Annotated in this window: 115 protein-coding genes, 1 tRNA gene and 1 pseudogene (2 of these 117 running past the window's edge); 56 read left to right on the plus strand and 61 right to left on the minus strand. The window is 65.1% G+C overall.

The window, feature by feature from the left end; translation table 11 throughout:
• A protein-coding gene (locus tag GA645_RS24610; protein WP_152226321.1) for a xanthine dehydrogenase family protein molybdopterin-binding subunit crosses the window boundary here: on the minus strand, nt 1–80 show its beginning. 2,752 nt of this gene lie to the left of the window's left edge; the window shows 80 of its 2,832 coding nt (coding positions 1–80); its start codon is at nt 78–80; its stop codon lies off the left edge, out of view.
• 332 nt (nt 81–412) lie between these two features.
• Between GA645_RS24610 and GA645_RS24615 the strand changes: the two genes are divergently transcribed.
• A complete protein-coding gene (locus tag GA645_RS24615; protein WP_152226324.1) occupies nt 413–1,624 on the plus strand; it encodes an MFS transporter in 1,212 nt (403 codons plus the stop codon).
• 397 nt (nt 1,625–2,021) lie between these two features.
• On the opposite strand, the gene GA645_RS24620 is transcribed toward GA645_RS24615, so the two are convergent.
• The 3 genes from GA645_RS24620 to GA645_RS24630 are packed head-to-tail and all read right to left on the minus strand — an operon-like array spanning nt 2,022 to nt 4,632.
• On the minus strand, nt 2,022–2,171 hold the full coding sequence (locus tag GA645_RS24620; RefSeq protein WP_152228299.1) for a DUF2474 domain-containing protein: 150 nt from the start codon (nt 2,169–2,171) through the stop codon (nt 2,022–2,024).
• A 10-nt stretch (nt 2,172–2,181) separates the two neighbouring features.
• Nucleotides 2,182–3,189 (minus strand): cytochrome d ubiquinol oxidase subunit II, encoded by a 1,008-nt coding sequence (gene cydB / locus GA645_RS24625; RefSeq protein WP_152226325.1) that lies wholly within the window; start codon nt 3,187–3,189, stop codon nt 2,182–2,184.
• 3 nt (nt 3,190–3,192) lie between these two features.
• Nucleotides 3,193–4,632: a cytochrome ubiquinol oxidase subunit I gene (locus tag GA645_RS24630; protein WP_152226327.1), complete on the minus strand. Its 1,440-nt coding sequence runs from the start codon at nt 4,630–4,632 to the stop codon at nt 3,193–3,195.
• Nucleotides 4,633–5,112: 480 nt separating this feature from the next.
• Here GA645_RS24630 and GA645_RS24635 point away from each other — a divergent pair, with 480 nt between their 5' ends.
• The 4 genes from GA645_RS24635 to betT all read left to right on the plus strand — a co-directional run bounded on the left by GA645_RS24635 (nt 5,113) and on the right by betT (nt 10,637).
• Nucleotides 5,113–5,892: a MetQ/NlpA family ABC transporter substrate-binding protein gene (locus tag GA645_RS24635; RefSeq protein ID WP_152226330.1), complete on the plus strand. Its 780-nt coding sequence runs from the start codon at nt 5,113–5,115 to the stop codon at nt 5,890–5,892.
• A gap of 119 nt (nt 5,893–6,011) precedes the next feature.
• On the plus strand, nt 6,012–7,202 hold the full coding sequence (locus GA645_RS24640) for a PLP-dependent aspartate aminotransferase family protein (protein WP_152226332.1): 1,191 nt from the start codon (nt 6,012–6,014) through the stop codon (nt 7,200–7,202).
• Between the two features lie 19 nt (nt 7,203–7,221).
• The gene (locus GA645_RS24645; protein ID WP_152226334.1) at nt 7,222–8,118 is read left to right on the plus strand and encodes a sigma 54-interacting transcriptional regulator; all 897 of its coding nucleotides are present in this window, start codon (nt 7,222–7,224) and stop codon (nt 8,116–8,118) included.
• Nucleotides 8,119–8,678: 560 nt separating this feature from the next.
• Nucleotides 8,679–10,637, plus strand: a complete 1,959-nt coding sequence (betT, locus tag GA645_RS24650) for a choline BCCT transporter BetT (RefSeq protein ID WP_152228301.1) — start codon at nt 8,679–8,681, stop codon at nt 10,635–10,637.
• A 42-nt stretch (nt 10,638–10,679) separates the two neighbouring features.
• Here the strand turns inward: betT and GA645_RS24655 are convergent, their stop codons facing one another.
• The 10 genes from GA645_RS24655 to yedA form a co-directional block, all read right to left on the minus strand.
• Complete coding sequence (locus GA645_RS24655) at nt 10,680–11,156, minus strand: 2TM domain-containing protein (protein WP_152226336.1); 477 nt, start codon at nt 11,154–11,156, stop codon at nt 10,680–10,682.
• A 129-nt stretch (nt 11,157–11,285) separates the two neighbouring features.
• Nucleotides 11,286–11,651 carry a type II toxin-antitoxin system VapC family toxin gene (locus GA645_RS24660; RefSeq protein WP_152226338.1) on the minus strand — a complete coding sequence of 122 codons (366 nt, stop codon included), beginning with the start codon at nt 11,649–11,651 and terminating at the stop codon, nt 11,286–11,288.
• On the minus strand, nt 11,645–11,860 hold the full coding sequence (locus GA645_RS24665; RefSeq protein WP_152226340.1) for a ribbon-helix-helix protein, CopG family: 216 nt from the start codon (nt 11,858–11,860) through the stop codon (nt 11,645–11,647). Before GA645_RS24665 ends, GA645_RS24660 begins: the two co-directional genes overlap by 7 nt.
• A 106-nt stretch (nt 11,861–11,966) precedes the next feature.
• Nucleotides 11,967–14,006, minus strand: coding sequence for an OPT family oligopeptide transporter (locus GA645_RS24670; RefSeq protein ID WP_152226342.1), 2,040 nt, complete (start codon nt 14,004–14,006; stop codon nt 11,967–11,969).
• Between the two features lie 331 nt (nt 14,007–14,337).
• The gene (tauD, locus tag GA645_RS24675) at nt 14,338–15,174 is read right to left on the minus strand and encodes a taurine dioxygenase (protein ID WP_152226344.1); all 837 of its coding nucleotides are present in this window, start codon (nt 15,172–15,174) and stop codon (nt 14,338–14,340) included.
• An 85-nt stretch (nt 15,175–15,259) separates the two neighbouring features.
• Entirely contained in the window at nt 15,260–16,078 is an 819-nt protein-coding gene (locus GA645_RS24680) for an ABC transporter permease subunit (RefSeq protein WP_152226346.1), read from the minus strand.
• Complete coding sequence (locus GA645_RS24685; RefSeq protein WP_152226349.1) at nt 16,068–16,859, minus strand: taurine ABC transporter ATP-binding protein; 792 nt, start codon at nt 16,857–16,859, stop codon at nt 16,068–16,070. The genes GA645_RS24680 and GA645_RS24685 overlap by 11 nt, the downstream gene beginning before the upstream one ends.
• 193 nt (nt 16,860–17,052) lie before the next feature.
• The gene (tauA, locus tag GA645_RS24690; protein WP_152226351.1) at nt 17,053–18,072 is read right to left on the minus strand and encodes a taurine ABC transporter substrate-binding protein; all 1,020 of its coding nucleotides are present in this window, start codon (nt 18,070–18,072) and stop codon (nt 17,053–17,055) included.
• 177 nt (nt 18,073–18,249) lie between these two features.
• Nucleotides 18,250–19,146: an acyl-CoA dehydrogenase family protein gene (locus tag GA645_RS24695; RefSeq protein WP_152226352.1), complete on the minus strand. Its 897-nt coding sequence runs from the start codon at nt 19,144–19,146 to the stop codon at nt 18,250–18,252.
• A gap of 143 nt (nt 19,147–19,289) precedes the next feature.
• Nucleotides 19,290–20,177 carry a drug/metabolite exporter YedA gene (yedA, locus tag GA645_RS24700; protein ID WP_152228303.1) on the minus strand — a complete coding sequence of 296 codons (888 nt, stop codon included), beginning with the start codon at nt 20,175–20,177 and terminating at the stop codon, nt 19,290–19,292.
• Nucleotides 20,178–20,356: 179 nt separating this feature from the next.
• Here yedA and GA645_RS24705 point away from each other — a divergent pair, with 179 nt between their 5' ends.
• Nucleotides 20,357–20,803 (plus strand): Lrp/AsnC family transcriptional regulator, encoded by a 447-nt coding sequence (locus GA645_RS24705; RefSeq protein ID WP_152226355.1) that lies wholly within the window; start codon nt 20,357–20,359, stop codon nt 20,801–20,803.
• A 170-nt stretch (nt 20,804–20,973) separates the two neighbouring features.
• On the opposite strand, the gene GA645_RS24710 is transcribed toward GA645_RS24705, so the two are convergent.
• Entirely contained in the window at nt 20,974–22,251 is a 1,278-nt protein-coding gene (locus GA645_RS24710; RefSeq protein WP_152226357.1) for an acetyl-CoA C-acetyltransferase, read from the minus strand.
• Between the two features lie 167 nt (nt 22,252–22,418).
• On the opposite strand from GA645_RS24710, the gene GA645_RS24715 reads away from it, so the two are divergent.
• Nucleotides 22,419–23,774, plus strand: a complete 1,356-nt coding sequence (locus tag GA645_RS24715; RefSeq protein WP_152226359.1) for a 3-oxoacyl-ACP reductase — start codon at nt 22,419–22,421, stop codon at nt 23,772–23,774.
• A gap of 73 nt (nt 23,775–23,847) precedes the next feature.
• Here the strand turns inward: GA645_RS24715 and GA645_RS24720 are convergent, their stop codons facing one another.
• Both GA645_RS24720 and GA645_RS24725 read right to left on the minus strand, forming a co-directional pair.
• Complete coding sequence (locus tag GA645_RS24720; protein ID WP_152226361.1) at nt 23,848–24,252, minus strand: EF-hand domain-containing protein; 405 nt, start codon at nt 24,250–24,252, stop codon at nt 23,848–23,850.
• Nucleotides 24,253–24,315: 63 nt separating this feature from the next.
• Nucleotides 24,316–25,323, minus strand: coding sequence for an AraC family transcriptional regulator (locus GA645_RS24725; RefSeq protein ID WP_152226363.1), 1,008 nt, complete (start codon nt 25,321–25,323; stop codon nt 24,316–24,318).
• Between the two features lie 206 nt (nt 25,324–25,529).
• Between GA645_RS24725 and GA645_RS24730 the strand changes: the two genes are divergently transcribed.
• Genes GA645_RS24730 through GA645_RS24745 form a run of 4 tightly spaced genes read left to right on the plus strand, consistent with a single transcriptional unit; the run spans nt 25,530 to nt 28,161 of the window.
• Nucleotides 25,530–26,387, plus strand: a complete 858-nt coding sequence (locus GA645_RS24730) for a MaoC family dehydratase (protein WP_152226365.1) — start codon at nt 25,530–25,532, stop codon at nt 26,385–26,387.
• Nucleotides 26,388–26,440: 53 nt separating this feature from the next.
• Nucleotides 26,441–26,758, plus strand: coding sequence for a nucleotide pyrophosphohydrolase (locus GA645_RS24735; protein WP_152226367.1), 318 nt, complete (start codon nt 26,441–26,443; stop codon nt 26,756–26,758).
• Entirely contained in the window at nt 26,755–27,525 is a 771-nt protein-coding gene (locus tag GA645_RS24740; protein ID WP_152226368.1) for a methyltransferase, read from the plus strand. Before GA645_RS24735 ends, GA645_RS24740 begins: the two co-directional genes overlap by 4 nt.
• A gap of 54 nt (nt 27,526–27,579) precedes the next feature.
• Entirely contained in the window at nt 27,580–28,161 is a 582-nt protein-coding gene (locus GA645_RS24745) for a DUF4136 domain-containing protein (protein ID WP_152228305.1), read from the plus strand.
• Here the strand turns inward: GA645_RS24745 and GA645_RS24750 are convergent.
• Nucleotides 28,146–29,072, minus strand: a complete 927-nt coding sequence (locus GA645_RS24750; RefSeq protein WP_152226370.1) for a glycerophosphodiester phosphodiesterase family protein — start codon at nt 29,070–29,072, stop codon at nt 28,146–28,148. The genes GA645_RS24745 and GA645_RS24750 overlap by 16 nt on opposite strands.
• Before the next feature lie 132 nt (nt 29,073–29,204).
• Here GA645_RS24750 and GA645_RS24755 point away from each other — a divergent pair, with 132 nt between their 5' ends.
• The 5 genes from GA645_RS24755 to GA645_RS24775 are packed head-to-tail and all read left to right on the plus strand — an operon-like array spanning nt 29,205 to nt 31,784.
• The gene (locus tag GA645_RS24755; RefSeq protein WP_152226372.1) at nt 29,205–29,765 is read left to right on the plus strand and encodes a DUF4136 domain-containing protein; all 561 of its coding nucleotides are present in this window, start codon (nt 29,205–29,207) and stop codon (nt 29,763–29,765) included.
• Between the two features lie 13 nt (nt 29,766–29,778).
• Complete coding sequence (locus GA645_RS24760) at nt 29,779–30,273, plus strand: GNAT family N-acetyltransferase (protein WP_152226374.1); 495 nt, start codon at nt 29,779–29,781, stop codon at nt 30,271–30,273.
• On the plus strand, nt 30,260–30,634 hold the full coding sequence (locus GA645_RS24765; RefSeq protein ID WP_152226376.1) for a DsrE family protein: 375 nt from the start codon (nt 30,260–30,262) through the stop codon (nt 30,632–30,634). The genes GA645_RS24760 and GA645_RS24765 overlap by 14 nt, the downstream gene beginning before the upstream one ends.
• Nucleotides 30,631–31,092 (plus strand): glycine cleavage system protein H, encoded by a 462-nt coding sequence (locus GA645_RS24770; protein ID WP_152226378.1) that lies wholly within the window; start codon nt 30,631–30,633, stop codon nt 31,090–31,092. Before GA645_RS24765 ends, GA645_RS24770 begins: the two co-directional genes overlap by 4 nt.
• A complete protein-coding gene (locus GA645_RS24775) occupies nt 31,089–31,784 on the plus strand; it encodes a M15 family metallopeptidase (protein WP_152226380.1) in 696 nt (231 codons plus the stop codon). Before GA645_RS24770 ends, GA645_RS24775 begins: the two co-directional genes overlap by 4 nt.
• Before the next feature lie 36 nt (nt 31,785–31,820).
• On the opposite strand, the gene GA645_RS24780 is transcribed toward GA645_RS24775, so the two are convergent.
• Nucleotides 31,821–32,414, minus strand: a complete 594-nt coding sequence (locus GA645_RS24780) for a hypothetical protein (RefSeq protein WP_152226382.1) — start codon at nt 32,412–32,414, stop codon at nt 31,821–31,823.
• A gap of 273 nt (nt 32,415–32,687) precedes the next feature.
• Between GA645_RS24780 and GA645_RS24785 the strand changes: the two genes are divergently transcribed.
• The 4 genes from GA645_RS24785 (at nt 32,688) to GA645_RS24800 (ending at nt 33,963) form a co-directional block, all read left to right on the plus strand.
• Nucleotides 32,688–32,891 (plus strand): hypothetical protein, encoded by a 204-nt coding sequence (locus tag GA645_RS24785; RefSeq protein WP_152226384.1) that lies wholly within the window; start codon nt 32,688–32,690, stop codon nt 32,889–32,891.
• A gap of 22 nt (nt 32,892–32,913) precedes the next feature.
• Nucleotides 32,914–33,243: a hypothetical protein gene (locus GA645_RS29130; protein WP_256676015.1), complete on the plus strand. Its 330-nt coding sequence runs from the start codon at nt 32,914–32,916 to the stop codon at nt 33,241–33,243.
• 151 nt (nt 33,244–33,394) lie between these two features.
• A complete protein-coding gene (locus tag GA645_RS24795) occupies nt 33,395–33,631 on the plus strand; it encodes a type II toxin-antitoxin system ParD family antitoxin (protein WP_152226386.1) in 237 nt (78 codons plus the stop codon).
• Nucleotides 33,628–33,963: a type II toxin-antitoxin system RelE/ParE family toxin gene (locus tag GA645_RS24800; RefSeq protein ID WP_152226388.1), complete on the plus strand. Its 336-nt coding sequence runs from the start codon at nt 33,628–33,630 to the stop codon at nt 33,961–33,963. The genes GA645_RS24795 and GA645_RS24800 overlap by 4 nt, the downstream gene beginning before the upstream one ends.
• A 92-nt stretch (nt 33,964–34,055) precedes the next feature.
• On the opposite strand, the gene GA645_RS24805 is transcribed toward GA645_RS24800, so the two are convergent.
• From GA645_RS24805 to GA645_RS24865, 11 genes are all read right to left on the minus strand, one after another.
• A tRNA-Sec gene (locus tag GA645_RS24805) sits at nt 34,056–34,151 on the minus strand.
• 8 nt (nt 34,152–34,159) lie between these two features.
• Nucleotides 34,160–35,200: a tyrosine-type recombinase/integrase gene (locus GA645_RS24810; RefSeq protein WP_152226390.1), complete on the minus strand. Its 1,041-nt coding sequence runs from the start codon at nt 35,198–35,200 to the stop codon at nt 34,160–34,162.
• A complete protein-coding gene (locus tag GA645_RS24815) occupies nt 35,200–36,495 on the minus strand; it encodes a hypothetical protein (protein WP_152226392.1) in 1,296 nt (431 codons plus the stop codon). Before GA645_RS24815 ends, GA645_RS24810 begins: the two co-directional genes overlap by 1 nt.
• A 145-nt stretch (nt 36,496–36,640) precedes the next feature.
• Nucleotides 36,641–37,855 carry a zonular occludens toxin domain-containing protein gene (locus GA645_RS24820; protein WP_152226394.1) on the minus strand — a complete coding sequence of 405 codons (1,215 nt, stop codon included), beginning with the start codon at nt 37,853–37,855 and terminating at the stop codon, nt 36,641–36,643.
• Between the two features lie 12 nt (nt 37,856–37,867).
• Nucleotides 37,868–38,194: a DUF2523 domain-containing protein gene (locus GA645_RS24825; protein ID WP_152226396.1), complete on the minus strand. Its 327-nt coding sequence runs from the start codon at nt 38,192–38,194 to the stop codon at nt 37,868–37,870.
• Nucleotides 38,194–39,663, minus strand: coding sequence for a virulence factor TspB C-terminal domain-related protein (locus GA645_RS29135; RefSeq protein ID WP_256676016.1), 1,470 nt, complete (start codon nt 39,661–39,663; stop codon nt 38,194–38,196). Before GA645_RS29135 ends, GA645_RS24825 begins: the two co-directional genes overlap by 1 nt.
• A 143-nt stretch (nt 39,664–39,806) precedes the next feature.
• The gene (locus GA645_RS24835; protein WP_152226398.1) at nt 39,807–40,049 is read right to left on the minus strand and encodes a major capsid protein; all 243 of its coding nucleotides are present in this window, start codon (nt 40,047–40,049) and stop codon (nt 39,807–39,809) included.
• Nucleotides 40,050–40,062: 13 nt separating this feature from the next.
• On the minus strand, nt 40,063–40,275 hold the full coding sequence (locus tag GA645_RS24840) for a hypothetical protein (protein WP_152226400.1): 213 nt from the start codon (nt 40,273–40,275) through the stop codon (nt 40,063–40,065).
• A 98-nt stretch (nt 40,276–40,373) separates the two neighbouring features.
• The gene (locus GA645_RS24850; RefSeq protein ID WP_152226402.1) at nt 40,374–40,799 is read right to left on the minus strand and encodes a DNA-binding protein; all 426 of its coding nucleotides are present in this window, start codon (nt 40,797–40,799) and stop codon (nt 40,374–40,376) included.
• 441 nt (nt 40,800–41,240) lie between these two features.
• Nucleotides 41,241–41,576, minus strand: coding sequence for a DUF5447 family protein (locus tag GA645_RS24860; RefSeq protein ID WP_152226406.1), 336 nt, complete (start codon nt 41,574–41,576; stop codon nt 41,241–41,243).
• Nucleotides 41,577–41,579: 3 nt separating this feature from the next.
• Nucleotides 41,580–41,795 (minus strand): DNA-binding protein, encoded by a 216-nt coding sequence (locus GA645_RS24865; protein WP_152226408.1) that lies wholly within the window; start codon nt 41,793–41,795, stop codon nt 41,580–41,582.
• A gap of 137 nt (nt 41,796–41,932) precedes the next feature.
• Between GA645_RS24865 and GA645_RS24870 the strand changes: the two genes are divergently transcribed.
• Complete coding sequence (locus tag GA645_RS24870) at nt 41,933–42,199, plus strand: DNA-binding protein (RefSeq protein WP_152226410.1); 267 nt, start codon at nt 41,933–41,935, stop codon at nt 42,197–42,199.
• Nucleotides 42,200–43,042: 843 nt separating this feature from the next.
• Nucleotides 43,043–43,762, plus strand: coding sequence for a hypothetical protein (locus tag GA645_RS24875; protein ID WP_152226412.1), 720 nt, complete (start codon nt 43,043–43,045; stop codon nt 43,760–43,762).
• 28 nt (nt 43,763–43,790) lie between these two features.
• Here the strand turns inward: GA645_RS24875 and GA645_RS24880 are convergent, their stop codons facing one another.
• The 11 genes from GA645_RS24880 to fdnG all read right to left on the minus strand — a co-directional run bounded on the left by GA645_RS24880 (nt 43,791) and on the right by fdnG (nt 56,021).
• Complete coding sequence (locus GA645_RS24880; RefSeq protein WP_152226414.1) at nt 43,791–44,420, minus strand: PIN domain-containing protein; 630 nt, start codon at nt 44,418–44,420, stop codon at nt 43,791–43,793.
• Nucleotides 44,420–44,770 carry an STAS-like domain-containing protein gene (locus tag GA645_RS24885; RefSeq protein WP_152226416.1) on the minus strand — a complete coding sequence of 117 codons (351 nt, stop codon included), beginning with the start codon at nt 44,768–44,770 and terminating at the stop codon, nt 44,420–44,422. The genes GA645_RS24880 and GA645_RS24885 overlap by 1 nt, the downstream gene beginning before the upstream one ends.
• Before the next feature lie 11 nt (nt 44,771–44,781).
• Nucleotides 44,782–45,666 carry an ATP-binding protein gene (locus GA645_RS24890; protein WP_152226418.1) on the minus strand — a complete coding sequence of 295 codons (885 nt, stop codon included), beginning with the start codon at nt 45,664–45,666 and terminating at the stop codon, nt 44,782–44,784.
• A gap of 429 nt (nt 45,667–46,095) precedes the next feature.
• Nucleotides 46,096–46,383, minus strand: a complete 288-nt coding sequence (locus tag GA645_RS24895) for a type II toxin-antitoxin system RelE/ParE family toxin (RefSeq protein ID WP_152226420.1) — start codon at nt 46,381–46,383, stop codon at nt 46,096–46,098.
• The gene (locus tag GA645_RS24900; RefSeq protein WP_152226422.1) at nt 46,380–46,658 is read right to left on the minus strand and encodes an antitoxin of toxin-antitoxin stability system; all 279 of its coding nucleotides are present in this window, start codon (nt 46,656–46,658) and stop codon (nt 46,380–46,382) included. Before GA645_RS24900 ends, GA645_RS24895 begins: the two co-directional genes overlap by 4 nt.
• Nucleotides 46,659–46,756: 98 nt before the next feature.
• Nucleotides 46,757–48,679: a selenocysteine-specific translation elongation factor gene (gene selB, locus GA645_RS24905; RefSeq protein ID WP_152226424.1), complete on the minus strand. Its 1,923-nt coding sequence runs from the start codon at nt 48,677–48,679 to the stop codon at nt 46,757–46,759.
• Nucleotides 48,676–50,082, minus strand: a complete 1,407-nt coding sequence (selA, locus tag GA645_RS24910) for an L-seryl-tRNA(Sec) selenium transferase (protein WP_152226426.1) — start codon at nt 50,080–50,082, stop codon at nt 48,676–48,678. The genes selB and selA overlap by 4 nt, the downstream gene beginning before the upstream one ends.
• 154 nt (nt 50,083–50,236) lie before the next feature.
• The gene (gene fdhE / locus GA645_RS24915; protein ID WP_152226428.1) at nt 50,237–51,169 is read right to left on the minus strand and encodes a formate dehydrogenase accessory protein FdhE; all 933 of its coding nucleotides are present in this window, start codon (nt 51,167–51,169) and stop codon (nt 50,237–50,239) included.
• Nucleotides 51,170–51,303: 134 nt separating this feature from the next.
• Nucleotides 51,304–51,930, minus strand: a complete 627-nt coding sequence (locus tag GA645_RS24920; RefSeq protein ID WP_152226430.1) for a formate dehydrogenase subunit gamma — start codon at nt 51,928–51,930, stop codon at nt 51,304–51,306.
• A gap of 72 nt (nt 51,931–52,002) precedes the next feature.
• Nucleotides 52,003–52,935, minus strand: coding sequence for a formate dehydrogenase subunit beta (gene fdxH, locus GA645_RS24925; RefSeq protein WP_152226432.1), 933 nt, complete (start codon nt 52,933–52,935; stop codon nt 52,003–52,005).
• Between the two features lie 8 nt (nt 52,936–52,943).
• Entirely contained in the window at nt 52,944–56,021 is a 3,078-nt protein-coding gene (fdnG, locus tag GA645_RS24930) for a formate dehydrogenase-N subunit alpha (protein WP_152226434.1), read from the minus strand.
• Nucleotides 56,022–56,558: 537 nt separating this feature from the next.
• Here fdnG and GA645_RS24935 point away from each other — a divergent pair.
• Nucleotides 56,559–58,583, plus strand: a complete 2,025-nt coding sequence (locus GA645_RS24935) for an NADPH-dependent 2,4-dienoyl-CoA reductase (protein ID WP_152228309.1) — start codon at nt 56,559–56,561, stop codon at nt 58,581–58,583.
• Nucleotides 58,584–58,756: 173 nt separating this feature from the next.
• Here GA645_RS24935 and GA645_RS24940 read toward each other — a convergent pair whose 3' ends face one another.
• Nucleotides 58,757–59,161 carry an SRPBCC family protein gene (locus tag GA645_RS24940; protein WP_152226436.1) on the minus strand — a complete coding sequence of 135 codons (405 nt, stop codon included), beginning with the start codon at nt 59,159–59,161 and terminating at the stop codon, nt 58,757–58,759.
• Nucleotides 59,162–59,799: 638 nt separating this feature from the next.
• Here GA645_RS24940 and GA645_RS24945 point away from each other — a divergent pair.
• The 6 genes from GA645_RS24945 to GA645_RS24970 all read left to right on the plus strand — a co-directional run bounded on the left by GA645_RS24945 (nt 59,800) and on the right by GA645_RS24970 (nt 64,033).
• On the plus strand, nt 59,800–60,249 hold the full coding sequence (locus GA645_RS24945) for a DMT family transporter (protein WP_152226439.1): 450 nt from the start codon (nt 59,800–59,802) through the stop codon (nt 60,247–60,249).
• A gap of 42 nt (nt 60,250–60,291) precedes the next feature.
• Complete coding sequence (gene idi / locus GA645_RS24950) at nt 60,292–60,840, plus strand: isopentenyl-diphosphate Delta-isomerase (protein ID WP_152226441.1); 549 nt, start codon at nt 60,292–60,294, stop codon at nt 60,838–60,840.
• A gap of 99 nt (nt 60,841–60,939) precedes the next feature.
• Nucleotides 60,940–61,341, plus strand: a complete 402-nt coding sequence (locus tag GA645_RS24955) for a YkgJ family cysteine cluster protein (RefSeq protein WP_152226443.1) — start codon at nt 60,940–60,942, stop codon at nt 61,339–61,341.
• 66 nt (nt 61,342–61,407) lie between these two features.
• Entirely contained in the window at nt 61,408–62,757 is a 1,350-nt protein-coding gene (locus tag GA645_RS24960; RefSeq protein WP_152226445.1) for an MATE family efflux transporter, read from the plus strand.
• Between the two features lie 97 nt (nt 62,758–62,854).
• Nucleotides 62,855–63,310, plus strand: a complete 456-nt coding sequence (locus GA645_RS24965) for a DUF2214 family protein (protein ID WP_152226447.1) — start codon at nt 62,855–62,857, stop codon at nt 63,308–63,310.
• 105 nt (nt 63,311–63,415) lie between these two features.
• Nucleotides 63,416–64,033, plus strand: coding sequence for a hypothetical protein (locus GA645_RS24970; RefSeq protein WP_152226449.1), 618 nt, complete (start codon nt 63,416–63,418; stop codon nt 64,031–64,033).
• Here the strand turns inward: GA645_RS24970 and GA645_RS24975 are convergent.
• Genes GA645_RS24975 through GA645_RS24985 form a run of 4 tightly spaced genes read right to left on the minus strand, consistent with a single transcriptional unit; the run spans nt 64,024 to nt 66,112 of the window.
• The gene (locus GA645_RS24975) at nt 64,024–64,869 is read right to left on the minus strand and encodes an arylamine N-acetyltransferase (protein WP_152226450.1); all 846 of its coding nucleotides are present in this window, start codon (nt 64,867–64,869) and stop codon (nt 64,024–64,026) included. The genes GA645_RS24970 and GA645_RS24975 overlap by 10 nt on opposite strands.
• Nucleotides 64,870–64,892: 23 nt before the next feature.
• Complete coding sequence (locus tag GA645_RS29140) at nt 64,893–65,066, minus strand: hypothetical protein (RefSeq protein WP_256676017.1); 174 nt, start codon at nt 65,064–65,066, stop codon at nt 64,893–64,895.
• Nucleotides 65,067–65,117: 51 nt separating this feature from the next.
• The gene (locus GA645_RS29145) at nt 65,118–65,375 is read right to left on the minus strand and encodes a hypothetical protein (RefSeq protein WP_256676018.1); all 258 of its coding nucleotides are present in this window, start codon (nt 65,373–65,375) and stop codon (nt 65,118–65,120) included.
• 2 nt (nt 65,376–65,377) lie between these two features.
• Nucleotides 65,378–66,112 (minus strand): NAD(P)-dependent oxidoreductase, encoded by a 735-nt coding sequence (locus GA645_RS24985; protein WP_152226452.1) that lies wholly within the window; start codon nt 66,110–66,112, stop codon nt 65,378–65,380.
• Between the two features lie 181 nt (nt 66,113–66,293).
• Here GA645_RS24985 and GA645_RS24990 point away from each other — a divergent pair, with 181 nt between their 5' ends.
• Nucleotides 66,294–66,854, plus strand: coding sequence for an NADPH-dependent FMN reductase (locus GA645_RS24990; protein WP_152226454.1), 561 nt, complete (start codon nt 66,294–66,296; stop codon nt 66,852–66,854).
• Nucleotides 66,855–67,019: 165 nt separating this feature from the next.
• Nucleotides 67,020–67,778 (plus strand): hypothetical protein, encoded by a 759-nt coding sequence (locus GA645_RS24995; protein WP_152226456.1) that lies wholly within the window; start codon nt 67,020–67,022, stop codon nt 67,776–67,778.
• A gap of 10 nt (nt 67,779–67,788) precedes the next feature.
• Here GA645_RS24995 and GA645_RS25000 read toward each other — a convergent pair whose 3' ends face one another.
• Together GA645_RS25000 and cbpA are read right to left on the minus strand one after the other, a co-directional pair.
• A complete protein-coding gene (locus GA645_RS25000) occupies nt 67,789–68,091 on the minus strand; it encodes a chaperone modulator CbpM (protein ID WP_256676019.1) in 303 nt (100 codons plus the stop codon).
• Nucleotides 68,088–69,056, minus strand: coding sequence for a curved DNA-binding protein (cbpA, locus tag GA645_RS25005; RefSeq protein ID WP_152226458.1), 969 nt, complete (start codon nt 69,054–69,056; stop codon nt 68,088–68,090). Before cbpA ends, GA645_RS25000 begins: the two co-directional genes overlap by 4 nt.
• Nucleotides 69,057–69,317: 261 nt before the next feature.
• Between cbpA and GA645_RS25010 the strand changes: the two genes are divergently transcribed.
• A complete protein-coding gene (locus GA645_RS25010) occupies nt 69,318–70,748 on the plus strand; it encodes a PLP-dependent aminotransferase family protein (protein WP_152226460.1) in 1,431 nt (476 codons plus the stop codon).
• 131 nt (nt 70,749–70,879) lie between these two features.
• On the opposite strand, the gene speA is transcribed toward GA645_RS25010, so the two are convergent.
• The 4 genes from speA to GA645_RS25030 all read right to left on the minus strand — a co-directional run bounded on the left by speA (nt 70,880) and on the right by GA645_RS25030 (nt 75,600).
• Nucleotides 70,880–72,793: an arginine decarboxylase gene (gene speA, locus GA645_RS25015; RefSeq protein ID WP_152226462.1), complete on the minus strand. Its 1,914-nt coding sequence runs from the start codon at nt 72,791–72,793 to the stop codon at nt 70,880–70,882.
• 261 nt (nt 72,794–73,054) lie between these two features.
• A complete protein-coding gene (locus tag GA645_RS25020; RefSeq protein ID WP_152226463.1) occupies nt 73,055–73,426 on the minus strand; it encodes a translation initiation factor Sui1 in 372 nt (123 codons plus the stop codon).
• A 567-nt stretch (nt 73,427–73,993) separates the two neighbouring features.
• Nucleotides 73,994–74,536, minus strand: a complete 543-nt coding sequence (locus GA645_RS25025; protein ID WP_152226465.1) for an NUDIX hydrolase — start codon at nt 74,534–74,536, stop codon at nt 73,994–73,996.
• Nucleotides 74,536–75,600, minus strand: coding sequence for a DUF2333 family protein (locus GA645_RS25030; RefSeq protein ID WP_152226467.1), 1,065 nt, complete (start codon nt 75,598–75,600; stop codon nt 74,536–74,538). The genes GA645_RS25025 and GA645_RS25030 overlap by 1 nt, the downstream gene beginning before the upstream one ends.
• Nucleotides 75,601–75,894: 294 nt before the next feature.
• Here GA645_RS25030 and GA645_RS25035 point away from each other — a divergent pair, with 294 nt between their 5' ends.
• Together GA645_RS25035 and GA645_RS29345 are read left to right on the plus strand one after the other, a co-directional pair.
• Nucleotides 75,895–77,508, plus strand: coding sequence for a PleD family two-component system response regulator (locus GA645_RS25035; RefSeq protein WP_152226469.1), 1,614 nt, complete (start codon nt 75,895–75,897; stop codon nt 77,506–77,508).
• A gap of 1,573 nt (nt 77,509–79,081) precedes the next feature.
• Nucleotides 79,082–79,597: pseudogene (locus tag GA645_RS29345) on the plus strand (methyl-accepting chemotaxis protein); the annotation flags it as partial.
• Nucleotides 79,598–79,726: 129 nt separating this feature from the next.
• Here the strand turns inward: GA645_RS29345 and speB are convergent.
• Together speB and GA645_RS25050 are read right to left on the minus strand one after the other, a co-directional pair.
• Nucleotides 79,727–80,689 (minus strand): agmatinase, encoded by a 963-nt coding sequence (gene speB / locus GA645_RS25045; RefSeq protein ID WP_152226473.1) that lies wholly within the window; start codon nt 80,687–80,689, stop codon nt 79,727–79,729.
• A 99-nt stretch (nt 80,690–80,788) separates the two neighbouring features.
• Nucleotides 80,789–81,880, minus strand: coding sequence for a polyamine ABC transporter substrate-binding protein (locus GA645_RS25050; protein WP_372239772.1), 1,092 nt, complete (start codon nt 81,878–81,880; stop codon nt 80,789–80,791).
• A gap of 116 nt (nt 81,881–81,996) precedes the next feature.
• Here GA645_RS25050 and GA645_RS25055 point away from each other — a divergent pair, with 116 nt between their 5' ends.
• From GA645_RS25055 to GA645_RS25125, 15 genes are all read left to right on the plus strand, one after another.
• The gene (locus tag GA645_RS25055) at nt 81,997–82,905 is read left to right on the plus strand and encodes a LysR family transcriptional regulator (RefSeq protein ID WP_152226476.1); all 909 of its coding nucleotides are present in this window, start codon (nt 81,997–81,999) and stop codon (nt 82,903–82,905) included.
• Nucleotides 82,906–83,042: 137 nt separating this feature from the next.
• Entirely contained in the window at nt 83,043–84,896 is a 1,854-nt protein-coding gene (locus GA645_RS25060) for a protein-disulfide reductase DsbD (protein ID WP_152226478.1), read from the plus strand.
• Nucleotides 84,897–85,052: 156 nt separating this feature from the next.
• Nucleotides 85,053–85,496 carry a type II 3-dehydroquinate dehydratase gene (aroQ, locus tag GA645_RS25065; protein WP_152226480.1) on the plus strand — a complete coding sequence of 148 codons (444 nt, stop codon included), beginning with the start codon at nt 85,053–85,055 and terminating at the stop codon, nt 85,494–85,496.
• Nucleotides 85,497–85,520: 24 nt separating this feature from the next.
• Entirely contained in the window at nt 85,521–85,985 is a 465-nt protein-coding gene (accB, locus tag GA645_RS25070) for an acetyl-CoA carboxylase biotin carboxyl carrier protein (protein WP_152226482.1), read from the plus strand.
• A 17-nt stretch (nt 85,986–86,002) separates the two neighbouring features.
• On the plus strand, nt 86,003–87,352 hold the full coding sequence (accC, locus tag GA645_RS25075) for an acetyl-CoA carboxylase biotin carboxylase subunit (RefSeq protein ID WP_152226484.1): 1,350 nt from the start codon (nt 86,003–86,005) through the stop codon (nt 87,350–87,352).
• A gap of 171 nt (nt 87,353–87,523) precedes the next feature.
• Nucleotides 87,524–88,402 (plus strand): 50S ribosomal protein L11 methyltransferase, encoded by an 879-nt coding sequence (gene prmA, locus GA645_RS25080; RefSeq protein WP_152226486.1) that lies wholly within the window; start codon nt 87,524–87,526, stop codon nt 88,400–88,402.
• A 59-nt stretch (nt 88,403–88,461) separates the two neighbouring features.
• On the plus strand, nt 88,462–90,093 hold the full coding sequence (locus GA645_RS25085; RefSeq protein WP_152226488.1) for a DUF3426 domain-containing protein: 1,632 nt from the start codon (nt 88,462–88,464) through the stop codon (nt 90,091–90,093).
• A 221-nt stretch (nt 90,094–90,314) separates the two neighbouring features.
• Entirely contained in the window at nt 90,315–91,322 is a 1,008-nt protein-coding gene (gene dusB, locus GA645_RS25090) for a tRNA dihydrouridine synthase DusB (RefSeq protein WP_152226490.1), read from the plus strand.
• Nucleotides 91,319–91,639, plus strand: coding sequence for a DNA-binding transcriptional regulator Fis (fis, locus tag GA645_RS25095; RefSeq protein WP_026078947.1), 321 nt, complete (start codon nt 91,319–91,321; stop codon nt 91,637–91,639). Before dusB ends, fis begins: the two co-directional genes overlap by 4 nt.
• Nucleotides 91,640–91,727: 88 nt before the next feature.
• Nucleotides 91,728–93,329: a bifunctional phosphoribosylaminoimidazolecarboxamide formyltransferase/IMP cyclohydrolase gene (purH, locus tag GA645_RS25100; protein WP_152226492.1), complete on the plus strand. Its 1,602-nt coding sequence runs from the start codon at nt 91,728–91,730 to the stop codon at nt 93,327–93,329.
• Between the two features lie 250 nt (nt 93,330–93,579).
• Nucleotides 93,580–94,869 (plus strand): phosphoribosylamine--glycine ligase, encoded by a 1,290-nt coding sequence (gene purD / locus GA645_RS25105; protein WP_152226494.1) that lies wholly within the window; start codon nt 93,580–93,582, stop codon nt 94,867–94,869.
• A gap of 125 nt (nt 94,870–94,994) precedes the next feature.
• Nucleotides 94,995–97,802: a hybrid sensor histidine kinase/response regulator gene (locus tag GA645_RS25110; RefSeq protein ID WP_152226496.1), complete on the plus strand. Its 2,808-nt coding sequence runs from the start codon at nt 94,995–94,997 to the stop codon at nt 97,800–97,802.
• 208 nt (nt 97,803–98,010) lie between these two features.
• Nucleotides 98,011–98,604 (plus strand): MarC family protein, encoded by a 594-nt coding sequence (locus GA645_RS25115; RefSeq protein ID WP_152226498.1) that lies wholly within the window; start codon nt 98,011–98,013, stop codon nt 98,602–98,604.
• 90 nt (nt 98,605–98,694) lie between these two features.
• Complete coding sequence (locus tag GA645_RS25120; protein ID WP_152226500.1) at nt 98,695–99,147, plus strand: GNAT family N-acetyltransferase; 453 nt, start codon at nt 98,695–98,697, stop codon at nt 99,145–99,147.
• A gap of 187 nt (nt 99,148–99,334) precedes the next feature.
• On the plus strand, nt 99,335–99,841 hold the full coding sequence (locus GA645_RS25125) for a GNAT family N-acetyltransferase (protein ID WP_152226502.1): 507 nt from the start codon (nt 99,335–99,337) through the stop codon (nt 99,839–99,841).
• 56 nt (nt 99,842–99,897) lie between these two features.
• On the opposite strand, the gene GA645_RS25130 is transcribed toward GA645_RS25125, so the two are convergent.
• Nucleotides 99,898–100,164, minus strand: coding sequence for a DksA/TraR family C4-type zinc finger protein (locus GA645_RS25130; protein ID WP_152226504.1), 267 nt, complete (start codon nt 100,162–100,164; stop codon nt 99,898–99,900).
• Nucleotides 100,165–100,255: 91 nt separating this feature from the next.
• The gene (locus GA645_RS25135) at nt 100,256–101,119 is read right to left on the minus strand and encodes an oxaloacetate decarboxylase (protein WP_152226506.1); all 864 of its coding nucleotides are present in this window, start codon (nt 101,117–101,119) and stop codon (nt 100,256–100,258) included.
• 206 nt (nt 101,120–101,325) lie between these two features.
• Here GA645_RS25135 and GA645_RS25140 point away from each other — a divergent pair, with 206 nt between their 5' ends.
• The 3 genes from GA645_RS25140 to GA645_RS25150 all read left to right on the plus strand — a co-directional run bounded on the left by GA645_RS25140 (nt 101,326) and on the right by GA645_RS25150 (nt 103,627).
• Nucleotides 101,326–102,591: an Hsp70 family protein gene (locus tag GA645_RS25140; protein WP_152226508.1), complete on the plus strand. Its 1,266-nt coding sequence runs from the start codon at nt 101,326–101,328 to the stop codon at nt 102,589–102,591.
• A 130-nt stretch (nt 102,592–102,721) separates the two neighbouring features.
• Nucleotides 102,722–102,940 (plus strand): hypothetical protein, encoded by a 219-nt coding sequence (locus GA645_RS25145; RefSeq protein WP_152226510.1) that lies wholly within the window; start codon nt 102,722–102,724, stop codon nt 102,938–102,940.
• Between the two features lie 231 nt (nt 102,941–103,171).
• Nucleotides 103,172–103,627, plus strand: a complete 456-nt coding sequence (locus GA645_RS25150; RefSeq protein WP_152226512.1) for a GyrI-like domain-containing protein — start codon at nt 103,172–103,174, stop codon at nt 103,625–103,627.
• Here the strand turns inward: GA645_RS25150 and GA645_RS25155 are convergent.
• On the minus strand, nt 103,621–105,720 hold the full coding sequence (locus GA645_RS25155) for an AsmA family protein (protein ID WP_152226513.1): 2,100 nt from the start codon (nt 105,718–105,720) through the stop codon (nt 103,621–103,623). The genes GA645_RS25150 and GA645_RS25155 overlap by 7 nt on opposite strands.
• 520 nt (nt 105,721–106,240) lie before the next feature.
• Between GA645_RS25155 and GA645_RS25160 the strand changes: the two genes are divergently transcribed.
• Entirely contained in the window at nt 106,241–106,795 is a 555-nt protein-coding gene (locus tag GA645_RS25160; RefSeq protein ID WP_152226515.1) for a hypothetical protein, read from the plus strand.
• 330 nt (nt 106,796–107,125) lie between these two features.
• Nucleotides 107,126–107,572, plus strand: a complete 447-nt coding sequence (locus GA645_RS25165) for a phage infection protein (protein WP_152226517.1) — start codon at nt 107,126–107,128, stop codon at nt 107,570–107,572.
• 126 nt (nt 107,573–107,698) lie between these two features.
• Here the strand turns inward: GA645_RS25165 and GA645_RS25170 are convergent, their stop codons facing one another.
• Together GA645_RS25170 and GA645_RS29150 are read right to left on the minus strand one after the other, a co-directional pair.
• Nucleotides 107,699–109,009, minus strand: a complete 1,311-nt coding sequence (locus GA645_RS25170; protein ID WP_152226519.1) for an MFS transporter — start codon at nt 109,007–109,009, stop codon at nt 107,699–107,701.
• A gap of 19 nt (nt 109,010–109,028) precedes the next feature.
• Nucleotides 109,029–109,163, minus strand: coding sequence for a hypothetical protein (locus tag GA645_RS29150; RefSeq protein WP_256676021.1), 135 nt, complete (start codon nt 109,161–109,163; stop codon nt 109,029–109,031).
• Nucleotides 109,164–109,223: 60 nt separating this feature from the next.
• On the opposite strand from GA645_RS29150, the gene GA645_RS25175 reads away from it, so the two are divergent.
• On the plus strand, nt 109,224–109,466 hold the full coding sequence (locus tag GA645_RS25175) for a DUF6868 family protein (protein ID WP_152226521.1): 243 nt from the start codon (nt 109,224–109,226) through the stop codon (nt 109,464–109,466).
• Nucleotides 109,467–109,569: 103 nt separating this feature from the next.
• Nucleotides 109,570–109,785 carry a hypothetical protein gene (locus GA645_RS25180; RefSeq protein ID WP_152226523.1) on the plus strand — a complete coding sequence of 72 codons (216 nt, stop codon included), beginning with the start codon at nt 109,570–109,572 and terminating at the stop codon, nt 109,783–109,785.
• Between the two features lie 6 nt (nt 109,786–109,791).
• On the opposite strand, the gene GA645_RS25185 is transcribed toward GA645_RS25180, so the two are convergent.
• Entirely contained in the window at nt 109,792–110,868 is a 1,077-nt protein-coding gene (locus GA645_RS25185) for a fatty acid desaturase (protein ID WP_152226524.1), read from the minus strand.
• A gap of 14 nt (nt 110,869–110,882) precedes the next feature.
• Nucleotides 110,883–111,695, minus strand: partial view of a ferredoxin reductase gene (locus GA645_RS25190; RefSeq protein ID WP_152226527.1) — the 3' portion only. It continues 288 nt past the right edge of the window; only the last 813 of its 1,101 coding nucleotides appear in the window; its start codon lies beyond the right edge, outside the window; its stop codon occupies nt 110,883–110,885.

Consider the following 111,695-nt stretch of genomic DNA (forward strand, 5'->3'; position numbering starts at 1 on the left):
AGCGGCGCCATGGACACGCTGACACCGGCAATCAGCCCGCCTTGCAGGAAGGCGCGCCGGGAAATATCACGGTTGGACATGGTTCATCCTCTGGACGGAACAGGTCCGCCCATGTGGTTTTTTCTGTGCTGGAGAGAGTTTGGAGGCCGCGGAATCGCGGGCGTCTCGGGGATGGCGCCGGAGGAAGGATCCCGCAGGAAAACCTGACTCTTCTGTCAACTTTAACGCACCTGAAGGGGGCGAAGCAAAGTCAATTGGGCGGCTTGTCGCGCCGGTGAAAATATTAGTCGACAGGTCGAGACTATTCGCTAATTGCGGATTTCGCCGGCGACAAGCGGAGAAGTATTACGCCGTGCTACGCTTCGCAGCCCTTGCTTAGCCCCCTAACGTTTTTTCACTCAAAGCCGCCGCCATGCCCGCCGAAGCCACGTCCCTGCTGCGTCACCGCCCTTTCCTCGCCTTCTGGCTCGCCCGCGTCTGCACCGCCAGCGCCTTCCAGATGATCACCGTGGCCATCGGCTGGCACATCTACCAGCTGACCCACAACGTGCTCGACCTGGGCCTGGTGGGGCTGGTGGAATTCCTCCCGCGGGTGATCTTCATGCTGCACACCGGGCACGTCGCCGACCGTTACGACCGCCGACGCATCGCCTCGATCTGCCAGATCGGCCAGGGCCTGGTGGCCGTCGCGCTGGTGGTCGGCGCCAGCACCGACAGCGTGACCCGCGAGATGATCTTCGTGATGGCCTTCCTGCTCGGCACCGCGCGTGCCTTCGAGATGCCGACCACCCAGGCACTGCTGCCGAACATCGTGCCCAGTGCACTGTTCCCGCGCGCCGTGGCTGCCTCCGCCTCGGCCATGCAGGCGGCGACCATCGCCGCCCCGGCCCTTGGCGGTCTCCTCTATGCCTTTGGCGCGTTCTGGGTCTACACCCCGACGGCGGTGCTGTACTTCATCGCCTGCACCCTGGTCATGACCCTGCCCGCGCGCCAGGCGCCGGCCGCCCAGGGCAAGGCCACGCTGGAGTCGCTGCTGGCCGGCGTCCGCTTCATCCGCAGCCGTCCGGACATCTTCGGCGCCATCTCCCTGGACCTGTTCGCCGTGCTGCTGGGCGGCGCCACCGCACTGCTGCCGGTGTTCGCCAAGGACATCCTGCTCACCGGCCCCTGGGGCCTGGGCCTGCTGCGCTCGGCACCGGCGGTAGGCGCACTGTTGATGTCGTTCTGGCTGGCGCACTACCCCATCGAACGCAACGTCGGGCGGATCATGTTCCTCTCGGTGGGCATCTTCGGGGTCACCACGATCGCCTTCGGCCTGTCGACCTCGTTCTGGTTCTCCCTCGCGGTGCTGGTGGTGCTGGGTGCAGCGGACATGATCAGCATGGTGATCCGTGGCGCCTTCGTGCAGTTGGAAACCCCGGACGAGATGCGCGGCCGGGTCAGCGCGGTGAACGGCCTGTTCATCGGCGCCTCGAACCAGCTGGGCGAGTTCGAGTCTGGCGTCACCGCCCACTGGTTCGGCACCGTGCCGGCGGTGGTGTTGGGTGGGGTCGGTACGCTGGTCGTCACGGGTGCCTGGATGAAGCTGTTCCCGAGCCTGGCCAAGCGGGACAAGCTGCACTGATCACCACATCCCGCGAACTTGCTCTTGTAGGAGCGAGCTTGCTCGCGAACCGAGGCTGATCGCGGACGGCGTCCGCTCCTGCAACTGTTTTCTGGGTGATACCCCTTCCGGCCAGCGCAAGCGCTGTTCGCGATGGAGCCGCGTCCCGTGTTCGCGGGGATGACACGTACGAGGCACTACACGACAACGTCACTCCCGCGAACGCGGGAGCCCAAAAGGCAGTTATTCCTGCAAAGCCACATCCCCGTACGAGCGGAGTTCGAGCGCAATCCGGAGCCTGGGCAGAGTACGGCTCGCGAGCAAGCTCGCTCCTACGAAGAGCCAAAAAAATCCCCCGCACGAAACCGTGCGAGGGATATGGGAACGGGCGTCGGGGGAGACGCCCGGATGGGATCTGTCAGTGCGGCGTGCCCAGCCCCGCCGCGCTCATGAACAGGCGCATCAGCCAGGCCGCCACGCCTAGGCCGGCGACGCTCAGCGCCCAGATCAGCACCAGCCAGCCGAGCCGCTTGTGCAGCGGCGCCTTGCCTTGCTCGTCATGGGTCATCGCGCAGCCCTCAGTGGTAGCCATCGCCGTGCTTCACCTTGCCGCGGAACACGTAGTAGCTCCACGCGGTGTAGCCGAGGATGAAGGGGATGATGAACAACGCCCCCACCAGCATGAAGCCCTGGCTCTGCGGCGGCGCGGCCGCGTCCCAGATAGACAGCGACGGCGGCACAATGTTCGGCCACAGGCTGATACCCAGTCCGCTATAGCCCAGGAAGATCAGCACCAGGGTGAGCACGAAGGGCTTCACGTGGTCATTACTGGCCACCGAGCGCAACAGGCTGTAGAGGGTCAGCAGCACCAGCAGCGGTACTGGCAGGAACCAGAACAGGTTGGGCAGGCTGAACCAGCGCTGGGCGATGGCCTCGTGGGCCAGCGGGGTCCACAGGCTGACGATGCCGATCACCGCCAGCAGCATCAGCGCCAGCGGCCTGGCCAGGTCGTGCATGCGTTCCTGCAGGCGGCCTTCGGTCTTCATGATCAGCCAGGTGCAGCCCAGCAGGCTGTAGGCGACCACCAGGCCCAGGCCGCAGAACAGCGGGAACGGCGCCAGCCAGTCCAGTGAGCCGCCGGCGAACTGCCGGTTGGCCACCGGTATGCCTTCGATGAAGGCGCCCAGCGCCACGCCCTGGAAGAAGGTCGCCACCAGGGAGCCGACAATGAACGACTTGTCCCACAAGTGCCGCTTGGCCGGCTTGGCCTTGAAGCGGAACTCGAAGGCCACGCCACGGAAGATCAGCCCCACCAGCATCAGGATCAGCGGCAGGTAGAGCGCCGACAGCACGGCCGAGTAGGCCACCGGGAAGGCGCCGAACAGCGCCGCGCCGCCCAGCACCAGCCAGGTCTCGTTACCGTCCCAGACCGGCGCCACGGTGTTCATCATCACGTCCCGGTCGCCCTCGTCCTTGAAGAACGGATAGAGCATGCCTATCCCCAGGTCGAAGCCGTCCATCACCACGTACATCATCACGCCGAAGATGATGATGATTGCCCAGATCAGCGGAAGATCGATTCCCATGGCTCAGTTCCTCCCTGCCTGGCTGTCACTGTCATCATCGTCGAAGCCCTCTGCGGTGGCCGACAGCGGCCGCGACGCGGTACGCGGCTGACCGGGGCCGCCATGGCTCTCTTCACGGCCTTCGAAGGTGACCGGCCCTTTGCGCACCAGGCGCATCATGTAGCCGATACCCACGCCGAACAGCGAGAAGTACACCAGCACGAACATCACCAGGGTCAGGCTCATCTGCGCGACGCTGTGGTTGGATACCGCCTCGCTGGTGCGCATCACCCCGTAGACCACCCAGGGCTGGCGGCCGATCTCGGTGGTGAACCAGCCGGCGAGGATCGCGATCAGGCCCGACGGTCCCATCCACAGCACCAGGCGGAGGAACGCGCGGTTCCGGTAGAGCCCCTTGCGCAGGCGCAGCCAGACGCTCCACAGGCCGACCAGGATCATCAGCATGCCCAGCCCCGCCATGACGCGGAACGACCAGAAGATGATGGTGGAGTTGGGGCGGTCGGCTTTCGGGAAGTCCTTCAGCGCCGGGATCGGCTCGGTCAGGCTGTGATTGAGGATCAGGCTGCCGAGTACCGGGATTTCGATCTTGAAGCGGGTTTCCTCGCGCTCCATGTCCGGCCAGCCGACCAGCACCAGCGGGGTCGGCCCGCCTTCGCTGTTGTCCCAGTGGCCTTCGATGGCGGCGATCTTCGCCGGCTGGTGCTTGAGCGTATTGAGGCCGTGGGCGTCGCCGACCATGGCCTGGATCGGCGCGACGATCAGCGCCATCCACATGGCCATCGAGAGCATCTTGCGGATCGCCGGGTTGTCGCGGCCGCGCAGCAGGTGCCAGGCGGCCGAGGCGCCGACGAAGAAGGCGGTGGCGACGAACGAGGCGATCGCCATGTGCAGCAGGCGATAGGGGAAGGACGGGTTGAAGATGATTGCCAGCCAGTCCACCGGCACCACGATGCCGTTGACGATCTCGTGGCCCTGAGGAGTCTGCATCCAGCTGTTGGAGGCGAGAATCCAGAAGGTGGAGATCAGCGTGCCGATGGCCACCATCACCGTGGCGAAGAAGTGCAGGCCGGGGCCGACGCGGTGCCAGCCGAAGAGCATGACGCCGAGGAAACCGGCTTCGAGGAAGAAGGCGGTAAGCACCTCATAGGTCAGCAGCGGGCCGGTAACGCTCCCGGCGAAGGCCGAGAAGGCGCTCCAGTTGGTGCCGAACTGGTAGGCCATGACCAGGCCCGAGACCACGCCCATGCCGAAGTTGACGGCGAAGATCTTCGACCAGAAGTGATAGAGGTCGCGGTAGACCTCATCCGACGTCTTCAGCCACAAGCCTTCGAGCACCGCCAGGTAGCTGGCGAGACCGATGGTGATGGCGGGGAAGATGATATGGAAGGAGACGGTAAAGGCGAACTGGATCCGGGCCAGGTCGAGCGCCTCTAATCCGAACATGACGATTCCTCTTCAGGCTGACGCCCGCCACCCCAGTGACCGGGCACCGTGCCTTGCGCATGCGCATGCGCAGGGCGTTCTTGCGTGAGTCTGTCTTTTCTAATGACTCGGTTTCGAGCCACCGATCTTGCGTCGGTTCGGCTTCATTTGGCCGCTCATTCAGAATGGACCGTGATCTGCATTGATGCCGCTCAATGAAGCATCTCGATCTTACGCCGCCAGCCGGGACACACCGCCGTGGTGGGTTGCCGCGCGGCGGGGTGTCGCGCGACAGCTTGTCTCAGGCCGTCCCCAAGCGGCAAAGTGAACAAAATCGAATATCAAAATGAAAAATTAATATTTTATTGGAATAAAAAAGCCCGTTACCTTCTGCACCAACCGCGGCCAATCGAACTGCGGAAAAAGACTCCACCGCCCGTTCGAAGGCCCCTCATGGCCGGCCCGGATGCCAGCGGTCATCTGCCCTACAAGGACATCGCAATGAAAAAACTGCTGCTTCTGACCGCCCTCGCCGCTGCCTTCAGCACCCAGGCTTTCGCCAACGAAAAGCTGATCGTCGCCGCCACCCCGATCCCCCACGCAGAGATCCTCGAGCTGATCAAGCCGACCCTGGCCAAGGAAGGCGTGGACCTGGAGATCAAGGTCTTCACCGACTACGTGCAGCCCAATGTGCAGGTGGCCGAGAAGCGCCTGGACGCCAACTACTTCCAGACCAAGCCGTACCTGGACAACTTCAACAAGGGCAAGGGCACTGACCTCGTCACCGTGACCGGCGTGCACGTCGAACCCTTCGGCGGCTACTCGAAGAAGTACAAGTCCATCGACCAGCTGCCGGACGGCGCCACCGTCGCCATCCCCAACGAAGGCAGCAACAGCGGCCGCGCCCTGCTCCTGCTGCAGAAGGCCGGCGTGATCAAGCTCAAAGACCCGAGCAACGCCCTGGCCACCCCGAAAGACATCGCCGAGAACCCCAAGCACCTGAAGTTCAAGGAGCTGGAATCGGCCCTGCTGCCGCGCGTGCTGGACCAGGTCGACCTGGACCTGATCAACACCAACTACGCGCTGGAAGCCAAGCTCAATCCGGTGAAGGACGCGCTGATCCTGGAAGACCGCAACTCGCCCTACGTGAACTACCTGGTGGCGCGTCCGGACAACAAGGACAGCGATGCCCTGAAGAAACTCTCCGCCGCCCTGACCAGCCCGGAAGTCAAAGCCTTCATCGAGAAGAAGTACAACGGCGCCGTGGTGCCCGCCTTCTGATCCAGCCGCCCGGCTGCGCGCCGGGCGCAACGACTCCCACGCTGGGCGCGCTCTAAGCGCACCCGCTTCGACGCCGGTGGGCAGGTTCCACCGGCGTTTTTCTTTCCGAGGTACCCGCCATGAGCGACAACGCCAAAGGCCCTTCCACCCGCGCCGTACACGCCGGCCATGACATCGACCGGCGCATGGTCACCCGCGCCAAGAGCTTGCCGATCTACCAGAGCTCGGTGTTCGTCTACGACTCCCTGGAGCAGGTCGACGACTTCCTCGCCGGCAACCCCGACAACTACATGTACACGCGCATCGGCAACCCCAACCACACCGCTGTGGAGGAATTGCTGCGTGAGCTGGAAGGCGGCGAGGACGCGCTGTTCTCGGCTTCGGGCATGGCGGCGATTTCCGCAGCGCTGCTGGGCGTGCTGAACGCCGGCGACCACCTGATCGCCAGCCGCGAGCTGTACGGCACCACCCAGAGCCTGATCGACAGGGAACTGACGCGCTTCGGCATCATCTCCACCCTGCTTGACCTCAACGATCTGGCGGCGGTGGAGGCGGCGATCACCCCGACCACCAAGCTGATCTACACCGAGACCGCCTCCAACCCGCTGGTGCGCGTGAGCAACGTGCCCGCGCTGGCCGACCTCGCCCACCGCCACGGCCTCAAGCTGCTGGTGGACAACACCTTCCTCTCGCCGGTGCTCTACCAGCCGCTGCGCGATGGCGCGGACCTGGTGATCCACAGCACCACCAAGTACCTCAATGGCCACAGTGACGCCATGGGGGGTGCGCTAGTGGGCGATGCCAAGTGGATCGCGAGCGCCCGGCGTTTCCAGATCAACGCCGGCGGCAGCGCCAGCCCCTTCGAGAGTTGGCTGAACTTCCGTGGCGCCAAGACCCTGGCCCTGCGCATGAAAGCCCATTCGCAGAATGCCTTGGCATTGGCCGAAGCCCTCGAAGCGCACCCGCAGGTGGCCCGCGTGTATTACCCCGGCCTGCCCTCGCACCCGGACCACGCGTTGGCGCAGCGGCTGTTCCGCAAGGGCCACTCGGGCATGTTGAGCTTCACCCTGAAGGGCGGCCTGGAGCAGGTCGACACGCTGATCGGCGCGCTGCAGCTGGCCGCCTTTGCCCCGTCGCTGGCCGGTGTCGCCAGCAGCATCACTCACCCCGGCAAGACCTCGCACCGCGCGCTGTCCGCCGAGACCCTGACCGCGCTGGATATCCACGACGGCACCATCCGCGTGTCGGTGGGCATCGAGGACAGCGAAGACATCGTCCGTGATTTCCTGCAGGCGCTGGATGCGCTGTAAGAGCAGAAGGAGAAACCCCATGAACGCACCCCACGCGCCACTGCCGCTGCTGACCTTTCCCGACGCCGACAAGAGCCCGCTGAGCATCCGCGCCAAGGCGCTGGTGTTCTTCGACCCGCGCTCGCATCAGGTGCGCAACGAAGTGGAACGCCTGGCGCCGCTGCCGCAGCCAGTGCTGATCCACGGCGAGACCGGCACCGGCAAGGAGCTGCTGGCTCGCCACATCCACCGCGCCAGCGAGCGCCCCGGCCTGTTCGTCGCGGTGAGCTGCAGCGCCCTGAGCCGCAACTATGCCGAGGCCGAGCTGTTCGGTTACGCCCCTGGCGCGCACAACGGCCCGGTGAGCAGCCGCGCCGGCTGGTTCGGCTCGGCCAATGGCGGCACCCTGTACCTGGACGAGATCGCCGACCTGCCGTTGTCACTGCAACAGAAGCTGCTGCGCGTGCTGCAGGAGCGCGAGGTATCGCGCGTCGGCGCCCGCGAGCCGGTGCCGGTGGATGTGCGCCTGGTGGCCGCCACCAGCGTCGACCTGGTGCAGGCCGTGCGCGCGGGGAAATTCCTCGAAGGGCTGCAGCAGTACCTGCACGACGGCAACCTGACCCTGCCACCGCTGCGCGAGCGCATTGGCGATATCCAGCCACTGGCCGAATACTTCCTCGGCGTACATGCGCAGCGCCTGGAACTGCCGGTGCCACAGATCGCCAGCGACACCCAGCGGGTACTGGAAAGCTACCCGTGGCCGGGCAATATCCGCGAGCTGGAGAACGTCATCCACTTCGCCCTGCTGGTCAGCCCGGGGACGGAAATCGGACCTGAGCACCTGAATTTTCCGGACAGCAGCGTGCCGGATCTGCGCGCCTTGCTGCAGCGACCGGGTGTCCGTGAGCAGCTACAAGCCCTGCTGAACGCGACCTAGAGCTGAACCGTTTCACTTGAAGCGACGAATGGTCGCAGTGAAACGATTCGCCGGCTTCCGAGACGACAGCAGAGAATCCTGAGCAAGCTATCAATTTCAGGATTTTATCCTGCACTAGCCATACAAGGCAGTTCCATCGACCAACTCAATACCAGCCATCAAGACCATTCACTTATATCTGTCATAAAAATCAGGGAAAATGGCTATCAGGCAGTCGGGACCCAATTTCCCCGAGCCTTTGGAGACTATCGTGACCAGCTTTGCCGCTCTTGCCAGCTTTTTCGCCGCCACCGCCTTCCTGAACGTACCTGCGCAGGTCGACCCGGAACGCCGTGAGATTCGCCAAGCGAAGAAAGCCCGCCGCAAGTAAAGCAGTACCCGCTCCGCTCGGCCCTCGTACAGGGCCGGCGGCGGGACCATCGGTCCCGCCAATTGGCCTTTGATGGCCATCTCGTGTTTTCATTGAATGCTTGTTCAAGGAAAAAACACGAGGGACCCCGCCCGTTTTGACTGCAGCACAATCCCCTACCCCGTCCGCAGCACCTAGTCCCTCCATGCGCATGAACCCACCGGTCTTCTACGGTGCGGCGGCGCTGATCCTGATCTTCGTCCTCTTCGTCATCGGCCTGCCGCAACGCGCAGGTGACTGGCTGCTCGCCGCCCAGACCTGGGCCGCCGGGACCGTCGGCTGGTACTACCTGCTGGCGATGACGCTGTACCTGATCTTCGTGGTGGTCACCGCGCTTTCCGGCTACGGAAAGATCAAGCTCGGTGCCGACCACGACGAGCCGGAATTCAGCTACCTGTCCTGGGCCGGCATGCTCTTCGCCGCTGGCATCAGCATCACCCTGTTCTTCTTCTGCGTCTCCGAACCACTGACGCACTTCCTCCAGCCGCCGCAAGGCGAAGCCAGTACCCCGGAAGCGGCGCGTCAGGCCATGCAGCTGCTGTTCCTGCACTGGGGCCTGCATGGCTGGGGCGTGTTCGCCCTGGTGGCGATGGCGCTGGCCTACTTCGCCTACCGGCACAACCTGCCGCTGGCGCTGCGCTCGGCGCTCTACCCGCTGATCGGCAAGCGCATCAACGGCCCCATCGGTTACGCGGTGGACTGCTTCGGCATCATCGCCACGGTGTTCGGCCTGGGCGCGGACATGGGCTTCGGCGTACTGCAGCTCAACGCCGGTCTGGACGTCCTGTTCGGCGTCGCCCACAGCCACCCGGTGCAGATGACACTCATCGTGCTGATGATGGGCGCCGCCATCCTGGTGGCCGTGTCCGGGGTCGACAAGGGCATCCGCCTGCTGTCGGACATCAACATGCTGCTGGCCTGCGCGCTGCTGCTCTTCGTGCTGTTCGCCGGCCCTACCCAGCACCTGCTCAACACCCTGGTGCAGAACATCGGCGACTACCTCGGCAGCCTGCCGACCAAGAGCTTCGACCTCTACGCCTACGGCCATGAAGGCAGCGACTGGCTGGGTGGCTGGACGGTGTTCTACTGGGCCTGGTGGATCGCCTGGGCGCCCTTCGTCGGCCTGTTCATCGCGCGCATCTCGCGCGGGCGGACGATCCGCGAATTCGTCTTCGGCGTGCTGTTCATCCCCCTGGGCTTCACCCTGGCGTGGATGTCGATCTTCGGCAACAGCGCGCTGGACCAGGTGATGAACCACGGCTTCAGCGAGCTGGGCCGGGTGGCCGTCGAGGAACCTTCGATGGCGCTCTACCAGCTGCTGCAGAACTACCCCGGGAGCCGCGCGGTGATCGCCATCAGCGTGCTGGTCAGCTTCGTGTTCTTCGTCACCTCGGCCGATTCCGGCACCGTGGTGCTCTCCACCCTCTCCGCCCACGGCGGCAGCGCCGATGACGACGGCCCGAAGTGGCTGCGGGTGTTCTGGGGCGTAGCCACCGCGCTGGTCACCGGCGGTCTGCTGTTCGCCGGCAACATCGATGCGCTGAAGTCAGCGGTGGTGCTCACCTCGCTGCCCTTCTCGCTGATCCTGCTGCTGATGATGTGGGGGCTGCACAAGGCCTTCTACCTCGAATCCCAGCGCCAGCGCGCGCGCACCCACTCCCTGGCGCCACCGTCCTCGACCAAGACCGGCGGCTGGAAGCGACGCATCTCCCAGGCGGTGCACTTCCCCACCCGAGACGAGGTGTACCGCTTCATGAACGACGTGGTCAGCCCGGCGATTGCCGAGGTCTCGGAGGTATTCCGCGAGAAGGGCCTGCAGGTGGATTCCGACCTCGACCTGGGTAACCTGGAACTGGGCGTGGAGATCGGCCACGGCGAGCAGCATCCGTTCCTCTACCAGGTGTCGATGCGCGGCTACTTCACCCCATCCTTCGCCCGCGCCGGCATGGGCGGCCTGCACCTGAAAAACCGCCGTTACTTCCGCGCCGAGGTGCACCTGTCCGAGGGCAGCCAGGATTACGACCTGATGGGCTATAGCAAGGAGCAGATCATCAACGACATGCTCGACCAGTACGAGCGGCACCTGCAGTTCCTGCATCTGGTGCGCTGACGTCAAAGTGACTGCCGAGGAGGGCTTCCTCCTCGGCAACGGTTACCGACGCAAAAGTTTCTGCAGGCGTCGCTGTTCGCACTGAATCAACCAATCACGCAGGATGAACAGCCGAAGCGCTCTCGCCACCAGCAAACCACCCCAGATTGCAACTGGCCAAATGAACCAGTAGTACCCCGGTGATGTGAGCAGGTTGATCACGACCAACACTGCGCTGGTCAGGCCCCAGGTGATCAGCCGCCGGAAGAACGCCGACTCCCTTGCAACACGAGCCTTAGCGTCCTCGATGCGCGTATCCAGAGCCGGCGCGGGCCGCGCGTCCAACTCCGCTGGCGCCATGGAAAGCTCCGCAACCGTGACATCAAAAACGGCAGCGAGGGCGCTCAGAGTTTCCAGACTCGCCTGTTCGTCATTCTCGATACGTTGTACGGTTCGGACACTCAATGAAGCCAGCTCAGCCAGGTGCTCCTGTGACCAGGCCCGCGCTAGGCGCAAAGACTTAACCTTATCGTGCAGCATGACAATCTCCTGAATGATCGGTGCCATTCAGCATCATGCCCCAGCCTCGACAGCGCCACGACAGCCACCCGACACCCCGATGACGACAAGCCGACCGGGGTTACAGAGTTGGCAAAAACACGTCCCTTTTCAAAGCCGATACGGCAAGCGCACGCCCGGCTCGCTCTCGGCGAAGTCCTTGATATTGCGCGTCACCAGCAGACGCCCCTCGACTTCCGCCGTGGCCTTGATGATCGCGTCCGGCAGCTTGACTCGCAGGCGCTGACGCACCTCGACGGCACGCTCGGCAATCCGCTCATCCAGCGCCAGCAAGGTGAAGCTGGAGAGGAAGGCGCGGGTCGCTGCTTCAGTGTCTGGCGTTACGCCAATCATCACTTCCATCCAGGTGATGATGCTGATTGCGCGATCGCTGTAGAGCGCCAGTTCATCCCGCGCCTGCCCGTGACCGTTGAGGTAATCGATGAGGATATTGGTGTCGAACAGGACCCTTACCATTCCTCGCGGACCTTTTCCTGATAGGCGAGGCCGTCCACCTGGCGCTCCTTCCAAAGGCCGAACGCCGCGTCGGCGTCAGCCCGTGCATGGTTGACCAGATACTCGGCGATGGCTTCGCGGATGATCGAGGCACGGGACTGCTGCTGCCTTTCGCTGATGTCATTCAGGCGTTCCAGGTATTCCGCGGGAATATCCACTAGGGTGCGCATGGGAATCTCCGATAAATGATATCGACATCATATATCACCCTTTCCATACCCCGTCAGCCATGCGCCCAGACATCAGCAAAATCCCACAATGAGAAAAGGCAACGAATCAGCCGCGCGTGCCGCTCAGCACCTTGCGGTAGAACATCACGCAGATCGCCACGAACACCACCAGACCCAGCCACTGCGCGGTGTCCTCGAAGGAACCGCCGACCAGCGCCAGCGGCGCGTCCTTGCCGGTGGTGCCGATGATGGCCGCCAACAGGATGCCCATCAGGCTCTCGCCGACGATCAGACCGGAGGCCAGCAGCACGCCACGGCGCTTGGGCTCATCGGAGAATTTCTCCTCGCTGACGCCGGCTGCCTGGGCGCGCTTCTTCAGCGCGGTTTCCAGCAGCCAGGCAAGCACCGCGCCGACCACCAGGGTCATGCCGATGGTCGGCGGCAGGTAGATGCCCAGGCCCACCGCGAGCACCGGCAGGCTCGCCTTGCCGGTGCGGCGCAGCAGCACGTCCACCAGGATCAGGGCAATGCCCAGCGCCACGCCGATGAGGATCATGTTCCAGTTCAGCGCATTGTGGAAAATCCCGCTGGCAATCGCCGTCATCAGCGTCGCCTGCGGCGCGGCCAGCGCGGCGTTCGGGTCCATGGCCGCGCGCGGCAGGGCGCCGGTGAAGCCATAGGCGTTGTACAGCAGCTCCAGCACCGGCGGGATCACCAGGGCGCCGACCAGGCAGCCGACGATCAGCGCGACCTGCTGGCGCCACGGGGTCGCGCCCACCAGATAGCCGGTTTTCAGGTCCTGCAGGTTGTCGTTGGAGATGGCCGCGATAGCGATCACCACCGAGGTGGTGAACAGCGCCAGGGCGATGGCCAGCTTGCCGCCTTCCATCGTCAGGAAGCCGTCCTCGAGCGAGCCGACCCCGAGGATCAGCAGCGACACCAGGATCACCGCGATGATTCCGATGCCGGAGATCGGGCTGCTCGACGAGCCCACCAGGCCGGCCATGTAGCCGCAGGCAGCGGCGATCAGGAAGCCGAAGAAGAAAGCGAAGATCACGCAGACCGCGACCAGGCCCCAGAAGGCGAACCCGTGCAGGTCCGGCGCGGCCTCGCCGAGGAAGACGGAGAACACCACGAACAGCGCCACCAGCAGGACACCGGCGATGGCGACGATCCACTTCGCTGCGAGGTCCTGCTCGGTGCGCAGGTTGCTCACCTCGCCACGGCCGCGTACGGCGCTGAGCGATGCCCAGACGCCCTGCACCATGGGCTTGAACAGAGTGGCCAGGGTCCACAGCGCGGCGATGCCGATGGTGCCGGCGCCGAGGAAGCGCACCTGGCTGCTCCACAGTTTGGTGGCCAGCTCCGGCAGGCTCTGCCCGGAGGCCAGCACGCTGTTCACCGAGAGCAGCGGCACGGCCACGCCCCAGGCGATGACCACGCCGATGAGGATGGCGATACCAGCGGTGATGCCCATCAGGTAGCCGGCGCCGACCAGCGCCAGGGAGAAGCCGGTGGACAGGCGGAACGCCGCCTGCCCGGCTGTGAGCCAGAAGCTGAAGCCTTCGGCGAGCACCTTGAAGCCGCTGCTGAGCAAGCTGAAGGCGGCGGCGACCACGCCACCGGCGAGGATGTCGCGCAGGCCCGGGCCGCCGGCTTTCGCGGGCTTGCCGGCCCTTTCCTCTTCCTCGTCCTGGCTGCCGACACGGAGGATTTCCGCTGCCGCCACGCCTTCGGGATAGGGCAGGTTACTCTGCACCACCATCACCCGGCGCAGCGGGATGGTATAGAGCACACCGAGTATGCCGCCGATGGAACAGATCGCCGCGGTCTGCCAGAACGGGAAGCCGCTCCAGTAGCCGATCATCAGGAGGCCGGGAAGGATGAAGATGATCGAGGACAGGGTGCCAGCCGCCGAGGCCTGGGTCTGCACCATGTTGTTCTCGAGGATGTTGGAGCCGGAGAAGTAGCGCAGCACGGCCATGGAAATGACCGCCGCGGGGATCGACGAGGCGAAGGTCAGGCCGACCTTGAGGCCGAGGTACACGTTGGAAGCGGTGAACACCACGGTAATCAGCGCGCCCAGGATCAGGCCGCGAACCGTCAGCTCGGCGAGGTTGGACTCGTCGGGAATCCTTTCTTGCATGTAGGCAATCTCTTTATGAAGCGAAACTGCCAAAGCGTAGGACAGTGAGCCTGCCACGGCGACCCATAATGGCGACGAATGCGGTCTGCGGTGCGGCTTTGTTGCCGCAAGTCACGGGGATCGCAGGAAATTCCGGGCCGACACCGAGCCTGTAGGAGTGAGCCTGCTCGCGAACGGAGCCCCCGATTAATTCGGCGTTATGCGTTTCGCGAGCAAGCTCGCTCCTACCAAAAGCCGTCAGACCATAGGGCGCATAACGCCTGGGGCGTTATCCGCCGCGGCGGCGGATAACCCGTTCCGGGTTATCCGCCCTACCGGAACGAAAACCCTGTCAGAAAGGTTTGTCGCCCAGGATCGTCGCGCGGTGCATCACCCGGCGCTGCGGTCGGTAATCGTCCACCGCGTAATGCTGGGTCACGCGGTTATCCCAGAAGGCCACGTCGCTCTCCTTCCAGCGCCAGCGCACGGTGAATTCCGGGCGGGCGAAGTGGGCGAACAGCAGGTCGAGGATCGCGCGGCTTTCCGCCGGCTCCAACTCGTTGATGCGGGTGGTGAAGCCGTCGCTGACGAACAGCGCCTTGCGCCCGGTAACCGGGTGCGTGCGGATCACCGGGTGGCTGCGCGGTGGGTTCTTCCTGCGGGCCTCCTCCAGGCGCGCGAGGTCCGCATCGCTGGCGCCGAAGCGTTCCTGGGGGAAGGACTTGCTGATGTCGTGGGTTGCGGTAAGGCCATCCAGCAACTGTTGCAGCGGTTTCGACAGCGCCTCGAACGCCGCGATGCCACTGGCCCACAGGGTGTCGCCACCGTAGGGCGGCAGCTGCTTGGCGGCCAGCACGGCGCCCAATGCCGGAGTTTCCAGGAAGGTCACGTCGGTGTGCCAGATGGCGTTGTCGCGCACGTCGGTGACGGCGGTGTCGAGGACGATGACTTCGCGCTGTTCGGGCGAGCTGGGGTAGATCGGGTGGATGTGCAGGTCGCCGAAGCGCGCGGCGAAGTTCGCCTGCTGGGTCGGGGTCAGCGGCTGGTCGCGGAAGAACAGCACCTGGTGATCGAGCAGGGCCTGCTCGATCTGGCGCTGCGCCGCGTCGTCCAGCGGATCAGCCAGGCGGATACCGGAGACGACGGCGCCCAGTGCCGGGTTGATGGGTTCGATGGTCAGGGTAGTCATGTTCGTGTGCTCTCGTGAGGTTCACGGGAAGAGGCGTGCTCTCCCCTGCCCTCGCCTGCCTGGCGAAGGAGTCGAATCGATGTGTTCATTCCCAGGATGCGAAGCGCTTCTGCACCCAGCGCAACCCGAGCTCGAAGCTCAGCGCGATGGCCGCGATCAGCAGAATCCCCAGCACCACGACATCGGTGGCGAGGAACTGCGCGGCGGACTGCACCATGAAGCCCAGGCCGCGGTTGGCGGCGATCAGTTCGGCCGCGACCAGGGTCGACCAGCCCACGCCCAGGGCGATGCGCAGGCCGGTCAGCACTTCGGGCAACGCACTGGGCAGGATCACGTGGCGCACTACCTGCAGGCGGCTGGCGCCCAGGCAGCGCACGGCCTGGATGCGCGTTTTGTCCACGCGGCGCACGCCGGCGGCGGTGGCGATCAGCAGCGGCGCGAACAGCGCGAGGTAGATCAGCAGCACCTTGGACAGCTCGCCGATGCCGAACCAGATGACGATCAGCGGCAGGTAGGCCAGCGGCGGTACCGGGCGGTAAAACTCCACCAGCGGATCGAAGGCCGCGCCCACCAACGGGTTGAGGCCCATCAGGATGCCCAGCGGAATGGCCGTCAGCACCGCCGCGCCCAGTGCCAGCAGCACGCGCAGCAGGCTGGTGCCGATGTGTTGCCACAGCGACGCATCGACGTAGCCCTCGGCGAGCAAGCGCTGGAAGGCTTCCACCAGTTGTTCTGGCGCAGGCAGGAACAGGGTGTCGACCCAGCCCAGGTGCGTAGCCAGCCACCAGAGTACGAAGATTCCGCCGACGCTGCCGGCAGCGGCCCAGCGGCGGTAGTCGCGTGGCACGCTGCGGGCAGTCGGCGCGGCGGCCGGGAGTTTGCCGGCGAGGGTATCAGTGGGCATGCTCGGCCTCCGGTTCCTCAAGGAACTCATCGAGAAGGAGTTGGCGCAGGCGCGCGAATTCCGGGTCGGACTTGATCGAGCGCACCGGCTCGCCAGCGGCATAGCGGCAGGCGAAGTCCAGCGACAGGCGCTTGACGATGCGCGCTGGCGGGCCGTCCATCACCACCAGGTCGGTGGCGAGGAACAGCGCCTCGTCGACGCTGTGGGTAATCAGGAACAGGCCCTTGCCGGTCTTGCGCCACAGGTCGAGGGTCAGCACCTGCATACGCTCGCGGGTCAGCGCATCGAGGGCGCCGAAGGGTTCGTCGAGCAGCAGGAAATCCGGCTCCACCGCCAACGCGCGGGCCAGGCCCAGGCGCTGCCGCTGGCCACCGGAGAGCTGCGAAATGCGGTAGTCCGCGTGCTCGCCCAGGCCCACCAGTTTCAGCACCTCATGGGCGCGGGCGTTGCGTTCGGCAGCGCCGACGCCACGGATGCGCAGGCCCAGCGCGACGTTGTCCAGCGCGCTCAGCCAGGGCATCAGCGCATCGTCCTGGAACACCACGCCGCGCTCGCCACCGGGGCCGCTCAAGGTACGGCCATCGATCTGCACGCGGCCGCTGTCCGGCGCCTGGAAGCCCGCCAGCACGTTGAGCAGGCTGGACTTACCGCAGCCCGACGGGCCGAGCACCACCAGGGATTCACCCTTGGCGAGGCTCAGAGAAAGGTCCCGCAGGACGACGCGCTCGCGTCCGTTCTGCTGGAAGGTGAGGCTGACCGCCTCGGCCGTCAGACGGCTCATGTTCTGCCCTCCGTAGGGTGAGAAGAAGTACTGGGAGCTGGGGCCCACCCACTAGCGTCATCCCCGCCCACGCGCAGCCCCAGCTGGTGGAGTTCACCGGCTCGCTCAAGCGTGGGCGTCACCCCCGCGAATGCGGGGGCCCAGAAATGCTGTTTGCTGGACTCCCGCGTTCGCGGGGAAGACGACGCTAAGATCAGCGCTGCCCGACCTGCACGCTCTCCGCCTGGCGCACGTAATCGGCGCTGACGTAGGGCGAGTAGTCCTTGAGCACCGAAGGCACGCGTTTCTGCTCCTTGAGGAAGGCGGCGGTGCCGGCGATGTCCTTCGCGGTGCCGCCACCCAGCAGGGCGGACGACAGTTGCGCCTGGGACTCGGGGAAGGCGGAGCCGGCCAGCAGCTCGGGCACGTCCTTCGGATCGGCGCCGGTCAGGCGGGCGATCTTCTTCACCTGCTCGGAATCGGCGGTCCACTGCGCCTTGTGGGCGTTGTAGTCGGCGAAGGAGTCCAGGCTCACGCGAGCGAACTTGGCGATGACTTCCGGATGCTTCTCAGCGAAGTCCTTGCGAGCGACCCAGACCTCGAAGGTCGGCGCGCCCCACTGGCCGACTTCGGCGGCGTCGGTCAGCACCTTGCCGGACTTCTTGATCTCGCCCAGAGCGGGCGACCAGACGAAGGCGCCATCGATGTCGCCGCGACGCCAGGCGGCGGCGATCTCGGTGGGATTGAGGTTGACGATCTTCACCTTGGTGGGGTCGATCTTCCAGTGCTTGAGAGCGCCCAGCAGGCTGTAGTGCGAGGTGGACACGAAGGGCGTGGCGATGGTCTTGCCGATCAGGTCTTCGGGCTTCTCGATCTTGCTGCCGTTGCGCACGACCAGGGCCTCGGCGGCATTGATCTGCGCGGAGACGATGAAGGCGACGATGGGCAGGCCGCGAGAGGTGGCGGCGGCCAGCGGGCTGGAGCCGAGGTTGCCCAGCTGCACATCGCCCGAGGCGATGGCGGCGACCACTTCCGGGCCGCTGTTGAAGCGGCGCCAATCGAGCTTCTCGCCGATGACCTTTTCATAGGTGCCATCGGCCTGGGGAACCTTGGTCGGGTCGATGCCGGTCTGGTAGCCGAGGACGATGTCGGCGAACGCGGCACTCTGGAAGGACAGGGCAGCCGCAACAGCGACGCCGGCCACGGCACGGCGTACGAAACGAGGTTTGTTCATGGTGTTTCCTCTGGGGTAACGGCGGTGCCGGCCTCCACAGAGGGGACGGACCACGGGACGGGATTCAGGTAGGTGAAACGGTGTCCGGTGGTCCGGTAGACGCTAGATTAACGATATAAAAAACACGCAATAAATAATATTTAGTTCTTAACTTATGAGCGCCCGAAGCTACGCATTTCAGGTCGCGCCGGCGTGCAAACGCGCACGCACGCCCTCCTCGCGCAGTCCCACCTCGACCGCCTGCCGCGCCACCGCGGCGGTTTCCGCCACCAGGGTCGCCAGCGCCGCGCTGCGGGTGAAACTCAAGCTGTTGTCCGCTGCCAGTGCCGCCTCGAAGGCCACGGCGGACTGCTCGGACAGGCGCAGGCCCAGCCCCAGCAAACGCCGCAGACTACCCACCGCCACTCGCGTCGGCAGCGCATCGCATGCCTGCATGGCCAGGCCCAGGGCGATGTTCGCCTGCAGCAAGGCCGCCAGGCTGCCGCGCAGTTGCGCGCGGGGCGTCCAGGGCAGGCCCGGCGGCAGCAGGATGTCCTCGGGATGCAGGCGCACTTCATGGCAGCGCAGCAGCCCGCCGCCGTTGGGCTCGAAGCGATCCAGCCCATCGCGGTCGGCCGGCAGCGCAGCGATCAGCAGGCCGTCGCTGGGTGCGTGCCAGGCGGAAATCACCAGCCAGTCGGCCACCTCGGCGCCAAAGCAGTCGTGACGCCCACCCTGCAGCAGGAAGCCGCCGCGCCGGTGCTCCCGCGCCAGCAGGCGGCGCTCCTGGTGATCCACCGCCTCGCCCCACAGCCAGTCGCGCTCCACGCTCCTCGGCAGCAGGCGTTCGCGCTGCTCGATGCTGCCCAGCAGCAACACGCTGGCCAGTTGCAGGTGGTGCACGGCGAACAGTCGGGCCAGGGTGCCGTCGCGCTCGGAGAGGTCGCGAAGGGTCTGCAGCACCTCGTCCCAGCCGGCGCCGCGCCCGCCGTATTCGGGTGGTAGCGACACGTCGAGCAGGCCGGAAGCGCGCAGCGCACGGCTCCAGCGGGCAGAGGGAAGATCGGGAAGGGAAGCGGTCGCCGCCAGGTTCATGCACACCTCGTCGAAACAGTCGGTCAGTGGCCTGGGCGTATGGCGCGCGGGTGTACTGAGAAAGGAAAACGGCCTCCCTGGGGAGGCCGTTTCATACCCTAGCGAAGTCGCCGGGCGCGGCGAAATAACCTTTCGGGCTTAGCTCATGCCGCATCCTGGCGACGCCACTGCGGCAGGCCGATCAGCACCACGGCGCTGATGATCACCGCCATCGCCAGGGACTCGGCCATGCCGATGTGCTCGCCGGCGAACACCATGCCGAGCATCACCGCCACCGCCGGGTTGACGTAGGCATAGCTGGTGGCCGCCGCCGGGCGCACATTGGCCAGCAGGTACATGTAAGCGCTGAAGGCGATGATCGAGCCGAACACCACCAGGTAGGCCAGCGCGCCCCAACCGGCGGCCGTGGGCATCTGCTCCATGCGCTCGCCGCTGAGGAAGCTGCCGAGCAGCAGCACGCCGCCGCCCACCAGCATTTCCACCGCGCTGGCCATGGCACCGCCGGGCAGGTCCAGGCGCCGGCTCCACACCGAACCGAAAGCCCAGGTCGCCGCCGCGAAAATGATCAGCGCCGCCCCCGCCGGGCTGCCCTGCAGGTTCGAACCGAGGTTGAGCAGCACGATACCGAACAGGCCCAGGGCAATACCGGCCCATTCCAGCGCGTTGGTCCGGTTGCCGAAGAAGCGTCCGAACACCAGGGTGAACAGCGGCACCGTCGCCACCGCCAATGCCGCCACGCCCGAGGCCACGCCCCAGTGCTCGGCGACCGTCACCCCGCCGTTGCCGCAGCTGAGCAGGAGGATGCCGATAGCGCCCGCCGACAGGCATTGCTTGAAGCTCGGCAGCGGCGCGCCGCGCCAGAGCATCCAGGCGAACAGAAGGGTCCCGGCGATGATGAAGCGGCAGCCCGCCATCAGCATCGGCGGCCAGGACTCGACGCCGATACGGATCACCAGGTAAGTCGAGCCCCAGATGAAATACAGCGCGAAGAACGCGGCGATCAGGGTCAGGGAGACGCGGGCTCTGGGCATGGTGATCGTGGTCATGGGAAGCGCTCGACAAGACAGGCGGAGCGCTTCATTTTATGAGGGCCGCTGGCGCCGGATAAGGCACAGACAACGCTAAAGCAGGCATAACACTTTTTATTCGATGGATTTTCAGGCGACTTTCCGTTGAATCAAATTTCGCCGAAAACGCCGAGGTTACGCCGATGGACAAATACGACCGCGCCCTGCTCGCCGCCCTGCTGGAAGACGGCCGGATGTCCTTCGCCGAACTGGCCCGGCGCATCAACCTGTCACCACCGGCAGTGGCCGATCGCGTGGCACGCCTGGAGGCAGACGGGGTGATCACCGGCTACCACGCCAGCGTAGACCTGTCGAAGATGGGCCGCTCGATCCAGTGCCTGATCGAGATGCGCCTGAACGACCATCGCAGCAAGGCCATGCTCGATCCGCTGCTGGAGATTCCGCAGATCATCGACTGCTACCGCATCACCGGCGAGGCCTGCGTGATGCTCAAAGTCGCGGTGAGCTGCACCCGGGAGCTGGAAGAGCTGATCGACCGACTCGCGCAGTTCGGCACCAGCAAGACCTCGCTGGTGCTGTCCACTCCCTTCTCCGGGCGCGTGCATCCGGCGATGTTGCAGGGCGGTTGATCTCATGTAGGAGCGCCCCATGGGCGCGATTCGCGGGCATGGCCCGCTCCTACAGGTAACGCCCAGCCGACGCGCGGATAAAAAAAGGCGGCGCCGCTCGCGCGGTGCCGCCTGAAGTCACGGAGTTGCTACATCGCGGGACCGGCAAACACCGGTCCCGTTGTATTGGATTACCGTTCGACGATTGCGGTCACACCTTGGCCGCCTGCCGCGCAAATCGAGATCAGCCCACGCCCCTTGCCGGCCCCGTCCAGCAGCTTGGCGAGGTTGGCGACGATGCGCCCGCCGGTGGCGGCGAACGGGTGCCCGGCGGCCAGCGAGCTGCCTTTCACGTTGAGCTTGCTGCGGTCGATGGAGCCCAGCGGCGCATCGAGGCCGAGGCGGGTCTTGCAGTAGTCCGCGTCCTCCCAGGCCTTGAGCGTGCACAGCACCTGGGCGGCGAAGGCTTCGTGGATTTCGTAGAAATCGAAGTCCTGCAGGGTCAGGCCGTTGCGCGCCAGCAAGCGCGGTACCGCGTAGACCGGCGCCATCAACAGGCCTTCGTGGCCGCCAACGAAGTCCACCGCCGCCGCCTCGCCATCCTTGAAGTACGCCAGGATCGGCAGGCCACGTTCCTTGGCCCACTCCTCGCTGGCCAGGAGCACCACCGAGGCGCCATCGGTCAGCGGCGTGGAGTTGGCCGCCGTCAGGGTGCCGCGCGAGCCGCGCTCGAATACCGGCTTGAGGGTGCCGATCTTCTCCAGGTTGATATCCGGACGCAGGTTCTGGTCGCGCACCAGGCCGCGGAACGGCGTCATCAGGTCGTTCTGCCAGCCCTGGTCGTAAGCAGCGGCCAGCTTGATGTGGCTCTCGTAGGCCAGCTTGTCCTGCTCATCGCGCGGTATGGCCCAGGTCTGCGCCATCAGCTCGCAGTGCTCGCCCATGGACAGCCCGGTGCGCGGCTCGCCGTTCTTCGGGATGTGCGGCATCAGGTGGCGCGGGCGGATCTTCAGCAGGCTCTTGATCTTCTCGCCGTTGGACTTGCCGCGGTTGGCTTCCAGCAGGATCTTGCGCAGCCCTTCGTTGACCCCGATGGGCGCATCGGAAGTGGTGTCCACGCCGCCGGCGATGCCGCACTCGATCTGCCCCAGGGCGATCTTGTTGGCGACTAGGATGGCCGCCTCCAGGCCGGTGCCGCAGGCCTGCTGGATGTCATAGGCCGGGGTCTCCGGCGCCAGGCGCGTGCCGAGCACGCATTCGCGGGTCAGGTTGAAATCGCGGGAATGCTTGAGCACCGCGCCGGCGACCACCTCACCCAGGCGTTCGCCGTGCAGCTTGTAGCGCTCGATCAGGCCGTCCAGCGCACAGGTCAGCATCTCCTGGTTGCTCGCCGTGGAATACACGGTGTTGGAGCGGGCGAAGGGAATTCGGTTGCCGCCGACGATGGCGACCCGGCGCAGTTGGGTCATGCAAGGCTCCTGACAGAGTGAGCGTTAGAGTGCGGTCAAGGCTAACCTTAGCCGTCCCCGCCGCATTGGCCGCCCCGCCGTCGCACAGGTCAGCACGGTCAATTGCGCCGATCCGGCGGCTGCGTAGAGTGGTCCCCACTTCGAGAATCCGTGCAGGAGCCCGTTCCATGACCGATCGCTACATCGCCTTCGCCAACTCCAACGTCGGCCGCCGCCTGGTCGGAGCCCTCGGCCTGCCCGCGCCGGTACGCCTGGAGCGCTGGAGCGCCGGGCGCACACGGCCAGTGGACGGGGCGCTGCTGCTAGGCGGCGAGGGCAACCTGAACGAAGCGGTGCTGCCGTTTTCCGGGCGCCTGACCGATGCGGTCTTCGCCTTTAGCGAAGGCCAGTACGGCCTGCCGCGCTGGACCGCCGAGCACGGCCCGAAACTCAAGGCCATCGTCTTCGACGCCAGCGGCCTGACCCGTTTCGAGCAGACCCTGGAGCTGCGCACTTTCTTCCAGGGCGCACTCAAGGGCCTGGATAAATGTCCGCACGTGGTGATCCTCGGTCGCGCCCCGGAATCCCTGAAAGACCCCATCGCCGCCAGCGTGCAGCGCAGCCTGGAAGGCTTCAGCCGCTCCCTGGGCAAGGAGATTCGCCGGGGCGGCAACGTGCAGCTGCTGTACGTCGGCAAGGGCGCCGAGGATCAGCTCGAAGGCGCCCTGCGCTTCTTCCTCTCGCCCAAGAGCGCCTATGTGTCGGGCCAGGTGATTCGCCTGTCCGCCTATGACAAGCAGGTGCAGGACTGGAGCCGCCCGCTGGTGGGCAAGCGTGCGCTGGTGACCGGCGCCGCCCGTGGCATCGGCGCGGCCATCGCCGAAACGCTCGCCCGTGATGGCGCCGAGGTGGTGCTGCTGGACGTGCCGCCAGCCAAGGACGCCCTCGATGCGCTGGCCGCGCGCCTGGGCGGTCGCGGCCTGGCGCTGGATATCTGCGCGGCGGACGCAGGCGCGCAACTGGTGGAGGCGCTGCCCGACGGCGTCGACATCGTGGTGCACAACGCCGGCATCACCCGCGACAAGACCGTCGCCAAGATGAACGAGGCGCTCTGGAATTCGGTGATCGACGTGAACCTCAAGGCCCCGCAGGTGCTGACCCAGGCCCTGCTGGACGCAGGCAAGCTGCACGATGACGGCCGCGTGGTACTGCTCGCCTCCATCAGCGGCATCGCCGGCAACCTCGGGCAGACCAATTACGCGGTGAGCAAGGCCGGCCTGATCGGCCTGGCGCAGGCCTGGGCGCCGTCGCTGGGCAAGAAGGGCATCAGCATCAATGCGGTGGCGCCGGGCTTTATCGAAACCCAGATGACCGCCGCCATCCCGCTGACCATCCGTGAAGCCGGCCGGCGCATGAACTCCATGGGCCAGGGCGGGTTGCCGCAGGACGTGGCCGAAGCCGTGGCCTGGTTCGCCCAGCCGGGTTCGGGTGCGGTGAGCGGGCAGGTATTGCGGGTGTGCGGGCAGAGTCTGCTGGGGGCGTGATCGCGTAGGGCGTACCACCGTTCGCGGTTGTGCGCCCCCGCTTTTGTAGGAGCGCCCCTAACCTTCGCCCCTCTTACCGCCCCCGCGCCGCAATCAACTGCTGGAACTCCTCCGCACTCAACCGACGGTCGCCATCGCGATCGCCGCGCAGGATCAGCGCCGGCTCCTGGGCCATGAACTCGGCCGGGCTGACTTTCTCGTCACCATCGCTGTCCGGCCAGACGACGGCATTTGGCGAGGGATTGCTGCTCTGGCTCGGCGGGGTGAGCTCCTGGCGGCTGAGGAAGCCGTCGGCGTCACGGTCCAGCCGGTGGAACATGCGCTCGCGCATCGCCGCCATGTCGCTGGCCTCGATGTAGCCGTTGGCATCGCGGTCCAGGCGGGAAAAGGCCGTTTCGCCCGTCTGGGTGGCCAGCGCCTGCTGGCAGCCCAACAGCACGGCGCCGCACATCAGGGCGTTACGGATTCGGCTTTGCATCTGGAAATCCTCGGGTGGAAAAGCGCGCCAAGCCTACTCAGCACTCCACTCGAAGATGTTCGATCACTCCGCCGGCGTCTGCGGCCGGCCCCGTCGGCGAAACTCCACCGGCGTCTCGCCGACCCAGCGCTTGAAGGCGCGGTAGAAGGTGCTCGGCTCGGAAAAGCCGGTACGCTCGACGATCACCTCGATGCGCTCATCGGTCTTGAGCAGCAGGTCCTTGGCCAGGCGGCAGCGGTAGTCGGTGACCAGGTCGTTGAAGCGCACCCCGGCCATGGCCAGGCGTTCGCGCAGGCGACGAGCCGGCATGTCCAGGCGGGCGGCGACCTGCTCCAGGGTCGCGCCGCCATCCACCAGCAGCACGCCGATCAGCTCGCGCACCTTGCGTACCAGGTCCAGGCGCTCGACCTCCGCCAGTTGCCGACGCGCCAGCGACTCGTGCATGCGCAGCAGCTCCGGGGCGGCATGGCGCGAGGGCTTGTCCAGCACGGCCGCATCGAACACCAGGGCGTAGCGCTCGGCGCCCAGCACCGCCGGGCAACCGTAGACGTCCTGATAGCGCTCGGCGGGCGCGCCCGCTTCGTGCATCAGCTGCACCTGGTGGGGTTTGAAGTCGCCTTCGGTGAGGGCGTGGAACAGTCGAACTACCGCGCCCGCGAGCATTTCCGGGAAGTGCCGGTTGGTCCCGGCCGTATGGCCGAGCAGCAGCACGGCGCGCTCGCCTTCGATTTCCAGGCGCGCGTTGAGGGTGTCGGAGAGCAGACGGACATAACGCAGGGCGTGGCGCAGACCTTCGCCGAAGGTCGAGCTGGAGAGGAACAGGTATTCCAGCAACAGGCCGTGGAACGCCGGCAGGTGGCCGGCCAGGTAAAGGCCGACGTGCTCCTGACCGCACTCTTCGGCGGCGGTCTTCCAGAACAGGTTCTGTGCGCTGTGGGGGAAACGTCCGGCGGGCAGGCTGCCGGCGGGTAGGCCAAGGCGCGCCAATACGAGGTCGGGGTCGGTGCCGCTGGCGCGCAGGGCGTCGATCACCGGGCGCATCAGCGCCACATCGTCGGTCAGATCACGCATGGTGTTTTTTTCTAGTTATCCATGAGGCGGGCCCATCTTAGGCAGCTTTCCTCTCCCCTCTCAAGAGAATCAGGAAGGCACTTGAACGAAATCTCCGAGCAATCGGACGGTCAGATTGACTTGCCTGCCGCGCAACGCGAAACCACGGCCAATGCCCGCCGCCGAGCGCTGGCTAAGCTGATTGAATATTCGTCAGGAGATACCCAATGCCCCGCGATTGGCTCGATCTGTCCGCTTCACCCGCCCTCACCGGCCTGTTCGTCCGCGCCGCCCTGTGCCGTGGCGTACGGGGCCGCAGCCTGTCGACCCGTGGCCTGCGCTGCCCGGTCACGGTCGATCCGAAGCATCTCGAGCGCTACCGCAAGGTCTGCGGCTTCCCGAACAACCACCTGCTGCCGCCCACCTACCCGCACGTCCTGGCCTTCGGTCTGCAGATGGGCTTGCTCACCGACGCGCGCTTCCCTTTCCCGCTGCTGGGCCTGGTGCATCTGGAAAACCGTATCAGCGTATTGCGCCCGCTGGGCGGGCTCGGGCCGTTCAACGTCAGCGTGCGGGTGGACAACCTGCAGCCCCACGAGAAGGGCGTGACCTTCAGCATCATCACCCAGCTGCATGACCAGCTCGGCCTGCTCTGGGAGGGCGACAGCCGCGTGCTGTTCCGTGGCATGCGCCTGGACGGCACGCCGCCGCCCCGCGAGGAGGCCGGCGAACTTCCGCTGGAGCAGATCGACGCCTGGAGCTGCCCGGCGGATATCGGTCGCCGCTACGCACGCGTCGCCGGCGACTACAACCCGATCCACTTGTCCGCCGCCAGCGCCAGGCTGTTCGGTTTCCCCCGCGCCATCGCCCACGGTCTGTGGAACAAGGCGCGCAGTCTGGCGGCGTTGGGCGAGCAGCTGCCAATGGCCGGCTATCGGGTCGATGTGCGTTTCCAGAAGCCGGTGCTGCTGCCCGCCTCGGTCAACCTGCTGGCCAGCGAACCGGCGCCAGCCGGGCAGTTCAGCCTGCGCGGCAAGGACGACCTGCCGCACATGGCCGGCAGCTGGCGCCCGCTCGACGCTTGAAGGTGTCCGCCTGAAGCCTGAAGCTATGGGGCTCACGTTGGAGCCCCATCTGCATGAACCTCGAAGAACTCACCGCGCGCCTGCACGCCATCCGCGACCACAACGACTGGAGTCGCTTCCACAGCCCGAAGAACCTGGCCATGGCCGCCAGCGTGGAAATGGCGGAGCTGGTGGAAATCTTCCAGTGGCTGCGCGAAGACGAGTCCCGCCAGCTGCCGCCGGAAAAACTCGCCCACGCCGGGCAGGAAGTCGGCGACATCGTGCTCTACCTCCTGCTGCTGTGCGCCGAGCTGGGCATCGACATGGAGCAGGCGGTACGCGCCAAGCTGGCCGACAGCGAACGACGCTTCATCGAAGGGGGCGCCAAGTGAGCCAATCCACCAACAATGGCGACCGCCACTTCGACGAACTGGCCACGCGTTTCGCGGAGAAGATCTACGGCGGCGCCAAGGGCGCGATCCGCCTCGCCGTGCTCCAGGCGGACCTCGCCGAGGCACTGCCGGAGCGCCCACTGCGCGTGTTGGACATCGGCGCGGGCCTGGGCCACATGTCCCTCTGGCTGGCCGGGCGTGGCCACGACGTGACCCTCGCCGAACCGGCCGCGCCGATGCTCGAAGGCGCCCGCCAGCGCTTCGCCGAAGCCGGCCTCCCCGCCACTTTCATCGAGGTCCCCTGGCAGGACCTGCTCGGCCAGCTCAACGAACCCTACGACCTGGTGATCTGCCACGCCGTGCTGGAATGGCTGGCCGAACCGCTGGCGATCCTGCCCGTGCTGCACCAGTTGACCCGCGCCGATGGCTGGCTGTCCCTGGCCTTCTACAACCGCGATGCGCTGATCTACCGCAACCTGCTCAAGGGCCACTTCCGCAAGCTGCGCAAGAACCGCTTCGCCGGCGAGGGACAGAGCCTGACCCCGCAGGAGCCGCTCGACCCGCGCACGCTGGAAGCGGCCATGGACGGGCACTGGCGCATCGAGGCGCGCAGCGGCGTGCGGGTGTTCCACGACTACATGCCGGTTGAGTTCCAGCACAAGGCCGAGCCGCTGGACCTGGTGGAGATGGAACTGCAATACCGTCGCCATCCCGCGTTCGCCGGCCTGGGTCGCTACCTGCACTGGCTGTGCCGGCCGCAGGATTAGGTGCATAGTCTGCTGGTGCGCACGCCGACCGGTCCGGGCGTGTGGGAGTCCGTCATGCCGCGTTACCTGCTGATCCTGCCGCTGTTCGCCGCCCTGGCCGCCTGCCAGAGCCCGAACCCCTACACCGACACGTCGCTGCCGATGCCACCGGCGCCGGCTTCTGCGGCCCATCCGGGGCTCGACCCCGGCAGCTACCCGGCGCCGCCGCTGGACTATGGGCACTACCGCTCCTGGAACTGGGCCGACGGCACCGGATTCGGTGGCCCGCTGCAGGACGCCGTCAGCGAAGCCCTCGACCAGCGTGGCCTGCGTCCGGCACGCGGCAATGCGCCGGCAGACCTGGTGGTCAGCGCCCAGCTTTCCAGCGAACAACGCACCCGGCAGACCACCGACTACTACGGTGGCGGCTACTACGGCGGTTGGGGCGATCCCTGGTACGGCGGCGCTTACTACCCCGTCGTCCGCACCTACGTGGTCACCGTCAGCATGGTCCACATCACCCTGTTCGACGCCCACAGCCATCAAGAGGTGTGGAGCGGCAGCGCCGAATACGAGAACGGCAGCAGCCAGAGCGACCAGGCCCGCGCACTGCGCGAGGCCGCGCGCAAGGCCATGGACGGTTACCCGCCAGCCTGAACCTCGGCGCGCCGGTAAGCGGGCACGTTGGCTGGCGAATCCACCATCACCGCATCGGCGCCCAGCGCGTGCGCCTCACGATAGGCCTGCGCCGAATTGATGCCGAACATCACCACCTTCGTCGCCGAAGCGCGTCGCACGCAGTCCATCGCCCCGGGCGTCCACAGCCGCGCCGGCTTCACCTGATAGGACGACGAGCCCAGGGTGAACTGCTCGGTCACGGTCAGGTCACGGTCCAACTCGATCCCCATCCAGGCGCCCGGCGCTGGCGGCGAACAACGCCCCGCCATGGCCAGATCGACCAGACGATTGCGCGTGGCGTCGCGGCTTTCGAAGGAGTGCGCGCGACCGGCGTAATGCTGCTGCAGATAATCACTGGCTTCCCGCTCGGTGGAGTAGAAACGCACCCGGCCCCAGGCCTGCTCCTGATCCAGCGTGCTGGCCGTCGCCTCGATCACGCTGGCAACCGGTTGTGCCTTGATATCGAGAAACACCGGCACCTGCGCGGGAATCACCCGCAGTGCCTCGGCCAGCGTGGGGATGGTCTGCGGATCGGTGCGATACGGGTAGGCACCCGCCACATCCTTGAACTGATAGCCCGCATTCACCTGGCGCAACTGCGCCAGCGTCTTCGATGCCACCGCTCCCTGGGCATCCGTCAACGCCGACAGATCCGCCGGCCGATACAGTACCGCCACGCCGTCGGCGGACACCTGCACCGACAGCCAGAGGCCGTCACTGTGATTGGCCAGCGCCGTGCGGATCGCCAGCAGGGTGTTCTCCGGCGCATCCCCGGTGCCGCCCCTGTGCGCCACCACCCTAGGCTCCGGCAACGGCGGTCGCACGCCCTCGACACTGCACGCCTGCAACAGGACCAGACCCAGAACAGCCCCCAGCACTCGACTCTTCATCGCACACTCCTTCCAGCGCATAAGTCTCGACTCTATCAACCGGAAGGGCCGGGCTAGACGTCGAACATTCCCTGCTTGCCATTCCGTCTGCCTTGCGCTTCGATGGAATTCTCTGAAGGGAGTATTGCGATCATGATCCGCCGTTTACTGCTTCTGGGCCTGATGCTGGGCCTGGCCGCCTGCGAAACCACCAGCGTCAGCCGCGACTACGACACCACCCGTGACTTCTCCCGCTACATGACCTGGAGCTGGGCACAGCCGTCGTTCGAGTACCGCCCGGACGACCCGCGCATCAAGAGCGACCTCACCGAACAGCGGATCACCCAGTCCGTCGCCGACCAGCTCGACCAGCGCGGCCTGCGCCAGGCCCAGGGTGGCAACATCGGCGACGTGAAAGTGCGTGCCTACCTGATCGTCGACCAACGCCAGGACCAGATCACCTCCTACAGCGGTGGCTACTGGAACGGTTACTGGGGCGGCTACTGGGGACCACCACCGATAGCCGAGACCCGCACCGTCACCTACAAGGTCGCCACCATCCAGGTCGACCTGTTCGACGGCAAGGACGGCAAACTGGTCTGGCGTGGCAGCGGCGAGCAGGTCATGCGCAGCAGCCCGCCGACGCCCGCCGAGCGGGAAGCGGCGATCAACGAGACGGTGCAGAAAGTCATCGCCCAGTATCCGCCGCACTGAGCCGGGAGACAGCGTGGAACATCCAGTCCTTACCCATCGCCCCGCCGCTGCCGGCGACCTCGACGAGGTGGTGCGCTTTCCCCAGGATCGCGACGAGCTCTTCTACTGCTACCCCAAGGCAAGCTGGCCGCTGACCGTCGGCCAGCTTGCCGCCGCCATGGCCGAGCGCCGGGGCAGCACCCTCGCCCTGCTGGACGGGCGCGCGGCGGGCTTCGCCAACTTCTACCAGTGGCAACCGCGCGAATACTGCGCGCTGGGCAACATGATGGTCGCGCCCTCGGCCCGCCGGCACGGCGTGGCCCAGTACCTGATCGAAGTCATGGAGAAACTCGCCCGCGACCAGTACAAGGCGCGGGTGATGAAGGTGTCCTGCTTCAACGCCAACACTGCCGGGCTGCTGCTCTACACTCGGTTGGGTTATCGGCCGCAGGCCATCGTCGAGCGCGCCGACCCGCAGGGCCGGCGCATCGCCCTGGTACAACTGGAGAAAGCCCTTGACCCCATCTGACCGGCAGCGGGTGCTGATCATCGTCAGCAGCGGCCCGAGCACCCCGGCGCGCTGCGCGGCGCCCTTCTACACCGCTACCCTGCTGGCCTGCATGGACGCCCAGGTCACCCTGTTCCTCAGCGGCGAAGGCACCCGCCTGGCGCTCCAGGACGTCGCCGACCACCTCTACGCCGCCGAGGGCGGCGAGCCCGTCAGCCACTTCATCCAGCAGGCCAAGGAAGCCGGCGCGCGCCTGTTGATGTGCCGCGCACCGGGCGTGCCGATCGACGAAAGCCGGCTGATCGAGGAAGTCGACGAAATCGCCAGCGGCGGCGAGCTGGCGCGGATGATCCTTGAGTACGACCGGGTGCTGACCCTGTGAAGCTGCACGGTCTGGAATTTCCTGCCGACCGCCTGTACGCCCCCGAGTACAACCTCTGGCTGCGCGAGGAAGCGGACGGCGCCATCACCCTTGGCCTCACCGCCTACGGCTGTGCCCTCTACGGACAGATCTTCGCCTTCACCCCCAAGCGCGATGGCTGGCATATCGACTGCGACCGCAGCTTCGGCGTGGTGGAATTCGCCAAGGCCGCCTCCTCCGCCCGCAGCCCGCTGGATGGCCACATCCTCGCCAGCAACGACGCGCTGGTGCGCCGGCCGGGGCTGATCAACCAGGACTGTTACGGCGACGGTTGGATGGTGCGCCTTGCGCCCGACGACTGGGCCGCCGACCGTGGCCGCTTCCTGCAAGGCCAGGCCGCGCTGGATGCCTTCGCCCGGCGCATGTACCTGGACAACTTCGACCCCGAGGACGACGGGGTGCAGGCCCTGCGCCCATGAGCCGGGCAGGCGCCGCACAACGCTGGCGCCTGCCGCTCCTGCTGCTCCTGTTCGCCTGCCTGCCGCTGCGCGCCGACCAACCGGCGCAGCCCGGCTTCGTCTACCTCGACCAGGTGCTCAAATCCGCCCGCTATGACGTGCGCTACGCCAGCTCCGACAACTTCGTCGGCCGGCCCATCGACGGCTACCAGAAGGCACGGATCATCCTCACCCGCGAAGCCGCCACCGCGCTAGCCGCGGTGGAACAGGACCTCGCCCTGAGCGGCCTGGCCTTGAAAGTCTTCGATGGTTATCGCCCGCAACGCGCCGTGGAGGCCTTCAAGCGCTGGGCCGACGACTTGCAGGACACCCGGCAGAAAGCCCGCTACTACCCCGACCAGGACAAGCGCACCCTGTTCCGCGACGGCTACATCGCCAAGCACTCAGGGCACTCGCGCGGCAGCACCGTCGACCTGACGCTGGTGGATGCAAAGACGGGAGAGGAGTTGGACATGGGCAGCCGCTTCGATTTCTTCGGCCCCATTTCGCACCATGGCACGACGCTGATCAGCGTGCAGCAGACCCGCAACCGCGAAACCCTGCGCCAGGCCATGCTACGCCACGGATTCGAGCCTTATGCCGCGGAATGGTGGCATTACCGGCTGAAGGCCGAGCCCTATCCCACGACCTATTTCGATTTTCCGGTGCGGTGAGGGCTGGAAAGCGGCCGTCCCTGGCCACGGGACGACTCACTCGTCGTCGTGATCGTTCTTGGTGGAGTTCTTCTCGGCGTTGCTCAGGCCCTTAGCGTTGTGATCGCCAGGGGTCGTGGCCGACACGGCGGTCGACTTCGACAGTCCTTGGGTCGTCTTCGAATGGGCTACGGCCGAGGTCGCCTTGCCATGGCCCTTGCTGTCGTTCTTGGTGCTGCCGGTGTGGTGACCGTTCTTGCCATGGTCACGCGTGGCTTTGCCGGTGTGCGCGACGCCGTCGGTCCGGCCGTTGCTCTTCGAGCCATGGAGGCCCGAGTTACTGTCGGACGGGTCTGTCGAATGGCTGATGGCGCCTTTGCCCCGGCCATTGCCATGACCATTACCATCGCCATCACCGTGACTGGCGCCGTGGCCATTTCCATCGCCATCACCGTGGCTGGCGCCGTGGCCGTTGCCACCGCCATTTCCGCCACCGTTACCGCCACCGTTGCCACCGCCATTTCCGCCGCCGTGACCACCACCGTTCCCTTGGGCATACGCCGAGCCGATCGGTGACAGATCGGCGGGCAACAATGCTGCCGAACCCAGCACGAAGGCACAGGCAATCGCAGCAACCAGGGTCTTTTTCATGATCAATACGCCTCCAGGGGGCGGGGGTTGAGATACCTGTGAGACACACCACAACCCACGCGGTTCGCACCGTCCGACGAAATACTCCGGCTCGCGGCGGGCAGCACTCGCCGCAAGGCCCGCGGCAGACAGCGCGCAGGGGCCCGGTACCCCGGTAAAACCTGCGCCGGCACGGCACGCGCCCACCACCGAGAGGCCTGGACAACCGCCCGCCTTAATCTGCCGTTAATTCTTCCAGCCGAATCTCGAAGCTCACTCCAGGAGGACTCCCCTATGCTCAAGCTCTCCGCGGTTGCCTTCGCCTGTATCGCCCTCGTCGGCTGCTCCGACGCCCCGCACTACAACCAGTTCAGCGCCATCGAATCCCCCGTGCGCGAATCCTTCGGCGAAGACAACCTCGAACGCCAGCCGGCGCATGTACAGCTGCAGACCAATGACTTCTCGTCGCAGCAGCAACGGATGATGTGGGGGCAGTAACGCCTCGCGGCCTCGGCAAGCCGTGGCGAGCGATGCCACGGCGGCTGCTCGGCAGCAGCTGATCGCCAAGCCACAAGCAAAGGGATCCCCCCGCAGGCTCACCCACACCGTTCCACCCCGCCCCCCCGCCCCGCCCGAACTGGAAGAGCACACCGACGAACACTTCCAGGAACACGGGCCGTTCTCCAACTACCGGAACGGCTTCGACTACGCGGTGAAGATGTCAGGCGTGAACCTGCCGCAGAGGCAGAGGGTGCACGTGCTGCGCTACACCTTCGCGAGTCACTGCATGGCGCACGGCGGGAACCTTCTGATGCTGCAACAGGTGCTCGGTCACACCTCGCTCACATGACCATGCGCTACGCGCACCTTGCGCCGGATCATGTCCTGGACGTGCTGGCACTGGAGCCAACCTGGGACTTTCGTCACCTTCTCGATACCGGCGAAGATGGCCAGTGCTAGTATGTTTTGGCAAATTTTGCCATTCCCGAGAGACCGGTCCCATGAGCACGATGAATATTTCCCTGCCGGATGCGCTCAAGAGCTTTGTCGATGAGCAGGTCAGCCAGCGTGGTTATGGCACCAGCAGCGAGTACGTGCGCGAGCTGATTCGCAAGGACCAGGACCGTCAGCGTCTGCGAGGCCTGCTGATTGCTGGCGCAGAGTCGATGCCAGCGGCACCTGCCGACAGTGAGTACTTCGAGTCGCTCCGCACGCGGGTACGGAAGGCCCGTGGATGAAGGCGAAGACAGTCATTCCGCGAGTACTCGCCAATCAGGACGTTGAAGCGGCTGTCGATTACTACCTGAGCGAAGACGCCGAACAGGCTGCTCTGGGGTTTGTCGATGCCCTGGAAAAGGCATACGCCCATATCGCCCGGCATCCTGCCAGTGGCTCATCCCGCTATGCCCACGAACTGGATTTGCCGGGGCTGCACTGTTGGCCACTCAAGCGCTATCCCTACCTGGTGTTCTACGTCGAGCGCGACGACCACATCGATGTGTGGCGTGTACTGCACGGCATGAACGACATCCCTTCCTGGATGCAGGCTGACGAGGACGCACAGCACTGAAAGCCTCTCGACACTTTTTCGACACTGAGTGTTTTGAGAGGCCGGGGGATTTTCTGGAAGCCTACAGCCGCAAGGGCTGTAGACAGGAGAAGTGGCGGAAGGCAGTGGGAGTCGAACCCACCCAGGAACGGCTGCCGTCCCCCACCGGGTTTGAAGCCCGGCCACGCCACCGGGCGTGATTGCCTTCCATATTGATTTATAAGGCTTTTTCTTCAGCTTCCGTTGCCGACTTCGGTGGAGTGTCGAAGAAGTGTCGAAAATCCCTGCTCGGACCGAACGCCAGCACGTCCTGCATGTGTCCTGGGGCGAGGTGCGCGTAGCGCATGGTCATCGCCAACGTCGAATGGCCGAGTATCTTTTGCAGCGACAGGATGTTGCCACCATTGGCCATGAAGTGGCTAGCGAAGGTATGTCGCAGGACGTGAGCCTTCTGACCTGGCGGTAACTCTAAACCAGCCTTGGTGACAGCTTCATCAAAGGCGTTGCGGCAATTGGTGAAGTGTCCGTGTCGCTTGAAGTGGTCAAGGATGCGGCTTTCCAGTTCCGGCGAAATCGGGATGGAACGACGACGCTTGGACTTGGTGTTGATGAAGTGCACTGCACCACCTTTCACCCTGGACGGCACAAGCCCCTGAGCCTCACCCCACCGACAGCCAGTCGCAAGGCAAATGGTCGAAATCAGTTCGACATGCGCGTGCTGCATCTGGCCCAGCGTGGCAAACAGCGTCGTGATCTGCTCATGATCCAGATAGGCCAGCTCGCTCTCCTGCAACTTCAGAGGCTTCAGGGTGGCCAGTGGATTCGGGTAATCGATCTCTCCGAACTGGATCAGGCAGTTGAACATCGCCCGTAGATACGACAGCTCATTGTTGAGGGTCTTGCGACTGTATCCGTCCTTGATCCGCTTGACTCGATACTCGGCAAACTGGATTGCCGTGAAGGCCCGTCCAACAGGGTCTTTCAGCCGTTCGATCATCCGCCGCATCAACAGCTCGCGCCCCTCATAGTCGCTCAGAGCGTGGCCGTGCAGAACGCCCCAGCGGTCGAGCAATTCCAGCAGCCTTCGACGGTCCTTGGGCGCAGGGTTCCAGTCCGGATTATCGATGCACTTCTGTCGCACCGTGGCTTCGAAGCGCTGCGCCTCCCCCTTGGTACTGAACCGCTTGCGGAAACGCTTTCCCTTGATCGGTTCGACATCGACGAACCAGCGACCATCGGGGAGCTTGGTGATGCTCATTAGATCGCATACCCCCGCTTCAAGTACCGGTCGTTGATGAGCCCGATGATGTGACGTTCGAGGTCGCGAGTGCTGTAACCCTTGGCGGTGTAGTGGTCTTCGATCACATGCCAGAATGGAAGCGTTCTCCCGACCTCAAGGGCTTTTTTTGGTGGTACGCGCTCCCGTGCAATGAGGCTGGCGAACTGGCCCAGAAACATCTCGCAGTTCTTGCCCGAGAAACCCTGTGCGGTCTTGTAGTAGCGACGATATTCAGCGCGCTCGATGAGCGGATCGGCCTCTACCTGCACCTTGGTATCCAGGGTGATGAGCGACCAGAACGGATCGAACCACTTCGGGTTGTCCAGCAACAGGCGGAAGCTGTCGCAGGCGTATTCCCACAGCCCTTGCAGGTGCGGGCAGAGGCCCGAGTAGGTGCGGCAACCGATCACCTCGCCAGAGGCCATACGGGAGCCTTCGGAGAACTGCTGAATGACCGAGTGGTGGAAACGGAACTCGATGCGCCACACCGTTTCCAGCGGGTTGTAAGCGGGTTCGCCGTCACCGAAGGGATCGCCATTGAGGGAGGCCCAAACGTTTTCCCAATAGTCGAGCTTGTCGGTGCTCCGGGCCTGTAGCGTCTTGTTGTAGATGCACAGTTGCAGGCCGTTGGCCGAGCCGAACATGAATGTCTCACCGCGCCCATACACCGAGGCATTGCCGTCGAATTCGATACGGTCGATCCCGCTGATCTGGCGCACCCGGTGCGAGCGACAGCGCATGCGGTCAACGAGATCAGAAGAAGGCGTCCAACCCTGCACGTCGAGCGCGAGGTGCACGGCGCATTGGTTCACTTCGCTGGCATACAGAACCGCAGCGGAAAGGTCATCGAGCACGCCTTGCAGGATCGACGGATCGGCGCCATCCAGGGCGTGCGGAGACACTTCGATCTTGAGGTGCGGGCCGATGTTTTCGAGCTTCACATTGTGATTCTTGATCAGCAGGATCAGGCCCATATCGGCGTTCTGGAGGCGGTACTGGTAGCCGGAGTCTCGCCCTACCCTGCCCTTGGCCCACTGATACCCGGCGAACTCTACGATGTCTTCCGGCTCATCGAAGACCGCCATGACTTCGGGACGAATCAGGCCGTTGTACAACTGGCGGAGCGTGTCCACGCCGCAACGCAGCAGACGCACGCCGGACAGGTCGGTGAACTTGGCCAGTTTGTCATCGAAGAACAAACGCCCTTCGGGCGACTCATAAATTTCCCCACCGGGTTTGAGGGTGACGCGGACTTGGTGTTGTGGCTTGGTCATTGGAAACACTCCAAATAGGTACTAATCGAAACTGTGCTCAGTGGGTTATCCGACGTGTTACAGGGTCGTCGGCCGCGCCGCGCCGAGCGCCGTTTGCGGTTGGCCTCGTACCTCGGCTCAATCCGCAAAACGGCGCCGCCGCGCGCTAATTGCTGCGCCAGGGGCGGGATGGGTACTCGCTATCGGGGACGACCGTCACCGTCGTGCCTGCGGGCTGCGCATCGGCCTGTAGTCGCTCGGTCGAGGGTTGCGGTGGCGGTGTGGCGGCAAGGGCTGGCTGCAACCCTGATCGCGGATCGAGGCCGTTGCGGTCGGGCAGCGTGGGATCGAAGTAGCCGTCCTTGGCGACGGTCAGGCAGAAGTCGAAAGCCGTGGCGACCTTGGTGCCCTGCTGCGTGTAGCACTGGCAGGATTTGCCGTCCTTCACGGTGTGTTGTGGGCGTCGGGCCACAAGGCGCGGGTCGCTGGTGGACAGGCAATACAGCCGCGGGTGAGTAACGGGCTTGGTCAGTTCGTCGTACACCGGCGCCGAGGACGGCAAGTCAGGCACGCGGGGCTTGCGTCGCTCCAGGTATTGCTCGGCGGTGACGGGCTTGGCCTCTCCGTCCCCCGTAGGCTTGATCAGGGAGGTGACTGCCGACGACACCTGATCGACCACGCCCTTGTCTGCGCCGTTCGGTGCGGTTGCGTCAGCCGCCGCGCCTGCCGGAGTGGCGGCTTTGCTGCCATCCGCATAGCGTTCGTAGGCGCGGTAAACCATGAAGGCTGCGCCGATGATCACGGCCAGCGCCAGGATCATTTTCTTCGGCGGCTTGAAGGCGAAGTGGTGATTGGCCTTGGTGCTGGTGTAGACGCCGAAGTACTTTTTATCGAGCTTGAGGGTGGTCTTGTCGGCGTCCTTGAAGCTGGTCTTCTTCTCGACAGCCTCGATCACAGCTTCGGATTCGAAGCGCAGCAGCTGCTGGCTCTTGAATACCCGCCAGTAGTGGATGTGGCCGTTGCACAGGCGGCGAAGGTGTACGTCGATGTAGCGCGGGTCCTGGGTGACCAGATGCACTTCGTGGCCTTGGTGCCGCATGATCTCGAAGCGGCTGATGTGCTCCGGCGGCTTCTGCCGGGGGTCGCGCACGCCGAACCAGCCTTGTGCTTCGTCGACGACGATGATGGCGTCCTGGGGCAGCTCGTACCATTTGTACGGGTCGTCGAACTCGAACCACGACGCTTGCAGTTGATCGGTCTTGAGGTCCGCCACGTTGTGGTAGTAGACGACGCGGCCTTCCTTGTGGGCCTTCTGATCGACTTCGCGAATGGTGTTGAGGGTCTTGCCGTGGCCGGGTTTGCCGGTGCGGATGTAGAGCATGGCCGGTCCCCCTTACGCGTCGATGTAATCGCGGCCTGGAGGATTCCAGACCTGTTTGCGTTTGCGGTCGGCGGCCTTGTCCAACCCGGACAGGACCATGCGAGTGACCACGGCGGCGAGGAACATATTGATCGCCATATCGACCTTGGCCAGGCCGAGGATCTGCTGGATCGCGAGCCCCGCATTACCCATCTGCGACTGCACGTAGCTGCGCACCTGATCGAGCAGCAGGTTGGAGCCGACATAGGCGACGAAACCGACGCCGAGCATGCGCATGACCATCTTCACCAGCGGGCCGACGATCATGATCAGGAGTTGCACCAAGAACAGGTATTGCATCATTCACCTCCAAAGGCGCGGCCCACGTAGAGCGCGCAGAACACACTGGTGCCAATGAGAAGCAGGACTCCGAGATCGGAAGCGGCAGCACATAGCGGCGCGTAGGTAAACGCGAAGGTGCGTCCGCCGTTGGTTCTCAGGGAAAAGGTTTTGTCGGTCGGGCAACTGGAAGGCAGGAAACGCGTGCCGCTGTTGAGGAAGGACGGGGCTTCGACTTCGAGGTCGTCGGTGAGCTGGAACTTGTCGCCTTTCACCGCCGCTTCGATCTGGCCTTTGTTCTTCTCGAAGTCGCCCTGCTTTTCCACCTCGCAGCGCAGCTTCTTTTGCTGCTCCACCATGGCGCAGTCGATGGCGTCGCCCGAGCACTGCACCGACGCATCGCAGTCGTCAGTGCCGGAGACTTCGCGCTCGGGCTCTTCCTCCTCTTCCTTGTCATCCTTGTTTTCCTCGCCGGGCTTGTCGCTGGCCTTGCAGCCGGTGCCTGTGCAGCTGGACGACTCGCCGCCAGAGGTGCCATCGGCGTTGGTCTTGCTGGTGCCGTTGGTGACGCTGGTGGTCGAGGAGCAGGCGTTGACGCCGCTGCAATTGGTGGTGGTGGTCGTGGTCGTCGTGCTGGTGGTCGAGGAGCCATCACTGGCGGTCTTTTCGCTGACTTCGGTCTTCGTTTCGGTTTGCTTCTGGGTCGGGCTGGGCTTGCCCTCTTTGCAGCCGAAGACGCCGTTGACCTCGCCGCACTGCATGTTGCCCGGTTCCTTGAAGGTGTCCGTGGCAAGGCAGCTGTAATGGACGCGCCCCTCGGCGTCAGTGACCTTGTTGGTGCACTCGTTGGACTTTTCGCGGGTAGGCAACGCGGCGGGCGGCGTATTGGGCGTGGGGTCGGTGTTCGGGCAGATGACACCGTTGCCCTTGTAACGGAAGACGCAGAAGCCTGAGTTCTGATCGCCGCCTTCCATGAAGCGATAACAGCGGCTGGGGGCCTCGCCGGTCGAGGCGTACTGGCAAGAGCCCTGGCACAGACTGCCCGGCGGTTCGGTGCGGGTGTTCTGCAGAACGACCCCGCCTTCGCTGAGAGCGCCGATCTTGTGTTGATGCTCGACCATCTGGCCGATGGTGCTGAGGCACTTGTCCTTCTCCGGGACTATGCACTCGCCAATGTCCTTGTCATACACCTTGGGTGCGGTACAGCCGTCACCGAAGCGAACCAGTTTTCCCGAATGCTGAGTGATCTTGCCAGTCGCCTTGGTAAGGGTCTGGTAGTAGCAAGTGCCCGAAGAACCTGACACCGAGACCGACAGCATCGTATCCACGTACAAACCGTCGGGGCGGTTCCAGTAGTCCATCATCCCCTGACAGGCCCCGGCTGGGGTCGGTGCACGGGTGACGTTGTAGCCGTAGTACTGCCAGTAATAATCCTCGGCTTGAGCCGTGCTCACCGTCAGCACCAGCAGAAACAGGACCAGGGCGCGCATGCTCAGACCCGCCCGAAGAACACCACGGCAAACGCCAGGGTGGTGACGATGAGGACATACCACTGCACGGACATGGCAGGCTCTCCAGAAGAAGAACCCCGCCGGAGCGGGGTTCGGTGCTACGGCTGTCAGGCCGGGTGGGGTTACAGGGCGCGGCGCATGTACTTGAATGCCGCAGCGGCGACCAGCACGGCGAACACGGCCCAGCCGATGGTGTTGGTGTCGTCACCGGCGGTGGTCAGTGCGGCGGTCGCTTCCGAGGGCACTGCCGCATAGGCGGTGGCGACCAGGGTGGAGCCGACGGCAGCAACGCCAACAGCCACTTGGCGGGCGCGACGACCATAGGCCGAAGCGCGGTTTTGCAGACGGTTCTTCAGTTGGTTCATGGGTGTTACCTCGCTACTTGAGCAGTCGTTTCAGGACCAGAAAGCCGAAGGCGATGGCAAAGAGTCCGAGCACATCCCCGCGAATCTCGGCGACCTGTTCCCAGGTGAGTGCAGAGCCAACCTCGCTCTGCATTTCCTCGCGGGTGAAGACCTTCAGGGTGCCGGTGCAGATGGCGGAACCATCGGCACCGAGCGCCCACCGGCCGTCACAAGCGATGAAATTCATAGGAAGCGCGCCACGCCATCGACCCAGCCCCAGGCGTACCCAGCGGCGAGGCCAACCACGAACAGGGAGAGGTATCGAGTCATGGCCGTGCTCCCGTGTTAGTTCTTGGGCGATTCGCCGGGCTTGTCAGCGCTGGGTTTGTCGCTGACGGGTTGCGGTGCCGGGCGCTGAGTGGGCTGCTGCACGGCGGGCTGACGCGGCGCGGCGGTCTCTTTGCCCACGCTCAGCAGCTCGGTGAGGAACTGGGTATTGGTGGTGCGGCCGAAACGGTCCTGGGTCGGGCGGACCACGCTGGCGAACTTGCACAGCACCGGAGCGCCGGCGAAGACGATGCCGTCGAGCAGGGTCGGCTCGATGCTGTATTCGCTGATTTCGAAGCCTTTGGCGTTGCCGCGAGCGCCCTCGGGGATCGGGGAAATAGCCTGGACACTGGCGTAGATTTCGCCGGTCTTGGTAGAGGTGTAGGTATCGGTCTTGGTGACCCACAGTTCGACTACGCCGCCGGTGGTTGCAAACATGTTCATGTGAAGCTCCTTTGCCTTTTTCGGGCATGAGTTGGCCCGCTGCTGCAAATTGGGCGCGTTGGTGGCCGTCATTCAGCGGGTGTGGTGGTGCCTTGGGTTTACGGGTGGTGAGTGGCTGGGAGAGCGAAGATCAACGTCGTAAGGGCGCTGCCCTTACCATCCCGCTCTCGCCGCCGAGGGCTCAGGAGCGCGGGGCGGTGGAGCTGCCCCACTCTCCCGAGCTGAGGCTATTCAGGGGGGAGCGCGGTCAAGGGTGCGCTTCGCCCGGCGCTCCGTTTGACCGAACGATGAAGCGTGTTCGGACAAGCCGGTGCGGCGGCCCCTGACCTGACGGGCCCAGGTGGGGCGGATATGGCGAGCGGGGTAACGGCCCACCAGCAGCGCAATGGCAATGAACGCGAGACGGACGATCAGGTATGCGATGAACCTAGTGGACATGCTTCAGCCCTCCAGCTCGAACGGTTCGTGGATTGGCACGAAGGGCGTGGGTCTGCCGCTGTCGTAGACAACGTGCCAATACTTCGGGGGACGGAGCGCGGGCATGTGTTTGTCGCAGGTAAAACCCCGTTCCACCCGGTACGTCGAGTGGATCGAGCGCCACACTCCAGCGACCGGCGCCATCGTAGTAACGACCGTAAAGACCCGCGTAGGGCGGCACTCGGTGCAGGGTGTGGATTGGGAGGGAGCGGGCTTCGCCAGTTCGCGACGGGACCAACAGACAGAGCAGTCGCAGCCCGAAGAGTGAGGCTTGCCCAGGTAGGCACTGAAGACGTTCATGGTTCACGCCGTCCACTCCTGTTCCAGCAGCCAGTTCCGCATCAACGCGCTATTCACCATACGCAGCTTGCCCAGCTTCACGGAGGGGAGGACGCCCCGGTACACCCAGGCACGGGCAGTACCGAAAGTCACTCCGTTGCGTTCTGCCCACTTCTCGATGGGCTCGACATCTTGTTGCGGTCCTACCAGGGACCCGGGTGGCAGCTCTTCCAGTTCCATTGTCGTTCCGTCACTATTCGTGTCATTACCGGCGATATACATCCGGCAATATATGCCGGTGCCTGTATGCCGATTATGAGGAGTCGAGCTGGAGTCACAATCAGCCGGCGTCCCTTTGTGCTGACGAAATCGAAAAGATGAGAGAGCGAATAGTCGCCATTCTTGAGAGGAAGAAGCTGACAGCTAAACGCTTAGAGCAGCTGAGCGGTATCGACCGGGAAAAGTGGTACGCACTGAGAAAGGGAGCTCGACGAGTCAACGAGGACGACATTAAGGCGTTGGTGGAACTTGCCCCCGAGTATGCCTTTTGGATGGTCACGGGAAAAATCGCACCTGAGTGCGGTCAGACAAGCCCCGAATACGACGAGGCAAATGAAAAATTGCCCAAGACCAACGCGGGATAGAGCTGACAAGGAAAGCGGCACTGCGATGGTTCAATAGAAAGGGATAATCACCTTTGGCGTGAACACGCCGACGCTTCAGGGAAAGGAGCTAAATCATGAAAGCAGATCGGGACGACGCCCCCGCATATCTCCGGCGCAAAGGCTGGCAATACACAGCAAGGAAATGGTCCGTCCCTGTGTTGGCCAGCACTGCCGTCGTATTCGGCGCGCTGTATCTCGCCAGCTCAGCCCTGCTGCAAAACACGGTCCGAAGCCTAGCGAGTAAGCACCAGGCTCAACTCGACCCTGTTGCCCAAGTGAGCCGATCAAACCCGGTAAATGATCAGGACAAGTGGGATCGACTGGTGGAAGAGCGATTCCGCCGGGACAATCCCAGCGCCACAGTCCAGCGTGCAACAGAGCCCGCTCTGCCCGCCATACCGAAGCAAACCGTCTACCACGACCAAAACTACACGCCTCGCGGCGCGGATAACGTGCTTCCGTTACGCCCCTTTCCCACCCCAAAGGAACCAGCTCGGCAATCCGAGCCGCAGGGCCCCAGAATCACCATCGTCGGGGAGACTCAGAGTACAAAGGACAGAGTTTGCTGGCCTTACAAGGAAGGCAGTATCGAGCGGCGAAACTGCAAATTTGCAGTCGGCCTGGGTAGCAGGGATCGGAACTAGCAGGCTCTCACCGCTCTGGCCAGCAAAGGGAAGGCAACACTGCGTTGGTTCAAGCGGGATAGGAGCGATTAAGCAGACCGAGGTTACGAAATAATTAACAGCCTAGACTAACTTTTCGCACTACCAAAACTGTCTAGCCAATATAAATCCCCAAGAACTATAGGGAGCGCTCAACAGAATGCAAGTGAAAGCCGAATACGCTGGAAAGCACGCCTTTGTAGCCACAGCAGAAGACGTTGAAGGAATTTGGAGCACTCTAGGCAGCTATTACGAGAAAGTTGAAGCAGAAGTAACCTGCAGCGACGGAATACATCGGAAATTCACAAGAAAAGAAGAAATCTCAAAATACACAAACCCTAAGAGATCAGAAATAAAAACAGTACAATTTACGGCAATAAGGCGGAATGACGATAAGGACATAGAAGTTGGAACAGTAACATTAGGAAAGAAATTTTATAATATTTTATCTCTCTCACTTCATGGAGAGGAGGAATCCATAACCACGATAAATACCAAAATTCGAGACACATTCGAGGGAATAAAGCCCTGGTACTCACTCCTAGCAACTGTCGACCTAGGTTTCGTCCTATTAGTGCTTGGCATGCTTGGCTTTGGATTCATTAGCCTCATAAACAAGCCACCAGCTAAAGCAACAGCTTCCACCTCACCTCAAATGGCAATCGCAATAATCTCGGCGCTTACCGCGATTATTGCCTTCGTAGCCTTAGTCGCGTGGATATTCGCAAAAGTAAGAGAAAAAATCTTCCCAGTAACGGCCTTTAAGATTGGGCAAGGAATTAAACGGCACGAACTGAACGAAAATATTCGCTGGGTAGTAGTTGTTGGTTTAATCGTAGGAATTGCAAGTGCCTTTATTAGCGCACCGCTTTTACCTTAAAGAAGCGAAAACGATGGATTAGACTTAATTATCGAACCACAAGGAGCTTAGCGGATGTAGCTTCTCGAATCGCAGTCTGGTTCGATGTAAAAACTGTAATTCCTGGAACGGAGCAGTAATCAGAGTCATCAGTAATAATATTGGTGACTCCAGACGCTAGAGCCTGCTCAACCATAAACAAATCGTAGCCATCTAAAGCCATCAAGCTAAATTTCTTGACGGCAGCCGCTGTAAATTGACAGTCAAGGTTAACAGGCATGAGGTCAGAGGTGTCAGTTACGTCCTGCCAGACACTCTGGATGAGGGTTGCCACTCGAGCCCGCTGATTTGGGTAGTTGTGCCGAAACTCTTTGGCTCCAATCGTCTTGTTTGCATTGAAAGCGTAAATGCTTCTTTCCGCAGACTCAATATTATGAGCCAACTCAGAAAAGCTCAAAGGACTGCAATAAAGCTTTGCCCCAGAAGACAGAACGGCTTTTAGATAGGTAGGATAATCAGTAACCTGATACGGTTGAGCTGCAGAGTTTTGCAACTGAAAAACCGACGCCTTAGGATAAAAAAGCCAGTACCAAGCGTTTGTATCGACTAAAAAAACGTCGTTAGCCTTAGGAGTATCCGTAGTGATGTTAACCACATTCGCACGGACCTTCACCGGCATTAAAGGCCCTTACTTGCTTCTTCAGCAATACGATAAGATGCCTGACGTTGCTCTATTGAGCTGCTGTAGTACTCCTTAGCGTTTTCAATAACACGCCTAAGTACTCTAGAACCGAAGTCAGAAATATGATTAATTTTTAGATTTCGGTTCAAAATGTCAGGCTTTACATCTTCTAGCAAAGCACCGATACCGGCATTGAAAAATGGCGAAGCGAAAACTTTTACCCCGTCGAAATCGAGTTCAACCGTATCGCCGTGCAAAAGAGGCTCATGGATAGAACGGAAGATTGCCTTACCGTCATCCAGCGTCATGGCATTTTCGCCAACCAGCTCACGAACCTGTAGATACATACCTTGCCTCATCAGAAAAATGGCTGCTCATTCAGCTCATTTGACAGCAGGTAGAACTTGTCGTCACAGCACAGCCGAATCTGAACCAACGTCCCATGAAAAATGGGCGCAATATTATCGTACTTTTCACCGCGAACGTCAATCCGAGCATGCCCTTGGTGACTAAAAATCTCAAGGCAACCATTCGCTTTTTGCACGAACTCCTTGACCAAATCTAGCCCCATTCCCCTGGGAACGCTGCCGTTTGTCGTCGTGAAACCTCGGGAAAATGCGTGACGCATAGCCACATCACCTGCGCAGGGCTGACCGCCTAGGTAAGCCCCCACGTTAGCAGGGATGCCCACCCCAAAATCTGCGATGGAGAGTAGCAGTTCTCGACGATTGGGGAAGTGCTGTCCGCAGCAGATAACGCCAACCGTCGACCTGCTATGCTCAAAGGCGTTGCTAAAAAGCTCCCAAATCTGCCCTAAGATGGCGTCAGCAAGCAATTCGCTTACTGAAATCCATCCCCGCCCAAGCCAATGCTCTCGCAAGCTCGATACGATTCGTTCTTTATCTGGGGCAGCGAACTCTTGGTATGGAATCGCGTTTCCACGCCAAGGCGCAATGGAAGCGCCCATAGCATGAGCGAACCCGTTCTGGACGAGATTCGCCTGCACTCCAGCCCGCATTGTGTTGGAAAGAAAGCAGACTCTCCGGCCTCCGGACTGAAGGATCCTCGCCATCCCGCCAAGGATGACCACAGCGTTAGGACGCAAAAAATCGCATTTTAAGAAATCAAAGTGGATTTCATGGTCCCGTGGCGCATTTGCTACTGCCTGCCAAATGCTCCGCAACTGCCAATAGTCCCATAGGTCATCATTAAGACGCGGAATGGAAATGGTAGTGATGCTCAAGCAACGATCCTGTAGCAGATAGGATGAATGGCCAATTAATCTCAAACTGCCATTTTACTCATCAAATACAGCTATGGAAATCGTCGGCAGCCGAGGACCGGCTGAGGTCTTAAATGGTCGAAAAAATGTCGAAATCAAAGAGACGAAAAGGCACGAACCACGACAGTCAAGCAAAGGAAAAACGGGCAACAGAACATAATGGAATGCTCTGAAATGCCATTTTAGAGGGTTTGAAGCCCGGCCACGCCACCGGGCGTGATTGCCTTCCCTGGACTGGTGCCGGCGCTGGAGCGCGTCGGCGAATCGGGAGCCTGGATGTTGCCATCATTGCACTGACCGATACCAGCGCAGCGATTCCGCTGACGAAGTCGAAGGTGGGCTAGGAGGCGTTACGCTGGAGCCATGCGCCTCAAGGCTTCCGTATAGCTCTCACTCGCTACGCGCCGGCGGCCACAGTCTCATGGTGTGCACCAGTGCCATTATCCAGAGTGCGTCCGCTTCGATCTGGTAGATCAGCCGGTAACTCTCGTGAGGAATCAGTTCGCGAGTGCCTGGAATCCTTCCCGGCTTCCCCATCTCGGGAAACTCCTTCAGCTTGCTCACCGTGGCGCTGAAAAGAGTATCCATCTGCGCCGCCGCCTCCGGATTGTCGGCAGCGATGTACTGCCAGATATCGAGACGATCCTGCTCGGATTCCGTGCTCCAGCGGACCCTCATTTGCGGCGGGTTGCCCTGGCGCGGCGAGCAGCAAAGGCCTCCTCCACCTCTTCATCCGAGCGCCCCTCGCCGGCCGCCAACGACGCGCGGCTCGCGTCGATTTTGGCTTGCAGAAAGGCGTCGTAGTCCTGCTCCTGGCGCTGCTGGCGGATGAAGTCTCTCATGAGTTCTCGCATGACCTGGGAGGCCGGGCGATGCGCTGCCTCTGCGGCAGCCATGAATTCGGCGCGCAGCTCAGACTCCAGCTTCATGGTGAACACGGCTTCTTTACTCATGGGAAGGCTCGCAGGTGATGAAAAGGAATATACGTCGTATATACCTTTTCTACTGTAGGCCAGCTAGCCATTGAGTGGCATCCGATTCCGGTCGACAGCTAGGACTTGTCCGCTGCCGCAGTACTCGCCAGCGCCGAATCCTCCCGCACCCTCCGCTCGTTGCCATAGCGGCGGGTAAAACCGATCCGGTCGAAGTATTCCAGCAACTGGATGCAGCGTTTGCGGCCGATGCCGATGCGGTCGCGGAAAGCGGCGGCGCGGATGATGCCGGCTTGGTCGCGCAGGTGCAGGGCGTGGCCGGCGAGTTGGCGAACGGTTTCTTCCGGATAGAACAGGTCCTTCACCACCTGGTGCAGATGGCCCAGTCGGGCGAGTTTGCGCAGCAACAGGCGCACGTCGCCCTCCTCCTCCGCCAGCTCGCGGGCAAGGTCGCGCACCCAGGGTGGGTCGAAGTTGCCGGCCTGCAGCAATGGCCAGAGACGATCGCGCAATTTCTCGTCGGCTTCACCGAGCTGCACGCGGTGATCGGGTAGGTGCAGCCAGGGTCCGCTGCTGTCGATGCGCTTTTCGGCCAGCAAGCTTTCCAGCAGCGCGATGAACACCGGGCGTTCCAGTTGCGGCAGCGCGTAGCGGCGCAGGCGATCGCGGTCAGGACCGAGTTCGTCGGGGGCTTCCTGGTGGAAGGTCTGCAGTTCGGCCAGCAGTTGCTCCTGCAGCGCGCTCCAGCGTTCCACCGCGAAGAGTCTCGCACCCAGGCGCGTGCTGATCTCGACCAGTTCGGAGCGCAGCTTCCAGGTCTCGCGGGGGCGGTTGAACTGCCGCGCCAGCAGTGCCGGATCGAGGCCGTTGCTGGCGTGGGCCAGTAGCGTCGGCAAGGCACCTTCCAGACTCTCGCCCTGCAAGGCCCGCAGTTGTTCCATACGTTCCGGACTGCGGCGATTGCGTGCGGGAGCAAAGGAGTCGAGCACGCGGCCGCCGCCGAGGGTGCGCTGCGCGGACTGATCGCGCAGCACCAATCGGTCGCCGTGGACAGCATGGCTTGGAGCATTCAGGACAAGCTGCGCGAAGGCGCGTTCGCCCGGTTGCAAGCGCTCGTCTTCGAGCAGAGCGATGCGGCCGGTGACGTCCTGGGTGCCAAGGTGCACATGAACGGGTGTCCAGTGGGTGAAGGCGCGTGTCTCGCTGGGCAGCAGGCGCAGGTCGATATCGATGCGCGTGGTGGGCGCATGTAGTTCCGGAGTGATCAGCCAGTCGCCGCGGTGAATCTGGTCGATGCTCAGGCGTTCGCCGGCGATGTTCAGGGCTACGCGCTGACCGGCGTGGGCCTGCTGCGCCTCGCGGTTCTGTGCGTGCAAACCACGGACACGAACGCGGCGGCCGGCGCTGCCCAGCAGCAACTCATCGCCCACACGAACGGTGCCGGCGAAGGCGGTTCCGGTGACGACGACGCCCGCGCCACTGACGCTGAAAGCGCGGTCCACCGCCAGGCGGAAACCACCCGCTGCTGCACCTTCACGGGTATCGCGCGCCGCTTCGGTGAGTGCGCCGCGCAGTGCGTCGATGCCCTCCCCAGTCACGCTGGACACGGGGAAGATCGGCGCCCCGCTCAGAGCTCCATCGGCAAGCTGTTCCTGCACTTCGCGAGCCGCCTGTGCCACGCGCTCGGCGGGCACGCGGTCGGCCTTGGTCAGGGCGACGATGGCGCGGCGGATGCCGAGCAGTTGAACGATGGCGAGGTGTTCGCGGGTCTGCGGCATCACGCCATCGTCGGCGGCCACCACCAGCAGCACCAGGTCGATGCCGCTGGCGCCGGCGAGCATGTTGTGGACGAAGCGCTCGTGACCGGGCACATCGATGAAACCGGTGAGCGCGCCGTCGCCGAGGTCGGCATAGAGGTAGCCCAGATCGATGGTGATGCCACGCTCGCGCTCGGCCGGGCGGCGGTCACCCTCGATGCCGGTGAGGGCGCGCAGCAGCGAGGTCTTGCCGTGGTCGATGTGGCCGGCGGTTCCGACTATCACGCGTCGCCCTCGGCCAGCAGCGGCAGTTGGGCGACGAAGCCGGGTTCGTCGTCAAGCTGGCGCAGGTCGAGCCACAGCGCATCGTCATCGATGCGGCCAAGCACGGGAATCGGCAGGCAGCGCAGACGTTCCTCCAGATGGAGCAGCGCACGTCCGCGCTGGCGCTTGGGCTGGATCGGGCGCAGGCACAGCGCGGCGCTGGGCAGCCGGGCGACCGGCTGGGCGCCGCTGCCGATCATCCCCAGGGCATCCACGGCGCTGACACTCCAGCCGTCGCCCAGCAGCGCTGCCAAAGCCGGTGCGAGGCGCTGGGCCTGGACGCGGATATCGGCCTGCGGGCGGCTGAGCAGACGCAGGCTGGTGAGTCGTTCGGCGAGGCGATCCGGGTCTCGGTAGAGATTGAGCACGGCCTCCAGCGCGGCGAGGGTCAGCTTGTCCACGCGCAGGGCGCGCTTGAGGGGGTTCTTCTTGATCCGTCCGATCAGTTCCTTGCTGCCGAGGATCAGCCCGGCCTGGGGGCCGCCAAGCAGCTTGTCGCCGCTGAAGGTGACGATGTCGGCGCCGTCGCGCAGGGCTTCCTGCACGGTCGGCTCCTTGGGCAGGCCCCAGCGGGTGAGATCGACCAGCGTGCCGCTGCCCAGGTCTTCCAGCAATGGCAGACCGTGGGTGTGGGCGATCTGCGCCAGCTCCGGCGTGGCGACGCTGGCGGTGAAGCCCTGCACGCTGTAGTTGCTGGTGTGCACGCGCATCAACAGGCCCGCACGCGGGCCAATGGCGGCTTCGTAGTCCTTGGCGTGGGTGCGGTTGGTGGTGCCGACTTCGACCAGCTTCACCCCGGCGCGGGACATGATGTCGGGGATGCGGAAGGCACCACCGATTTCGATCAGTTCGCCACGGGAAATGATGCCTTCCTTGCGCGCGCCCAGGCTGTTGAGCGCCAGCAGCACGGCGGCGGCGTTGTTGTTGACCACGGTGACGGCCTCGGCGCCGGTGAGCTCGCGGATCAGCCCGGTGATGAGGTCGTCACGGTCGCCACGCTTGCCGGTGGCGAGGTCGAATTCGAGGTTGAGCGGGTAGCGCGCGGCCATCGTGATCGCCTCGATGGCTTCCTCCGGCAGCAAGGCGCGGCCGAGGTTGGTGTGCAGCACGGTGCCGGTGAGGTTGAACACCCGGCGCACGCGGCTGGCGTGGTGCGCGGCGAGGCGTTCGCCAGCCCGGCCGGCGAGCACGGATTCCTCCAGTTCGATGGCGGCCAGTTGGCCGTGGAGCGCCGGCTCGCGCAGTTCGTCGAGCAGGTCGCGCAGGGTCTTGAGCAGGGCCTCGCGGCCGTAGCGCTGCTGCAGCGGCTGGCAGGCCGGGCTGCGCAGCAGGCGGTCGATGGAGGGCAGGCGTACCGAGGTCATGGACGGGCCTTGTGCGGATTGCGAGGGCTGGAGTCAGTGTAGGGCGCATAACGCGGAGCGCGTTATCCGCCGTTATCGCGCTGTCTTCGTAGGATGGGTGGAGCCTGCGATACCCATGCTGTGTTCGATGGGTATCGCTTCGCTCCACCACATCCTACGAAGAGCCGCCGGGAGCCAGCAGCAGGTTCGGCGCGGTGCGCAGGTAACCGTCCTCGGCCAGGCGGATATCCAGCGCGAGGCTGGCGAGGTCGTCGGCCTGGGCCTCGGCGTGCTTGTCGTGCTGCAGGTAGAACTGCTTGAGGTAGGACTGGCAGCCGGGGCAGGTTTCGGCCTTGAGTGGCGCCTGGTCGCTGGCCACGCCTTCGCGCTGCAGCGAGTAATAGGCCAGGCCCTTGCTCTCGGCACAGTGGCTGCACTTCACGCGCACGTAGTGCCATTCGCAGGAGCACAGCGAGCAGGACAGGTAACGCAGCCCGGCGTGCTTGCCCTGGTGGCGGATCATCCCCGCCACCGGCGGCGCGCCGCAGGCCGGACAGAGAGTCTGGCTGTCGGTCTCCGCCAGGGTGTCCTCGGGCAGTGCCAGCAGCCACTGGCTGAAGGCAACCTGCAGGACGGCGCCGAGGAACGGCACGAGGGCCGGCGGCAGCAGGTCGAACTGGCCATTGAGCAGGCCCAGCGCCCAGGCCTTGCGCTGGCCCTCGTCGGCGCTGCGCAGGGCCTTCAGCGCCTGGACGATGGCCGGGTTGGCGGTGGGCTCGTAGGCATCGAGAAAGGCGTCCAGCTGTGGCAGCCAGGCGCCTTCGCGTACCAGCACTTCATAGGCCAGCGGCGGCATGCGGTGTTCGCGGCTGCGGACCAGCGCGGCGGAGTCCGGCGAGGGCAACGTCAGCTTGCGATCGAGCAGTGCCTGCTGGGTGTCGCAGACACCGGCGATCAGTTCCAGGTAGCCCTGCAGCGGGTTGCCCGGCGCCAGTTCACGCAAACGCGCGGCGCGGTGGGTGAAGAGATCGTGAGACGGCAGGTTGAACAACGGCGGGATGTTGGCGGCAGCTTCGATCTGCCCGGGTTCGAGAATTCGGCCTGACACGCAGGACTCCTTGTTGATGGCGGATCGGGGCCTCAAGAGCCCCTCACCCTGGCCCTCTCCCAAAGGGAGAGAGAACTGTCCGTGCCGGCTGGCAATCCAGTGTCAGCCGGCATTCATTTCAGCAACGTTGCAGGTCAGTGCCCCTTGCCCTTCTCCACATCCTTCAGCCAGCCGTTATGGTGCTTGCGCGCCCAGCCGCGGCTGACCCATCCATAGAGCATGGCGCCCATCGAGCCCTTCACCCAGATGCCAGCGTAGATGTGCACCAGGATGCTGCAGATGAGCACAAAGGCGGCCAAGGCATGCAGCAGCGACGCCAGGCGGATGATGTCGATGCCGAACCACTGGCTGAAGTACGCCCGCCAGATGACGAAGCCGGTCAGCAGCAGCACCAGCATGCACAGCAGCAGGGTCCAGAACAGCAGCTTCTGCCCGGCGTTGTAGCGGCCGACTTCCGGGAGGTTTTCCTCGCGGTTGGCGACCACGTCACGCCATTGTTTCAGCCATTGCACGTCGCGTTTTTCCATCAGGTTGTGGTGGGCGAAACGCACCACCAGCCCGAGGAAGAACAGGAACATCGCCACCCCGAGGAAGGGGTGCAGGATGCGCGTCCACGGACCACCGCCGAAGAGGTTGGTCAGCCAGAACATGGACGGGTGGAACAGCGCCAGCCCCGAGAGGCCGGCGAGGAAGAACAGAATGGCCACCATCCAGTGGTTGCTCCGTTCGTTGGCGTTGTAGCGCTGGATATCTTTTTTCATCTCTCGATCCTCGTAGCCCTCACCCCAGCCCTCTCCCGCTGGGAGAGGGGGCAAAAGCAACTGCCAGGGAGGTCACGGGCGCTGACGCGGGTCATAGTCATGCACCGAAGGGTCGACCTTGTGCACCGGCGCCTCCGGATCGGAACCGCCCGGCTCGTCCTCCTCCACCCGGTTGGGACCGGTGCGGGTGTAGTGGAAGAACCCGGCCAGCACCACCGCGCCCATGGCCAGCAGGCCGAGAGGCTTGGTGATGCCTTTCCACAGGCTGACCAGCGGGCTGATCGAGGGTTTGTCGGGCAGGCCGGCGTAGAGCGAGGGCTTGTCGGCGTGGTGCAGCACGTACATCACGTGGGTGCCGCCCACCCCTTCCGGGTCATACAGGCCGGCGTGCTCGAAGCCGCGCGATTTGAGGTCCTCGATGCGTTCGGCGGCGTGTTCCTTCATGTCCTCCTTGGTGCCGAAGACGATGGCGCCGGTCGGGCAGGTCTTCACGCAGGCCGGCTCCATGCCCACCGCCACGCGGTCGGAACACAGGGTGCACTTGTACGCCTTGTGGTCCTTCTGCGAGATGCGCGGGATGTTGAACGGGCAGCCGGTGATGCAGTATCCGCAGCCGATGCAGTGGTCCTGGTTGAAGTCGACGATACCGTTGGCGTACTTCACGATCGCCCCCGGACTCGGGCAGGCCTTGAGGCAGCCCGGCTCGGCGCAGTGCATGCAGCCGTCCTTGCGGATCAGCCACTCCAGGTTGCCGGCCGGCGCTTCGTATTCGGTGAAGCGCATGACCGTCCAGGAGTCGGACGTCAGGTCGATGGGGTTGTCGTAGGTGCCGTGGTTGTGGCCCACCTCGTCGCGCAGCTCGTTCCATTCCGAGCAGGCGACCTGGCAGGCCTTGCAGCCGATGCACTTGGACACGTCGATCAGCTTGGCCACTTCCTCCTCGCGCCGCACCGAGGGCATCGGCGTGGTGGTGGCGGAGCGGGCGTAGATGTCTTGGCTACTCATGTTTCACCTCACGCCTTTTCCACGTTGACGAGGAAGGATTTGAACTCCGGCGTCTGCGTATTCCCGTCGCCCACGAAGGGGGTCAGGGTGTTGGTCAGGTAGCCGTTGCGCGCCACCCCGGAGAAACCCCAGTGCAGGGGGATACCCACGTGGTGCACGGTCTTGCCGTTGACCTGCAGCGGACGAATGCGCTTGGTCACCACTGCCACCGCCTTGATGAAGCCGCGGTTGGAGGAGACTTTCACACGGTCGCCGGCCTTGATGCCGAGCTCCTTGGCCAGCGCCTCGCCGATCTCGACGAACTGTTCCGGCTGGGCGATGGCATTCAGACGGCAATGCTTGGTCCAGAAGTGGAAGTGTTCGGTGAGCCGGTAGGTGGTCGCGGCGTAGGGGAACTCGTCGGCCTTGCCGAACAGCTCCATGTCGTTCTTGAACACCCGCGCGGCCGGACTGCTGATGGCCTGCGGATTCTTGTGCAGCGGGTTGACCCCGATGGGCGTCTCGAACGGCTCGTAGTGCTCGGGGAACGGGCCCTCGGCCATCTTGTCGACGGCGAAGAAGCGCGCCACGCCCTCGGGGTTCATGATGAACGGATTCATCCCCGCTTCCGGCGCCACGTCGACCTTGAAGTCGGGCACGTCGGTGCCGCCCCAGGCCTTGCCGTTCCACCACACCAGGCGCTTCTTCACCGGGTCCCACGGCTTGCCGCTGACGTCCGCCGAGGCGCGGTTGTAGAGGATGCGCCGGTTGGCCGGCCAGGCCCAGGCCCAGCCCAGGGTCTGGCCCATGGCGTAGGGGTCGCTGTTGTCGCGGCGGGCCATCTGGTTGCCCAGTTGCGTCCAGGAGCCGGCGAAGATCCAGCAACCGCTGGCGGTGCTGCCGTCATCGCGCAGCAAGGCGAAGCCCGGCAATTGCTCACCGGCTTTCGCCAGGACCATGCCGTTGTTCGGGTCGACCAGATCGGCCAGGGCCTTGCCGTTGTACTCCTTGGCCAGCTCGTCCGGGCCGGGTTCGTCGGGCCTGAGGTAGTTCCAGTCCAGGCCGAGGATCGGGTCGGGGAACTTGCCGCCGTCTTTCGCATAGGCACTGCGCAGGCGGTGGTACAGGCCAGCCATGATCGCGATGTCGGTGCGCGCCTCGCCCGGCGGTTCGGCGCCCTTCCAGTGCCATTGCAGCCAGCGTCCGGAGTTGACGATGGAGCCGTCTTCCTCGGCGAAGCAGCTGGTGGGCAGGCGGAACACGGTGGTCTGGATGGCCTTGCTGTCCACCTCGTTGAACTCGCCGGCATTGCGCCAGAACTCCGAGGTCTCGGTCGCCAGCGGGTCCATCACCACCATCCACTTCAGCTTGGCCAGCGCGGCGCTGACCTTGGCCTTGTTGGGGAAGGAGGCGATGGGGTTGAAGCCCTGGCAGAAGTACCCGTTGACCTTGCCCTGGTACATCATGTCGAAGTAGCGCAGCACGTCGTAGCCGGCGCCTGGCATGTCGAGCTTGGGCAGCCAGTCGTAGCACCAGTTGTTGTCCTTGGTGGCGGACTTGCCGAACCAGGACTTCATCAGGCTGACGTGGAACTTGGGATAGTTCTGCCAGTAGGACAACTGTCCCGGCCGCAGCGGTTTGCTGGTGCGCTTGGCGATGTAGGCGTTGTAGTCCTGCTCCGCGTCCATCCCCAGGGTCAGGTAGCCCGGCAGCGAGTTGGACAGCAGCCCCAGGTCGGTCAGCCCCTGGATGTTGGAGTGGCCGCGCAGGGCGTTCATGCCGCCGCCGGGCATGCCGATGTTGCCCAGCAGCAGCTGGACCATCGCGCCGGTTCGGATCATCTGTGCGCCCACCGAGTGCTGCGTCCAGCCCAGGGCATACATGATGGTCATCACCTTGTCCGGTGCGGCGGTGGTGGAAATCTCCTCCCACACCTTGAGCATCATGTCCTTGGGCGTGCCACAGATGTTGCTCACCACGTCCGGCGTGTAGCGGCTGTAGTGCTGCTTCATCAGGTTGAACACGCAGCGCGGGTTCTGCAGGGTCGGGTCGACCTTGGCGAAGCCGTCCTCGCCCAGCTCGTACTGCCAGGAGGATTTGTCCGGGTAGGTGCGCTTCTCGGCGTCATAGCCGTTGAACAGGCCGTCCTCGAAACCGAAGCCTTCCTTCACGATGAAGGAGACGTCGGTGTAGTTGTGCACGTATTCCTTCTGGTACTTGCCGTTTTCCAGCAGGTAATTGATCAGGCCGCCGAGGAAGGCGATGTCCGTGCCGGTGCGGATCGGTGCGTAGTAATCGGCCACCGACGCGGAACGGGTGAATCTCGGGTCGACCACCAGCAGGCGCGCCTTGTTGTGCGCCTTGGCTTCGGTCACCCACTTGAAGCCGCACGGGTGCGCTTCGGCGGCGTTTCCGCCCATGATCAGGATCAGATCGGCATTCTTGATGTCGGTCCAATGGTTGGTCATGGCTCCACGGCCAAACGTCGGGGCAAGACTTGCCACCGTCGGGCCGTGTCAGACACGCGCTTGGTTGTCGAACGCCAGTAGTCCGAGGGAACGCACCACCTTGTGGGTGATGTAGCCCGCTTCGTTGGAAGACGCCGACGCGGCCAGGAAGCCGGTGGTCAGCCAGCGGTTCACCGTCTGGCCCTGGGCGTTCTTCTCGATGAAGTTGGCGTCGCGGTCTTCCTTGATCAGCTTGGCGATGCGGTCCAGCGCATCGTCCCAGCCGATGCGCTTCCACTCCGAAGAGCCCGCTTCACGAATCTGCGGGTACTTCAGGCGGTTGGGGCTGTGGACGAAGTCGAGCAGGCCGGCGCCTTTGGGGCAGAGGGTGCCGCGGTTCACCGGGTGATCGGAATCACCCTCGATGTGGATGATGTTCTGCGCAACGTTCTTCGCCGCATCCCCTTGGCTGTACATGAGGATGCCGCAGCCTACCGAGCAGTACGGGCAGGTGTTGCGGGTCTCGACGGTGCGCGCAAGCTTGAAATGGCGGACCTGGTCGGCGAAGGCATCCGGGGGCGCGACCCCCAGTGCCGCCAGGCTCGATCCTCCAAGGCCTACAGCGCAGACCTTGAAGAATTGCCGACGGTTCATATCCATCGTGCGTCTCCTGATCAGGCAGCGTACGTCCGGGGCATAGCCGGACCCCTGCTGCTTAAAAGATAGCCAAGCCAGGGCGATGCGCCAGCTTGAGCGGGGCAGACCATGCACGCTGGGGGTTTGCGGCGCATTGACGCGCGTCAGTCCGTCACCCGGATCGGACGGGGCAATACTCCCTGTGAGGGAGTTACGGGTAGCTGCAGGAGAAACTGCTACCGTCGGGATTGCACGCTGACTGCTGGCGGTCGGGCTGGAGGGACTCATGCAGGCCCAGCAGGGCCAGCCCGACAAGAACCGCGAGCAGGTAATGGCGCGCATGTCTTCTTCTTATCGCTTTCATGACGTCCTCCAAGGATGGGTCACTTCAGCCTGCGATCGGGGCACGAAGCCCTGCCATGTAGAAAATTCTGCAACCGATCCGCCAGGTGTCAATCGCTGGCTTGACCGAAATGCCCGAACGGCACGGCATCCGGGCCGTTCACCGACGCACGGCAAGCCAATAGGGTGAAGGGAACTCAAATGCCCACGGTTTCCTCCATGTCCACTGCCGCCTCGCCCTACCCTCACCTGCTCGCCCCGCTCGACCTGGGCTTCACCCAGCTGCGCAATCGCGTGGTGATGGGCTCGATGCACACCGGGCTGGAGGACCGCCTGTGGGACTTCGGCAAGCTCGCCGCCTACTACCGCGAGCGAGCGCGCGGCGGCGTCGGGCTGATCATCACCGGGGGCTTCGCACCCAACCGCGAGGGCTGGCTGCTGCCGCTGGGCAGCAGCCTCACCAGCGGCCTGCAGGTACCGGCGCACCGGCGCCTGACCCAGGCCGTGCAGCGCGAAGGCGGCAAGATCCTCCTGCAGATCCTGCACGCCGGGCGCTACGGTTATCACCCGCTGGTGGTGTCCGCCTCGCCGATCAAATCGCCGATCAGCTGGTTCAGCCCGCGGGAGCTCTCCGAGCGCGGCATCCTGCGCACCATCGCCGCCTTCGTCCGCTGCGCGAAGCTGGCCCAGGCCGCCGGCTACGACGGCGTGGAGATCATGGGCAGCGAGGGCTACCTGCTGAACCAGTTCCTCTGCCCACGCACCAACCAGCGCGAAGATCGCTGGGGCGGCGACCTGGGCAACCGCATGCGCCTGCCGCTGGAGATCGTCCGGCGCATTCGCCGTGCGCTGGGCGAGCGCTTCATCATCAGCTACCGGCTGTCACTGCTCGACCTGGTGGAAGGCGGCAACGGCTGGGACGACGTACGCCAGGTGGCCCGCGCCCTGGAGACCGCCGGCATCGACCTGCTCAACACCGGCATCGGCTGGCACGAATCGAAGGTGCCGACCATCGTCACCTCGGTGCCGCGCGCGGCCTTTGCCGACGTCAGCGCACGCCTGCGCCGCGAGCTGCGGGTGCCGGTGATCGCCAGTAACCGCATCAACACCCCGGACGTGGCCGAACGACTGCTCGCCGAAGGGCACGCCGATATGGTCTCCATGGCCCGTCCGCTGCTGGCCGACCCGCAGTTCGTGGCCAAGGCTGCCAGCGGCCGCGCCGAGGCGATCAACACCTGCATCGCCTGCAACCAGGCCTGCCTCGACCACGCCTTCGCCAACCGCCGCGCCAGTTGCCTGGTGAATCCACGGGCGGCCTTCGAGACCGAGCTGCGCTATCGAAAGGCCAAGGTACACAAGCGCATCGCGGTGATCGGCGCGGGCCCTGCCGGGCTTTCCGCCGCCTGCGTGGCCGCCGAGCGCGGGCATGGGGTGACGCTGTTCGAAGCGGCAAATGAGATCGGCGGGCAATTCAGCCTGGCCAAGCGAATACCGGGCAAGGAGGAATTCCACGAGACGCTGCGCTACTTCGCCGTGCGCCTGCGCGAGCTGGGCGTCGAGGTGCAACTGGGGCGGCATATCACGCGGGGCGAACTGCGCGGCGAGTACGACGAGGTAATAGTTGCCACCGGCATCCGGCCGCGCACGCCGGCGATTCCAGGGATCACTCATCCCACGGTACTCAGCTACCTCGACGTCCTGCGTGGCGCGCCGGTGGGCAAGAAGGTCGCGCTGATCGGTGCTGGCGGCATCGGCTTCGACGTCGCCAGCTTCCTGCTTGCCGAACGCGACGGCCCGCAGCCACTGGGCGACTGGCTCAGCCAGTGGGGCATCGACCTGGATAACGCCACTCCGGGCGGACTGATTCCACCGATCACCGCCGCACCACGCCGGCAGCTCTGGCTGTTGCAGCGCAAGGCCGGCCAGCCGGGCGCCGGGCTGGGCAAGACCAGCGGCTGGGTGCATCGCGCGCATCTCAAGCATCACGGTGTGCGCATGCACGGCGGCGTGGAGTACCTGCGCATCGACGATGACGGGTTGCACGTACGTATCGATGGCCGGGAGCAGTGCCTGGCAGTGGACAACGTGGTGATCTGCGCCGGGCAGGAGCCACTTCTGGAATTGCAGCCGACGTTGCCGGCGGAGAACCTGCGCCATCACGTTATCGGCGGGGCGAATGTGGCGCGGGAGCTGGATGCCAAGCGGGCGATTCGCGAGGGGGCGGAACTTGCCGCCCGACTGTAGCGGCTCTTCGTAGGAGCGAGCTTGCTCGCGAACCGCCGGACACCGTAAGCCGCCGGCTAACTCGTTCGCGAGCAAGCTCGCTCCCACAGGGTCAGCTCCTCTGCATACCTGTAGGAGCGGGCCATGCCTGCGAATCGCGCCCATGGGGCGCTCCTACAGGTGAAACACCGGAATCACGCCGATTCCAGCAACCCCTTGATCGCCTGCAAATCCTTCTCGACCCACTGCGCATCCCGCTCGAAGGTGGCGTCATCCATCTGCGGCTGGCGCAACAGGGTGAGCTGCAATTCGCAGCCATCGCCATTGGGGATCAGCCGCAACGGGATGTGGATCGCCGGGCTGTCGCCGGGCAGCACCGCGTGGTCAAGCACGCCAAACGCATTGCGCGGCGAGAAGCGCACCCGCAGTGGCCCCTGGGGCGTCTGCGCCAACCACAAGTCGCCTTGCAACGGCTCGATCGAGTAGCACAAGCCCGACGCCCAGCGCGGGAAGTTCTGCGGTTCGGCAAGAAAGTCGTAGGCTTCGCTCCAGCGCCGCTCGATGCGAACGCTCAGGGTGCGAGAGGGAACGGTATGCATAGCCATCTCCCGGGAAATTAACCTTGTTCCGGTGCCTACCGGGTCGACTGTCCCTGGTCGCCCAGAAGGTACTCGGGGCACTTCCCCTTGGACGACAGGCGTAGCACCGCGTCCTCTCGGGAGAAACAACCCTGATCACGGATATGCAGCCCAGCACGGCGGCAGCTCCCCGATACCCACTCCCCTGTACCATCCACTCGAACGAACAACAGATTCCAGACGCCATCCTGCATCTCTCCTCCGTTGTAGGAGCGGCCGTACTCGGGCAGATAGACCGGCCCACCATAGCCTCCCGCCAGACAGACAGTCCTCCAGTCCCAAGCTGCCAGCTCCGCCAGGCGGATCTGCGCGACATTGTTCCTGGCGCGTGCTTCGAAGCGAGACCGCAGTTGCAGCTCATTCCAGCTACCGGGCCAACCCAACACCGCATACCCAAGCACGTACACCAGACAGCTCCCACCCAAGGCGAGCGCGCAAACGACCAAATACTTCAGTGCACGCAAAAATACGTGCCTGTCGACCAACCCATTCGTCAATTCATCTGTCCTTATGTCATTGGGCTGTCTGCATGCAGATGCCCTGTCCTGGTGCATACTAGCCGGCTGCCCTTTTCGTTTCGATTGCCCAGGAGTCACTCCATGCCAACGCCGCCCTGGTGGATGTTCGTACTGCCCCTGATCGCCGGCGCCTGCCTGCCGCTGCAAGCGGGCATCAACGGCCAGCTGGCCAAGCAGGTGTCCAGCGTGCTGGCTGCCGCGCTGATTTCCTTCTTCGTGGGCATGATGGGTCTGCTGGTGCTGACCCTGGCCAACCGCGAATTCCCCAGCCTCGCCGCCCTGCGCGAACTGCCCTGGTGGCAATGGTGCGGTGGCTTCCTCGGCATGTTCTTCATCTTCATCGCCGCCTTCGCCGCACCGCGCGTCGGCGCGCTGATGTTCATGGTGCTGGTGCTCGCCGGCCAACTGGGCATGGCCATGACGCTTGACCACTTCGGCTGGGCCGGCTTCCGCGAAGCGCCGGTCAGCGGATTGAAGATCGCCGGCATGGCCGCCATCGCCGTCGGCATCTGGATGATCCGCAAGGGCTGATAAGCTGGAAGACAGCGGACGGTACGCTCGCAGGAGAATCCCATGACCGACATCCAGGTGATCCTGGTCGACGAACACGACAACCCAACCGGCACGATGGAAAAGCACGAGGCCCATCAACTGGGGCTGCGCCACCGGGCCATTTCGGTGTACCTGTTCAACAGCGCCGGTGAGCTCCTGCTGCAACGCCGCGCCCTGGGCAAGTACCACTGCGGCGGGCTGTGGAGCAACAGCTGCTGCAGCCACCCGTACCCGGGCGAATCGGCGCAGCACGCCGCCGAACGCCGGCTGCGCGAGGAGATGGGCGTACAGGTCGCACTGCACAAGTTGTTCGAGTTCAGCTATCGCCTGGAACTGTCCAACGGCATGACCGAGCACGAATACGGTCATCTGTACGGTGCCATCGACAACCAGCCGCCGCGTCCTGATCCCGAGGAAGCCGACGACTTCCGCTACATCGCCCTGGCCGACCTGGAAGCCGAGATGGCAGCCTACCCGGAACGCTTCACGCCCTGGTTCCTCGTCTGCTACCCGACCTTCAGGGATTACTTGCGCGACCACGGCGGACTCGCAGCCCTGCCTGCGTCCTGAGGACTCAGTTCGGCGCCCTGCTTTTCGTCGAAAGGCCGCGCAATTCTTCGCGCCGGCCACTATGATGCGCGCCTGCGCACCACCCCGCTGAATGCCGCCATGAGAAAACCACCGCTGATCGCCAACGCCGAGCTGGACCGCCTGGAAACCTGGGCCAAGTACACCTCGGGCCTGTGCAAGGACTGCAATGCCACCTGCTGCACCATGCCGGCGGAAGTGAACGTCAACGACCTGATCCGCATCGGCGTCGTCGACGAGTTCGAGCGCGAGGAACCGGCGAAGAACATCGCCAAGCGCCTGCTGAAGGAAGGCATCGTCGAGCGCTTCAACCAGAAGAGCGGCATCTTCACCCTGACCCGCACCAGCAATGGCGACTGCTACTTCCTCGACCGCAAGACGCGCCTGTGCACCGTCTACGCCAAGCGCCCGGACACCTGCCGCAACCACCCGCAGGTCGGCCCGCGCCCCGGCTACTGCGCCTACCGCAAGAAAGCCGACTGACCGACACGGTCTGAAATCCCGGGCGCTCCCGGCTCGCTATACTGCGAGCCTGCTCAGGAGCCCCGCATGAATCCCCTGCTCGAAGCCTGGCGTCACCAGCCGACCCACCGCCGCGTCTGGGCGCTCGCCGCGCCGATGATCCTCTCCAATGTCTCCGTGCCCCTGGTCACCCTGGTGGACAGCGCGGTGATCGGCCACCTGCCGCACGCCCACCAGTTGGGCGCGGTGGCCGTCGGCGGCGGGCTCTATACCCTGCTGGTGGGCGTGCTCGGTTTCCTGCGCATGGGCACCACCGGCTTCGCCGCCCAGGCCGCCGGGCGCGGTGATGGCGGCGCGCTGCGGCGGATTCTCGGACAGGGCCTGCTGCTCGCCCTGGGGTTGGCGCTGCTGCTCGGTGCGCTGGCGCTGCCGCTGACCGATCCGGCCCTGGCGCTGATGCGACCGTCCGCCGAGCTCGACACGCTGGCCCGCCAGTTCTTCCATATTCGCCTGCTCGGCCTGCCCGCGGCGCTGGCCACCTACGCGCTGGTCGGCTGGTTCCTCGGTACGCAGAACGCCCGCGCGCCCCTGGCGATCCTGCTGACCACCAACCTGATCAACATCGCACTCGACCTGTGGTTCGTGCTCGGCCTGGAATGGGGCGTGGCCGGCGCCGCGCGGGCCTCGGTGATCGCCGAGTGGAGCGGCGCCCTGCTCGGCCTGGCGCTGACCCGTGGCGCGCTCCAACGCTACCCCGGCCTGCCGGACTGGACACGTCTGCGCGGCTGGGCGAGCTGGCGGCCGCTGCTGATGGTCAACCGCGACATCTTCATCCGCAGCCTGGCCCTGCAGGGCGTGTTCTTCCTGCTCACCGTACAGGGCACGCGCCTGGGCGACGCCACCGTCGCGGCCAACGCGCTGCTGCTCAATGGCCTGATGGTCACCTCCTACGCCCTCGACGGCCTCGCCCACGCCGTGGAAGCCCTGTGCGGCCACGCCATCGGTGGCCGTGACCGCACCGCGCTGCGCCGCTCGCTGGTGGTGGCCTGCGGCTGGTCGCTGATCGCAAGCCTCCTGTTCGTGGCCCTCTTCACCTTCGGCGGGCACCTGTTCATCGCCCTGCAGAGCGATATCCCCGAAGTGCGCGCCACCGCCGACCAGTACCTGCCCTACCTCGCCTGCCTGCCGCTGATCGGCCTGTGGAGCTACCTGCTGGACGGCCTGTTCATCGGTGCCACCCGCGCCCGCGAGATGCGTAACGCCATGCTCCTGGCCTGCGCCGCCAGCCTGCCGCTGGGCCTCTTGCTGCAACCCTTCGGCAATCACGGGTTATGGCTGACCTTCCTCTGCTTCATGCTGCTGCGCGGGCTGATCCTCGGGCTGTACGCCTGGAGACTGACGCGCCAGGACGCCTGGCAGGTGCCTGCCGGGGCCTGAAAATGTGGACGCCGCGCTGGAACGCACGGATGCCGCCCTCTACAGTGCCAGGCACTGCAATTTCGTACCCAAAGGCCCCATCAGAAGGACCCGCCCCATGGCCCAAGCCATTGCCGCCTACCTGCACTACCTGTCGATCTTCGTCCTGTTCGCCCTGCTGGTGCTGGAGCACCGCCTGTTCCGCCTGCCGCTGGACCTGGAACGTGCGCGCAGCCTGATCGTCGTCGACATCGCGTATGGCGCCTGCGCCGGCGTGGTGCTGCTGACCGGCGCGGCGCGCGTGCTGTGGTTCGCCAAGGGCGCCGAGTACTACCTGCACAACAGCCTTTTCCACGCCAAGATCGGGCTGTTCGTGCTGGTCGCGCTGCTGTCGATCCTGCCGACCATGACCTTCCTCAACTGGCGCAACGACCTCAAGGCTGGCCGTGTGCCGCAGGTGAGCACGCGCCAGAGCCGACTGGTGACCATGACCATCCGCCTGGAACTGCTGGTCCTGCTGATCCTGCCGCTGCTAGCCACCTTGATGGCGCGTGGCTACGGAATGATCGGCTGATTGATCGGCACACTCCGACGAACCCACCAGACAACTCCGATCCCGGATGTCCTCTGATCCGAGGATGCTCCTGCGCAGCCCGCCGAACTGCCGCAGGACACTCCCATGCCCACTCCCGCCACCCGCCTCGCTTGCCTGGCTTTGCTCGCCCTTGGCCTGGTTGGCTGTGCGAGCAACGACTTCACCCTGGAGGCGGATCTGCCCGGCGACTTCAAGTTCACCGGCGATGCCCTGTACGTCACCACAACGAACAGCGCCTGCACCCAGCAGAGCAGGCACCGCCTCTTCGAAACCTCAGGCAATGGAGAGAGGCCGCGCCGCATCAGCTTTGTGGTGCCGCTCAAGCAACAGCTCGAGGGCTGCAACCTGGAGCTGAGCGGCATCAGCATCGAGCTCGGCGGCAGTTCGCAGCCTGTCTATTCGGACGGCAATCGCGCCGACATCGCCCTGGCCGGACTGGTCGTTCGTGACCGGTTGCCCGCCGGAGAGCCCGGCATGCCCAGCGAGGGCACGCTGATTTTCGATGGCCAGTGCCGCTGGACTACCCCCGCAGACGGGTCCGTCAGGACCTTGCAATGTCATGCTTCGGATCTGCAGGGGAACTGGTTCGAAGGTGCCCCCGGCGGCGTCGTGCAGCGCAACCAGCTGGCAGGGCGCACGGTGCGCCTGGCCATCGCCATGCCGGCGGAGCTGCCCGAACTGGCCGGCGGCACTCATCCCTGAGCCGCGAGCAACTCCCCCAGGCGCTGCCGCAGGGCCGGTACGTCCTGCTCCGCCGGCCACAGCTTGAAGCGCTCGCGCAACACTGCCAGCAACTCGTCGGCATCCTCGATGCTGCGCTGCTCGACTGCGCCATCGGCGGTACGCCGGCTGAACTGGCCATTGAGCAGCGACAGCCGCACATCGTTCTCGCTGACGGCCACGCGCAGGGACAGGCGGAACACGCTCTGCGGATGAGTCGAGGTGTACCAGTTGCGCATGGCGTAATCGATCCACGGCTGTGGCTGCAGGGTGAAGCGGTACAGCGTCTGCCAACCGGAGCTGGAGCGCGTCGCCATTTCGAGTTCCCCATCGAGTACGCCAGTCAGGCGCCAACCGCCGGGCAGTTCCTCGTCCAACCGCAGCGGCAGCGCGTGGGGCGATGCGGGGCCGCCGAAGCCGATGTCCACCAGGTATGCGCCATCGGCCAGGTCGACCCGCAGCAGCAGGTGCGACTGCGGGGTCAGCGGCGCATCGGCCGGCAGGCCCCAACGAACCCGCCCGACCAGCAGCGTCACCCGGTAGTCAAGGCTGGTCAGCAGGCGAGCGAACAGGCTGTTCAGCTCGAAGCAGTAGCCGCCGCGACGCTGTTCCACCACCTTGGCGAAGACCGCCTGCGGATCGATATCGATGCGTTTTTCCAGCAGCACGTCGAGGTTCTCGAACGGCAGCCGATGCAATGCTGCGAGGATCAGCCGATCGAGGTTCGCCAGCGTCGGCGCCGGGCGCTCCTCCGGCAGGCCGAGGCGGGCCAACATGGCGTCGAGTTCGGCAGTGCTGAAGGGGGTGAGCGGGGTCATGCGAGTCTCCTTTCGCAAAGCAATCAAGGGTGGGGTTCCGGGATCACCAGCGGGCCACAGTGCTCGTCGCTGATGATCACTGCGAGCAGCCGGGCCGGCTCGCTGGGGCTGGAGTTCTCGGCGAACAGGTGCAGCTCGCCATTGGGCTCGAACCAGGTTTCACCGGCGCCGTAGGTGCGCGCCGGCAAGCCCTGCATCTGCGAGCGCACCTGGCCGCCGATAACGATAGCGGTGACCGCGCCGGGGTGTCAGTGCGCGGGCGTGAAGCCGTTGGGCGGGAAGTCCACCCGCAACGTGGTGACGACCTTGCCGGGTATCTCCGCCAGCGGCTCGCAGGACAGGCGCGTCACCTGCGTTGCCGGATGAGCGTCGGCCGAGGACTCACCCTGCTTCGCCGCCAGATGCACCAGCGGGCGCGACCAGGGTTGCCAGAGCAGCGCGCCGGCCGCCACGACAGCGACCAGCAGCAGTCCGGCACGGGCCTCACGGCCGATTGCGGGGTTCACGGTCAAACTCCGTGCAGGCGAAAGCCCGGCTGCCAGCCCAGGCAGTGACGGGCCTTGGCCGAACTCACCTCGATGTCCTGCTCGGCCACGTTGTAGCAACCTCGTACGCCCCACTCCAGCGCCAGCAGCGCGGCGTGGGCGGCGTCATCCACATGCACGGCCAGGCGCGGGTCGGGCGAATCGCTGCCGGTGCCCGGCCCATACAGACGGCCATAACGCAGGACGATTCCCTCCATCGGCTCTGCGCCGAGCACGGCGGACTCCAGCGCGGCCACACCGCCGACACTGACGGCGCGGCTACCGTTAGTCACCAGGTCCAGTGGCTGCTCCTCATGCAGCGGCAGCTCGCCCGGCGCATAGGCCCAGGCGATGCTCTGCGCCACCATGCGCTCGACGCCAGCCGCCAGGGCCGCGGCCACCAGATTGGCGGTGCCCTCGCGGCGCAGCCGGGCATTGCGCGGCTGGGCGTCGGGCATCTGCGCCGGGTCCAGGCCCGCCGGCAGGTCGGTGAGCTGATGAATGACCCAGCGCGGCTGGAACGTCTGCATGGCGTCCCGCAACGCGTCGGCGTCGAAGACGTCCAGCACCATCGCCCGGGCGCCCGCTGCTTCCAGCGCGGCAACGCGCTCGGGCGAACGGCTCACGGCGAGCACCTGGTAACCGCGTTCCAGCAGCAGCGGCAGCAGGCGTTTGCCAATGGCGCCGCTGGCACCGGCGAAGAACACTTTCATGCACATGCTCGACCTCGAAATGCTCGGGTGGCTCAGGAGAATGGGGCCACTCTAGGGCCGCCATGCCCCAGCCAACAGAGCCAAGATCACGCAAACTTACTGGGACATGACAGTGCAAAGGGTGCGGGCAAAGCCGCTGCCATCGTCTATAACAAACGGCTCAACACCCGTTCTTGAAGGAGTCGTCATGAGCCAAGTCTTCGATGTCGCCGTAGTAGTCGGCAGCCTGCGCAAGGAATCCCTGAACCGTAAGATCGCCAATGCCTTCGTCCAACTGGCGCCGGCCAGCCTGAAACTGGAGATCGTGGAGATCGGCGACCTGCCGCTGTACAACGAGGAACACGACAGCGCCACGCCACCGGCCAGCTACACCAGTTTCCGCGAGCGTATCCGCCGGGCCGACGCGGTGCTGTTCGTCACCCCGGAATACAACCGCTCGGTGCCGGGCGTGCTGAAGAACGCCATCGACGTGGGCTCGCGCCCCTACGGCAAGAGCGCCTGGAACGGCAAGCCGTGCGCAGTGGTCAGCGCATCCCCGGGCGCCATCGGCGGCTTCGGCGCCAACCACCATCTGCGCCAGTCGCTGGTGTTCCTCAACATGCCAGTGCTGCAGCAGCCGGAGGCCTACCTGGGCGGCGCCGGCAGCTTCTTCGACGAGGCCGGGCAACTGTCCGAGAAGACCCAGCCCTTCCTGCAAAGCATCGTCGACGCCTTCGCCCGCTGGATCGAGCAGAACCAGCCGCGCTGATCACTGGAGCGCCGGCCCGTGCCGGCGCGTTCCCCCGCAATCCCCCTCCCGGTCTGTGCAGCCCGTCGCAGGCTGCCCAACCGCTACCGATTCCCCGCCGCTCCGTCTGGTCGCCTGGCGCTTCCCGCGCCAAGGTTCAGGGCCGCCCCCTAGCCCGGCCCCGCAATGCCCCTGCGCTACCTCGTCCTCTGCTTCCCTGCCCTCGCGCTGCTCGCGGCGTGCAGTTCGCCGCCGGTGAAGAAAGACGTCGACGGCCAGGACTTCCACTCCGGCCAATTGCTCCAGAACGACGCCAACCGGGCCGCCAACCTGGCCATGCGCGACAACCTGGAAAGCCTCTCGCTGTTGCTCGACAAGCTCTACAAACGCAACCCTCGGGAATGGAAAAAGACCGGCGCCGCGACGTTGGAAGCGGCACACGGGAAGGTCATGAAGGCCATCACCGAACAGCAACCGCTGCCGGGCCTGGGCGAGCGGAAATCCATCGCCGCCATGTCGCTGGCGTTCGCCCCGGACTTCGAGGGAGACCGCGCCGGCGCGCTGATCTACGGCATCGGCAGCATGCTCTTCGAACTCTACGGCGGCACCGATACCCAGCATCTGCTCAGCGGGCTGAACTCGCAGATGACCGCCAACGCCGCCTGGAACATCGAGGTCGCCGCCTGGCTGCTGGCCAGCCGCACCAACGAACAGGGGCAGCCCTTGCTGCTGTCCAACGAGATCAGCGAAGCCGGACGCAACCTGTCCTTCGAGCGGGAGTTCGGCCGCATGATCGGCCGCCTGGAGCTGCTGGCGCAGATGACCCATGAAAGCCTGCGCCGCAGTGGCATCAACTATGTGCAGGGCATCCTTGCAGCGCCGATCATCGGGCTGGTGCAGTTCATCCCGCTCGACGCCGCCAGCGCGGCCACCACAGCGCAGTAGGGCGCGTCGCTCAGTCTTCCAGCAGACGCGCCAGGCGCTGGCGCAGGTAGCGATTCTCCGCGCGCAGCTCGTCCACCTCATCGAGCAGGCGCAGGGCCAGGGCGATGCCCGGCCAGTCCAGCTCGAATTCGCGACGCAGGCGCACCGCGCGGCGCACCACGCCGACCGCCTGGTAATCGAACAGCCAATGACCGCCGCGCTGTTCGCGGGGCTCCACGATGCCCACCTCGACGATCTCGACGAGCACGTCGCGGGGCAGGTTCACCGACTGGCAGAGCTCGTCGAGGTCCACCACCATCACTGTTGTCGTCATGCGCGTTTCCCCCATTCGGCACGGGGATCGAACGCCGCCTTGGCAGCCAGTTCCTCCCAGAGTTTGCGAGTCGCCTCGTCGGCATTCTTCGGCATCACCACCTTGAGCACGGCGTAGAGATCGCCGGGCGCGGCGCTGCCCTTGTTCGGCAGGCCCTTGCCCTTGATGCGCAGACGCTGGCCAGCCTGGCTCGCCGCCGGGATACCGAGGTTGATCCGGCCACCCAGGGTCGGCACTTCCACCCTGGCGCCCAGCGCGGCTTCCCAGGGCGCCACCGGCACGGTGACGACCAGGTCGCGGCCATCGACGTCGAACACCGGGTGCGGCACCAGGCGGATCACCAGGTACAAATCGCCAGCAGGCCCGCCGTTGATGCCCGCCGCGCCCTGCCCTTTCAGGCGGATACGCTCGCCGTCGGTGGTGCCCACCGGAATCTTCACGTTCAGCGTCTTGCTCTGCGGCGGCAGCTTGCGGCCGTACTCGTCGTAGCTGGGCAGGCTGAAGCTGATCGGCCGGCTGTCGCCAGAGAGGGCTTCCTCGAGGAACAGCGGCACCTCCATTTCCACGTCCTGGCCACGATGGGCCTGCGACTGGCGCGCGCCGCCGAAACCACCTTGAGAGCCGCCGGCGCGGGCGCCGAATATCTGCTCGAAGAAGTCGGAGAAATCCTGCTCGTGCCCCGGCGGCGGGCCGTCGAAGCCGCCGCGCGGCTGCCAGCCGGGCGGTGCCTGGAACTGCGGGCCCTGCTGGCCGTATTTACGCAGCTCGTCGTATTCGGCGCGCTTCTCCGGGCTCTTGAGCACTTCGTAGGCCTCGGAGACCTCCTTGAAGTGCGCCTCGGCATCCGGCTCCTTGCTGACGTCCGGGTGGTACTTGCGCGCCAGCTTGCGGTAGGCGGTCTTGATCACCTTCTCGTCGGCGTCCGGGGCGACGCCCAGGGCCGCGTAGTAATCCTTGAATTCCATCGGTATCGGTCTCTCCTCACATGCGTTGGACCTGTCGGCGCCTGAATACAAGGGGATCGCGCGGACAGCCGAGGCCGCTGCGCGCACAGCGAGGCGAACAGGTGGAAAAAGCGGGTTGTGCCTTACAGATGGAGACGACGCGCCCGCTTTTCAACACTGCCCGAAAGCCTAGACGCTGATCCTGCACATGATTTGCCGGGGCGACCTGATGCGGGTCATGGCATAGTCACCTCAATTATTTCGCTACGAACCGAACAGGCCATGACTGCATCCATCGACTCGTTCCGCCAGCCGCTGGACCCGGCCCAGGCGCTGCCGATCTACCGCCAGCTCTATGAACGCATCAAGGATGCGATCACCCGCGGCGCGCTGCGCCCCGGCGAGCGCGTGCCGCCGGTTCGCGGGCTGGCCGGCGACCTGGGGGTGGCGCGGGGCACGGTGGAGCTGGCCTATCAACTGCTGACCAGCGAGGGCTACCTGCAGGCACGCGGTCCGGCCGGTACCGTGGTCTCACCGCAGCTCGCCGGGCGGACCGCTCCGGCCCCAACGGTGCGGCTCGATCCGGCCACGGTGGAGCGCAGCCTGCCCGGCGTGATCGCCCATGGCCCGGCCATCAGGCCGCTGCAGCTCGGCCTGCCGGCGCTGGACGCCTTTCCCCGCGCCCTCTGGTCGCGCCTGTGCGCACGCCGTTTGCGCCAGCAGAGCGCGGCAACCCTGGCCTATCCGGACCCCTGCGGCTACGGCCCATTGCGCGAGGCGGTGGCGGGCTACCTGGGTATTTCCCGAGGGATCGTCTGCGATCCCGCTCAGGTGTTCGTCTGCGCCGGCTACCAGGGCGCGCTGGACCTGATCAGCCGTACCTTGCTCGAGCCCGGCCAGGGCTTCTGGCACGAGGACCCGGGTTATCCCCGTGGTCACGAGTTGTTGCGGCGCGCCGGCGGCGTGCCGATCGCGGTGCCAGTGGACGGTGATGGCCTGCGGGTGGAAGACGGCATCGCCCGCGCGCCGGACGCCCGCTTCGCCCTGGTCACGCCGTCACAGCAGAGCCCCACCGGCGTCGCCCTCAGCCTGCCGCGTCGCCTGGCCCTGCTGGACTGGGCAGAGCGGGCGAACGCCTGGGTCATCGAGGACGACTACGACAGCGAATACCGCTACGCCGGCTTCCCGTTGCCGGCGCTGAAAAGCCTCGACCAGACTGGCCGCGTGCTCTACACCGGCACCTTCAGCAAGGTGCTGTACCCGGCGCTGCGCCTGGGCTATCTGGTCGTACCGCCGGCGCTGGTGGAAGACTTCGTGCGCTGCCAGCAGGTGTTCGCCTCCGGCTGCGCCGAACTGCTGCAGGCGACGCTCTGCGACTTCATGCAGGAAGGGCACTTCGCCCGTCACCTCAAGCGCACCCGTGTGCTCTATGCGCAACGTCGCCAGTGGCTGCGCGCGGCGCTGGAAACCCGGTTGGGCGAGCGCCTGCGATTTGCTGATACGCCCGGCGGATTGAATCTGATCGGGGCAGTGGAAGGCGATGACCTCGCCATCGCCGCCCGCGCCCATGCCGACGGGCTGGGCCTGCAGGCACTGAATGCCTGGTGCAGGGAGACGCGGCGAGAGCCGGCGCTGGTGATGAGCTTCACCAACGTGGTGGATGAAGCGATGGCGGGACGGTTGGCGGAGCGGGTGGCGAATGCGATGGCGTAGGAGCGGGCCATGCCCGCGATCGCGCGCATAGCGCGCATGGCGCGCTCCTACAGTCGATCATCGGAGCAGGACGATAGAAAAGCAAAAGCCCCGCCGAGGCGGGGCTTTCGTTTACGCGCGCTACCGAACCGTCAGGAGGACAGGTAAGCCGAACGGGTCAGCCCCAGGCGCAACGCGTCGAGGAACTGCGTACGTTCGCGCGCGGTGAGCTTGGCCCCGGCGACCTTGTCGCGGTAGTGGGTCATCAGTTCCTCGGGCGACAGGTGCACGTAGCGCAGCATGTCCTCGATGGTGTCGTGGGTCTCGATGCCGGCGTGGTAGTAGCTGCCGTCGGCGTTCTGGTAGACGTTCACCGAGTCGGTGTCGCCGAACAGGTTGTGCATGTCGCCGAGGATTTCCTGGTAGGCGCCGACCAGGAAGGTGCCGATCAGGTAGTCCTCGCCTTCTTTCACGTCGTGCACCGGCATGCTGGTCTCGATGCTCTGCTCGTCGACGTACTGGGTGATCTTGCCGTCGGAGTCGCAGGTCAGGTCCTGCAGCACCGCACGGCGGGTCGGTTCCTCGCCCAGGCGGTGGATCGGCAGGATCGGCAGCACCTGGCCGATGGCCCAGGTGTCGGGCAGGCTCTGGAACACCGAGAAGTTGCAGATGTACTTGTCGGCCAGCTTGTCGTTCAGCTCGTCGAGCACCTGGCGGTGCGAACGCTGGTGGGCCTTGAGCTGGTTGTGCAGGCGGCGGCAGATGGCGAAGTAGCACTGCTCGGCCAGAGCCTTCTGCGCCAGGCTGATCTTGCCTTCGGCGTACTGCGCGGCGGCGTCGCTCATGTAGTGGGTGGCGCGCCAGTAGGTCTCGGTGACCATCTCGGCGTCAGTCGGGCCGAGCAGGTCAGCCAGCCACTGGACGATCTCCGGCTGTTCGGCCAGGTCGGTGATCTTCGGCTGCTCGTCGTTGTGCCGTTCGACGTCGGTCACCTGGGTGATCAGCACCGCGTGGTGCGCGGTCAGCGCGCGGCCGCTCTCGGAGAAGATGTGCGGATGCGGCAGGCCCTGCGCGTCGCAGAACTCCTTGAGCATGCCGACCACCACACCGGCGTAGTCGTCGATGTCGTAGTTAATCGAGCTGGCGTTGCGCGAGTGGGTGCCGTCGTAGTCCACGCCCAGGCCGCCGCCGACGTCCACGTGGTCCACCGGCAGGCCGAGGGCGCGCAGTTCGCCGTAGTAGCGGATGGCTTCCTTGAAGCCGTGCTGGTAGTCGGCCAGGTTGGCGATCTGCGAACCCATGTGGAAGTGCAGCAGGCGCACGCCCTGGTCCAGGCCGGCCCCACGGAAGCGCTCGACCACCGACAGCAGTTGCGCGGCGGACAGGCCGAACTTGGCCTTCTCGCCACCGGTGTCGGCCCACTTGGAGGACGCCAGCGAGGACAGGCGCACGCGCAGGCCGACCTGGGGCAGCACGCCGACGTTGGCGGCCTCCTCGATCACCAGCTGCACCTCGGATTCCTTCTCGATCACGATGAATACGTTGTGGCCGAGCTTCTGCCCCATCAGCGCCAGCTTGATGAACTCGCGGTCCTTGTAGCCGTTGCAGACGATGGTGCCGCCCTTGGGCGCCAGCGCCAGCACGGCCATAAGCTCGGGCTTGGAACCGGCTTCCAGGCCGATGGAGACGTTCTGGGTGGCGATGATGCTTTCCACCACCGCTTCCTGCTGGTTGACCTTGATCGGGTACAGCGCGGTGTAGCGGCTGGTGTATTCCAGGCGCGCGATGTTGTCGTCGAAGGCGCCGGTCAGCTTGCGTACGCGGTCCTGCAGGATGTCGGGGAAACGCACCAGCAGCGGCAGCGACAGGCCGGCCTCGCGCAGCTGGTCGACCAGCCCGTGAAGATCGATCGGCTGCGCATTGGCGCCCTGCGGGCGTACTTCGACATTGCCGGCGTCATTGATGGCGAAATAGCCAGCGCCCCAGTGGCGAATGCCGTAGATGCTGCGGCTGTCTGCCACGGTCCAGTTGCTGCCGTCGTCTTTGCGGGTCCGTCTAGCGGCCATGCGGGGTGGTCTCCTCAAGTGTCTCGAATGAATGCAGGCGCCCCGCCCGGCGAGCGGGTGAGTCGTCAAAGCCTAGTCGGCTGGTGTGACGTTGCCGTGTTGACCGCCGGTATTGGCGGTAAGTTTAGGAAAATCCGACGATGCGCCCAGGGCGCGCCGATAAATCTCCCATCTAGGGAAAGGGCTTGCCGGCGATGCACGCCATGCGTACCGCCTGGAACCCGTTCTCTACAGGGGAGCAGCCTTATTGGCCGAGACGGCTCAGCCGCCGGATTTCTTCGCCTTGAGGCCGCGTTTGGTCAGCTCTTCGAGCAGCAGGTCGACGTGGTCGCCCTGGATCTCGATGATGCCGCCCTTCAGCGCACCGCCCGTGCCGCAGCGCTTCTTCAGCGTGGTGGCGAGGTCCTTGAGCGCATCGGCCGCCAGCGGCACGCCGGTCACCGTGGTCACGGTCTTGCCACCGCGGCCCTTGGTTTCACGACGCACGCGAGCGATGCCGTCGCCGGCCGGAATCTCGGCCTGCTTGCAGATGCATGCGGCAATGGGCTGATTGCAGTCCGGGCAATGCCGGCCGGAATCAGTGGAGTAGACGAGCCCGCCAAGGGCGGACAGGGAGGATGCTTTCTTGACCACCGGGCTTATCCCCAGGATTGGCCTCTAAGACACTGTTCATGGTTGGCTGCGCGTCGGCGGTACTGCGTTGGAAACCGTCTCGGGATGCTCATTTACTGTCGTAAACTCCGCTCCCTCGGCGCTTTCCGCCTTGTACCGCTCTAGCTCGCCACCCCTGAACCGGTCTTGCCGGCCAGGTCAACGAATGATCGGCTGGCGCCGACCGCGACGCCCCACTCAGGCAGGGGCTGCGCAATTCCCGGTGGAGGACCCTGCCGGAAAGGTCGCGCAATTTAGCAGCATTGAAGGCAAATGCTAAGAGCAGAATTGCGTCATTGATCGGTGGTTTGGCGACATGCGCCCTCTGAATGGCATGTGGAAGTCGGATCGAGCCATCGCGGACAGAGGCCGCTTGTACATTGCTTCCGGGTCCCCGCGTTCGCGGGGAAGACGATTGCGGAGCGCGGTGCACGACATCGTCACTCCCGCGAACGCGGGAGCCCAAAAAACAGTTGCTCCTACGCCAGGGTCAGCCTATGGGTAGGAGCGGACTCCGTTCGCGATGTGTCGGGGCCCGCTCCGGGCCCCTCAGAAACTCACCAGGTACTTGCGCAACGCCACCAGCGAATCCGGGCAGTACGGCGTGCCCGCCTTCGCCTCGGCCAGCACCTGGTGCGGGTCGATGAAGCGCGCCTCCATCACCTCTTCCGGTTGCAACCGCAGCGGCGCATCGGAAACGGCGGAGAACACCGCGCACCAGAGGCGATTGTCCGGCTGGTCGAAGAAGAACGAACCATGCTCGCGCAATTCGACGCCGTAGATGCCCAGCTCCTCCTCCAGCTCACGGGCAGCGGACTCGGCATAACTCTCGTCAGCCAGCACCATGCCGCCAGCGGCCGGGTCCCAATAGCCGGGGTAGATCGCCTTGCTCAGGGTGCGGCGGTGCACGCACAGCTCACCGGCCTTATTGAACAGCAGGATGAAGGTGCCCCGGCCGATCAGCCCGCGCTCGCGCAGCTCCGCGCGCGGCAGGCTGCCCTTGAGTTGATCATCCCGGTTGACCCAGGCGACCAGCTCGGCGTCCGAAGCCGCCCGGTGGGCGGCTTCCTTGTCGCTGATACCGTCCATCATCAGCCCTGGGCCAGCAGCTGGCGCAGGTCGATGATCGCGGCGTTGGCGCGGGAGATGTAGTTGGCCATTACCAGCGAGTGGTTGGCCAGCACGCCGAAGCCGCTGCCGTTGAGCACCATCGGGCTCCACAGCGGGGCCTGGGCGGCTTCCAGTTCGCGGATGATCTGGCGCACGCTGACGGTGGCGTTCTTCTTCGCCAGCACGTCGGCGAAGTCGACCTCGATGGCGCGCAGGATGTGCGACAGCGCCCAGGCCTGGCCACGGGCCTCGTAGAACACGTTGTCGATCTGCAGCCAGGGGGTCTCCTGCAGCTCTTCCTCGACCTGCGGCGCCACGCCCGGCACCACCGGCCCGGAGGGCTTGACGTTGGTGTTGAGCTTCACCCGGCCGACGCTGGCCGAGAGACGCTGGGACAGCGACCCCAGGCGGGTGGAAACGTCACCCAGCCAGTTGTTCAGGCTGTCGGCGCGGGGATAGAACTGCGCGCCCGCGGGGTCGGCGGACAAGCGCGCCAGGTAACGGTCGAGCGACTTGATGCCTTCGCCGTACTCCGACTCGGAGGACGGCAGCGCCCAGCTCTTGTTGTCGAAGTTGAAGCGCGGCTCGGCGCGGGCGAGGTCCGCGTCCTCGGTGGACTGCGACTGGGAGCGGGCGAAGTCCTTGCGCAGCGCGCGGGACATGTCGCGCACCTGGACCAGGGCGCCGTATTCCCAGCTGGGCATGTCGTCCAGCCACAGGCCCGGCGGGAAGATGTCATTGGAGAGATAGCCGCCCGGCTTGTTCAGCAGGGTGGCCACGACTTCCTTGAGGGTTTCCACCGTGGTGTAGCCGACCACCATATGGCGGCCGGCGCGCTCGGCCGCGGCCTGGGCGTTCTGCTGCACGGGGAAGAGGTCCGGCTCCACGCTCCAGTACCAGCCGATCACCCCGCAGACCAGCAGGTAGACGCCCAGCACGGAGCCGAGCACACGACCCAGCCAGGGCCCGCCGAAGTAGGCGCGCACGTCGTCCACCGAGTCATCGACGCGATCGCGCACGGAGCCGCGTTTCTTCCAGTTCCACATGGCAAAGTCCTTAGCATCTCGAAAACGAAGAGGGGTTGGACCCGATTCCGCACCGGGCGTGCCCCAGCGAAACGATCCTGCCGCGCAAGCATGCCGCACCCGGCGGCTCAGCGCAGCCCATCCTGCGCATGGTGCGCGGTAACGTCGCGAATTACAAAGTGCACGTCGTTTGAACGAAGACACTGTTATTGCCACCAAGGACTGGTAGCATAGGGCCATCATTGTGTATCACGGCAGAAACACCTCACCCGCCCGCCCGCCCGCCCACATTACGGACTGATAAAGAAGCGCGCCATGAACGAGCTCGACGATCCGCCTCTCGACCGCCTCAAGCATCACTTCGCCCAGCGGGTGATCCTCCAGGCCCGCCACCTGCTTGAAGTCTGGCAGCGCCTGTCACGCTCGGAGTGGAGCAGCGCCGGGATGGCCGAGCTGGCCGAGGCGTGCCTGCGCCTGCAGCGCTACGCCGAGCGATTCGAGCAGGCCGAGCACGCCCAGCTGGCCAGGGCCGTCGACCAGTGCCTGCGTGCGGTGCAGGACAATCGTGGACGCCTTTCCAGCGGGTTGATCAGCGAACTCAACGGCTTGATGCAGCGCCTGTCGCGCACCGGCCTGCGCCACGGCGATCAGTACGAGCAGACCAGCCTGCCGCCACTGCGCAAGCCGGTCTACCTGGCCCTCCAGGACCAGGACCGCGCCGAGCGCCTGTCCCAGCAGCTGGAATTCTTCGGCATGGCCGCGCAGATCTGTGAAAGCGCCAACGCCTTCCGTGCTGCCATGGCGGAGCGACACCCGGCGGCCATTGTGATGGAGATCGACTTCGCCGGCATCGGCCACGGCCTGAGGCTGGCCGACGAGTCCCAGGCCGGGCTCAGGCAAAAACTGCCGGTGCTGTTCTTCAGCCACGAGGAAACCGATACCCCGACCCGCCTGGCCGCCGCCCGCGCCGGCGGCCAGGACTTCTTCACCGGCGCGCTGGACGCCTCCGCCGTATTGGAGAAAATCGAGACCCTGAGCCGCGTAGCGCACTACGAGCCGTTCCGCGTGCTCATCGTCGATGACTCGCGGGCCCAGGCCGCGCACACCGAGCGGGTCCTCAACAACGCCGGCATCGTCACCCGCGCACTCACCGTGCCGCTGTCGGTGATGGCCGAGCTCGCCGAGTTCCAGCCTGACCTGATCATCCTCGACATGTACATGCCCGAATGCCTGGGCACGGAGCTGGCCAAGGTGATCCGCCAGCACGAGCGCCATGTCAGCGTGCCGATCATCTACCTGTCCGCCGAGGACGACCTGGACAAGCAGCTCGACGCCATGAGCGAAGGCGGCGACGACTTCCTCACCAAGCCGATCAAGCCACGCCACCTGATCGCCACCGTGCGCAACCGCGCCGCCCGCGCGCGCAGCTTGCAGGCGCGGATGGTGCGCGACAGCCTGACCGGCCTGTACAACCACACCCATACCCTGCAATTGCTTGACGACGCGCGCTTCCGTGCGCGCCGCGAGGGCCGGCCGCTGACCTTCGCGATGCTCGACATCGACCACTTCAAGCGGGTCAACGACACCTTCGGCCATCCCATGGGCGACCGGGTGATCAAGAGCCTGGCGCTGTTCCTCAAGCAGCGACTGCGCAAGACTGACCACATCGGCCGCTACGGCGGCGAGGAGTTCGCCGTGGTGCTGCCCGACACCGATGCGGTCTCGGCGCGCAGGGTGCTGGAGGAAATCCGCCAGCGCTTCGCCGAGATCCACTACCCCGCGCAACCCGGCGACCTGACCTGCACCTTCAGCTGCGGCATCGCCGAGCTGGGCGAGGAGATGGACATCAAGACCCTCGCCAAGCAGGCCGACGAGGCGCTGTACCGCGCCAAGCACGGCGGCCGCAACCGGGTGGAAGTATTCGGCTGACCCAGGCGCGGCGCTCTGCCGCGCCATTCACCAACCAGATGCTGGCACCTTGTCATCAGCCAGTAACGAAATTGCAATAGGTTGAGTGCTCGCCGTTTTCCGCTGTCGGTCGAGACCTGCCATGCGCCTCAAGCTGCTGACCAACCTCAACACTGTCCTGCTCCTGCTCGTGTGCCTCGCGCTGGGCGCCACCCTGTGGTGGTCCCAGCGGGCGCTGGAGCGGCCGTTCGCCCTGATGGACCGCTACCTGGAACTCTCCCAGGGCTTCGAGCGCAAGGTCGCGCAGAACATCCAGGCGTACCTGGCCAGCGGTGACGCGCTCAAGCAGAAGGCCGCCCAGCAGGCACTGGACGAACTCTCCGCAGAATTGCCGCAACTGCCGGAAAGCCTGGGGCAGTTGCTGGGCAAGAGCCTCGACGAACTGCATCAGTTCAGCGGCAACCAATTACTTGCCGCCGGCAAGCTGGCCGGTGACCCGCAGGGGCTGCTGCTGCAGGCCGAGCGGGACCTGCTGGCCGCCCTCGACCAGCTCGGCAGTTACGCCGACGCCAGCCAGAACCCTGCCGCCGCACAATACCGCACGCCCCTGCTGCAAGCCGGCCTGCACCTGACCCGCCTGGCCCACGCCCGCGCCAAGCTGGTGGAAAGTGGCAACCCGGCGCTGGCCGAGGACATCCAGCGCGAACTCGACACACTGCGCCAGCTGGCCGACCGCATCGATGCCCTGCCCCTGCTCGGCGTGCTGCAACAACAAGCCTCCGCCTCCGACGACTTCGCCGCCATGATGGGCCTGAACACCCAGCCCGCCACCGAGCAGCAGAGCGAGGACCATGGCGTCAGCCTCAAGCGCGACTTGGCCAGCGTGCTGCGCCGCTACCCCGATGAGCTGGGCCGCACACGCCAGCTCATCACCCAGCGCCAGGAGCTGGCCACCGCCACCGCCCAACGCGTGGGCGCGGTACAGCAGGCCCTGGCAACCCTGGAACCACAGGTGCGCGCGGAGCGGGCGAAGATCCAGACCCAGGTACGGATGATCCAGGGCGCGCTGATCGCCCTGATCCTCGCCACCGCCCTGCTCATCGACACGCTGCAGCGCCGCCTGGCCCGTGTGCTCGGCCAGCTGGTCCCGGCCCTGTCGACCTGGGCACGCGGCGACTTCAGCCAGCCCATCGCGCTGGCCACCCGCACCCGCGACCTGATCGAGCTCCAGGAATCTCTGAACCGCCTGCGCGACTTCCTCGGCACCTTGGTCGGCACCATCCACCAGCGCGCCGAGGAAGTGGCCGGTAGCAGCCGCGCCCTGGCTCAGCTCAGCGGTGGCCTGCACGCCGGCGCCGAACGCCAGGCCAGCGACACCGGGGAAATCCGCGACGCCCTGGGCGACATGGAAGCGGCGATCCAGCAGGTGGCCGGAGACGCCAGCCAGGCGGCCTCGGCCAGCCAGGCCGCAGGCGTCGCGGTGGAACAGGGTCAACGGGTGATCGGCAACAGCCTGAGCGGCATGCGCGCACTGGTGGACGAGGTGCAGAGCAACGCCCAGGCCATCGAGAACCTGGCCGAGGAGTCGGCCACCATCGGCAATGTGCTGGGAGTGATCCGCTCCATCGCCGATCAGACCAACCTGCTCGCCCTCAACGCCGCCATCGAAGCGGCCCGTGCCGGCGAGCAAGGGCGCGGCTTCGCCGTGGTGGCTGAGGAAGTGCGCTCGCTGGCCTTGCGCACGGCCGGCGCCACCGAGGAAATCCAGCAGCTCACCGCCCGCCTGCAGCAGGCCGCGCGGCAGTCGGTGGAGGCGATGCGCAGCCAGGTCGAGCACGCGGAGATCACCGCCAACCAGGCCGGCGCCGCCGAAGGCGCGTTGGACGAGGTGGTGGAAGCCATCCGCACCATCGCCAGCATGGCCGAACGCATCGCCGAGGGCTCCGCGCAACAGAGCGGCGCGGTCAGCGAGATCCGCTCCCACAGCGAGCGCATCCACGAACTGGGCAGCGAGAACCTGCGCCTGATCGGCCAAGGGCGCAGCCAGGGCGAGCAATTGCAGGAGCTGGGCGGTGCGTTGCACACCGCCGTGCGAGCGTTCCGCGTCTGATTTCGCCCAGACTCTTCGTAGGATGGGTGGAGCCTAGGCGATACCCATGCTGCACACGAAATCGATGGGTATCGCTGCGCTCCACACCATCCTACGTATGAGTTTCCCCGTGATTACGCAGGCGGGCGATCAACGCTCGCCCAGCTTGTGCCGCGCCGCATACAGGCAAACCATCTCCATCGCCAGGGTCGCGCCGGCCAGGGCGGTGATCTCGGCGCTGTCGTAGGGCGGCGCGACCTCCACCACGTCCATTCCCACCACGTTGATGCCACGCAGCGCGCGGAGGATCTCCAGCGCCTGGTGCGAACTCAGCCCGCCGCAGACCGGCGTGCCGGTGCCGGGGGCGAATGACGGGTCGAGGCAGTCAATGTCGAAGGTCAGGTACACCGGGTTGTCGCCTACCCGCGCGCGGATGCGCTCGGCGATGGCCTGCGGCGTGTTGCGATGCACTTCGCGGGCGTCCAGCACCTGGAAGCCCATCACGTCGTCATTGGTGGTGCGCAGGCCGACCTGCACCGAGCGCGAGGGGTCGACCAGCCCTTCGCGGGCCGCGTGATAGAACATGGTGCCGTGGTCGATGCGCTGGCAGTCCTCGTCGGGCCAGGTATCGCTGTGGGCGTCGAAGTGGATCAGCGACAGCGGACCATGCTTCTTCGCATGGGCCTTGAGCAGCGGATAGCTGATGAAGTGGTCGCCGCCCAGGGTCAGCAGCGCGCAGCCGGCATCGAGGATGCGATTGGCGTGGGCCTCGATGACCTCCGGGGTTTCCTGCGGCACGCCGTGGTCGAAGGCGCAGTCGCCGTAGTCGACCACCGCCAGGTGATCGAAGGGGTCGAACTCCCAGGGGAAGTGCCGGGCCCAGGCCATCTGCACCGAGGCGGCACGGATGGCGCGCGGTCCGAAACGGCTGCCGGGGCGGTTGGTGGTGGCGGTGTCGAAGGGCACGCCGCTCACCACCAGGTCGACGCCGCGCAGGTCGCGACTGTAGCGCCGGCGCATGAAGCTGGTGACGCCGGCGTAGGTGGATTCGGCAGAGGTGCCGTAGAGGCTGTCGCGGGTGATGGCCTGGTCGTTGTCGTGGGCTTGGTCCATGGCTTCCTCGTCGTTCCTATTGGTTGGTCACGGTAATGGGTGTAGGAGCGCGCCATGCGCGATCGCGGGCGTGGCCCGCTCCTACAATGAGTTTCGGGCTCAGGTTCGGGTGCGGAACGCGGTCCACAGCCGGGTCCGCTCGCGCTGCTGCTTCAGGGTCAGCAACTGCTCGCCGAACAACTTCTGGCGCATGGCGGCCGGCGGGTAGATGTCCGGGTCCCCCGCCACCTCGGCGGACAGCAGCGGTGTGGCCTTCTGGTTGGCGTTGGCGAAGTACAGGGTGTTGGTCAGCTCGGCGATGGACTCCGGGCGCAGCATGAAGTCGATGAAGGCGCGGGCTTCCTGCGGGTGCGGCGCGTCTGCTGGGATGGCCATGGTGTCGAACCAGATCAGCGTGCCTTCCTTCGGAATCCGATAGATCACCTCGAACGGCTTGTTCGCCTGCTTGGCCTGGGCAGCGCCCATCAGCGCATCGCCGGTGTAGGTCAGGGCGACACAGAGAGTGCCGTTGGCCAGGTCGTTGATGTGCTTGCCGCTGGCGACATAACGCACATTCGGCTGCAGCTTCTTCAGCAGGTCGCGGACCTGGGCGAGGTCCGCCTCGTCGGTGCTGTAGGGCGGTTTGCCCAGGTAGTTCAGCGCGACGCTGATGACTTCCTGCGGCGAGTCGATCAGCGAGATGCCGCAGTCGGCCAGACGCGAGGCGTACTCGGGCTTGAACAGCAGGTCGAGGCTGTCCAGCGGGGCGTCGGGAATGCGCTTGAGCACCGCGTCCTTGTTGATCGCCAGTCCCACGGTGCCCCAGGTGTAGGGCACGCCGTAGCGGTTGCCGGGGTCGATGGTCGCCAGCTTGGCCAGCAGTTCCGGGTCGAGGTTGGCGAAATTCTTCAGCTGCGCGTCGTCCACCGGCTGCACGGCCTTGGCCTGGATCGCCCGGGCCAGCCCGCTGCTGGCGGGGAACACCACGTCGTAGCCGCTGGCGCCGGTCATCAGCTTGCTGTCGAGGACCTCGGCGCTGTCGAAGGTGTCGTACTTCACGCGGATGCCGGTCTCGGCCTGGAAGCGCTTGAGCGCATCGGCGCCGACGTAATCCGCCCAGTTGTACAGGTTGAGCACCCGCTCCTGTGCCTGCAGGGGCAAAGCCAGGGCCGCGGCCAGGACCGCAGAAGTTGCCCAGAAGAACGCACGCATGATCATCGCCTCGGGATTGTTGTGGTTATGGGGCGAGCATGACGGGGGCTTTACTTTGCAAAAATACAAAGTTAATTACTTTGGCATTATCAAATGCCAATGAACGGGAACGACCGATGCTCAGCCAACTGCGCGACCTCGACCTGCAACTGCTGCGCCTGTTCGTCACCGTGGTCGAATGCGGCGGCTTCAGCGCAGCACAAGGCGAGCTCGGCCTGAGCCAGCCGAGCATCAGCATCCAGATGGCCAAGCTGGAGACCCGCCTGGGCTACCGCCTGTGCGAACGCGGCAAGGGCGGTTTCCGCCTGACGCCCAAGGGCGAGCACCTGCTGCAATCGACCCGCAAGCTGTTCATCGCCATCGAAGGTTTTCGAAACGAGGCCCACGGGGTCGCCGACAAGCTGCTCGGCGAAGTGCGCCTCGGCCTGTCCGAAGCACTCGACGAAAAGGTACTGGCGCAGTTGTCCGAGGCCATCAGGCGCTTTCGTCGGCGCAACGAGGCGGTGACCCTGGAACTGGTCACCACGACTCCAGCCGAGCTGGAGCGCCTGCTGCTGCAGGACCGCCTGCACCTGGCCATCGGCTATTTCGCCGGCACTCAGGCGGCGCTGGAACATGTCGAACTGTTCAGCGAGCCTCAAAGCCTCTACTGCGGCGCCGGGCACCCGGCCTTCACCGAGCAGCAGCCCAGCCGCGACTCACTGGCCGATGCCGACCAGGTGCTCCACCCCTACCGTTTCATCGCCGCCGACGAGCCGCTGCAGACCAGCCGCAGCAGCGCGCGCTGCGAGCAGGTGGACGGCAGCCTGGCGTTCATTCTCTCCGGCGCGCATCTCGGTTACCTGCCCAGACACGTCGCCCAGCCCTGGATCGAGCGCGGCCAGCTGCGCGAGTTGCTGCCCGACGAGTTGGGCTTCGACGTGGCCTTCAGCCTGACCCGCCACCGCGGTCGCCACCCCGGCGATGCGGAACAGGCCTTCGCCAGGGACCTGCGGGAAGCCTTCGGCCAGCCCGCGTCCGATTGACGCAGCTGACGAGCGGAAGCCTCCGGGCCCTGCGAACGGGCCGCTCATCTCTTGTCACAGCTCCTCCCGCGGCGCCACGGGCCGCAAAGGAAGCTTTCCGCTATCATGCCCGCCATTCTGTAGTCCGCGAGATGTCCATGCGCCGCCTGCTCACCCTGCTCCTGCTCCTCGTCGCCCTGCCCACCAGCGCCGGCCTCTTCGACAAGCCCGCCGACAAGGGCGGCTTCTCCGTCGGGCAACCCGGCAAGGGTGACTTCCTGCCGGTGGCCGAAGCCTTCCGCCTGAGCGTCGAGGACAGCGACAGCCAGAAGGTGAAGCTGCGCTTCATCAATGCCGACGGCTACTACCTCTACCAGCACCGTTTCAGTTTCAAGGTCGAGCCAGCCGACAGCGGCGTGACTGTGGCCGGGGTGAAACTGCCGCCGGGCAAGCAGCACCATGACGATTACTTCGGCGATACCGTCGTCTACTACGCCATCACCGACCTCGACGTCCCGCTGAACAACCCGCAGCACAAACCCTTCACCCTGGTGGTGAGCTACCAGGGCTGCGCCGACAAGGGCCTGTGCTATGCACCGGAAACCACCCGCCTGCAGATCGCCGACGGTCAGGCCGCCAGCGTGACCACCGCAGCCGCCGCCGGCAGCAGCGCGGCCAAGGCAGCAGCCAGCGACAACCCGCTCGCCAGCCTGCTGGGCGACCATGAGCCGGGCAAGATCAAGAAGCTCGGCCGAGCCCTGGTGATCTTCTTCCTCCTGGGCCTGGCGCTGACCTTCACCCCCTGCGTGCTGCCGATGCTGCCGATCCTCTCCGGCGTGGTCCTGCGTGGCCGGCCGGGCGGCATGCGCGGCCTGGCGCTGTCGCTGGCCTATGTGCTGCCGATGGCCGTCTGCTACGCGGTGCTCGGCACCCTGATGGGCCTGTTCGGCGCCAAGCTCAACCTGCAGGCGATGCTGCAATCGCCCTGGGTGCTGGTGCCTTTCGCCGCCTTCTTCGTGGTCTTCGCCATCGCCATGTTCGGCGTATTCGAACTGCGCCTGCCGGGCTTCCTGCGTGAGCGCCTGGACAACATGGCCAACAACACCCGTGGCGGCTCCATCGCCGGCGCGGCGACCCTGGGTGTGCTCTCCAGCCTGCTGGTTTCGCCCTGCGTCACCGCGCCGCTGGCCGGCCTGCTGCTCTATATCAGCAGCACCGGCGATGCCATCGGCGGTGGCATGCTGCTGTTCTCCCTGGGCCTGGGCATGGGCACGCCGCTGGTGATCTTCGCTGTCGGCGGCGGTGCACTGCTGCCCAAGAGCGGCGCCTGGATGAACGGCGTGCGCAACGTCTTCGGCGTGATGCTGCTGGCGGTGGCCATCTGGATGCTCGAGCGCCTGGTCGCCGGCCCCGTGGCACTGACCCTCTGGGGTACCCTGGCCGGTGGCGTCGCCATCGCCATGGGTACTCTCGAACTGGGGCCGAAGAAACCGCTGCAACGCGCCGGCCAACTGCTCGGCCTGATGTTCCTGGTCTATGCCGTCATCGCCTGGACCGGCGCCTTGCGCGGCGAGTCCGACCCGATGCACCCGTTGGGCCGCGGCACTCCGGGCCTGCATGCCGGCCCGCCGGCCTCGACGCCCGGTGACTGGCAGAACCTCACCTCGCCCGCTCAGCTCAACGCCGCGCTGGCCAGCGCACAGGCCGCCGGTCGCCCGGTGCTGCTGGACTGGTACGCCGACTGGTGCATCAGTTGCAAGATCATCGAGCGCCAGGTACTGCCGACCGCGGAAGTCCAGGCGCAGCTGTCCGGCTTCGTCCTGTTGCGCTTCGACATGACCGCAAGTACCGAGGAACAACGCGCCCTGCTCGACCGCTTCAACCTGTTCGGCCCGCCGGCCATGCTGTTCTTCTCGGCAAAAGGCGACGAATGGAGCGATCTGCGCATCATCGGCGAAACCGACGCCGCAACCCTCGCCGAACGCTTGCGCCAGGCCGCCTCGCGCAGTTGAGTGATACCGACCCTCGCACTGCAATAGTTTTGCCGTAATCGGCTGGCAACATGCCGACATCTACGGCAAAACCCGCATGACTGGACAGTCACGCAGGCTTTCCGGCATAGTCCCGCCCTATCTTTTTCCGCCTAAGAGAAGGACAAGAGCATCCAGATGGCGACCTTACTGGTACTGCACGGGCCCAACCTCAACCTGCTGGGCACCCGCGAGCCCGACAAGTACGGCTCCGTCACCCTCGAGCAGATCAACCAGGACCTGGAGCGCCGAGCCCGCGAGGCCGGCCACCACCTGATGCACCTGCAGAGCAACGCCGAGTACGAATTGATCGACCGGATCCATGCCGCGCGAGGCGAAGGCGTGGACTTCATTCTCATCAATCCGGCCGCGTTCACGCATACAAGTGTCGCTCTACGTGACGCATTGCTCGCAGTGAGCATCCCATTCATCGAAGTGCACCTTTCCAACGTGCACAAACGTGAACCTTTCCGGCATCACTCCTACTTCTCCGACGTGGCGGTAGGGGTGATCTGCGGTCTGGGAGCCACAGGCTACCGCCTGGCCCTGGAATCCGCCCTTGAACAACTTGAACGCCCGTGACCTCACCTGGGAGTGCGAACACTGATGGACATCCGTAAAGTCAAGAAACTGATCGAACTGCTCGAAGAATCCGGTATCGACGAGCTGGAAATCAAAGAGGGCGAAGAGTCCGTACGCATCAGCCGCCACAGCAAGTCCGCTGCGGCCCCGATCTACGCCGCCCCGGCCTACGCTCCGGCTCCTGTCGCAGCCGCTCCGGTCGCTGCCGCCGCAGCCCCGGCCGCCGAAGCCGCTCCGGCTGCCCCGGTGCTCAACGGCAACGCCGTGCGCTCGCCGATGGTCGGCACCTTCTACCGTGCTGCCTCGCCGACCTCCGCCAACTTCGTCGAAGTCGGCCAGAGCGTGAAGAAAGGCGACATCCTGTGCATCGTCGAAGCCATGAAGATGATGAACCACATCGAGGCCGAGACCAGCGGCGTGATCGGTCAGATCCTCGTGGAGAACGGTCAGCCGGTCGAGTTCGACCAGCCCCTGTTCACCATCGTTTAAAGCGCGGGGAGCCTGCGATGTTGGAAAAAGTACTGATCGCCAACCGCGGCGAAATTGCGCTGCGCATCCTGCGCGCGTGCAAGGAGCTGGGCATCAAGACGGTGGCCGTGCACTCGACCGCCGACCGCGAGCTGATGCACCTGTCGCTGGCCGACGAAGCGGTCTGCATCGGTCCGGCCCCGGCCGCGCAGTCCTACCTGCACATCCCGGCGATCATCGCCGCGGCCGAGGTCACCGGCGCCGTGGGTATCCACCCCGGCTACGGCTTCCTGGCCGAGAACGCCGACTTCGCCGAGCAGGTCGAGCGCTCGGGCTTCACCTTCATCGGCCCGAGCGCCGACGTCATCCGCCTGATGGGTGACAAGGTGTCCGCCAAGGACGCCATGAAGAGAGCCGGCGTTCCGACCGTACCGGGCTCCGACGGCCCGCTGCCGGAAGACGAAGAGACCGCGCTGGCGATCGCCCGCGAGGTTGGCTACCCGGTGATCATCAAGGCCGCCGGTGGCGGTGGTGGTCGCGGCATGCGCGTCGTGCACAAAGAGGAAGACCTGATCAAGTCCGCCAAGCTGACCCGCACCGAAGCGGGCGCAGCCTTCGGCAACTCGATGGTCTACCTGGAGAAGTTCCTGACCAACCCGCGTCACGTGGAAGTCCAGGTTCTCTCCGACGGCCAGGGCAACGCCATCCACCTGGGCGACCGCGACTGCTCCCTGCAGCGCCGCCACCAGAAGGTGCTGGAAGAAGCCCCAGCCCCGGGCATCGACGAGAAGGCCCGCGCCGAAGTGCTGGCCCGCTGCGTCCAGGCCTGCGTGGAAATCGGCTACCGTGGCGCCGGCACCTTCGAGTTCCTCTACGAGAACGGCCGCTTCTACTTCATCGAGATGAACACCCGCGTTCAGGTGGAGCATCCGGTGTCGGAGATGGTCACCGGTATCGACATCGTCAAGGAGATGCTCAGCATCGCCTCGGGCAACAAGCTGTCGATCCGCCAGGAAGACGTGGTCATCCGTGGCCATGCGCTGGAATGCCGGATCAACGCCGAAGACCCGAAGACCTTCATGCCGAGCCCCGGCAAGGTGAAGCACTTCCACGCACCCGGCGGCAACGGCGTGCGCGTGGATTCGCACCTGTACAGCGGCTACGCAGTACCGCCGAACTACGACTCGCTGGTGGGCAAGATCATCGCCTACGGCAAGGACCGCGATGAAGCCATGGCGCGCATGCGTAATGCGCTGGACGAGCTGATCGTCGATGGCATCAAGACCAATACCGAGCTGCACAAGGATCTGGTCCGCGACAAAGAGTTCTGCAAGGGTGGCGTGAACATCCACTACCTGGAGAAGAAGCTGGGCATGGACAAGCACTAAGCCTGTCCCGCTCCGCCTTGCTCCACCACAAGGGCTGCCTCCGGGCGGCCCTTGTGCTTTGCGGCCCCTGCGCGCTGGCACGGCAAGGTGCCGTACAGTAAGCTTGCCGCCTTTATCTGCGGGCCGCCCAGGCGGCCCGCTGTCTTTCCAGCACCATCGAGGTACCGCCCCATGCCCTGGCTTCAAGTCCGACTCGCCATTACCCCGGAACAGGCGGAAACCTACGAAGATGCGCTGCTGGAAGTTGGCGCCGTCTCGGTAACCTTCATGGACGCCGAAGACCAGCCGATCTTCGAGCCTGACCTGGGCACCACCCCGCTGTGGAGCCACACCCACCTGCTCGCACTGTTCGAGGCCGACACCGACGAGACCGCGCTGGTCGCCCACCTGTCCCTGCTGACCGGCGGCGAGCTGCCGGAACACCAGATCGAGCGCATCGAGGACCAGGACTGGGAGCGCAGCTGGATGGACAACTTCAAGCCGATGCGCTTCGGCCGCCGCCTGTGGATCGTCCCCAGCTGGCACGACGCACCAGAGCCGGACGCGGTGAACCTGCTGCTCGATCCGGGCCTGGCCTTCGGCACCGGCACCCACCCGACCACCTCGCTGTGCCTGCAATGGCTGGATGGCCAGGAGCTGGCCGGCCAGTACGTGCTGGACTTCGGCTGCGGCTCGGGCATCCTCGCCATCGCCGCGCTGCTGCTGGGCGCCGAGCGCGCCGCCGGAACCGACATCGACCCGCAGGCGCTGGAAGCCTCGCGCGACAACGCCTCGCGCAACGGCATCGACCCGGCCAGATTCCCGGTCTACCTGCCCGCTGATCTGCCAAAGGAGCCAGCGGACGTTCTGGTGGCGAACATTCTGGCCGGCCCGCTGGTCTCATTAGCAGAACAGCTCACCGGATTGGTCAAGCCCGGTGGCCGCCTGGCCCTCTCAGGCATCCTCGCCGAGCAGGCCGAGGAAGTGCGTGCAGCCTACGCCGGCGCCTTCGACCTCGACCCGACCGCCGAGCAGGAAGGCTGGATCCGCATCACGGGCCGCCGCCGCTGACTGCCCGCCGCAAGGGGCTTGGGTTAGACTAACCGTTTGTTTTTCAGCCGGACCGCCGCATGAGCGACAGCTTCATCACACAGTGCCCCCATTGCCAGACCCGTTTCCGCGTCAACGCGGCGCAACTGGGCGCGGCCAGCGGTGCTGTGCGCTGCGGAACCTGCCTGAAGGTATTCAACGCGCCGCAGAACATGCTGGACGAGCAGACGGCGGCACCGACCCTGACGACCGTAGTCCCGCCGCCCGCCAACCTGCCGAAGGCCGTCGCGGAACCCATGCCGGCGCCGATGCCGGTGGCAGAGCCGGCGCCCCCCGCCCCTGCCTCGATCGCCATTGCGGCCGCCATCGCCGTGGAACAGCCGAAACCGTCGCCCGCCCCCGGCACCGCGACCCTTGGCTGGCCCCTGGCACCTCATGCCGCACGGCACTCCAGCGATGTCGCGGAAAAACCCGCCGCGCCTGAACCCAGGGTGGAAGCCAAACCGGCTCCCCAGCCGGAATTCCGCCCCGAGCCGGCGCCCGCGCCAATCGCAGTAGCCGCCCCGATCACCCCGGCAGCGGCAACGCCGGCACCGCAAGCGATCGCCAGCGAACCGCCCAAGGTCGAGTCCGCCCCGGTGAAGAAGGACGAGACGCTGTGGATCCACGACGACCTGGATCTGGACAGCCTCAACCTCGATGAAGAACTGGCCAAGCTGGATGAATTCGAGCTGTCCCAGGAATTCCTCAGCATCGATCGCGCGCCCCGCCCCAGCGAGGCGCTGCAGATCAAGCAGGAAGACGCCCGCGACCCGCACGACGAGCGCTGGGCCGAAGCCCTGCTGCAGGCCGAACAGCCCAACGGCCAGCGTGCCGGCCGCCAGGAGCCCAGCCTCGGCCAACTGCCCGCCGACGAACCGGAAGAACCCGCGCCCAGCGCTCGCCTCGTGGCCGACAAGGAGCCCGAGGAAGAACCCGAAGAAGAAGAACTGGACGAAGAACCCCGCATCGACTCTTCGCCGCTCAGCGCCGTGGACGATGAGGAGGAGCTGCCGACCTTCAGCGCCCGCCGCGATGACGACGAGCCCGATGCGGACGAGGAAGACCTGGACGACGAAGCCGCCTCTCCGCGCGCCGACGAGCACCGCGCCGAACCCGCGCTACACAGCGACGGCCTGCACGACCTGAGCGACGAACCGTTGCAACTGGACTGGCAGAAGCCCAAGCGCCGCTTGGGCCGCCGCCTGTTCTGGCTGCTGCTGGTACTGCTCGCCCTGATCGGCCTGGCCGGACAGTACATCGCCTACCACTTCGAGGAACTGGCCCGCCAGGACCAGTACCGCCCCTGGTTCGCCCAAGCCTGCCCGGAACTGGGCTGCACCCTGCCCTCCAAGGTCGACGTGGAACAGATCCGCAGCAGCAACCTAGTGGTGCGCAGCCATCCGGACTTCAGCGGCGCCCTGGTGGTCGATGCGATCATCTATAACCGCGCGAACTTCTCGCAGCCCTTCCCGCTGCTGGAAATGCGCTTCGCCGACCTGAACGGCCAACTGATCGCCAGCCGCCGCTTCAAGCCCAGCGAATACCTTTCCGGCGAGCTGGCCGGGCAGAGCGAAATGCCGCCGCAGACGCCGATCCACATCTCCCTGGACATCCTCGACCCAGGTCCGAAGGCCGTGAACTACAGTCTGAGTTTCCACTCGCCGGAGTAATCCGGCGGGTAGCCCAGAAGGCCGCCCGGCGCCAGTTCCGCTCGTCTTCCTACCCTGGGTGATAAGCCCCGGACTGTTCAGAATTTATCCAAATTCGCCTTTATCCGGTCACCGAGAGCGGGTATCATGCCCTCCCTTTTTTGCTAGCACCGGTGGCAGGCCCCGAAAGCACTCGCGAGTCATACAGCGCGCGGCGCCTCGGTGTTCCCGCCCCATTAACCATGGAACCCAGGTCGGTGGTACGCATCGGCTCCTACACACTGCCCAACAGACTGATCCTGGCCCCGATGGCCGGCGTTACCGATCGTCCGTTCCGCCAGCTGTGCCGCCGACTCGGCGCCGGCATGGTGGTCTCGGAGATGGTCACCAGTGACGTTCGCCTGTGGAACAGCCGCAAGTCGCGCCTGCGCCTGCAGCACGACCACGAGGATCAACCGCGTTCGGTGCAGATCGCCGGCGGCGACCCGCAGATGCTCGCGGAAGCCGCACGCTGCAACGTGGAGCTCGGTGCCCAGATCATCGACATCAACATGGGCTGTCCGGCAAAGAAGGTTTGCAACAAGGCCGCGGGTTCCGCGCTGATGAAGGATGAACGGCTGGTGGCCGACATCCTCGAAGCGGTGGTCGCGGCGGTAGAGGTTCCCGTCACCCTGAAGATTCGCACCGGTTGGGACCGGTCGAACAAGAACGGTGTGACGGTGGCGCGGATCGCCGAGCAGTCGGGCATCCAGGCGCTGGCGGTGCACGGCAGGACCCGCGCCGACCTCTACACCGGCGAAGCGGAGTACGAAACCATCGCAGCGATCAAGCAGGCGGTTTCCATTCCAGTCTTCGCCAACGGTGATATCGATTCGCCGCAGAAGGCACGGCAGGTGTTCGAGCTGACCGGGGTGGACGCCCTGCTGATCGGACGCGCCGCCCAGGGCAGGCCCTGGATCTTCCGCGAGATCGATCATTACCTGAGCACCGGCGAGACATTGCCGGCGCCAAGCCTGCACGAAGTGGAGAGCATCCTGCTCGAACACCTCGCTGCATTGCATGCGTTTTATGGGGAAGACATGGGTGTGCGCATTGCCCGCAAGCACGTGGGCTGGTACCTCGCCACCCTTCCGGGCGCGGCGGAGTTCCGCACCCAGTTCAATCGTTTGCAGGACACGGATGCACAAAGCGCCAGCGTCAGGCAGTTCTTCGCCGAGCGCCACAATAACGGAGAAGGGGTGGCCGCATGACAACGATGACCGAGACATTAGTGAGTGGAATGACACCCGTGAGCGACAACGCGAACCTTAAACAGCACCTGACCACTCCGACGCAGGAGGGTCAGACCCTCCGCGACAGCGTGGAAAAGGCACTGCATAACTATTTCGCCCATCTCGAAGGGCAGCCGGTCACGGACGTGTACAACATGGTGCTTTGCGAAGTCGAAGCGCCGCTGCTGGAAACCGTCATGAACTACGTGAAGGGTAACCAGACCAAAGCTTCCGAACTGCTGGGCCTGAACCGCGGGACCCTGCGCAAGAAACTCAAGCAGTACGACCTTCTCTGACCAGGGTGGCAGGCGCAGGGTCGCGACCGACCGGTCCCCGACCCAGCGCCTGACACGCGAAAAGCCCGTAGCCTTTGTGGAAACCGTTATGACCGACCAAACCACCCGCCTGCCCATCCGCCGCGCGCTGATCAGCGTTTCCGACAAGACCGGCGTCGTCGATTTCGCCCGTGAGCTGGTTGCCCTTGGCGTGGAGATCCTCTCCACCGGCGGCACCTACAAGCTGCTCAAGGACAACGGCATCGCCGCCGTGGAAGTGGCCGATTACACCGGTTTCCCGGAAATGATGGACGGCCGCGTGAAGACCCTGCACCCGAAAGTGCACGGCGGCATCCTCGGCCGTCGCGACATCGACGGCGCGGTGATGGAAGAGCACGGCATCAAGCCGATCGACCTGGTCGCAGTCAACCTGTACCCCTTCGCCGCCACCGTGGCCAAGCCCGGCTGCACCCTGCCGGACGCCATCGAGAACATCGACATCGGCGGCCCGACCATGGTCCGCAGCGCCGCGAAGAACCACAAGGACGTCGCCATCGTGGTCAACTCCACCGACTACGAAGGCGTCATCGCGGCCCTCAAAGACGGCGGCCTGACTTACGCCCAGCGCTTCAACCTGGCCCTCAAGGCGTTCGAGCACACCTCCGCCTACGACGGCATGATCGCCAACTACCTGGGCACCATCGACCAGGACGCCGAGACGCTGTCCACCGAGAACCGCCTGCAGTTCCCGCGCACCTTCAACAGCCAGTTCATCAAGGCCCAGGACATGCGCTACGGCGAGAACCCGCACCAGAGTGCAGCGTTCTACGTCGAGGGCGGCGAAGCCAGCGTCTCCACCGCCATCCAGCTGCAGGGCAAGGAACTGTCGTTCAACAACGTGGCCGACACCGACGCCGCGCTGGAGTGCGTGAAGAGCTTCGTCAAGCCGGCCTGCGTCATCGTCAAGCACGCCAACCCGTGCGGCGTGGCCGTGGTTCCGGAAAACGAAGGCGGCATCCGCAAGGCCTATGACCTGGCCTACGCCACCGACACCGAGTCGGCCTTCGGCGGCATCATCGCCTTCAACCGCGAGCTGGACGGCGAAACCGCCCAGGCCATCGTCGAGCGCCAGTTCGTCGAAGTGATCATCGCCCCGAAAGTCTCCGAGGCCGCCCGTGCCGTGGTTGCTGCCAAGGCCAACGTACGCCTGCTGGAATGCGGCGAGTGGCCGGCCGAGCGTCCTGCCGGTTGGGACTTCAAGCGCGTCAACGGCGGCCTGCTGGTACAGAGCCGCGACATCGGCATGATCACCGCCGATGACCTGAAGATCGTCACCCAACGCGCCCCGAGCGAGCAGGAAATCCACGACCTGATCTTCGCCTGGAAAGTCGCCAAGTTCGTCAAGTCCAACGCCATCGTCTACGCCAAGAACCGCCAGACCGTCGGTGTCGGCGCCGGCCAGATGAGCCGCGTGAACTCCGCCCGCATCGCCGCCATCAAGGCCGAGCACGCTGGTCTGGAAGTGAAAGGCGCGGTCATGGCTTCCGACGCCTTCTTCCCGTTCCGCGATGGTATCGACAACGCCGCCAAGGCCGGCATCACCGCGGTGATCCAGCCGGGTGGTTCGATGCGCGATAACGAAGTGATCGCCGCCGCCGACGAAGCCGGCATCGCAATGGTCTTCACCGGCATGCGCCACTTCCGCCATTAAGCGGTAAGGACGCACTCGGACTCGCATCTGCGGCGTTGCCCGGCCCTTCCCCCATGCTCATTGCCAGAAGGCAACTCCGCTGGATGAAGGGCCGGGCGCCTTGCATCTACGAGCCCGATTGCGCCCCTTGAGATCGGTCCATTGAGAGAGGACTGGTCATAAAGAATTCGTAGGTTGGGTCGGGCGGCGCTCCGCGAGCGAAGCGATACCCAACAATCCGGCAGAGCCGGAACTGTTCAGGAGAACTCCAATGAACGTACTCATCATCGGCAGCGGCGGTCGCGAGCACGCGCTGGCCTGGAAGGTCGCGCAGGATTCGCGCGTACAGAAGGTCTTCGTCGCGCCGGGCAACGCCGGCACCGCCACCGAAGCCAAGTGCGAGAACGTCGCCATCGACGTGCTGGCCCTGGAAGAGCTGGCCGATTTCGCCGCGAAGAACGTGCAGCTGACCATCGTCGGCCCCGAGGCGCCGCTGGTCAAAGGCGTGGTCGACCTGTTCCGCTCCCGCGGCCTGGACATCTTCGGCCCCACCGCCGGCGCCGCGCAGCTGGAAGGCTCCAAGGCCTTCACCAAGGACTTCCTTGCGCGCCACAAGATCCCCACCGCCGACTACCAGAACTTCACCGAAGTCGAGCCGGCCCTGGCCTATCTGAAAGAGAAAGGCGCGCCCATCGTGATCAAGGCCGACGGCCTGGCCGCGGGCAAGGGCGTGATCGTCGCCATGACCCTGGCCGAAGCCGAGGAAGCCGTACGCGACATGCTCGCCGGCAACGCCTTCGGTGACGCCGGTTCCCGCGTGGTGATCGAGGAGTTCCTCGACGGCGAGGAAGCCAGCTTCATCGTCATGGTCGACGGCCAGAATGTGCTGCCCATGGCCACCAGCCAGGACCACAAGCGCGTCGGCGATGCCGATACCGGCCCGAACACCGGCGGCATGGGCGCCTACTCCCCGGCCCCCGTGGTTACCCCGGACGTGCACCAGCGCGTGATGGACGAAGTGATCTACCCGACCGTGCGCGGCATGGCCGAGGAAGGCAACGTCTACACCGGCTTCCTCTACGCCGGCCTGATGATCGACAAGAGCGGCAAGCCCAAGGTCATCGAGTTCAACTGCCGCTTCGGCGACCCGGAAACCCAACCGATCATGGTGCGCCTGGAAAGCTCCCTGGTGCTGCTGGTCGAGGCCGCCCTGGCCAAGGCACTGGACAAGGTCGAAGCCACCTGGGACCCGCGCCCCACCGTCGGTGTCGTACTGGCCGCCGGCGGCTACCCGGGCGACTACGCCAAGGGTGACGTCATCGAAGGCCTGGACGACGCGGCCAAGCTCGACGGCAAGGTCTTCCACGCTGGCACCGCGCTCAAGGACGGCCAGATCGTCACCGCTGGCGGCCGCGTGCTGTGCGCCACCGCCATCGGCCCGACCGTCTCCTCGGCCCAGGAGCAGGCCTACCGCCTGGCGGAAAAGATCCGCTGGAACGGCTGCTTCTACCGCAAGGACATCGGCTACCGCGCCATCGCTCGCGAGCGCGGCGAGGGCTGATGCACCTCTGCCGGAGGCGTTCGATTGCGGCGCCTCCGGCCTCAAATCCCCGCGTGCCCGTGTGGATTACGGCCTTTTGCGCACTTGGCTATAATCGGGCCACTCACTACCGAAGGGACTTCGCCGTGCGCCGGCTCTGGACTGCCACAGGACTCCTCGTCAGCTTGCTGCTGGCCGCTCTGGTCTGTGTTCCAGCCATTGCGGCAAGCCAGGACCCCGGCTGGTCACAGCTCCATGACAGCGACGCCCGCCTGCAGTTGCAGGACATCCTCTCCCCGCGCTACAGCACCCTCTTCAGCCCGTTCGCCATCAACGATCTGCACGCCCCCGCAGGCCCCGGCGCCATCTGGCTGCACTACCACCTGCCAGTCAGCGAAACACCCCAGCAGCTACGCCTCTTCGCTCCCAGCCTGGACAACTTCGAACTCTTCATTGTCCACGGCCAGCAAGTGCTGGAGCAGAAGAGCGCCGGCAACCTGTCGCCATTGCAGCGCCCGCTGCTGAGCAGCGATATCGTCCTGCCGCTGCGCAACGCCGCCGAGCCCCTCGACCTTTATCTGCGCCTGGCCTCCAGCCAGCCGCTGCGGCCCAACATCAGCATCGAAGACGCCAACCGGCCGAGCAACGAACAGCGCCCGCTGCATTTCGGCATTCTCATCGGCTGCCTTGCCATGCTGCTGGCCTACAACCTCGTGCGCTTCGCCTACACCCGCGTCGCCAGCGGTCTGTGGCTCGCCGGCGTACACGCGAGCCTGCTGCTGGCCTGCCTGACGCTGTTCGGCCTGCTGAGCCCCTGGTACGGCATTCACCAGTCCTGGCAGCCAATGACTGCCCAGTTCAGCCTGGTACTGACGCTGTTCTGCGCGCTGGGCTACACCGCCAGCTTCTTCCGCGATCTCACCCCACGCCTGCCGCTCAAGCGCCTGCTGCTGGGCGGTACCACCGGCCTGCTGGTGCTGGGAGCCGCGCTCCACCTGCTGCTCGCGATCCCCCTCAGTGACCTGGTCTACGGCCTGATCACCCTGGTCACCCTGGGCATGCTTTCGGTGGCGCTCTACTACTGGACCCACTCCTACCAACCGGCACGCCTGTTCGCCGTGGGCATGGGCCTCTTCGTCCTGATCTGGTGCCTCAGTCTGCCCTCGCTGCTGGGCTATCTGCCGACCCGCGCCGAATGGCTGGGCAGCGGCCTGCTCGGACTCAGTGCGCTGGTCGGTTTCCTGCTCAGCCTCGCCCTCGCCGAGCGCCAGCGCAAACTGCAGAACGAGCAGTTCGCGGCGAGCCGCCAGCGCGCCGCCAACGTCGCCGAGCTCAAGGCCAAGGGCGACTTCCTGGCCAAGATCAGCCACGAGATCCGCACCCCCATGAATGGCGTGCTGGGCATGACCGAGCTGCTGCTCGGCACGCCGCTGTCGGCCAAGCAGCGCGACTACGTGCAGACCATCCACAGCGCCGGCAACGAGCTGCTGGCGCTGATCAACGAGATCCTCGACATCTCCAAGCTGGAGTCCGGGCAGATCGAGCTGGACGAAGTGCAGTTCGACCTCGGCGCGCTGATCGAGGACTGCCTGGCGATCTTCCGCGCCAAGGCCGAACAGCAGCGGGTGGAGCTGATCAGCTTCACCCAGCCGAAGGTCCCGCGCATCGTCAGCGGCGACCCGACGCGCCTGCGCCAGGCCGTGCTGAGCCTGCTGGACAACGCCTTCAAGCAGACCGACGAAGGTGAAATCCTGCTGGTGGTGGCGCTCGACGGTCCACCGGATTGCCCGCGCCTGCGCATCGCCGTGCAGGACAGCGGTCGCCCGCTGGAGAGCGAGGATCGCCAGGCCCTGCTCACCGCCGAACTGCACAGCCGCGACTTCCTCTCCGCCACCCGCCTGAGCAGCCGCCTCGGACTGATCATCGCGCGCCAGCTGATCCGCCTGATGTCCGGCGACTTCGGAATCGAGAGCGGCATGGAAAGCGGCAGCAGCGCCGAAGGCGCCGGCAACCTGCTCTGGCTGAGCCTGCCGCTGGACCCACAGCAGCTGCAGCAGCCCAACGCCGACCTCGACAGCCCGCTGCAGGGTGCGCGCCTGCTGGTGGTGGACGACAACCAGACCTGCCGCAAGGTGGTGGTGCAGCAGTGCAGCGCCTGGGGCATGAGCGTCAGCGCCGTTTCCTCCGGCAAGGAGGCACTGGCCCAGCTGCGCACCAAGGCACACCTTCGCGAGTACTTCGACGTGGTCCTGCTGGACCAGGACATGCCCGGCATGACCGGCATGCAGCTGGCGACCAAGATCCAGGAAGACCCCAACCTCAACCACGACATCCTGCTGATCATGCTTACCGGCATCAGCAATGCGCCGAGCAAGATCATCGCCCGCAATGCCGGGATCAAGCGCATCCTCGCCAAGCCGGTGGCGGGCTACACCCTCAAGGCGACCCTCGCCGAGGAATTGGCGCGGCGGGGCCCCAGCGGCGTGAGCAACTACCTGCAGCCCACCGCCGAGCCGGCGCCTGCCGCGCCGCCGAGCGATTTCCGCATCCTGGTGGCCGAGGACAACAGCATCTCCACCAAGGTCATCCGCGGCATGCTGAGCAAGCTCAACCTGCAGCCGGACACCGCCAGCAATGGCGAGGAAGCCCTGGCCGCGATGAAGGCCACGCAGTACGACCTGGTGCTGATGGACTGCGAAATGCCAGTGCTCGACGGCTTCTCCGCCACTGAGCGCCTGCGTGCCTGGGAAGCCAACGAGCAGCGCGCGCATACCCCGGTGGTGGCGCTCACCGCGCACATCCTCAGCGAGCACAAGGAACGCGCCCGCCTGGTCGGCATGGATGGCCACATGGCCAAGCCGGTTGAGCTGTCGCAGCTGCGCGAGCTGGTGGCCTACTGGGTGGGCGAGCGCGACCGCCGCCTGCGCCAGCAGAGCGACGCGCTGCCGTCCTGACGCGGAGCGTTATACGCCCTATACACTGACGCCAGCTTTTCGTAGGAGCGGACTCCGTCCGCGATCGCGACCGGCACGATGCTTGATCAATCGCGGACAGAGTCCGATCCTACGCTCCAGGGCATTCCTCCCGCACCGCCCCACCCGCTATGCTGTGCCCAGCCACGCCCTGGCGCGTGAGACCTCTCAACCCGGACGAGTTGCCCCCATGCATGTGCTGTTCAGCGTGTACCTGAAGATGCTGGTGCTCTACAGCCCCTTCTTCGTGCTGTCCTGTTTCATCAGCCTGAGCCGTGGCTTCGGTCCGCGCGACCGCAAGCAGATGGCCTGGCGCGTGGCCCTGGCGGCGGTGATCGCCAGCGTGCTGCTGTACCTGTTCGGGCGCTACATCTTCACCCTGTTCGGCATCACCGCCGATGCCTTCCGCATTGGCGCGGGCTCAGTGCTGTTCATCTCCGCGCTGGGCATGGCCCAGGGGCGCTCGGCGGTACAGAGCGACAACGTCCAGCAGGACGTCACCATCGTGCCGCTGACCATCCCGATCACCGTCGGCCCCGGCACCATTGGTGCACTGCTGGTGATGGGCGTGAACCAGGAATGGGAAACCAAACTGCTGGCCATCGCGGCGATCGGCCTCGCCTGCCTGACCCTGGGCATCACGCTCTACCTGTCCGACAAGATCGAGAAGCTCCTCGGCGAGCAGGGCCTGCAGATCGTCAGCCGGCTGATGGGCCTGTTCGTCTGCGCCCTGGCGGCGCAGATCATCATGACCGGCGTGCGCGGCTACTTCGTTCCACAGTGACCGCCCCGGGGCGGGCGAGACGACCTGTCACTGGTGGCTGCAAGCCGGGGGTGGCAAGCTGCCGGACTCGTTCGCCCCCTGGAGTCCGTCATGTCCATCACCCTGCGCCCTGCCCTCGCCGACGATGCCGGTTTCGCCGCCGTCTGCGTAGCCGCTGCGTATGCCCAGTGGATTCCGCTGATAGGCCGCAAGCCGGGGCCGATGCTGGACGATTACCATCAGGTCATCGCCGAGGACCGGGTGCTGATCGCCGAGCTGAACGGCAATCCCGTCGGACTGCTGGTGACGCGCGAAACCGACGACGGCTTTCTCCTCGACAATATCGCCGTACTCCCCGAATGCGCAGGCAAAGGCGTCGGCCGCTTCCTGATGCTCCGCGCCGAGGAAGACGCCGCCCAGCTCGGCTATCGCTCGCTGTACCTCTACACCAACGAGCGGATGCTGGAGAACATCGAGCTCTACGCGAAGAACGGCTACCGCGAGTACGCGCGGCGCCTGGAGAACGGTTTCCACCGGGTGTACATGCGCAAGGAACTGGGCTGACGGCGCACCAGACGGGTGCAGTCCCATCGACAACGCTCCCCGACAGTGCGCGTCGCGCTTCGCTAAGCCTCCCCGACAGCCAGCACGCACTCTCCTGACGCAGCCGGCACGGCTATTGCTCCATTGTGTGCAGCTATCCTGTGACAGCCGGCACCCGCACACCGTATCCATCCGAAGGACCCACCCCATGCTCATTCGCGACGCCAGCCAAGCCGACCTCGGCAGCCTGCGCGACATCTACAACGACGCCGTGCTCAACACCACCGCCATCTGGAACGAGATCGCCATCGACCTGGAAAACCGCCGAGCCTGGCTTGAACTGCGCAGCCAGCAAGGCTTTCCGGTGCTAGTGGCCGAGGACGGCGGCGAGGTGGTCGGCTACGCCAGCTACGGTCCGTGGCGCGCCTTCGATGGTTTTCGCGAAACGGTGGAGCATTCGGTCTACGTGCGTGCCGACCAGCGCGGCAAGGGCCTTGGCCTGGTGCTGATGCAGGCATTGGTAGAGCGCGCCCGCGCCCAGGGGCTGCACGTGATGGTGGCGGCAATCGAGAGTGGTAACGCGGCGTCGATCCGACTGCACGAGCGCGTCGGCTTCATCACCACCGGGCAGATGCCGCAGGTGGGCCAGAAGTTCGGGCGCTGGCTGGACCTGACGTTCATGCAGCTGGTCCTCGACGCACGTAGCGCACCATGACTCCGGTGTGCAGAGCGGTGGCCGCTGAGGTGATTGGCGAGACTTGAGCGCCCCGATCAACGCAACTGGCTGTCCTTGCTGCCCCGCCGGTTATAGCCGGTGAAGGCTGCCTGTTCCTTGTCGTGCTCAGTCTGGCAGTTCACGCACAGGTGCACGCCGGGGATCGCCTTGCGCCGCGCCTCGGGGATCGGCGCGTCGCACTCCTCGCAATGGGTCAGGCTCTCGCCCTTGGGCATCTGGCTGCGCGCCCGTGCGATAGCGTCCTCGATGGTGCTGTCGATCTGTTCCTGAACCGCTCCGTCGTTTGCCCAGCCGCTGGCCATGGCGACCTCCGTTGGTCATGCGTCATACCGCTAGATATGCCGGCCACGACCACGGAATGCAAGGACGGAGCGATGCCGCGCCCCCGGCGGCTTACTCTTTCACTTCCATGTATTCCCGCGCCCAGATCTGGTACTCCTCGGGCAGGGTGTACTTCTTCGCCAGCTCCGACGCGGTCAGATCGGAAGCATCGACGCCGCGCTGCTCGCGCAGGCAGTCGTAGGTGGCCTTGATCGCCGCGAAGTAGGCGGCATGGCCGTCCACCACGATGCGTACGCCCAGGCGCGCCAGGCGCTGGTCGTCGCGCAGCGCCGGGTTGCCATAGGACACCAGCATCAGCGGCACGGAGAGGTGGCGGGCGATCGCCTCCAGGTGGTCGAAGTCACGGATACCGACCATGCAGATGCCATCGGCGCCGGCGGCCTGGTAGGCCAGGGTACGGCGGATCACGTCATCCACTTCCAGCACTTCGGCGTTGGTGCGGGCGATGATCGCCATGTCTTCGTCGATGCGCGCCTCGATGGCCGCACGGATCTTGCCCACGCCCTCTTCCACCGTGATCAGGTCGGTGGATTTGCGGCCGAACTGCGCCGGAAGCAGGGTGTCCTCGATGGTCAGCGCGGCCACGCCGGCGCGTTCCAGCTCAACCACGGTGCGCATGGTGTTCAGCGCGTTGCCGTAACCGTGGTCGGCGTCGGCGATCACCGGCAGGCGGGCGACTCGACCGATGCGGGTAGCCTGCTCGACGAACTCACTGAGGGTGATCAGCGCGAAGTCCGGCGCCGCCAAAACTTGTAGTGAAGCTACAGAACCACCCAGGATGCCTACCTCGAACCCCAGATCCGCGGCGATGCGCGCCGACATCGGATCGAACACCGAGGCGGTGTGGTAGCAGGAGGAAGAGGTCAGTAAGGCGCGGAATTCCTTGCGTAACTCGTGGAAGGAGGCTCTGTGCATGGCGGGGTCCAACTGCTTATACGGGGTGGGAAAGAAAAATCAGTGGGCAACAACTCTTGTAGGAAAACTACAGGAACACAATGTAGCAAAACTACAAGCTACTCCCCAAGCCCCTTGGTCACCATTGTTTCCCGACAGATACCCTGGCTTTCCCCGCGCGCTCGCGTAAACTGCGCGGCCGTTTTTTCTCCGGACACCCGCGCACCATGTTCCAGACCACTGCGGCCCGCGCCCTGGGCATCGACTTCGGCACCTCCAACTCCACCGTCGGCTGGTGGCGCCCGGATACCGAACCGCTGATCGCCCTGGAAGACGACAAGATCACCCTGCCCTCGGTGATCTTCTTCAACGTCGAGGAGCGACGCCCGGTGTATGGTCGCCTGGCCCTGCACGAATACCTGGAAGGCTACGAAGGCCGCCTGATGCGCTCGCTGAAAAGCCTGCTGGGTTCCTCGCTGCTGAAAAGCGAGACCACCGTGCTGGGGAGCGCCATGCCGTTCAAGGACCTGCTCGGACTGTTCATCGGCGAGCTGAAGAAGCGCGCCGAAAGCGTGGCCGAACGCGAGTTCGACTCCGTGGTGCTGGGCCGTCCGGTGTTCTTCGTCGATGACGATCCCAAGGCCGACCAGGAAGCCCAGGACACCCTGGTAGCCGTAGCGCGGAAGCTCGGCTTCAAGGACGTCTCCTTCCAGTACGAACCGCTGGCCGCGGCCTTCGACTACGAGCGCAGCATCCAGCGCGAAGAGCTGGTACTGATCGTCGACATCGGCGGCGGTACCTCGGACTTCTCGCTGGTGCGCCTGGCGCCGGAGCGCCGCGAAGTGGCCGACCGCCACGACGACATCCTCGCCACCGGCGGTGTGCACATCGGCGGCACCGACTTCGACAAGCAACTCAGCATCCAGGGCGTGATGCCGCTGTTCGGCTATGGCAGCCGCATGAAGAGCGACGCCTTCATGCCCACCAGCTACCACCTGAACCTAGCCACCTGGCACACCATCAACGCGGTGTACGCGCAGAAGTCCCAGCTGGCGCTGCAGAACATGCGCTACGACATCGTCGATGCCACCGGCATCGACCGCCTGTTCAAGCTGATCGAACAGCGCGCCGGCCACTGGCTGGCGATGCAGGTGGAAGCCAGCAAGATCGAGCTCTCCGACAGCCAGCAGCGCGACATCGACCTTGCACGCATCGAGCCGGGCCTTGTGGCGGAGCTCAGCCGCGAACTGTTCGAAGGCGCCATCGACCCGCTGCTGGAGCGCGTGCGCGGCAGCATCACCGAGCTGCTCAACTCCGCGGATGTGGACCCGGCGCGGGTCGACACTGTGTTCTTCACCGGCGGTTCGTCGGGCGTGCCGGCGCTGCGCCAGAGCGTGGCAGCCATGCTGCCCAATGCCCGCCACGTCGACGGCGACCGCTTCGGCGGCATCGGCAGTGGCCTGGCCATCGAGGCGATGAAGCGCTACGGCTGAACAGCCCCCAGCGGCCCCTCGTCCGGCAAGGTGAGGGGCCATCGACCGGCACGAATTGCGCCGGAGCGCACTGACGCCAGCCCTGCCTTGCGCTAGCGTTGAGGAATTATCACCTCACTTGGATATCGCCATGTCCCTTCTCCGTCTCGCCGTCCTTGCCAGCCTGTCCTGCGCGCTCACCGCTTGCGGCCTGGGCGAAACGGCCGCCACTGCAACCACTGCCGCCAGCCTGCAAGCCCAGCAGGCACAACAGGCCCAGCAACAGATCCAGCAGCTCAAGCAGCAGATCGATCAGGCCAATGTGCAGGAGCAGCAACGCCTGGACGATGCACTGAAAGACGCGCAATAGGGCGTCTCTCACTGCGCCCCATGCGTGCAGCGGCCCCTCGGAACCGGGCCTTGCCCCCATACGCTTGCGACCGCCGACTTTGGACTCGCCGCCTGCCGGCGCTTGTCTCCAGAAGTCATGACATTCCCCTTGCCCGAAGGTCTACCGAGTAGTGGATCGGCCCTGCGCGGACATATTCACTCCGATGCGCCGCCGTCTATCATGCGATCACTCAGCAAGGAGCCGTACATCATGAAACACAGGATCATCCAGCTGCCTGCCTTCACCGTGGTGGGCATGGACTTTCGGGGCAGCGCCCCCGGCGACAGCATCGGCCAGCTCTGGCAACGCTTCCTGCCGCGCGAGCATGAAATCACCGCCAACCCTCAGGACAAGAACGCCTACGGCGTCTGCGCCCAACTGCCGGGCGGCGAGTTCCACTACATCGCGGCACTGCCGGTGGACGCCGACGCCGAGGTGCCCGAGGGCATGCTGAAGTTCGAGGTGCCGGCGCAGAAGTACGCCGTGTTCACCCACGTCGGCCCGGTACAAGGGATCGCCGACAGCTTCCAGGGCATTTATTCCAGCCTGCTCGCCAGCCTCGGCCTGACCCCGCGCAAGGGCATCGACCTGGAACGCTACACCGAGCGCTTCCTCGGCCCGGAGAACCCGGCCTCGGAAACCGACCTGTACGTTCCGATCTACTGACGCTTGCCGGGCGCCGGCGCCTTCGCCGGCAGCTGCATCTGCTGCAGCAACGGCCCGCACTGGTTGTCGTCCTTCTGACTGGGCGCCACCAGCGCCAGTAGCGCGGCCGCCGGCGCCACTGCAACGCCCAGCGCGACCATTCCCGCGCCGCGCAACACCAGCGGACCGCTGTGTACCCCGGCGCGGGGATTCTTGAAGGTGCCCTGGACGTAAAGTGGCGAGCGCAGCGAGAAGATGCGCAGGCCCTTGCTCTCCGGGATCACATCCAGGTCCAGCTGCTCGTTGGCGAAATTCGCCGTGCCCTGCACGTTGATGATGGCGTTCTCGGTGTCGAACACGAACACCCGCGGCTGTGCCAGGCCCTTGGCGATGCCGACGTCGGCGGCGGCGCAGTTGATCTTCACCTCGTCGTCGCCGAACAGCTTGGCCACCATGTAGTTGCCGACGTTGAGCCCGGCGATCTCCATCAATCCCTTGCTGATGCGCCCGTCATTCATCAGCAGCTTCATCTGCCCGTTGGCGCCGCCGAGGATGCTCGCCACCGAGTTGCCGGTGCCGCTGATCGCCGCGTCGCCGTTGAGCTCGCCGAAACTGGTCTGCATCGGAGCGAAGCTGGGGAACAACTGCTTGAGCTTGAAGCTGCGTGCCTTGAGCTCGACACGGCTCTGCATGGGCGTCTTGCCACCATCCAGGCGGATATGTGAATCCAGCGTACCGCCGGCCATACCGAAGCGCAGGGGGTCCAGGGTGAGCAGGCCGTCGTCGAGCACCAGATGGGTATAGAGATCGCTGAGCGGCAGCTTGTCGCTGTGAACGATGCGCTTGCCGGTGAACTCCACGTCGGCGTCCATCGCGCGCCAGCGTTCGGTGCGAAACTCCTCCACCGGCAACACCTTGTCCGCCGGCTGGCGGGTGGTCTGGCCACGCGCCTGCTTGTCCTTGTTCGAGTCGGCGCCGATCAGCGGCCCCAGGTCGGCCATCCGCAGTTGCTCGGAGCGCAGCTTACCGGAGAGCTTCGGGCGTGGCTGGCGATTGACGAACACCAGGTTGCCGTGGAGATCGCTACCGCCGACCTTGCCGTTGAAGTCGTCGTAATGGAAGGTCGCGCCACCGGGGGCTTTCAGTTGCGCCGCGAGGCGGCCGTCGGTCTCGTAGGCCGGGGTGTCGGGCAAGGTCACGCCGGTGAGCGGGAACAGATTGGCCATGCTGCTGCCGGCCAGCTTCAGGCGCAGGTCGAGCGCGCCCAGGTTGAGCGGGTCGGTCAGCCTGCCGACCACGCTGGCGCGGGTGCTGCCGGCAGTGATATCCGCCTGTACCGGAAACGGCCTGGCGGCGTCCTGCAGGGCCAGCATGCCGCCTACCTTGCCGGAGCCGCTCAGGGGCAGGCCCTTGTACTCGCCCTTGAGCTTCCAGCCGAACACATAGTCCTGGGTCTCTACCGCGTCCTTGCCAGCCAGCGCCTTGCCGGCCAACTCGCCAAAGGACACCGGCTTGCCGAGCGGGTCCACCAGCAGTTCCAGGCGGGTCTTCAGGCTCTGGTCATCCAGGGTGATGCGTCCCTTGTCGAAGCCGATCTCACCGATATCCAGCGTCCAGGGTGACGACTGGGGATTGGCTTCTGCGTCCTTCCTCGGCAGCTCGAAGGTCCAGGTGGCGCGGCCATCGGCCAGGCGCAGCAGGTCCGCGCTGGGGCGGGTCAGGATGATCTGCGGGATGCTCACGGTCTTCCAGAGCAGCGGCAGCGGCGCCAGTCGGAACTCCACCTTTTCCAGGCTGGCGAACTGATTTTTACCGGGAAGGGGCGCAGGGGTCTTAGCGGAGGCCCAGTCGGGATTGCCCAGGGTGATATCGGCGGCGCTGAAATGCGGCCAGGGCACCAGCGCGCGCCAGCCTCCCTCCTCCGGCTCGGTGCGCCAGAGCACTTGCAGATCGCCGTTGATGGCGAAGGTGCGCCCCAGTTCGGCGGACACCTTCTCGTTGATCATCGGCTTCACCCGATTCCAATCGAAGGTGGCGACGAAGACCAGCATGCCCGCGAACAGGGCGACGAAGCCGGTGAAGGTCCAAAGGCAGATTCGCTGGCCGCGCGTCATACGTGAACTCCCTGGTTGCCGCGTCGGTGAAAGGCCTGGCATCCCGGCGCCAGACCCAGTGCACGGGTTGCGATGAAAGCACGACCGCCGGAGCCCGCCGCGCCGGCATTCTCCCTTGGTCCGTGAATTTGGACCACCGTTGGCGCGGTAAATCTCCCGCAATCGATCGCGCAGGGGCAGGCCTGGACGGACAACGCGGGGAAAAGTACCGGCGGGTACCGCGCCGGGCTCGCTCGGCAGGTCCTCGCTGAATCCACGAAAGTGGCGCTCTAGAGCCGTTATCGGCGAATTCGCCAGCAAACATATCCATAAAACAGATATTAACGGTTAAGCCGATAGCCCCTATCAAGGTTATCGATATAAGCACAATTTACTAACTAAATATTTGTTTTATAACAGGTAAATAAACAATCATCGACATCGATACAGACTATCTCCAGGCATCGTTTTCCAATCGATTATCCAGAACGGATACTGAGCCCGTGTCCAAGAACTCCCCCACTCTTTCTGGAGCCGAATCATGAAACGCACTCTCGTACTTGGCTTTGCCCTCTCCGTACTTGCTGTCAATGCCGCTTTCGCCGGCGCCCAGCAAGAGTCCCCGGTCCTGAACGCCAGCCACGTTCAAATGCTGGTCCAGGACGGCGCCGAACACGCCCTGGATCAACAACAACAGAAGCAACTGGACGCGGCCCAGGCTCGCATCGCCGAGAACGGCTCCAGTCAATCGGTTGATCGTCTGCACCACGAAATGAACGTTGCTGAAAACGGTTCCAGCCAGTCGGTTGATCGTCTGCACAAGGAACTGGGTGTTGCCGAGAACGGCTCCAGCCAGTCGGTCGATCGCCTGCACCAGGAAATGAGCGTTGCCGAGAACGGCTCCAGCCAGTCGGTCGATCGCCTGCACCAGGAAATGAGCGTTGCCGAGAACGGCTCCAGCCAGTCGGTTGATCGCCTGCACCAGGAAATGAGCGTTGCCGAAAACGGCTCCAGCCAGACCATCGACCGCCTGCACGGCAACATGGTCGCCGAGTCCGGTGGCGATACCGTCTTCGACGCCCACCTGAAGGCCTGATCCACGCAGTACGCCGCAAGGCGACAGAAAAGCCCGGCCCTGCCGGGCTTTCTTATGCCCTTCCGATCTCAACAGCAGCAGTGCTAGCAATGCTGGGCAAGTTCAGCGTTGTAACGACATCCTACTCAACCCACCGCCTCAATCGCCTGAAAGCGCCGTCCCAGATCGCTTTTCGTCGTTACATCAGCGGTAGCGATAGTAGAAATTAGCCGGCTAAATAATCGATGACGTTGATCCGCTCTATTGAGAGGCATCGTTTTTAAATCGATTAATCCGAAGGGAAAATGAACCCGTAGCCAAGAACTTCCTCCCCCTTCGGAGCCACTTAAAATGAAACGCCAGATCGCCCTCAGCCTTGCACTCACTTCCCTGATGACCGCCAGCGCCGCCTTTGCCGCACCGGCCATCCTGAACAACGGCCCGCGCGCCACTCACCAGCACGAACACCAGCTGCAGCAGAAGAGCGGTGAAGCTCACGTTGCCGCCAACGGTTCCGAGCGCACCATCGATCGCCTGCACAAGCAGATGGGTGATGAAGCCCGTGTTGCCGAGAATGGTTCCGACCGCACCATCGACCGCCTGCACAAGCAGATGGGTGACGAAGCCCGCGTTGCCGAGAACGGCTCCGACCGCACCATCGACCGCCTGCACAAGCAGATGGGTGACGAGGCCCGCGTAGCCGAGAATGGCTCCGAGCACAGCATCGATCGCCTGCACAGCAATATGGTTGCCGAGTCCGGTGGCGATACCGTCTTCGATGCTCACCTGAAAGTCTGATCTACGCCGCAAGGCGACAGAAAAGCCCGGCTAATGCCGGGCTTTCTTATTTGTGCCGCACGCAGGGGAGCGGCAGCTTGTGGAGAGGGAAGTACCGGAGCAGCCTCGGCTGCCGGGTACAGACCGTCAGCCCCTGGTTCCGGGGCCGTCCGGCGCACCGTCGGAGCGGCCGATGGTCGGCGGCGCTTCCACCACCAGCTCGTCGGGTACTTCCTCGACACGCGGGTCGAGGGCCGCGGCCATCGGGCTGACGGTATCGGGCATCGCCACATGGTGCAGCGGCGCCTCGTCGACGCGGTGCATGTCGGTGACGCGGCGCGGTTGTACCCAGACGATCAGCAGCACTGCATAAGCCGAAACCAGCATGTAGAACATGCCGGGGCCGAAGTGACGCATCATCGCGCCGGCGAACAGCGGGCCGATGCAGGCGCCAACGCCGTAGGTGGTCAGCAGCATTGCCGAGAGCGCCACGCGGCGCGGCTGTTCGACGTGGTCGTTGGCCAGCGCCACCGCCAGCGGATAGAGGGTGAACAACAGCATGCCGGTGACGAAGCCGTTGGCCAGCAACAGCTGATACGGCAACTGCACCAGCCCCCACATCGGCACGGCGGCGACGCACAGCAACAATGCGTTGCCACGGATCAGCCAGCTGCGGTTCATCCGGTCCGACAGCCAACCCAGCGGCCACTGCGCGCAGAAGCCGGCGATGATGCAGACACCGACGAACAGGCTCGACTGCGAGGTATCCAGGCCGTTGCGCGCCGCGTACACCGGCGCCAGGCCGTAGAAGGCGCCGATCATCAGGCCGGCGACGAAGATGGTGCCCAGCGACTGCGGCACGCGTTTCCAGAAGAAGCCGATCTCCAGCGGCGCCGCCACCAGCTTGGCCGGGTGCACCCGGCGGGTCAGCGCCAGCGGGATCAGGCAGGAGGAGAAGCAGATGGCGACCAGCAGCAGTGGCTTGTAGTCCAGCGCCGGGCTCAGCGCCAGCAGGCCCTGGCCGACCACCAGGCCGGCGTCCACCGCCACCATGTAGCCGGCGAACACCTTGCCGCGCTGGCGCGACTCGGCCTGCTCGTTGAGCCAGCTCTCGATCACCATGTACTGGTTCATCATCACCGCGCCCATCACGAAGCGCAGCACCATCCACACCTCCAGCTGCGAGACCAGCGCGTGGATCAGCACGATCACCGTCGCCAGCCCCGCGCAGGCAACGTAGGAACGGATGTGGCCGAAGCTGGCGATCAGCTTGTGGCCGAACTTGCCGCCGCAGACCAGGCCGAAGTAGTAGGCGGCCATCAGGCCACCGACCCACAGGTCACCCACCCCTTCCTGGGTCAGGCGCAGGCCCATGTAGGTAGTGAACAGGCCGGAGCCGGCGAGCATCAGCAGCGTAGCGGTATAGAGCGCGGGAAAAGTGACGAGCGGGCTGAACATGGCGAGTCCGGCAGGCAATTCAAGGATGGGTGTAGGTTAGCAAGGCGCCGCTGGCTGAGGCCGGCAGGTGCCCGACATCGGACAGCTCCGGCACGCCAAAGATCACATTGCGGCGCCTGCGGGCATTATCACCATCGGCCAGCACCGCCGCCATCACGGTGAAACCATCGGTCGCCCGGCTCTATCCAAATGGGAAAGCGTCCGGAGATTCGCCATGACACCCGCCGACCTCAAGCCCTTCCTGCTCTACTGCACCCTGATCAACTACGTGATCCTGCTGATCTGGTTCGCCGCGTTCAGCTTCGCCCACGACGGTCTCTATCGCCTTCATTCACGCTGGTTCGGGATTTCCGTCGAGCGCTTCGATGCCCTGCACTATGGCGGCATGGCGGTCTACAAGATCGGCGTACTGCTGCTGAACCTGACGCCGCTGATCGCCCTTTGCATGCTGTACTGACACCGGGCCATGCGACGAATGACCGCCCATCCAATAGCTAAGTGCTGAAATTTATTGGAAATGTTCGTGTCGTAGGGTGCACGCAGTTTGAAGGAGATCCCCCGTGCACCACGCTACTCGCAGCCTGCGAAAAACCCTCGACGCCGTCGCCACCAACAACGAGGCCACGGCGCTGGAAGTCATGCGAGCCGTCGACCAGGTCCAGGACGACCTGTTGCGGCAGAAGTTGCTCAAGTCCATCCACCACCTCAACCAGGACGCCGCCGACCTGCGCGCCCTGCGTGAGGAAGTCAACGCGCCGCAGAGCCGGCGCGCCTGATCCGCATCAGGCGTTCGCCGCCGCGTTGGGCAGACGGTAGATCCAGATTCGCCTGATGACCGTGGCGAATTGCGCGGACAGCCTGCCGCTGTTGTAGGTCTGGCCGTAGCGCGCGGCGATCTCGCGCACCTGGCGCGAAAGCCCGGCGTAACGACGCGCTGGCAGGTCCGGGAACAGGTGGTGCTCGATCTGGTGGCTGAGGTTGCCGGTGAGAATGTGGAACAGCCACCCGCCTTCCAGGTTGCTCGACCCGCGCAACTGGCGCAGGTACCAGTGGCCGCGCGTCTCGTTGTCCAGCACCTGGGGCGGGAACACGGCGGCCTTCTCGGTGAAATGACCGCAGAAGATCACGGTGAAGGTCCACAGGTTGCGCATCAGGTTGGCAATCACGTTGCCCAGCAGCACCGCACCGAAGGCACCGCTGAACAGGCCCAGCAGCGGAAACACCCCATAGTCCTTGATCCACTGGCGCCCAACCTTGGCGTTGAACTGGCGCAGCAGCGGACGCAGTTCCTCCTTGCTCATCCGTCCCTTCGCATACTTGTCCAGGCGCAGGTGCTGGATCGCCACGGCGTACTGGAACAGCAGCGCCTGGAGCATCACCCACAGCGGCTGCCAGCGGTAGAAGGGCTTCCACTTCTGCTCGGGGAACAGGCGCACCACGCCGTAGCCGACGTCATCGTCCTTGCCCAGCACGTTGGTGTAGGTGTGATGGATATGGTTGTGGGTGTGCCGCCAGAAATCCGAAGGCCCGACGATATCCCACTCATAGGTGCGCCCGGCGAATTCCGGATCGTTCATCCAGTCGTACTGGCCATGCATGACGTTATGGCCCAGCTCCATGTTCTCCAGGATCTTGCCCAGCCCGAGCAGGATGGTGCCGAGCAGCCAGGCGGGCGGGAACCAGCCGGCCATCAGCAGGATGCGGCCGCTCCAGCAGCAGAAGCGCACCGCCGCGCGGATGCGGCGGATGTAGCGGGCGTCGGTCTCGCCCAGGTCGTGCAGGGTGTGCTGGCGCAGAGAGTCCAGTTCGGCACCGAAGGCCGCCAGCTCTGCGGCGGACAGGTCGCGGTCGTCGCGCATGATTGGTCCTTGAGTCAGAGATCGACGGTCAGGTCGCCCTGGGGCGCGCTGACGCAGATACGGATGGGCTGGCCCGGCTCGCTGAACAGCTCGCCGCTGCGCAGGTCACGCACGCAGCCGCTGACCAGGGTGCAGGTGCAACTGGCGCAGACGCCCTGGCGGCAGCCGTGAGCCGGTCGAAGACCACTGGCTTCGGCCTGTTCCAGCAGGCTGCGGCGGCTGTCGCCGGAAAATTCCAACGCGCTGCGGGCAAAGCGCAGGCTCACCGATCTGGCCGGCTCGCCCTCGTCCCAGCTCGGCGGGCTGAAGCTTTCCAGCTGAAGACTGCGGCTGCTCGCGCCGAGCGACTGGCGCACGCTGTCGACGAAGCCGCCAGGGCCGCAGGCCAGCACGTGGCGATCATCCAGCCCTTGCACATGCTCAGGGTGAAAACGCCCACGCAACTCACCGGCCACCGGCGCATCGCCGCTCAGGGCCCAGCGCAGCTCGAGGTTCGGATACTGCCGCGCCAAGGCCTCCAGCCCGTCGACGAAGGCCCGCTGGCCACGCTCGCGGACGTAATGCAGCAGCGTCACCGGGCCGTTGTAGCCCCGCGCCAGCGCCTCGCGCAGCAGGCCGAGCAAGGGCGTCAGGCCACTGCCCGCAGCCAGCAGCAGCACGCCCTGTTCGTCCTGCGGCCAGCTCAGCTCGCCATCCGCCATGCCCAGTTCCAGCACATCCCCCACGCACAGCTGATGCAGCAGGTAGGACGAAACACGACCTCCCGGTTGCAGCTTCACCGCGAATTCCAGGCAGCCGTCCTCGGCGATACGGGTCAGACTGTAGCT

Source organism: Pseudomonas sp. SCB32, from assembly GCF_009189165.1.
Lineage (GTDB): Bacteria > Pseudomonadota > Gammaproteobacteria > Pseudomonadales > Pseudomonadaceae > Pseudomonas.

Coding starts and splice junctions, on each gene's coding strand:
- GA645_RS25060 (WP_152226478.1), top strand. CDS start 83,043: ATGCGCCGCCTGCTCACCCTGCTCCTGCTCCTCGTCGCCCTGCCCACC.
- GA645_RS24965 (WP_152226447.1), top strand. CDS start 62,855: ATGGCCCAAGCCATTGCCGCCTACCTGCACTACCTGTCGATCTTCGTC.
- GA645_RS24880 (WP_152226414.1), bottom strand. CDS start 44,420: ATGCCGGTGAAGGTCCGTGCGAATGTGGTTAACATCACTACGGATACT.
- GA645_RS25165 (WP_152226517.1), top strand. CDS start 107,126: ATGAAACGCCAGATCGCCCTCAGCCTTGCACTCACTTCCCTGATGACC.
- GA645_RS24820 (WP_152226394.1), bottom strand. CDS start 37,855: ATGCTCTACATCCGCACCGGCAAACCCGGCCACGGCAAGACCCTCAAC.
- accB (WP_152226482.1), top strand. CDS start 85,521: ATGGACATCCGTAAAGTCAAGAAACTGATCGAACTGCTCGAAGAATCC.
- dusB (WP_152226490.1), top strand. CDS start 90,315: ATGGAACCCAGGTCGGTGGTACGCATCGGCTCCTACACACTGCCCAAC.
- GA645_RS24960 (WP_152226445.1), top strand. CDS start 61,408: ATGAATCCCCTGCTCGAAGCCTGGCGTCACCAGCCGACCCACCGCCGC.
- GA645_RS24635 (WP_152226330.1), top strand. CDS start 5,113: ATGAAAAAACTGCTGCTTCTGACCGCCCTCGCCGCTGCCTTCAGCACC.
- tauD (WP_152226344.1), bottom strand. CDS start 15,174: ATGACTACCCTGACCATCGAACCCATCAACCCGGCACTGGGCGCCGTC.
- GA645_RS24940 (WP_152226436.1), bottom strand. CDS start 59,161: ATGCATACCGTTCCCTCTCGCACCCTGAGCGTTCGCATCGAGCGGCGC.
- GA645_RS24640 (WP_152226332.1), top strand. CDS start 6,012: ATGAGCGACAACGCCAAAGGCCCTTCCACCCGCGCCGTACACGCCGGC.
- GA645_RS25170 (WP_152226519.1), bottom strand. CDS start 109,009: ATGTTCAGCCCGCTCGTCACTTTTCCCGCGCTCTATACCGCTACGCTG.
- GA645_RS24840 (WP_152226400.1), bottom strand. CDS start 40,275: ATGAATTTCATCGCTTGTGACGGCCGGTGGGCGCTCGGTGCCGATGGT.
- GA645_RS24975 (WP_152226450.1), bottom strand. CDS start 64,869: ATGACCCCGCTCACCCCCTTCAGCACTGCCGAACTCGACGCCATGTTG.
- GA645_RS24935 (WP_152228309.1), top strand. CDS start 56,559: ATGTCCACTGCCGCCTCGCCCTACCCTCACCTGCTCGCCCCGCTCGAC.
- purH (WP_152226492.1), top strand. CDS start 91,728: ATGACCGACCAAACCACCCGCCTGCCCATCCGCCGCGCGCTGATCAGC.
- cbpA (WP_152226458.1), bottom strand. CDS start 69,056: ATGGAATTCAAGGATTACTACGCGGCCCTGGGCGTCGCCCCGGACGCC.
- GA645_RS24870 (WP_152226410.1), top strand. CDS start 41,933: ATGAGAGAGCGAATAGTCGCCATTCTTGAGAGGAAGAAGCTGACAGCT.
- accC (WP_152226484.1), top strand. CDS start 86,003: ATGTTGGAAAAAGTACTGATCGCCAACCGCGGCGAAATTGCGCTGCGC.
- GA645_RS24660 (WP_152226338.1), bottom strand. CDS start 11,651: ATGGTAAGGGTCCTGTTCGACACCAATATCCTCATCGATTACCTCAAC.
- speA (WP_152226462.1), bottom strand. CDS start 72,793: ATGGCCGCTAGACGGACCCGCAAAGACGACGGCAGCAACTGGACCGTG.
- GA645_RS24620 (WP_152228299.1), bottom strand. CDS start 2,171: ATGACCCATGACGAGCAAGGCAAGGCGCCGCTGCACAAGCGGCTCGGC.
- GA645_RS24715 (WP_152226359.1), top strand. CDS start 22,419: ATGACCGATCGCTACATCGCCTTCGCCAACTCCAACGTCGGCCGCCGC.
- GA645_RS24685 (WP_152226349.1), bottom strand. CDS start 16,859: ATGAGCCGTCTGACGGCCGAGGCGGTCAGCCTCACCTTCCAGCAGAAC.
- fis (WP_026078947.1), top strand. CDS start 91,319: ATGACAACGATGACCGAGACATTAGTGAGTGGAATGACACCCGTGAGC.
- GA645_RS24835 (WP_152226398.1), bottom strand. CDS start 40,049: ATGAACCAACTGAAGAACCGTCTGCAAAACCGCGCTTCGGCCTATGGT.
- GA645_RS24885 (WP_152226416.1), bottom strand. CDS start 44,770: ATGTATCTACAGGTTCGTGAGCTGGTTGGCGAAAATGCCATGACGCTG.
- GA645_RS25115 (WP_152226498.1), top strand. CDS start 98,011: ATGCATGTGCTGTTCAGCGTGTACCTGAAGATGCTGGTGCTCTACAGC.
- GA645_RS24730 (WP_152226365.1), top strand. CDS start 25,530: ATGCCCCGCGATTGGCTCGATCTGTCCGCTTCACCCGCCCTCACCGGC.
- GA645_RS24630 (WP_152226327.1), bottom strand. CDS start 4,632: ATGTTCGGATTAGAGGCGCTCGACCTGGCCCGGATCCAGTTCGCCTTT.
- GA645_RS25125 (WP_152226502.1), top strand. CDS start 99,335: ATGCTCATTCGCGACGCCAGCCAAGCCGACCTCGGCAGCCTGCGCGAC.
- GA645_RS25010 (WP_152226460.1), top strand. CDS start 69,318: ATGACTGCATCCATCGACTCGTTCCGCCAGCCGCTGGACCCGGCCCAG.
- GA645_RS24655 (WP_152226336.1), bottom strand. CDS start 11,156: ATGCTGCACGATAAGGTTAAGTCTTTGCGCCTAGCGCGGGCCTGGTCA.
- GA645_RS25150 (WP_152226512.1), top strand. CDS start 103,172: ATGAAACACAGGATCATCCAGCTGCCTGCCTTCACCGTGGTGGGCATG.
- GA645_RS24875 (WP_152226412.1), top strand. CDS start 43,043: ATGCAAGTGAAAGCCGAATACGCTGGAAAGCACGCCTTTGTAGCCACA.
- GA645_RS25030 (WP_152226467.1), bottom strand. CDS start 75,600: ATGTGGAACTGGAAGAAACGCGGCTCCGTGCGCGATCGCGTCGATGAC.
- GA645_RS24995 (WP_152226456.1), top strand. CDS start 67,020: ATGCCCCTGCGCTACCTCGTCCTCTGCTTCCCTGCCCTCGCGCTGCTC.
- GA645_RS24920 (WP_152226430.1), bottom strand. CDS start 51,930: ATGAAAAAAGATATCCAGCGCTACAACGCCAACGAACGGAGCAACCAC.
- tauA (WP_152226351.1), bottom strand. CDS start 18,072: ATGAACAAACCTCGTTTCGTACGCCGTGCCGTGGCCGGCGTCGCTGTT.
- speB (WP_152226473.1), bottom strand. CDS start 80,689: ATGGACCAAGCCCACGACAACGACCAGGCCATCACCCGCGACAGCCTC.
- GA645_RS25120 (WP_152226500.1), top strand. CDS start 98,695: ATGTCCATCACCCTGCGCCCTGCCCTCGCCGACGATGCCGGTTTCGCC.
- GA645_RS24665 (WP_152226340.1), bottom strand. CDS start 11,860: ATGCGCACCCTAGTGGATATTCCCGCGGAATACCTGGAACGCCTGAAT.
- GA645_RS24865 (WP_152226408.1), bottom strand. CDS start 41,795: ATGGAACTGGAAGAGCTGCCACCCGGGTCCCTGGTAGGACCGCAACAA.
- GA645_RS24825 (WP_152226396.1), bottom strand. CDS start 38,194: ATGCAATACCTGTTCTTGGTGCAACTCCTGATCATGATCGTCGGCCCG.
- GA645_RS24860 (WP_152226406.1), bottom strand. CDS start 41,576: ATGAACGTCTTCAGTGCCTACCTGGGCAAGCCTCACTCTTCGGGCTGC.
- GA645_RS24615 (WP_152226324.1), top strand. CDS start 413: ATGCCCGCCGAAGCCACGTCCCTGCTGCGTCACCGCCCTTTCCTCGCC.
- selA (WP_152226426.1), bottom strand. CDS start 50,082: ATGACCTCGGTACGCCTGCCCTCCATCGACCGCCTGCTGCGCAGCCCG.
- GA645_RS25145 (WP_152226510.1), top strand. CDS start 102,722: ATGTCCCTTCTCCGTCTCGCCGTCCTTGCCAGCCTGTCCTGCGCGCTC.
- GA645_RS24850 (WP_152226402.1), bottom strand. CDS start 40,799: ATGAACATGTTTGCAACCACCGGCGGCGTAGTCGAACTGTGGGTCACC.
- idi (WP_152226441.1), top strand. CDS start 60,292: ATGACCGACATCCAGGTGATCCTGGTCGACGAACACGACAACCCAACC.
- GA645_RS25135 (WP_152226506.1), bottom strand. CDS start 101,119: ATGCACAGAGCCTCCTTCCACGAGTTACGCAAGGAATTCCGCGCCTTA.
- GA645_RS24710 (WP_152226357.1), bottom strand. CDS start 22,251: ATGACCCAACTGCGCCGGGTCGCCATCGTCGGCGGCAACCGAATTCCC.
- GA645_RS24955 (WP_152226443.1), top strand. CDS start 60,940: ATGAGAAAACCACCGCTGATCGCCAACGCCGAGCTGGACCGCCTGGAA.
- GA645_RS25185 (WP_152226524.1), bottom strand. CDS start 110,868: ATGCGCGACGACCGCGACCTGTCCGCCGCAGAGCTGGCGGCCTTCGGT.
- GA645_RS24970 (WP_152226449.1), top strand. CDS start 63,416: ATGCCCACTCCCGCCACCCGCCTCGCTTGCCTGGCTTTGCTCGCCCTT.
- GA645_RS24680 (WP_152226346.1), bottom strand. CDS start 16,078: ATGCCCACTGATACCCTCGCCGGCAAACTCCCGGCCGCCGCGCCGACT.
- GA645_RS24900 (WP_152226422.1), bottom strand. CDS start 46,658: ATGAGTAAAGAAGCCGTGTTCACCATGAAGCTGGAGTCTGAGCTGCGC.
- GA645_RS24695 (WP_152226352.1), bottom strand. CDS start 19,146: ATGAACCTGGCGGCGACCGCTTCCCTTCCCGATCTTCCCTCTGCCCGC.
- GA645_RS24795 (WP_152226386.1), top strand. CDS start 33,395: ATGAGCACGATGAATATTTCCCTGCCGGATGCGCTCAAGAGCTTTGTC.
- purD (WP_152226494.1), top strand. CDS start 93,580: ATGAACGTACTCATCATCGGCAGCGGCGGTCGCGAGCACGCGCTGGCC.
- GA645_RS29135 (WP_256676016.1), bottom strand. CDS start 39,663: ATGCGCGCCCTGGTCCTGTTTCTGCTGGTGCTGACGGTGAGCACGGCT.
- GA645_RS25140 (WP_152226508.1), top strand. CDS start 101,326: ATGTTCCAGACCACTGCGGCCCGCGCCCTGGGCATCGACTTCGGCACC.
- GA645_RS25050 (WP_372239772.1), bottom strand. CDS start 81,880: ATGCGTGCGTTCTTCTGGGCAACTTCTGCGGTCCTGGCCGCGGCCCTG.
- GA645_RS24990 (WP_152226454.1), top strand. CDS start 66,294: ATGAGCCAAGTCTTCGATGTCGCCGTAGTAGTCGGCAGCCTGCGCAAG.
- GA645_RS25035 (WP_152226469.1), top strand. CDS start 75,895: ATGAACGAGCTCGACGATCCGCCTCTCGACCGCCTCAAGCATCACTTC.
- GA645_RS25175 (WP_152226521.1), top strand. CDS start 109,224: ATGACACCCGCCGACCTCAAGCCCTTCCTGCTCTACTGCACCCTGATC.
- GA645_RS25000 (WP_256676019.1), bottom strand. CDS start 68,091: ATGACGACAACAGTGATGGTGGTGGACCTCGACGAGCTCTGCCAGTCG.
- GA645_RS24810 (WP_152226390.1), bottom strand. CDS start 35,200: ATGAGCATCACCAAGCTCCCCGATGGTCGCTGGTTCGTCGATGTCGAA.
- yedA (WP_152228303.1), bottom strand. CDS start 20,177: ATGCCCAGAGCCCGCGTCTCCCTGACCCTGATCGCCGCGTTCTTCGCG.
- GA645_RS24645 (WP_152226334.1), top strand. CDS start 7,222: ATGAACGCACCCCACGCGCCACTGCCGCTGCTGACCTTTCCCGACGCC.
- GA645_RS25085 (WP_152226488.1), top strand. CDS start 88,462: ATGAGCGACAGCTTCATCACACAGTGCCCCCATTGCCAGACCCGTTTC.
- prmA (WP_152226486.1), top strand. CDS start 87,524: ATGCCCTGGCTTCAAGTCCGACTCGCCATTACCCCGGAACAGGCGGAA.
- GA645_RS24725 (WP_152226363.1), bottom strand. CDS start 25,323: ATGCGTGATCTGACCGACGATGTGGCGCTGATGCGCCCGGTGATCGAC.
- GA645_RS29140 (WP_256676017.1), bottom strand. CDS start 65,066: ATGCAGGGCTTGCCGGCGCGCACCTACGGCGCCGGTGAAACCTGGTTC.
- GA645_RS24815 (WP_152226392.1), bottom strand. CDS start 36,495: ATGACCAAGCCACAACACCAAGTCCGCGTCACCCTCAAACCCGGTGGG.
- GA645_RS25055 (WP_152226476.1), top strand. CDS start 81,997: ATGCTCAGCCAACTGCGCGACCTCGACCTGCAACTGCTGCGCCTGTTC.
- fdxH (WP_152226432.1), bottom strand. CDS start 52,935: ATGAGTAGCCAAGACATCTACGCCCGCTCCGCCACCACCACGCCGATG.
- GA645_RS24750 (WP_152226370.1), bottom strand. CDS start 29,072: ATGAAGAGTCGAGTGCTGGGGGCTGTTCTGGGTCTGGTCCTGTTGCAG.
- GA645_RS24945 (WP_152226439.1), top strand. CDS start 59,800: ATGCCAACGCCGCCCTGGTGGATGTTCGTACTGCCCCTGATCGCCGGC.
- betT (WP_152228301.1), top strand. CDS start 8,679: ATGAACCCACCGGTCTTCTACGGTGCGGCGGCGCTGATCCTGATCTTC.
- GA645_RS24780 (WP_152226382.1), bottom strand. CDS start 32,414: ATGAAAAAGACCCTGGTTGCTGCGATTGCCTGTGCCTTCGTGCTGGGT.
- GA645_RS24735 (WP_152226367.1), top strand. CDS start 26,441: ATGAACCTCGAAGAACTCACCGCGCGCCTGCACGCCATCCGCGACCAC.
- GA645_RS24720 (WP_152226361.1), bottom strand. CDS start 24,252: ATGCAAAGCCGAATCCGTAACGCCCTGATGTGCGGCGCCGTGCTGTTG.
- GA645_RS24800 (WP_152226388.1), top strand. CDS start 33,628: ATGAAGGCGAAGACAGTCATTCCGCGAGTACTCGCCAATCAGGACGTT.
- GA645_RS24985 (WP_152226452.1), bottom strand. CDS start 66,112: ATGTGCATGAAAGTGTTCTTCGCCGGTGCCAGCGGCGCCATTGGCAAA.
- GA645_RS25130 (WP_152226504.1), bottom strand. CDS start 100,164: ATGGCCAGCGGCTGGGCAAACGACGGAGCGGTTCAGGAACAGATCGAC.
- GA645_RS25155 (WP_152226513.1), bottom strand. CDS start 105,720: ATGACGCGCGGCCAGCGAATCTGCCTTTGGACCTTCACCGGCTTCGTC.
- GA645_RS24670 (WP_152226342.1), bottom strand. CDS start 14,006: ATGCAAGAAAGGATTCCCGACGAGTCCAACCTCGCCGAGCTGACGGTT.
- GA645_RS24705 (WP_152226355.1), top strand. CDS start 20,357: ATGGACAAATACGACCGCGCCCTGCTCGCCGCCCTGCTGGAAGACGGC.
- GA645_RS24745 (WP_152228305.1), top strand. CDS start 27,580: ATGCCGCGTTACCTGCTGATCCTGCCGCTGTTCGCCGCCCTGGCCGCC.
- GA645_RS24785 (WP_152226384.1), top strand. CDS start 32,688: ATGCTCAAGCTCTCCGCGGTTGCCTTCGCCTGTATCGCCCTCGTCGGC.
- GA645_RS25160 (WP_152226515.1), top strand. CDS start 106,241: ATGAAACGCACTCTCGTACTTGGCTTTGCCCTCTCCGTACTTGCTGTC.
- GA645_RS24895 (WP_152226420.1), bottom strand. CDS start 46,383: ATGAGGGTCCGCTGGAGCACGGAATCCGAGCAGGATCGTCTCGATATC.
- GA645_RS24755 (WP_152226372.1), top strand. CDS start 29,205: ATGATCCGCCGTTTACTGCTTCTGGGCCTGATGCTGGGCCTGGCCGCC.
- GA645_RS25025 (WP_152226465.1), bottom strand. CDS start 74,536: ATGATGGACGGTATCAGCGACAAGGAAGCCGCCCACCGGGCGGCTTCG.
- GA645_RS24775 (WP_152226380.1), top strand. CDS start 31,089: ATGAGCCGGGCAGGCGCCGCACAACGCTGGCGCCTGCCGCTCCTGCTG.
- aroQ (WP_152226480.1), top strand. CDS start 85,053: ATGGCGACCTTACTGGTACTGCACGGGCCCAACCTCAACCTGCTGGGC.
- cydB (WP_152226325.1), bottom strand. CDS start 3,189: ATGGGAATCGATCTTCCGCTGATCTGGGCAATCATCATCATCTTCGGC.
- GA645_RS29150 (WP_256676021.1), bottom strand. CDS start 109,163: ATGGCGGCGGTGCTGGCCGATGGTGATAATGCCCGCAGGCGCCGCAAT.